Annotated in this window: 88 protein-coding genes, 1 other RNA gene, 4 pseudogenes and 1 riboswitch; of the genes and pseudogenes, 50 read left to right on the top strand and 43 right to left on the bottom strand. The window is 68.7% G+C overall.

Going from position 1 to position 113,267, the window contains the following annotated elements:
- Window positions 1-232: 232 nt before the first annotated feature.
- The 16 genes from ABDW59_RS12965 to gyrA all read right to left on the bottom strand — a co-directional run bounded on the left by ABDW59_RS12965 (window position 233) and on the right by gyrA (window position 19,462).
- Window positions 233-2,236, bottom strand: coding sequence for an ABC transporter transmembrane domain-containing protein (locus tag ABDW59_RS12965; RefSeq protein WP_343630259.1), 2,004 nt, complete (start codon window positions 2,234-2,236; stop codon window positions 233-235).
- The gene (locus tag ABDW59_RS12970) at window positions 2,233-3,138 is read right to left on the bottom strand and encodes a hypothetical protein (protein ID WP_343630260.1); all 906 of its coding nucleotides are present in this window, start codon (window positions 3,136-3,138) and stop codon (window positions 2,233-2,235) included. Before ABDW59_RS12970 ends, ABDW59_RS12965 begins: the two co-directional genes overlap by 4 nt.
- Window positions 3,131-4,237: a UDP-galactopyranose mutase gene (gene glf / locus ABDW59_RS12975; RefSeq protein ID WP_343630261.1), complete on the bottom strand. Its 1,107-nt coding sequence runs from the start codon at window positions 4,235-4,237 to the stop codon at window positions 3,131-3,133. Before glf ends, ABDW59_RS12970 begins: the two co-directional genes overlap by 8 nt.
- Complete coding sequence (locus ABDW59_RS12980) at window positions 4,234-5,028, bottom strand: glycosyltransferase family 25 protein (RefSeq protein ID WP_343630262.1); 795 nt, start codon at window positions 5,026-5,028, stop codon at window positions 4,234-4,236. Before ABDW59_RS12980 ends, glf begins: the two co-directional genes overlap by 4 nt.
- Window positions 5,025-6,056 carry a glycosyltransferase gene (locus ABDW59_RS12985; RefSeq protein ID WP_343630263.1) on the bottom strand — a complete coding sequence of 344 codons (1,032 nt, stop codon included), beginning with the start codon at window positions 6,054-6,056 and terminating at the stop codon, window positions 5,025-5,027. The genes ABDW59_RS12980 and ABDW59_RS12985 overlap by 4 nt, the downstream gene beginning before the upstream one ends.
- A gap of 18 nt (window positions 6,057-6,074) precedes the next feature.
- Window positions 6,075-6,845, bottom strand: coding sequence for a glycosyltransferase (locus ABDW59_RS12990; protein WP_343630264.1), 771 nt, complete (start codon window positions 6,843-6,845; stop codon window positions 6,075-6,077).
- Window positions 6,846-6,913: 68 nt separating this feature from the next.
- Window positions 6,914-8,071 carry a lipopolysaccharide assembly protein LapB gene (gene lapB / locus ABDW59_RS12995; RefSeq protein ID WP_343630265.1) on the bottom strand — a complete coding sequence of 386 codons (1,158 nt, stop codon included), beginning with the start codon at window positions 8,069-8,071 and terminating at the stop codon, window positions 6,914-6,916.
- Window positions 8,061-8,348 carry a LapA family protein gene (locus ABDW59_RS13000; protein WP_067063577.1) on the bottom strand — a complete coding sequence of 96 codons (288 nt, stop codon included), beginning with the start codon at window positions 8,346-8,348 and terminating at the stop codon, window positions 8,061-8,063. Before ABDW59_RS13000 ends, lapB begins: the two co-directional genes overlap by 11 nt.
- 98 nt (window positions 8,349-8,446) lie before the next feature.
- Window positions 8,447-8,755, bottom strand: a complete 309-nt coding sequence (locus tag ABDW59_RS13005) for an integration host factor subunit beta (RefSeq protein WP_343630266.1) — start codon at window positions 8,753-8,755, stop codon at window positions 8,447-8,449.
- 167 nt (window positions 8,756-8,922) lie between these two features.
- A complete protein-coding gene (gene rpsA, locus ABDW59_RS13010) occupies window positions 8,923-10,608 on the bottom strand; it encodes a 30S ribosomal protein S1 (protein WP_343630342.1) in 1,686 nt (561 codons plus the stop codon).
- Between the two features lie 198 nt (window positions 10,609-10,806).
- Window positions 10,807-12,828 (bottom strand): bifunctional 3-phosphoshikimate 1-carboxyvinyltransferase/cytidylate kinase, encoded by a 2,022-nt coding sequence (locus ABDW59_RS13015; RefSeq protein WP_343630267.1) that lies wholly within the window; start codon window positions 12,826-12,828, stop codon window positions 10,807-10,809.
- A gap of 50 nt (window positions 12,829-12,878) precedes the next feature.
- Window positions 12,879-13,769: a prephenate dehydrogenase/arogenate dehydrogenase family protein gene (locus tag ABDW59_RS13020; protein WP_343630268.1), complete on the bottom strand. Its 891-nt coding sequence runs from the start codon at window positions 13,767-13,769 to the stop codon at window positions 12,879-12,881.
- 13 nt (window positions 13,770-13,782) lie between these two features.
- A complete protein-coding gene (pheA, locus tag ABDW59_RS13025) occupies window positions 13,783-14,922 on the bottom strand; it encodes a prephenate dehydratase (protein WP_343630269.1) in 1,140 nt (379 codons plus the stop codon).
- Window positions 14,915-16,039 (bottom strand): 3-phosphoserine/phosphohydroxythreonine transaminase, encoded by a 1,125-nt coding sequence (serC, locus tag ABDW59_RS13030; protein WP_343630270.1) that lies wholly within the window; start codon window positions 16,037-16,039, stop codon window positions 14,915-14,917. Before serC ends, pheA begins: the two co-directional genes overlap by 8 nt.
- 145 nt (window positions 16,040-16,184) lie before the next feature.
- A complete protein-coding gene (locus tag ABDW59_RS13035) occupies window positions 16,185-16,778 on the bottom strand; it encodes a DUF2059 domain-containing protein (protein WP_343630271.1) in 594 nt (197 codons plus the stop codon).
- A 2-nt stretch (window positions 16,779-16,780) separates the two neighbouring features.
- Window positions 16,781-19,462, bottom strand: a complete 2,682-nt coding sequence (gene gyrA / locus ABDW59_RS13040; RefSeq protein ID WP_343630272.1) for a DNA gyrase subunit A — start codon at window positions 19,460-19,462, stop codon at window positions 16,781-16,783.
- A 262-nt stretch (window positions 19,463-19,724) separates the two neighbouring features.
- Here gyrA and ompA point away from each other — a divergent pair, with 262 nt between their 5' ends.
- From ompA to ABDW59_RS13080, 8 genes are all read left to right on the top strand, one after another.
- Window positions 19,725-20,372, top strand: a complete 648-nt coding sequence (gene ompA / locus ABDW59_RS13045; protein ID WP_343630273.1) for an outer membrane protein OmpA — start codon at window positions 19,725-19,727, stop codon at window positions 20,370-20,372.
- A 182-nt stretch (window positions 20,373-20,554) separates the two neighbouring features.
- Entirely contained in the window at window positions 20,555-21,256 is a 702-nt protein-coding gene (gene ubiG, locus ABDW59_RS13050; RefSeq protein ID WP_343630274.1) for a bifunctional 2-polyprenyl-6-hydroxyphenol methylase/3-demethylubiquinol 3-O-methyltransferase UbiG, read from the top strand.
- Window positions 21,253-22,011 carry a phosphoglycolate phosphatase gene (gph, locus tag ABDW59_RS13055; RefSeq protein WP_343630275.1) on the top strand — a complete coding sequence of 253 codons (759 nt, stop codon included), beginning with the start codon at window positions 21,253-21,255 and terminating at the stop codon, window positions 22,009-22,011. Before ubiG ends, gph begins: the two co-directional genes overlap by 4 nt.
- A gap of 18 nt (window positions 22,012-22,029) precedes the next feature.
- Window positions 22,030-22,403: a transfer-messenger RNA gene (gene ssrA / locus ABDW59_RS13060) on the top strand.
- A 314-nt stretch (window positions 22,404-22,717) separates the two neighbouring features.
- Entirely contained in the window at window positions 22,718-23,611 is an 894-nt protein-coding gene (locus ABDW59_RS13065) for a hypothetical protein (protein WP_343630276.1), read from the top strand.
- A gap of 62 nt (window positions 23,612-23,673) precedes the next feature.
- Window positions 23,674-24,507: a transporter substrate-binding domain-containing protein gene (locus tag ABDW59_RS13070; protein WP_343630277.1), complete on the top strand. Its 834-nt coding sequence runs from the start codon at window positions 23,674-23,676 to the stop codon at window positions 24,505-24,507.
- A 17-nt stretch (window positions 24,508-24,524) separates the two neighbouring features.
- Complete coding sequence (locus ABDW59_RS13075) at window positions 24,525-25,178, top strand: amino acid ABC transporter permease (RefSeq protein ID WP_343630278.1); 654 nt, start codon at window positions 24,525-24,527, stop codon at window positions 25,176-25,178.
- Between the two features lie 88 nt (window positions 25,179-25,266).
- Window positions 25,267-26,772, top strand: coding sequence for a DASS family sodium-coupled anion symporter (locus ABDW59_RS13080; RefSeq protein ID WP_343630279.1), 1,506 nt, complete (start codon window positions 25,267-25,269; stop codon window positions 26,770-26,772).
- 41 nt (window positions 26,773-26,813) lie between these two features.
- Here the strand turns inward: ABDW59_RS13080 and ABDW59_RS13085 are convergent, their stop codons facing one another.
- A complete protein-coding gene (locus ABDW59_RS13085; RefSeq protein WP_343630280.1) occupies window positions 26,814-28,001 on the bottom strand; it encodes a TrkA C-terminal domain-containing protein in 1,188 nt (395 codons plus the stop codon).
- 89 nt (window positions 28,002-28,090) lie between these two features.
- On the opposite strand from ABDW59_RS13085, the gene ABDW59_RS13090 reads away from it, so the two are divergent.
- From ABDW59_RS13090 to yddG, 3 genes are all read left to right on the top strand, one after another.
- Entirely contained in the window at window positions 28,091-29,086 is a 996-nt protein-coding gene (locus ABDW59_RS13090) for a 2-hydroxyacid dehydrogenase (RefSeq protein WP_343630281.1), read from the top strand.
- 61 nt (window positions 29,087-29,147) lie between these two features.
- Window positions 29,148-31,115 carry an ATP-dependent helicase gene (locus ABDW59_RS13095; RefSeq protein WP_343630282.1) on the top strand — a complete coding sequence of 656 codons (1,968 nt, stop codon included), beginning with the start codon at window positions 29,148-29,150 and terminating at the stop codon, window positions 31,113-31,115.
- Between the two features lie 23 nt (window positions 31,116-31,138).
- On the top strand, window positions 31,139-32,050 hold the full coding sequence (gene yddG / locus ABDW59_RS13100; protein ID WP_343630283.1) for an aromatic amino acid DMT transporter YddG: 912 nt from the start codon (window positions 31,139-31,141) through the stop codon (window positions 32,048-32,050).
- Window positions 32,051-32,093: 43 nt separating this feature from the next.
- Here yddG and ABDW59_RS13105 read toward each other — a convergent pair whose 3' ends face one another.
- Window positions 32,094-32,885, bottom strand: a complete 792-nt coding sequence (locus tag ABDW59_RS13105) for a helix-turn-helix transcriptional regulator (protein WP_343630284.1) — start codon at window positions 32,883-32,885, stop codon at window positions 32,094-32,096.
- 104 nt (window positions 32,886-32,989) lie between these two features.
- On the opposite strand from ABDW59_RS13105, the gene ABDW59_RS13110 reads away from it, so the two are divergent.
- The 8 genes from ABDW59_RS13110 to ABDW59_RS13145 are packed head-to-tail and all read left to right on the top strand — an operon-like array spanning window position 32,990 to window position 39,416.
- Window positions 32,990-34,240: an MFS transporter gene (locus tag ABDW59_RS13110; RefSeq protein ID WP_343630285.1), complete on the top strand. Its 1,251-nt coding sequence runs from the start codon at window positions 32,990-32,992 to the stop codon at window positions 34,238-34,240.
- Window positions 34,241-34,287: 47 nt separating this feature from the next.
- Window positions 34,288-35,268, top strand: coding sequence for a hypothetical protein (locus ABDW59_RS13115; RefSeq protein ID WP_343630286.1), 981 nt, complete (start codon window positions 34,288-34,290; stop codon window positions 35,266-35,268).
- Between the two features lie 48 nt (window positions 35,269-35,316).
- A complete protein-coding gene (locus ABDW59_RS13120; protein ID WP_343630287.1) occupies window positions 35,317-35,886 on the top strand; it encodes a hypothetical protein in 570 nt (189 codons plus the stop codon).
- Between the two features lie 15 nt (window positions 35,887-35,901).
- Entirely contained in the window at window positions 35,902-36,264 is a 363-nt protein-coding gene (locus ABDW59_RS13125) for a hypothetical protein (RefSeq protein ID WP_343630288.1), read from the top strand.
- A 2-nt stretch (window positions 36,265-36,266) separates the two neighbouring features.
- The gene (locus ABDW59_RS13130; RefSeq protein WP_343630289.1) at window positions 36,267-37,298 is read left to right on the top strand and encodes a hypothetical protein; all 1,032 of its coding nucleotides are present in this window, start codon (window positions 36,267-36,269) and stop codon (window positions 37,296-37,298) included.
- Between the two features lie 14 nt (window positions 37,299-37,312).
- Window positions 37,313-38,053: an amino acid racemase gene (locus tag ABDW59_RS13135; protein WP_343630290.1), complete on the top strand. Its 741-nt coding sequence runs from the start codon at window positions 37,313-37,315 to the stop codon at window positions 38,051-38,053.
- Window positions 38,050-38,463, top strand: coding sequence for a VOC family protein (locus ABDW59_RS13140; protein WP_343630291.1), 414 nt, complete (start codon window positions 38,050-38,052; stop codon window positions 38,461-38,463). Before ABDW59_RS13135 ends, ABDW59_RS13140 begins: the two co-directional genes overlap by 4 nt.
- Window positions 38,460-39,416, top strand: coding sequence for a glyoxylate/hydroxypyruvate reductase A (locus tag ABDW59_RS13145; RefSeq protein WP_343630292.1), 957 nt, complete (start codon window positions 38,460-38,462; stop codon window positions 39,414-39,416). Before ABDW59_RS13140 ends, ABDW59_RS13145 begins: the two co-directional genes overlap by 4 nt.
- Before the next feature lie 259 nt (window positions 39,417-39,675).
- Here the strand turns inward: ABDW59_RS13145 and ABDW59_RS13150 are convergent, their stop codons facing one another.
- From ABDW59_RS13150 to ABDW59_RS13160, 3 genes are all read right to left on the bottom strand, one after another.
- Window positions 39,676-40,326: a DUF1109 domain-containing protein gene (locus tag ABDW59_RS13150; protein WP_343630293.1), complete on the bottom strand. Its 651-nt coding sequence runs from the start codon at window positions 40,324-40,326 to the stop codon at window positions 39,676-39,678.
- Window positions 40,323-40,886, bottom strand: coding sequence for a sigma-70 family RNA polymerase sigma factor (locus ABDW59_RS13155; RefSeq protein WP_343630294.1), 564 nt, complete (start codon window positions 40,884-40,886; stop codon window positions 40,323-40,325). The genes ABDW59_RS13150 and ABDW59_RS13155 overlap by 4 nt, the downstream gene beginning before the upstream one ends.
- Window positions 40,887-40,974: 88 nt before the next feature.
- Window positions 40,975-42,183 carry a beta-propeller fold lactonase family protein gene (locus ABDW59_RS13160; RefSeq protein WP_343630295.1) on the bottom strand — a complete coding sequence of 403 codons (1,209 nt, stop codon included), beginning with the start codon at window positions 42,181-42,183 and terminating at the stop codon, window positions 40,975-40,977.
- A gap of 371 nt (window positions 42,184-42,554) precedes the next feature.
- On the opposite strand from ABDW59_RS13160, the gene ABDW59_RS13165 reads away from it, so the two are divergent.
- The 4 genes from ABDW59_RS13165 to ABDW59_RS13180 are packed head-to-tail and all read left to right on the top strand — an operon-like array spanning window position 42,555 to window position 44,926.
- Entirely contained in the window at window positions 42,555-42,869 is a 315-nt protein-coding gene (locus ABDW59_RS13165; RefSeq protein WP_343630296.1) for a DUF2282 domain-containing protein, read from the top strand.
- A gap of 4 nt (window positions 42,870-42,873) precedes the next feature.
- Window positions 42,874-43,734: a DUF692 domain-containing protein gene (locus ABDW59_RS13170; protein WP_343630297.1), complete on the top strand. Its 861-nt coding sequence runs from the start codon at window positions 42,874-42,876 to the stop codon at window positions 43,732-43,734.
- Window positions 43,731-44,492, top strand: a complete 762-nt coding sequence (locus ABDW59_RS13175) for a putative DNA-binding domain-containing protein (protein WP_343630298.1) — start codon at window positions 43,731-43,733, stop codon at window positions 44,490-44,492. The genes ABDW59_RS13170 and ABDW59_RS13175 overlap by 4 nt, the downstream gene beginning before the upstream one ends.
- On the top strand, window positions 44,489-44,926 hold the full coding sequence (locus ABDW59_RS13180) for a DoxX family protein (RefSeq protein WP_343630299.1): 438 nt from the start codon (window positions 44,489-44,491) through the stop codon (window positions 44,924-44,926). Before ABDW59_RS13175 ends, ABDW59_RS13180 begins: the two co-directional genes overlap by 4 nt.
- Here the strand turns inward: ABDW59_RS13180 and ABDW59_RS13185 are convergent.
- Both ABDW59_RS13185 and acpA read right to left on the bottom strand, forming a co-directional pair.
- Complete coding sequence (locus tag ABDW59_RS13185) at window positions 44,893-46,269, bottom strand: amino acid permease (RefSeq protein WP_343630300.1); 1,377 nt, start codon at window positions 46,267-46,269, stop codon at window positions 44,893-44,895. The two genes, ABDW59_RS13180 and ABDW59_RS13185, sit on opposite strands and share 34 nt — an antisense overlap.
- A gap of 358 nt (window positions 46,270-46,627) precedes the next feature.
- Window positions 46,628-48,331 (bottom strand): acid phosphatase, encoded by a 1,704-nt coding sequence (gene acpA / locus ABDW59_RS13190; protein ID WP_343630301.1) that lies wholly within the window; start codon window positions 48,329-48,331, stop codon window positions 46,628-46,630.
- Window positions 48,332-48,633: 302 nt separating this feature from the next.
- Here acpA and ABDW59_RS13195 point away from each other — a divergent pair, with 302 nt between their 5' ends.
- Complete coding sequence (locus ABDW59_RS13195) at window positions 48,634-49,902, top strand: cytochrome c peroxidase (protein ID WP_343630302.1); 1,269 nt, start codon at window positions 48,634-48,636, stop codon at window positions 49,900-49,902.
- Between the two features lie 90 nt (window positions 49,903-49,992).
- Window positions 49,993-51,078 (top strand): TRAP transporter substrate-binding protein DctP, encoded by a 1,086-nt coding sequence (gene dctP, locus ABDW59_RS13200; protein ID WP_343630303.1) that lies wholly within the window; start codon window positions 49,993-49,995, stop codon window positions 51,076-51,078.
- 123 nt (window positions 51,079-51,201) lie between these two features.
- On the opposite strand, the gene ABDW59_RS13205 is transcribed toward dctP, so the two are convergent.
- Window positions 51,202-51,744 (bottom strand): GAF domain-containing protein, encoded by a 543-nt coding sequence (locus ABDW59_RS13205; protein WP_343630304.1) that lies wholly within the window; start codon window positions 51,742-51,744, stop codon window positions 51,202-51,204.
- Between the two features lie 298 nt (window positions 51,745-52,042).
- Between ABDW59_RS13205 and ABDW59_RS13210 the strand changes: the two genes are divergently transcribed.
- The gene (locus tag ABDW59_RS13210; RefSeq protein ID WP_343630305.1) at window positions 52,043-52,264 is read left to right on the top strand and encodes a hypothetical protein; all 222 of its coding nucleotides are present in this window, start codon (window positions 52,043-52,045) and stop codon (window positions 52,262-52,264) included.
- A 5-nt stretch (window positions 52,265-52,269) separates the two neighbouring features.
- On the opposite strand, the gene ABDW59_RS13215 is transcribed toward ABDW59_RS13210, so the two are convergent.
- Both ABDW59_RS13215 and ABDW59_RS13220 read right to left on the bottom strand, forming a co-directional pair.
- Window positions 52,270-53,163, bottom strand: coding sequence for an NAD(P)/FAD-dependent oxidoreductase (locus ABDW59_RS13215; RefSeq protein WP_343630306.1), 894 nt, complete (start codon window positions 53,161-53,163; stop codon window positions 52,270-52,272).
- Window positions 53,153-53,635 (bottom strand): Rrf2 family transcriptional regulator, encoded by a 483-nt coding sequence (locus ABDW59_RS13220; protein WP_343630307.1) that lies wholly within the window; start codon window positions 53,633-53,635, stop codon window positions 53,153-53,155. The genes ABDW59_RS13215 and ABDW59_RS13220 overlap by 11 nt, the downstream gene beginning before the upstream one ends.
- A gap of 185 nt (window positions 53,636-53,820) precedes the next feature.
- Between ABDW59_RS13220 and ABDW59_RS13225 the strand changes: the two genes are divergently transcribed.
- Window positions 53,821-54,789, top strand: a complete 969-nt coding sequence (locus ABDW59_RS13225) for a DUF5694 domain-containing protein (RefSeq protein WP_343630308.1) — start codon at window positions 53,821-53,823, stop codon at window positions 54,787-54,789.
- Between the two features lie 17 nt (window positions 54,790-54,806).
- Here the strand turns inward: ABDW59_RS13225 and ABDW59_RS13230 are convergent, their stop codons facing one another.
- Complete coding sequence (locus tag ABDW59_RS13230; protein ID WP_343630309.1) at window positions 54,807-55,991, bottom strand: diguanylate cyclase; 1,185 nt, start codon at window positions 55,989-55,991, stop codon at window positions 54,807-54,809.
- Between the two features lie 183 nt (window positions 55,992-56,174).
- Here ABDW59_RS13230 and ABDW59_RS13235 point away from each other — a divergent pair, with 183 nt between their 5' ends.
- On the top strand, window positions 56,175-56,594 hold the full coding sequence (locus ABDW59_RS13235) for a response regulator (RefSeq protein WP_343630310.1): 420 nt from the start codon (window positions 56,175-56,177) through the stop codon (window positions 56,592-56,594).
- A 23-nt stretch (window positions 56,595-56,617) separates the two neighbouring features.
- Window positions 56,618-57,718: an acyltransferase gene (locus ABDW59_RS13240; RefSeq protein WP_343630311.1), complete on the top strand. Its 1,101-nt coding sequence runs from the start codon at window positions 56,618-56,620 to the stop codon at window positions 57,716-57,718.
- 37 nt (window positions 57,719-57,755) lie between these two features.
- Here the strand turns inward: ABDW59_RS13240 and ABDW59_RS13245 are convergent, their stop codons facing one another.
- The 4 genes from ABDW59_RS13245 to ABDW59_RS13260 all read right to left on the bottom strand — a co-directional run bounded on the left by ABDW59_RS13245 (window position 57,756) and on the right by ABDW59_RS13260 (window position 63,259).
- Window positions 57,756-58,325 (bottom strand): YceI family protein, encoded by a 570-nt coding sequence (locus tag ABDW59_RS13245; protein ID WP_343630312.1) that lies wholly within the window; start codon window positions 58,323-58,325, stop codon window positions 57,756-57,758.
- Between the two features lie 125 nt (window positions 58,326-58,450).
- Complete coding sequence (locus tag ABDW59_RS13250) at window positions 58,451-60,520, bottom strand: response regulator (RefSeq protein WP_343630313.1); 2,070 nt, start codon at window positions 60,518-60,520, stop codon at window positions 58,451-58,453.
- Window positions 60,521-60,527: 7 nt separating this feature from the next.
- On the bottom strand, window positions 60,528-60,986 hold the full coding sequence (locus tag ABDW59_RS13255) for a response regulator (protein ID WP_343630343.1): 459 nt from the start codon (window positions 60,984-60,986) through the stop codon (window positions 60,528-60,530).
- 11 nt (window positions 60,987-60,997) lie between these two features.
- Window positions 60,998-63,259 carry an ATP-binding protein gene (locus tag ABDW59_RS13260; protein ID WP_343630314.1) on the bottom strand — a complete coding sequence of 754 codons (2,262 nt, stop codon included), beginning with the start codon at window positions 63,257-63,259 and terminating at the stop codon, window positions 60,998-61,000.
- A gap of 249 nt (window positions 63,260-63,508) precedes the next feature.
- Here ABDW59_RS13260 and ABDW59_RS13265 point away from each other — a divergent pair, with 249 nt between their 5' ends.
- Window positions 63,509-63,868 carry a response regulator gene (locus ABDW59_RS13265; protein WP_343630315.1) on the top strand — a complete coding sequence of 120 codons (360 nt, stop codon included), beginning with the start codon at window positions 63,509-63,511 and terminating at the stop codon, window positions 63,866-63,868.
- 198 nt (window positions 63,869-64,066) lie between these two features.
- Here the strand turns inward: ABDW59_RS13265 and ABDW59_RS13270 are convergent, their stop codons facing one another.
- Together ABDW59_RS13270 and ABDW59_RS13275 are read right to left on the bottom strand one after the other, a co-directional pair.
- On the bottom strand, window positions 64,067-65,407 hold the full coding sequence (locus ABDW59_RS13270) for a sigma-54 dependent transcriptional regulator (protein WP_343630316.1): 1,341 nt from the start codon (window positions 65,405-65,407) through the stop codon (window positions 64,067-64,069).
- On the bottom strand, window positions 65,400-67,274 hold the full coding sequence (locus tag ABDW59_RS13275; protein WP_343630317.1) for an ATP-binding protein: 1,875 nt from the start codon (window positions 67,272-67,274) through the stop codon (window positions 65,400-65,402). Before ABDW59_RS13275 ends, ABDW59_RS13270 begins: the two co-directional genes overlap by 8 nt.
- Window positions 67,275-67,554: 280 nt before the next feature.
- Between ABDW59_RS13275 and ABDW59_RS13280 the strand changes: the two genes are divergently transcribed.
- The 4 genes from ABDW59_RS13280 to ABDW59_RS13295 are packed head-to-tail and all read left to right on the top strand — an operon-like array spanning window position 67,555 to window position 71,162.
- Window positions 67,555-68,478: a branched-chain amino acid ABC transporter permease gene (locus ABDW59_RS13280; RefSeq protein WP_343630318.1), complete on the top strand. Its 924-nt coding sequence runs from the start codon at window positions 67,555-67,557 to the stop codon at window positions 68,476-68,478.
- 10 nt (window positions 68,479-68,488) lie between these two features.
- A complete protein-coding gene (locus ABDW59_RS13285; protein WP_343630319.1) occupies window positions 68,489-69,610 on the top strand; it encodes an ABC transporter ATP-binding protein in 1,122 nt (373 codons plus the stop codon).
- Window positions 69,611-69,631: 21 nt separating this feature from the next.
- A complete protein-coding gene (locus tag ABDW59_RS13290) occupies window positions 69,632-70,423 on the top strand; it encodes an ABC transporter ATP-binding protein (protein ID WP_343630320.1) in 792 nt (263 codons plus the stop codon).
- Window positions 70,424-70,445: 22 nt separating this feature from the next.
- Window positions 70,446-71,162: an ABC transporter ATP-binding protein gene (locus ABDW59_RS13295; RefSeq protein WP_343630321.1), complete on the top strand. Its 717-nt coding sequence runs from the start codon at window positions 70,446-70,448 to the stop codon at window positions 71,160-71,162.
- 377 nt (window positions 71,163-71,539) lie between these two features.
- Here ABDW59_RS13295 and ABDW59_RS13300 read toward each other — a convergent pair whose 3' ends face one another.
- Window positions 71,540-72,328 carry an SDR family oxidoreductase gene (locus ABDW59_RS13300; protein ID WP_343630322.1) on the bottom strand — a complete coding sequence of 263 codons (789 nt, stop codon included), beginning with the start codon at window positions 72,326-72,328 and terminating at the stop codon, window positions 71,540-71,542.
- Between the two features lie 114 nt (window positions 72,329-72,442).
- Here ABDW59_RS13300 and ABDW59_RS13305 point away from each other — a divergent pair, with 114 nt between their 5' ends.
- Together ABDW59_RS13305 and ABDW59_RS13310 are read left to right on the top strand one after the other, a co-directional pair.
- Window positions 72,443-73,372 (top strand): LysR family transcriptional regulator, encoded by a 930-nt coding sequence (locus ABDW59_RS13305; protein ID WP_343630323.1) that lies wholly within the window; start codon window positions 72,443-72,445, stop codon window positions 73,370-73,372.
- A gap of 184 nt (window positions 73,373-73,556) precedes the next feature.
- Entirely contained in the window at window positions 73,557-74,231 is a 675-nt protein-coding gene (locus tag ABDW59_RS13310) for a GAF domain-containing protein (RefSeq protein ID WP_343630324.1), read from the top strand.
- Here ABDW59_RS13310 and ABDW59_RS13315 read toward each other — a convergent pair.
- Window positions 74,228-75,496, bottom strand: coding sequence for a voltage-gated chloride channel family protein (locus ABDW59_RS13315; protein ID WP_343630325.1), 1,269 nt, complete (start codon window positions 75,494-75,496; stop codon window positions 74,228-74,230). The genes ABDW59_RS13310 and ABDW59_RS13315 overlap by 4 nt on opposite strands.
- Before the next feature lie 78 nt (window positions 75,497-75,574).
- Window positions 75,575-75,657: riboswitch (Fluoride riboswitch) on the bottom strand.
- A 294-nt stretch (window positions 75,658-75,951) separates the two neighbouring features.
- Between ABDW59_RS13315 and aroC the strand changes: the two genes are divergently transcribed.
- The 4 genes from aroC (at window position 75,952) to ABDW59_RS13335 (ending at window position 82,970) form a co-directional block, all read left to right on the top strand.
- Window positions 75,952-77,052 carry a chorismate synthase gene (gene aroC, locus ABDW59_RS13320; protein WP_343630326.1) on the top strand — a complete coding sequence of 367 codons (1,101 nt, stop codon included), beginning with the start codon at window positions 75,952-75,954 and terminating at the stop codon, window positions 77,050-77,052.
- Window positions 77,053-77,229: 177 nt separating this feature from the next.
- Window positions 77,230-78,393: an efflux RND transporter periplasmic adaptor subunit gene (locus tag ABDW59_RS13325; RefSeq protein WP_343630327.1), complete on the top strand. Its 1,164-nt coding sequence runs from the start codon at window positions 77,230-77,232 to the stop codon at window positions 78,391-78,393.
- Between the two features lie 145 nt (window positions 78,394-78,538).
- Window positions 78,539-81,808 carry an efflux RND transporter permease subunit gene (locus ABDW59_RS13330; RefSeq protein ID WP_343630328.1) on the top strand — a complete coding sequence of 1,090 codons (3,270 nt, stop codon included), beginning with the start codon at window positions 78,539-78,541 and terminating at the stop codon, window positions 81,806-81,808.
- 103 nt (window positions 81,809-81,911) lie between these two features.
- A complete protein-coding gene (locus ABDW59_RS13335; protein WP_343630329.1) occupies window positions 81,912-82,970 on the top strand; it encodes a hypothetical protein in 1,059 nt (352 codons plus the stop codon).
- Between the two features lie 47 nt (window positions 82,971-83,017).
- Here the strand turns inward: ABDW59_RS13335 and ABDW59_RS13340 are convergent, their stop codons facing one another.
- Window positions 83,018-84,100 (bottom strand): LacI family DNA-binding transcriptional regulator, encoded by a 1,083-nt coding sequence (locus ABDW59_RS13340; protein WP_343630330.1) that lies wholly within the window; start codon window positions 84,098-84,100, stop codon window positions 83,018-83,020.
- A gap of 281 nt (window positions 84,101-84,381) precedes the next feature.
- Between ABDW59_RS13340 and ABDW59_RS13345 the strand changes: the two genes are divergently transcribed.
- The 10 genes and pseudogenes from ABDW59_RS13345 to proX all read left to right on the top strand — a co-directional run.
- Window positions 84,382-84,873, top strand: a complete 492-nt coding sequence (locus ABDW59_RS13345; protein ID WP_343630344.1) for a gluconokinase — start codon at window positions 84,382-84,384, stop codon at window positions 84,871-84,873.
- Window positions 84,870-85,370 carry a TRAP transporter small permease subunit gene (locus ABDW59_RS13350; RefSeq protein ID WP_343630331.1) on the top strand — a complete coding sequence of 167 codons (501 nt, stop codon included), beginning with the start codon at window positions 84,870-84,872 and terminating at the stop codon, window positions 85,368-85,370. Before ABDW59_RS13345 ends, ABDW59_RS13350 begins: the two co-directional genes overlap by 4 nt.
- A gap of 18 nt (window positions 85,371-85,388) precedes the next feature.
- Entirely contained in the window at window positions 85,389-86,681 is a 1,293-nt protein-coding gene (locus ABDW59_RS13355) for a TRAP transporter large permease subunit (RefSeq protein ID WP_343630332.1), read from the top strand.
- Between the two features lie 87 nt (window positions 86,682-86,768).
- Window positions 86,769-87,779, top strand: a complete 1,011-nt coding sequence (locus tag ABDW59_RS13360) for a TRAP transporter substrate-binding protein (protein WP_343630345.1) — start codon at window positions 86,769-86,771, stop codon at window positions 87,777-87,779.
- A gap of 74 nt (window positions 87,780-87,853) precedes the next feature.
- Window positions 87,854-89,428 (top strand): hypothetical protein, encoded by a 1,575-nt coding sequence (locus ABDW59_RS13365; protein ID WP_343630333.1) that lies wholly within the window; start codon window positions 87,854-87,856, stop codon window positions 89,426-89,428.
- Window positions 89,429-89,577: 149 nt separating this feature from the next.
- Complete coding sequence (locus ABDW59_RS13370) at window positions 89,578-90,408, top strand: transporter substrate-binding domain-containing protein (protein ID WP_343630334.1); 831 nt, start codon at window positions 89,578-89,580, stop codon at window positions 90,406-90,408.
- Window positions 90,409-90,452: 44 nt separating this feature from the next.
- A complete protein-coding gene (locus ABDW59_RS13375; protein ID WP_343630335.1) occupies window positions 90,453-91,685 on the top strand; it encodes a patatin-like phospholipase family protein in 1,233 nt (410 codons plus the stop codon).
- Window positions 91,686-92,136: 451 nt separating this feature from the next.
- Window positions 92,137-92,931 (top strand): annotated as a pseudogene (locus ABDW59_RS13380) (glycine betaine/L-proline ABC transporter ATP-binding protein); the annotation flags it as partial.
- 55 nt (window positions 92,932-92,986) lie between these two features.
- Window positions 92,987-94,111: pseudogene (proW, locus tag ABDW59_RS13385) on the top strand (glycine betaine/L-proline ABC transporter permease ProW); the annotation flags it as partial.
- A 195-nt stretch (window positions 94,112-94,306) separates the two neighbouring features.
- Window positions 94,307-95,245 (top strand): annotated as a pseudogene (gene proX, locus ABDW59_RS13390) (glycine betaine/L-proline ABC transporter substrate-binding protein ProX); the annotation flags it as partial.
- Here proX and ABDW59_RS13395 read toward each other — a convergent pair.
- The 7 genes and pseudogenes from ABDW59_RS13395 to ABDW59_RS13425 form a co-directional block, all read right to left on the bottom strand.
- On the bottom strand, window positions 95,214-96,791 hold the full coding sequence (locus tag ABDW59_RS13395; RefSeq protein WP_343630336.1) for a methyl-accepting chemotaxis protein: 1,578 nt from the start codon (window positions 96,789-96,791) through the stop codon (window positions 95,214-95,216). The pseudogene proX and the gene ABDW59_RS13395 sit on opposite strands and share 32 nt — an antisense overlap.
- Before the next feature lie 274 nt (window positions 96,792-97,065).
- Window positions 97,066-98,076: a hypothetical protein gene (locus ABDW59_RS13400; protein WP_343630337.1), complete on the bottom strand. Its 1,011-nt coding sequence runs from the start codon at window positions 98,074-98,076 to the stop codon at window positions 97,066-97,068.
- Window positions 98,073-98,912, bottom strand: a complete 840-nt coding sequence (locus tag ABDW59_RS13405) for a DUF5672 family protein (RefSeq protein WP_343630338.1) — start codon at window positions 98,910-98,912, stop codon at window positions 98,073-98,075. The genes ABDW59_RS13400 and ABDW59_RS13405 overlap by 4 nt, the downstream gene beginning before the upstream one ends.
- The gene (locus ABDW59_RS13410) at window positions 98,912-100,033 is read right to left on the bottom strand and encodes a glycosyltransferase (protein WP_343630339.1); all 1,122 of its coding nucleotides are present in this window, start codon (window positions 100,031-100,033) and stop codon (window positions 98,912-98,914) included. Before ABDW59_RS13410 ends, ABDW59_RS13405 begins: the two co-directional genes overlap by 1 nt.
- Window positions 100,034-100,217: 184 nt before the next feature.
- Window positions 100,218-103,370 (bottom strand): hypothetical protein, encoded by a 3,153-nt coding sequence (locus tag ABDW59_RS13415; protein WP_343630340.1) that lies wholly within the window; start codon window positions 103,368-103,370, stop codon window positions 100,218-100,220.
- 164 nt (window positions 103,371-103,534) lie between these two features.
- Window positions 103,535-108,067 carry a hypothetical protein gene (locus ABDW59_RS13420; protein WP_343630341.1) on the bottom strand — a complete coding sequence of 1,511 codons (4,533 nt, stop codon included), beginning with the start codon at window positions 108,065-108,067 and terminating at the stop codon, window positions 103,535-103,537.
- Window positions 108,068-108,215: 148 nt separating this feature from the next.
- A pseudogene (locus tag ABDW59_RS13425) lies at window positions 108,216-113,267 on the bottom strand (heme utilization protein); the annotation flags it as partial.

Genomic DNA, 113,267 nt, shown 5'->3' on the forward strand with positions numbered 1-113,267 from the left:
AAGCGCCTCAGCCGAGAACTGCGGCTGCGCTGCCTTGTCTGCACCTGAATTCGTCTTCGTCTTGCGTGGCATTCATGCTCCTTATCGACATGCTATGCCTCACACACGAATTTACTGACAGACCCGCGCAGGCTGAAACGATCGGGCCTCGCTGCCTGCCCCGGCCCTCACCCCAACCCCTCTCCCACTTCATGGGAGAGGGGCTCGACGCTTCAACGAAGGGGCAAGCGGCTCAATGCTGAACCTTCACCATCCCCGCATACACGCCGTCGCGCGCCATCAGCTCATCATGGCTGCCGCTCTCGACGACCTGGCCATTCGCCATCACCTGAATGCAATCCGCGCGGCGAATCGTCGACAGCCGATGCGCGATGACGATCAGCGTCTTGCGCCCCTGCCACTGCTCCAGCGCCTGCTGCACCGCACGCTCGCTCTCGGTGTCCAAGGCGGAGGTCGCCTCGTCGAAGATCCACACCGGCGCGTCCTTGTACAGCGCCCGCGCGATCGCCAGACGCTGACGCTGACCACCCGACAGCTTGCTGCCGTTGGCCCCCACGCTGCTGTCCAGCCCCTCGGGCAGCGTCTGCACGAAGTCCCACAGCGCCGCGGCGCGCAGCACCTGCTCCAGCTTGGCGTCGTCGCGCTCCTGCGCATACGCGATGTTGTCCGCCACCGAGGCATCGAACAGCACGATGTCCTGCGACACGACCGCGAACTGCCGGCGCAGATTGGCCTTGGTCAGCTCGTCGATGGACACGCCGTCCAGCGTGATCCGACCACCGTCCGGCCGCTCGAATCCCATCAGCAGATTCACCACCGAGCTCTTGCCCGCGCCCGAGCTCCCCACCAGCGCCGTGGTGCGCCCGGCAGGAATGCGCATGTCCAGCGCCGCCAGCGCGTCACGGTTCGCGCCCGGGTAGCGCAGCGTGACGCGCTCCAGCGCGATCTCGCCGCGCGCGCCGTGCAGCTCGCGGGTGCCGGTGTCGGGCTCGGCCGGCGTGTCCAGCATGCCCATGCAGCCGCGCGCCACGACCAGCGCATTGGTGATGGGCTGCATCACGTCGCTCAGATGGCGCAGACGCGAGCTCATGAACAGCAGCGCGGTGACGAAGCTGGCGAACTCGCCCACGCCGGTCTGGTTCTGACGCGATTGCAGCAGCGCCAGGCTGACGATGATGGAGATCCCCACGCTGGCCATCAGCTGCGACAGCGGCTGCGCCATCGCGTTGGCCGCCGCCGTCTTGAGCGCGCTGCGCTGCACCTCGCGGGCGCGCTCGGCGAAGCGCTTGCGCTCGTAATCGGCCGCGTCGAAGCTGCGCACCACGCGCCAGGCGCGGGTGACGTCCTCGACCACCGAGACCAGACGCAGCTGCGCGTCATAGGCCCAGGAGCCCATCTTGCGCACCCGCTTGTTGACCTTGCGCACCACGAAGGCCAGGCCCGGCACGGTGACCATGGACAGCAGGGTGAGCTGCCAGTTCAGCGCGAAGAGATAGCCCATGAGCGCGAGCGCCGGCAGGCCGTCGCGCAGCACCGTCACCAGCGCGCCGGCGATCAGCGTGACCACCTGCTGCGGATCGTTGACCACCTTGGTCACCGCGGTGGCCGGCTGCAGGCTGGTGTAGACGCGGGCGTCGGCGCGCAGCAGCACCTGCAGCAGCGCGGCGCGGATGTCCATCACCGTGCGCGAGATGGTCCAGTTCAGCATGTACTGGCCGCAGAAGCTGAACAGCCCGCGCAAGCCGAACAGGCCGATCAGCACGATGGGCACCATCCACACCGGGAAAGAGTACTGCGGCTTGGGCGTTGCCGGCGCCGCGGCCGCCGAGGCGGCGCCCGCGGGTGGCGTGGCGGCGGTGGTCGTGGCCGCCGTGGCCGCCACCGAGCTGGCCGACGCGCCGGCCGTCGAAGCCGCCTCCGAAGCGGCGATCGTTGCGTCACCCGCCGTGGCCGATGAGGGCGTCGCCGCGGGCGTTGTCGTCGCTGCGGATGCCGCCGGCAGCGTCGTTTCTCCGCCCAGCGCGGGCAGCGCGGACGACGAGCTCGAGCTCTTGGACTGGAAGCCCTCGCCCAGCGCATAGCCCAGCAGCTTGGGGATCAAGGGCTCGGTCGCCGCGACCATCACGAAGGCCACCACCGAGAGCATCAGCCCCCAGCGGTGCGGCTTCATGAAGCGCCACAGGCGCTTGGCGGTGAGCTTGAGCGGCTCATCGCCGGTGTAATCGGATTGGCTCATGTGTCGCTCGTGATCTTGCCGGCGTGCGCGGCACTCGTGGCCGTCCCCGCGGCGGCATTGGCGGCGGCCATCGCGGCCTTGCGTCGTTCGCGCCGGTAGCGCCGCGTGCCGTTGGCGCGTCGCAGCGCCATCAGCAGCCGTTGCCAAAGCGAGGGCTTGCGGATCGCCACCACGCTGTGCAGCAGGTGCTTGCCGGAGTAGCGCTGCTGCGCCACGTCGAACTGCGCCAGCAGGCGCTGCTCATCCAGGCGCGGATCCATGTCCGGGTTGTTGCGGTACAGGTCTCCGCCCAGCGGCCGCGTGTGGCGCACCGGCGTGGCGTCGATGATCGCGATGGAATCCGGGCGACCACGGCCCGCCAGCTTGGGCCAGACCCAGTCCAGTCCCCAGCCGCTGCGGCTCATCGTGAAGGTCGGCAGGCAGGCGCGCAGCGCCGACTTCTCGAAGATCGGCGCCATCACCTCGACGAAAGCCACGTGGCGCAGCACGTACTCGGGCCGCTCCAGCAGCTGATCCCAGCTGCGGAACGAATCGCGCGTCAGCGCCGGCTGCGCCAGCGACAGGCTGAAGCCGTGGAACAGCGCGAACATGCGGTTGATCACGTCGGTCGTGGCCGAGAGATCGTCGTCGGGAAACCAGAAGGCGTCGTAATCGCGCAGCAGCTCGGGATGGGCGTCGAGCAGGTCGCCCAGGCAGGACCATTTCGGGCCGGCGCGGTGCTCGTAGTACTCGGCGTCCGTCGAGTGCAGACCCGGCTGCTTGCCGTAATAGCTGATGAACAGGTCGAAGTCGCGATTGGGCTCGGCGATCCAGCCGCGGTGCAGCGAGGCGTCGCCCGCGCGCAGGATCACCAGATTGCGACGGCGGCGGCGCGGCGCGGGCGCGGCCTGCACTTCAACCACGGGCGGCCCCGTCGACCAGGTCCTGCGCCGTCTTCAGCGCGGCGGCGACGATCTGGTCCATGTTGTAGTAGCGGTACTGCGCCAGCCGGCCGACGAAGGTCACGCCCTCGGTGTTCTCGGCCATCTCGGCGTACTTCTTGTAGAGCGCCTCGTTCTCGGGCCGCGGCACGGGGTAGTAGGGGTCGCCCTCGTCCTGCGGGTACTCGCGCACGATGGAGGTGCCCGCATGGGTCTCGCCGGTCAGGTGCTTGAACTCGGTGATGCGGGTGTAGTCGTGGTCGTTCGGGTAGTTGACCGTGCCGACCTGCTGGAACTGCGCGGTGTCGGGCAGATGCTGGTGGTCGAAGCTCAGGCTGCGATAGGGCAGCCGGCCGTGGCAGTGGTCGAAGAAGGCGTCGATCGGCCCGGAGTAGATGATGTGGGCGCCGGCAAAGTCGCCGCGCACGTCCTTGAAGTCGACGCCGGTGCGGACGGTGATGTTGGGGTGGTCCAGCATGCGCTCGAACATGGCGGTGTAGCCGTCGGCGGGCATGAACTGCAGCGTGTCGGCGAAGTAGCGGTCGTCGTCGTTGCTGCGCGTGGGGATGCGGGCGGCGACGCCGGCGGACAGCTGCGACAGGTCCAGTCCCCACTGCTTGCGGGTGTAGCCGCGGAAGAACTTGTCGCACAGGTCGCGGCCGACGGAGTTCAGCACCACGTCCTCGCTGGTCTGGATCGGGTCGCGGGGCTCGCGCACGGTTTCCAGATAGCCCTGCACCTCGTCCTCGGTCAGGCTCAGGCCGTAGAGGGTGTTGATGGTGGTGCGGTTGATGGGGATGGGCAGCAGCTGCTCGCCGACCTTGGCCAGCACGCGGTGCTCGTAGAAGCGCCAGGTGGTGAAGCGGGACAGGTACTCGAACACCTTCTTCGAATTGGTGTGGAAGATGTGCGGGCCGTAGGGATGGATGAGGACGCCGTGGGCGTCGCGCGCGTCGTAGGCGTTGCCGCCGATGTGCGGGCGCTTGTCGATGAGGTGGACCGTGTGGCCGGCGTCCGCCAGCACGCGGGCGCAGACGGAGCCGGCAAAGCCGGCGCCGACGATGAGGTATTCAGTGGTCATGGGCGTCCGCCGTGGGTCAGTTCAGGAAAGGGGTCGCCGGCCGCTTCGAGCGCCCGGTTGAACCATGCGTTGCAGAGGTTGTAGCGCCATTGTCCGCGCGCCTTGCGCCAGCGGCTGCCCAGCGACACCGCCCCCTGGCGGTCGCCGATGGACGAGGTGAAGGACTCGTCGCCCAGGCCGATGGGGTAGGGAGAGACGCCGTAGAGCCGCAGACCCGACTGCCACCAGTGGCGGATGTCCACGTCCACCGGGCGATGGAAGCGCGCATGGCGGGCCAGCAGCTTGCGCGCGCCCTCGGCGCTGAGCAGATAGGCGCCGGTGAGGCTGGGCGCGCGACGGTAGCGGACCAGCTCGGTGCCCGCGGCAGGCGCGGGCAAGGGCCAGCGGCGCGAGAGCTTTTCGCTGTCGCGGCCGACCAGCTTGATCATGTCCCAGCGGACGGGGAGCGCGCCGATGGCGGCGAGCACCGCCGGCAGCGTGGCGTGCAGCTCCACGTCGTCCTCGAGGACCAGGGAGAAGGGCTGACCGCGCTCGCCCGCGGCGGCGACGCGGCGCCAGACCTCGATGTGGCTGGCATAGCAGCCGACCTCGCCGGCCGAGAGCGGCCGCGGATAGTCGGACGCGTTGAGCGAGGCGTCATAGAGCGCGTCGAACTGCGCGGGCGGCAGCGCCTTGCCGTAGACCGCCTCGACCCACTCGAAGGGCAGGGAGAGCGCTTCCAGTTGGTCGCGCATCACCGTCAGCCGCTGCGCGTCGCGCGGCAGGTTGATGAGGAAGACGGGGCAGCTCACGAGCGCAACTCGGCCAGATGGCGGCGGTAGAAGTCGTCGATGCGGGCGGCCTGCGCGGGCAGATCGAAGCCGCTCAGGTCGTAGCCGCGGCGGGCGGGCAGGGTGGCGGCGAAAGCGCGCAGCGCCTGCGCCAGCGCGCCGACGTCCTCGCGCGGCACCAGCGGCCGGTCGATCAGCGTCTGCAGGTGGCGGGCGCCCTGGCTGTCGCTGGCCAGCACCGGCAGTCCGGCATGCATGGCCTCGAGGAAGACCAGGCCGAAGGGCTCGCTGCGCGCGGCGCTGACGAAGCCGTCGAAGGCCGCGAACCAGTCCTGAGGGTCTGAAACGAAGCCCGGCATCAGCACATCGGACGGGGCTTGACGGCGCAGCGACTCCCAGTCGCGGCCATGGCCGACGATGGCCAGCCTTGCATCGGGAATCGCGGCCTGCTTCCACGCCTCCAGGAGCACGTCCAGCCCCTTGCTGTGCTCCGCGCGGCCCAGCGCGCCGATCAGGCGCGTGGAGGGCGAGAGACCCAGCGCGGCGCGCAGCGTCTCGCGCGCGCCGGGGGCGGCGGGCGTGGGCGCGCTCCAGTTGTCGATGGCCTCGCAGGGCAGGCCGTCCGGCACGTCCTTGAGCTGCCACGGCGCGATGGCGATCAACGCGTCCAGGTGGCGATGCTGCTGCGCCTTGTAATGGATGTGCAGCGTGCCCACGCGCAGCATGCGGGCGCTGCTCAGGCTGCCCAGCGTCTTGCAGGCCTGGCTCAGGTGCGCGTGCGCGACGTCGGGCCGCAGCTTGCGCAGCACCTGCCTGGCGCCGAAGGTCCGCAGCAGCTTGAAGCCGCCCAGCAGATGGATCTGCACGTCCGGGCTCACGCGATGCGCGAGGGCGTCCGGGCGGTCCTCGGCGGCCGACTTCGGTAGCAGCAGGCTGACGCGGTGGGTACGGGCTTGGTGGTTGGCCAGCTCGATGGCATAGCGCTCGCTGCCCGCGAACCGGTCGGTCAGCAGGACATGGCAGATGTGGAGGCGGTCGGACGAGGTCATGCGCGCGTCACTCCGGCCTCATTCGTGCCAGTGCTCCGCGATCCACGGCGCCGGCAGCGGGCGGCGCCAGTTGCCGTTGCTGCGGCCCTCCAGCGCGTCCGGCGGGTTCATCACACCGTGGAAGATCAGGATGCGCGCGCCCTTGGGAATGAAGGGCGCCTTGACGTAGTTCAGCGGCCAGCGCGGAATGCAGTGGTACTTGAAGCTCGCGCACCAGCTGTCGTCCCAGTACTGCAGCTGCCCCTTGCGATGGATCTCGTCGGACAGGTAGGCCTGCTCGTTGCGGAACTGCGTGCGGATGGACTCGAACTCGCGCCGGAACTTGGCCAGCACATCGGCGTGCGCGCCCAGCGTGAAGCGGTAGACCGACGAGTTGCCGGTGATCCGCCACGGCCGCTTCCAGTCGTGAATGATGAGGAACTCGCCCGGGACCTCGAAGAACGGCGTCATGTCGTCGACGATGACCACGTCCAGGTCCAGGAACAGCGCCGTGCCGCGCAGTCCGTGCAGGTCGGCCTCGAAGGTCGTCAGCTTCTGCCAGCCGCGGTCCGGGATGCCCTCGGGCAGCGCCAGCGGCGGAATGGGCAGGCATTGCACCTCGGACCGGATGCCTTCGCTGCGGTCGGTCAGGCAGACGAAACGGAAATCGCCGCGCAGATGGCGGCGCACCATCGCGTACAGGCGATTGACGTACTCGGGACCGTACTTGGTCCCCCACTTCATGCAGAGGATGACGCGCTCGTCGCTCGAGGCGGCGGCGGGGACGGAGGCGGCGGAGGTGGCGCTCATCGGGATGTTCTTCGAGGCGGCTCAAGGGCGTCGGGGGACGAGCTTCAGGACGTCAGGCCATTCGAGCATCAGAGCTCTTCGACGTGACGCGGGGGATAGCTGTCCCAGCTCAAGCAGCCGGGGCATTGCCAGAAATAATGCTGGGACTCGAAACCGCAGGCGGCGCAGCGGTAGCGCTGCAGCGGCCGCACCGCGCGTTGCAGCGCCGTGCCGACCAGTTGGGCTTCGTCGTCATTGAGCGGCTGCTGGCGCGCCTGGCTCTGCTGCAACAGCTGCGTCGCGGCGGACAGGGCCGGCTCGACGCGCAGGTGCTCGGCCAGACGGCGGCGCTGCGCTTCCGGCGCGGGCTCCAGCAGCGCGATCGCCTGCAGCAGCGCCATGCTCGGATGACGGCGGTACTGGGCCTCGATCAGGGCCAGCGCCTGAGCGCCGGTGCCGGTCGCGAGGGCGGCTTGCGCGTACTCGCGCGCCACGAGATTGAAGGCGTCGGGATTGGCCTTGAGCAGCTCGCCGTAGATCGCCATGGCGCCGGCCTGGTCGCCCTGACGCGCGCGCATCTGGCCGGTCAGCACATAGGCGCGCGCGGATTGCGGCGCGCGCTCCCGGGCCTGGTCCAGCCAGCGGGTGGCGCCGGCCTCGTCCTGATGCGCCTGCGCCTCCAGCGCCAGCTCGCACCAGTAGTTGGCGATGCGGTTGGCAAAGCTGCCGGTGCCGGTGGCCTCCAGCTGCTCCGAGACCTCGGCCGCCTTGGCCCACTCGCGCGAGCGCTCATACAGCGACAGCAACGCCAGCGCCGCGTCGTGCGAGAACTGCGTGTCCTTGAGCGCCTCATAGGAGCTCTCTGCGCGGTCGAACAGGCCGGCCTTGAAGAAGTCCTGCGCCAGCGCGTACTGCGCGCGGTCGCGCTCGGACTTGGGCAGGTCGCCGCGCGACAGCAGATGCTGGTGCACGCGCACGGCCCGCTCGTACTCGCCGCGGCGGCGGAACAGGTTGCCCAGCGCGAAGTGCAGCTCGGAGGTGTCGGGATCGGCCTGCACTGCTTCGATGAAGGCGTCGATAGCCTTGTCCTGCTGCTCGTTGAGCAGCAGGTTCAGACCCTTGAAGTAGGCGCGCGGGGCGTCGCGCTGCTCGCGCTTCCATTGGCGCGAGTCCAGCTTGGACGCGAGCCAGCCCAGGCCAAAGACCAGGGGGACGCCGATCAGCAACCAGCTGAGATCAAATTCCATCGGGGATCTTGGGGTCGGGAGCTGCGGGGGGAGGGAGATCGTCCGCCGGCGGCAGCGAGCGAGCCGCGGCGCGCTTGTGGCGCCACCACGCGGGCACCATCGCCAGCACGCCGAAGGCGCAGCCCAGCGCGAAGGTCAACAGGACCACGATCACCAGAGGAGACCGCCAAGCCTGGCCGAAGAACCAGTGCACGACGACCTCCTGGCTGTTGTTCAGCGCGAAGGCGAACAGGCAGAAGAAGAGGAAGGCGCGGAAGAGCCAGACCAGAATTCGCATGGGCGCGATTCTAGGCGTGACGAATGGCCGGTTCGGGGATCAGAACGCAGGGAAGTCCCGGGCGTCGCGCCGGGCGCTGCGAAGCGCGTTCGCGCGGGTCAGGCCGCCTCGTCGTCCAGGACGGGCAGCTGGGCATCGACCGCTTCGCGCAGGGCCTTGCCGGGCTTGAAATGGGGGACCAGCTTCTCGGGGATCATGACCTGCTCGCCGCTGCGCGGATTGCGACCGGTGCGGGGCGGGCGACGGTTGATCGAGAAACTGCCGAATCCACGGATCTCGATGCGGTGGCCACGGGCCAGCGCGTCGGACATCGCGTCCAGGATGGTCTTGACCGCGAACTCGGTGTCTCGCTGCGTGAGCTGGGTGAAGCGCTCGGACAAGTGGGCCACCAGGTCGGATCGGGTCATGGTCGTGGGCATCTGAAAAGAGACAGGCTCGCTGCGGAGCGAGCCTGTCGGTGCGGTTTCGCGTGTCTGCGGGGTCAGGCTAACTCAGCCCGCCCCCGACCAGAACAAGGGATTCTCTTGAGCCCCAGGCGACGCGCGATGCGCTTCGCCCGAGACGTTCAAGAAGATCAGCCGTTGTTCTGGTTGTCCAGCTTGGCGCGCAGCAGGGCGCCCAGGCTGGTCGTGCCGGCGTTTTCACGCTCGTTGGACTGCGACAGACGCTGCATGGCTTGTTGCTCGTCGGCGTTGTCCTTGGCCTTGATCGACAGCTGGATGCTGCGCGACTTGCGGTCGACGTTCACGATCACGGCGGAGACTTCGTCGCCTTCCTTCAGCACGTTGCGGGCGTCTTCCACGCGGTCGCGGCCGATTTCCGAAGCGCGCAGGTAGCCGGTGACGTCTTCGCCCAGATCGATCTCGGCGCCACGCGCGTCGACGGTCTTGACCTTGCCGGTCACGATCATGCCGCGGTCATTGACCGAGACGAAGGTCGAGAACGGGTCGCCGTCCAGCTGCTTGATGCCCAGCGAGATGCGCTCGCGCTCGACGTCCACGGCCAGAACGATGGCTTCGACTTCCTGGCCCTTCTTGTAGTTGCGGACAGCGGTTTCACCCGGCTCGTTCCACGACAGGTCGGACAGGTGCACCAGGCCGTCGATGCCCTGGGCCAAGCCCACGAACACGCCGAAGTCGGTGATCGACTTGATCGGGCCCTTGACGCGGTCGCCGCGCTTGACGTTCTCGGCGAACTCTTCCCACGGGTTGGCGCGGCACTGCTTCATGCCCAGCGAGATGCGACGCTTGTCTTCGTCGATCTCCAGGACCATGACTTCCACTTCGTCGCCCAGCGAGACGACCTTGGAGGGCGCCACGTTCTTGTTGGTCCAGTCCATTTCGGAAACGTGCACCAGGCCTTCGATGCCCGGTTCGATCTCGACGAACGCGCCGTAGTCGGCGATGTTCGTGACCTTGCCGAACAGGCGGGTGTTGGCCGGGTAGCGGCGCGACACGCCGAACCACGGGTCGTCGCCCAGCTGCTTCAGACCCAGCGAGACGCGGTTCTTCTCGGCGTCGAACTTCAGGACCTTGGCGGTCAGCTCTTGACCCACCGTCACCACTTCGCTCGGGTGACGGACACGGCGCCAGGCCATGTCGGTGATGTGCAGCAGGCCGTCGATGCCGCCCAGGTCCACGAACGCACCGTATTCGGTGATGTTCTTGACCACGCCGTTGACGATGGCGCCTTCGGTCAGCGTCTCCAGCAGCTTGGCGCGCTCTTCACCCATCGAAGCCTCGACCACCGCGCGACGCGACAGCACAACGTTGTTGCGCTTGCGGTCCAGCTTGATGACCTTGAACTCCATGGTCTTGCCCTCGAACGGGCTCATGTCCTTCACCGGGCGGGTGTCCAGCAGCGAGCCGGGCAGGAAGGCGCGGATGCCGTTGACCAGGACGGTCAGGCCGCCCTTGACCTTGCCGGAGACGGTGCCGGTCACGAAATCGCCCGATTCCAGAGCGGTTTCCAGCGACAGCCACGAGGCCAGACGCTTGGCCTTGTCGCGCGACAGGATGGTGTCGCCGTAGCCGTTTTCGATGGCGTCGATGGCCACCGAGATGAAATCACCGACTTGGACTTCGACTTCGCCCTGGTCGTTCTTGAACTCGTCGACGGGCACGTAGGCTTCGGACTTCAGGCCGGCGTTGACGACCACGAAGTTGTGCTCGATGCGGACGACTTCAGCCGAGATGACCTCGCCGGCGCGCATGTTCGACTTCTGCAGCGATTCCTCGAAGAGGGCGGCGAAAGATTCCATTTGGGACATGTGAGATTTCCTTGCCAGGCACAGAGCGTCCGGCGGCTTGACGTGTCAAGCGGCCTGATCCGAGAGGTGCGAAGGCTTGTGTTGCAAGCGGACTTGCGGGTTAGGTTGTCGAATACGTCACCCCCAGTGGACTGGCGTCCGGAGGGAGGGGTGACGCTCCTGTTTGTGCGCCGGGAGTCGGGCGAACCGTCAGACCTTGAACGGACCGCGTTCCTGCCACCAGCTCAGCACCAGATCACGAGATTCCCCGATGGTCTGCTGCGAGTTGTCCAGCTCGATCGCGTCCGCGGCGGCCTGCAGCGGAGACGCGCTGCGACCTTTGTCGCGTGCGTCCCGCGCTTCCAGATCAGCGCGCAAGCCCTCGATATTAGCCGGAATTCCCTTGGAAATCAATTGCTTGTGGCGCCGCTCGGCCCGCGTGGCGGCGCTGGCGGTGAGGAAGACCTTCAGCGCGGCGTCCGGGAAGATCGCCGTGCCCATGTCGCGCCCGTCCGCCACCAGGCCGGGAAGGCGGCGGAAGTCCAGCTGCAGCCGATGCAGCGCGCGCCGCACCGCCGGGTGCGCACCCACCTGAGAAGCCATCAGGCCTGTGGCCTCCTGACGCAGCTCGGCGGAGACGTCTTCCTCGTCCAGCAGCACGCGGCCGCCCTCGAACTTCAGATCCAGCGTGGGGACGATGGCGGCGACCGCCTCGCCGTCGCTCAGATCCACGTGGTGGCGCGAGGCTGCCAGCCCGGTCACGCGATACAGCGCGCCTGAGTCCAGGACCTCATAGCCCAGCGCCTGGGCGACCTCGTCGGTCAGCGTGCCCTTGCCGGAGGCGGTGGGGCCGTCGATGGTGATGACGGGGATGTCCTCGGCGTTCGCGCGGACCACGCCGAACAGCGTCTCGAAGTAATCCGGGAAAGTCTTGGCCACGCATTGCGGGTCCAGGATGCGCACCGGCACCGCGGCGCCGACGCGGTCCTCCTGCAGGCCGTTGAACGCGGCCAGCGAGAAGCACATCGCGACGCGATGGTCGTCGTAGGTGTGGATCGCTGCCGGCTTCCAGGCCTTGAGCGGATGCACCCGCAGCCAGTCCTGGCCTTCCTCGACGCTGGCGCCGAGCTTGCGCAGCTCGGTGGCCATGGCGGCGATGCGGTCCGTTTCCTTCACGCGCCAGGACGCGATGTTGCGCAGCGTCGTCGGGCCGTCGGCGTACAGCGCCATCACGGCCAGCGTCATCGCGGCGTCGGGGATGTGGTTGCAGTCCAGGTCCAGCGCCTTCAACGGCCACGAGCCGCGGCGGACTTCCAGCCAGTTCGGGCCGATCTCGACCTGCGCGCCCATGGCCTGCGCGGCCTCGACGAAGCGCACGTCGCCCTGAACCGAGCTCGAGCCCACGCCCTCGATGCGGATGGGCGCGTCGGTCGCGGCGATCGCGCCCAGCGCGACGAAGTAGGAGGCCGACGAGGCGTCGCCCTCGACGTGGACCTCGCCCGGGGAGCGATAGCGGCTGCCGGCCGGAATGACGAAGCGCTGCCAGTCGGCGTCGCGCTTCACCTGCACGCCGAAGCGCGCCAGCAGTTCCAGCGTGATGTGCACGTAGGGCTTGGAGATCAGCTCGCCGGTGACCTCGATGACCACGTCCTTCTCGGCCACCAGCGGCAGCGCCAGCAGCAGCGCGGTCAGGAACTGGCTGGACACGTCGCCGCGCACGCGCACCGGCGCGTCCAGCGTCAGCGCGGACGGGCCGCTCAGGCGCAGCGGGGGGTAGCCCTCCTGGCCCAGGCACTCGATCGGGCAGCCCAGCGCCCGCAGCGCGTCAACCAGATCGCCGATCGGGCGCTCATGCATGCGCGGCACGCCGGACAGCTCGAAGCTGCCGCCCTGCGTCGCGGCCAGCAGCGCCAGCGCCGCGGTCAGCGGACGCATCGCCGTGCCGGCGTTGCCCAGGAACAGCTTGGCCTCGCGCGTACGTAGCGTGCCGCCGACGCCCGTCACCGCGAGCGCGCCATCGGCGCGCTGCTCCAGCACGCATCCCAGCTCGCGCAGCGCGGCCAGCATGACCTTGGTGTCGTCCGAGGCCAGCAGGTCGTGCACCAGCGTCACGCCCTCCGACAGGCCGGCGAGCAACAGCACGCGGTTGGAGATGCTCTTGGAGCCCGGCAGTGGGACGGTGCCGGCGGCGCCGCGCAGAGGAGGCAGGTCCAGGAAGGGAATCTTGTACATGTCGCGGTCCGGCGCGCGCGGGCGCGCCGTCTCGATAGAGGGGTAGAGGGTTACTTGGACTTGGCTGCGGGCGCGGACGGTCCGCCGAGCTGCCACTGCGCGCGGCCCTCCGAGGCCTGCCGGATCATCGCCTCGAGCTCCTGCGCGTTGCCGCCGCGGATGGCCTGCTCCAGTTGGTCCAGCACGTTGCGGAAGCGCTGCGACTGGGCGAGCAGGTCCTGTCGGTTGGCCATCAGGATGTCGCGCCACACGGCCGGATCGCTCGCGGCGATGCGGGTGAAATCGCGGAAGCCGGGGCCGGCCAGGCTCAGGAAGTCGCGGCCCGAGGGTTGTCGCGCGACCGAGCTGAAGTAGGCGTAGGCCAGCAGGTGGGGGAGGTGGCTGACGGCGGCGAAGGCCTCGTCGTGATGATGCGGCGCCATCTTGAGCACCTGGCAGCCCAGCGCGGACCAGACGTCGGTGGCCTTCTGAACGAGCTCGGGACGGGTCTCGTCCAGCGGCGTGAGGATGACCTGCCGACCTTGATACAGCGCCGCGTCGGCGTGCTGCACGCCCGAGCTCTCCTTGCCGGCGATCGGGTGCGCTGGGACGAAACTCGACCGTTGCCTGCCCAGCGCGCGGGTCGCGGCCTCGACGACGTCGCTCTTGGTCGAGCCCACGTCCATCAGCAGCACGTCGCTGCGCACCAGGTGGCGGATGGCCTTGAGCGTCGACTCGGTCGCCGCCACGGGGACGGCCAGCAGCACGATGTCCGAGCCGGACACGGCCAGCAGCGCCGACTCCGCGGCAATGTCGATCACGCCCATGCGGCGCGCGGCGTCGGTCGTGGACGGGCTCTTGCTGTAGCCGACCACCCGGCGCACCAGGCCGGCTTTCTTCATGGCCAGCGCGAACGAGCCGCCCATCAGGCCGCAACCGATCACGCCGAGTTGGTTGAACATCGCGGGAAGCCCTTCAAGCCTTCAATGGATAGGAGCCGATGACCTTGTAGAACGCGCAGAGCTCGCGCAGTTCCGCCAGCGCCGCCGCCACATGCGGTTGCGACGGATGGCCGTCCAGGTCGATGTAGAAGTAATACTCCCACTGGCCGGTGCGGGCCGGCCGGGATTCCAGGCGCGTCATGGACACGCCGTGCTTCTTCAGCGGGACCAGCAGGTCGTGCATCGCGCCGGGGCGGTTGGCCACCGAGACGATCAGGCTGGTGCAGTCGCGGCCGGTCGCCGGAGGCGTGGCCATGGTCTGCGGAAGCGTGATGACGGCGAAGCGCGTGCGGTTGTAGGCCTCGTCCTGCACCGCATGCGCCGTGATGTGCAGCCCGAACAGCGTGGCCGCCCGCTCGCTGGCGATCGCGGCGTAGGCCGGGTTCTGCGCGGCCAGGCGGGCGCCCTCGGCGTTGCTGGACACGGCGCGGCGCTCGGCGTTGGGCAAATGCTTGGACAACCAGTTCTGGCACTGCGCCAGGGCCTGCGGATGCGCGAGCACCGCCTCGATGCCCTCCAGCGAGTTCTCCTTGCGCAGCAGGTTGTGGCGGATCAGCAAGCTGACCTCGCCGACCACGTGCGTGGGCGTGTGCAGGAACAGATCCAGCGAGCGCGTCACCACGCCTTCGGTCATGTTCTCGACGCCGACCACGCCGTACTGCGCGCTCCCGGAGGCGGTGGCGTGAAAGACCTCGTCGAAGCTGTTGCAGTAGATGAGGTCGGCGGCGCCGCCGAAGTACTCGATCGCGGCCTGCTCGCAGAAGGTGCCGAAGGGGCCCAGCACGGCCACGCGCTGCGGAGACTCCAGCGCCAGACAGGCGGACATGATCTCGCGCCAGATGGCGGCCACGTGCTCGCCCTTGAGTGGGCCCTGGTTCGCCGCCTTGATCTTGGCGATGACCTGGGCGACGCGGTCGGGCCGGAAGAACGGGGTGCCGTCGCGGCGCTTGATCTCCCCGACTTGCTCGGCCACATGGGCGCGCTCGTTCAGCAGCGACAGCAACTGGCTGTCCAGCGCGTCGATCTGCACGCGCAGCGCGGCGAGCTCGGGATCGGCGGCGGCAGTCGGGATCGCCGCGGCGTCGGGGTTCTGGGTCGGATCGGCTTCAGCCATGTCGGTTCTCGAAATCCTTCAGGTAGCTCACCAGGGCTTGCACACCCTCCAGCGGGATCGCGTTGTAGATCGATGCCCGCATGCCGCCCACCGACTTGTGGCCTTTGAGTTGCAGCAGCCCCCGCTCCTTGGCACCGGCCAGGAAGGCGTCGTTCAGACGCTCGTCGCGGAGGAAGAATGGGACGTTCATCCGCGAGCGGCAATGCGCCGCCACGCGGTTCTCATAGAGCGACGAGTCGTCCAGCGCCTGATACAGCAGCGTGGCCTTGTCGATGTTGCGCTGCTCGATCGCCGCGAGGCCGGTCTTGCCGGCGTACTCGAAGCGCTTGAGCCATTGGAAGACCAGCCCGGCGACGTAGATGCCGAAAGTCGGCGGGGTGTTGAACATCGATTCCGCCTCGGCCACGATCTTGTAGTCGAAGGCCGAGGGGCAGATCGGGAGCGCGCGACCCAGCAGGTCCTCGCGCACGATCACCAGCGTGAGGCCGGCCGGGCCGATGTTCTTCTGCGCGCCGGCGAAGGCGACGCCGACCTTGCTCCATTCGACTGGCCGCGAGGCCACGTGCGAGGAGAAGTCGATCACCAGCGGAGCGTCGCAGCCCAGCGCCTTCAGGTCGGGCAGCGTCTGGAATTCGATGCCGTCGATGGTCTCGTTGGTGCAGACGTGGACATAGGCCGCGTCCTTGCGCAGTTGCCAGGTCGATGCGTCGGGGATGTCGAGATGGCGCTGGTCCGCATTCAGCGTCGCGCTGTCGGCGGCGATGCGGACGTCAGCGTAGCGACGGGCTTCCCCGGCGCTCTTCTTGGACCAGGAACCGGTGACGACCACGTCGACCGCGCCGCCGCCCGACAGGTTCATCGGGACGATGGCGTTCTCGCCCAGTCCGCCGCCCTGCATGAACAGGATGCGGAAATTCGGGGGGACCTGCAGCAGCTCGCGCAGGTCGGCTTCCGCCGCCTCGTAGATCGAGATGAACTCGCGGCCGCGATGGCTCATCTCCATCACGCTCATGCCGGAGCCGTGCCAGTCGAGCATCTCCTCGGCCACCAGCGACAGCACCTCGTGGGGGAGGGCGGCGGGGCCGGCGGAGAAGTTGAAGGGGCGGACTGCTTGCATGGCGCTCAGGGGTTGCGGCGAAGACGGGTCACGAAGAAGAGCTCCCCATGACCGCGAAAAATCGAAGGGGCGCGGTCGTCGCGACCTGCGTCGCGCCGGGCGCGCCCCAGGGCTCGTGCGGCGGCCCGGGCCGCCGTCGTCGAGCTTACTTCTTCGGCGCCGGCTTGGCCGGCGGCTGCTTGGCGGCCGGAGCCGGGCCTTCCATGCCCAACTGCTTGGCGATGTTGGTCTGCAGCGCGTTGAACTTCTCGTCCAGCAGCTTGCCGTTGTCCTCGACCAGCTTCTTCGTGTAGACGTTCTGCAGGTCGGGAGCGGCTTCCGCGAACTTCTTGCTCACGGGCGATTCCAGCCAAGCGACCAGCTGCTTGAGCTCGTCCTCGGTGAACTTCTCGTCCAGGGCGACGCCCATGGTCTGCGGAATCAGGACCTTGCCCTTGTCGACCAGCCCCGGGCCGTTGTCTTCCATGAACTTGCGCAGGTCGGTGTCGATCTGCTTGGCGACGGCTTCGCGCTTGGCTTCGGGCACGCGGCCCAGCTGCGGGGCGGCCTTGGCGGCCAGTTCGTTGACCGGGCGACTCAGGACGCTGATGGTCAGCGCTTCGATGGCGGGCTGTTGCAGCTTCAGGATGCGGGCGATCAGCTCCTTCTTCGCGGCCGACGACTCGGCCTTCTGCGCGAAGGCGATCGGGCTCACCAGCAGGGAGGCGGCAACGAGGCCGGCTTGTACGGTCTTCAGCAAGGTCATTCCTTCACGTCGGGATTGGAGTCGCCCGCGGCGCCCGTGGCGTCGCCGGCTTCGGGACCGGCGTCGCCGTCGGTCGGTTCGGATACATCGGATTCATTGGCATCGTTCTCGACGATGCGTTGCAGGCCCGAGAGCTTGGCGCCCTCGTCCAGCGAGATCAGCGTGACGCCTTGCGTCGCGCGACCCAGCTCGCGGATCTCGGCAACCCGCGTGCGCACCAGCACGCCGGTGTCGGTGATCAGCATGATCTCGTCCTCCGGACGCACCAGCGTCGCCGCGACGACCTTGCCGTTGCGCTCGCTCTGCTGGATCGCGATCATGCCCTTCGTTCCGCGGCCGTGACGGGTGTACTCGGTGATGCTGGTGCGCTTGCCGTACCCGTTTTCGGTCGCGGTCAGCACGCTCTGCGTCTCGTCCTCGGCCACCAGCATGGCGATCAGGCGCTGATCGGGCTCGAGCATCATGCCGCGCACGCCGCGGGCCTGACGGCCCATCGGGCGGACGTCGTCCTCGTCGAAGCGCACCGCCTTGCCGCCGTCGGAGAACAGCATCACGTCATGCTGGCCGTCGGTCAGGGCGGCGCCGATCAGGTAGTCGCCGTCGTCCAGGTCCACCGAGATGATGCCGGCCTTGCGCGGGTTGCTGAAGTCCTTCAGCGAAGTCTTCTTGACCGTCCCCAGGGCGGTGGCGAAGAAGATGAAGTGGTCTTCCGGGAAGCTGCGGAACTCGCCGGTCAGCGGGAGGATGACGTTGATCTTCTCTTCCGGCTGCAGCGGGAACATGTTCACGATGGGCTTGCCGCGCGCGTTGCGCGAGCCCTGCGGGACTTCCCAGACCTTGAGCCAGTACACGCGGCCGCGGTTGCTGAAGCACAGCATCCAGTCGTGGGTGTTGGCGATGAAGAGCTGGTCGATCCAGTCGTCGTCCTTCGTGGCGGTCGCTTGCTTGCCGCGGCCGCCGCGGCGCTGGGCGCGGTACTCGCTCAGCGCCTGGCTCTTGATGTAGCCGGTGTGGGAGAGCGTCACCACCATGTCGGTCGGGGTGATCAGGTCCTCGGTGCCGAGCTCCTGCGCGTTGTGCTCGATCACGCTGCGGCGCGCGCCCAGCTTGGTCTGGCCGAACTCCTGGCGGACGGAGACCAGTTCCTCGCCGATGATGGTCGTCACGCGGGCCGGGGTGGCCAGGATGTCCAGCAGGTCGGCGATCTGGGCCATGACGTCGCGGTACTCGCCGACGATCTTGTCCTGTTCCAGACCGGTCAGGCGCTGCAGACGCATCTGCAGGATTTCGCCGGCCTGGTCGTCGGACAGCTTGTAGAGGCCGTCTTCCTGCATGCCGTACTGCGCGGGCAGTCCTTCCGGACGGTAGGCGTTGCGGCCGCCGACGGTGTCGCCCTCGGCGCGGGACAGCATCTCGCGCACCAGCGAGGAATCCCAGGCGCGCGCCATCAGCTCGGCCTTGGCGACCGGGGGGGTCGGGCTGCGCTTGATGATCTCGATGAAGTCGTCGATGTTGGCCAGCGCGACGGCCAGGCCTTCCAGCACGTGGCCGCGCTCGCGGGCCTTGCGCAACTCGTAGACGGTGCGGCGGGTGACGACCTCGCGGCGATGCTCCAGGAAGACCGTGATGAGGTCCTTCAGGTTGCACAGCTTGGGCTGGCCGTCGACCAGCGCCACCATGTTCATGCCGAAGCTGTCCTGCAGCTGCGTCTGCTTGTACAGGTTGTTCAGCACCACTTCCGGGACTTCACCGCGCTTGAGCTCGATGACGACGCGCATGCCCGACTTGTCGGACTCGTCCTGGATGTGGCTGATGCCCTCGATCTTCTTCTCGTGGACCAGCTCGGCGATGCGCTCGAGCAGGGTCTTCTTGTTCACCTGATAGGGGATCTCGTCGACGATGATCGCCTGGCGCTGGCCGCGATCGATGTCCTCGAAATGCACCTTGGCGCGCATCACGACCTTGCCGCGGCCGGTGCGGTAACCCTCGCGCACGCCGCTCAGCCCGTAGATGATGCCGGAGGTGGGGAAGTCGGGCGCCGGGATGATTTCCATCAGCTCGTCGATCGAGCAATCCGGGTTCTTCAGCGCATGCAGGCAGGCGTCGACGACTTCATTCAGGTTGTGCGGCGGGATATTCGTCGCCATGCCCACCGCAATACCGGACGAGCCGTTCACCAGCAAATTCGGCAAACGCGTTGGCAAAACCAGCGGTTCTTTCTCGCTGCCGTCGTAGTTGGGGCCGTAGTCGACGGTTTCCTTGTCGATATCGGCCAGCATTTCATGGGCGATTTTCGACAGGCGGATTTCGGTGTACCGCATGGCGGCGGCGTTGTCGCCGTCGACCGAGCCGAAATTGCCCTGGCCGTCGACCAGCATGTGGCGCAGCGAGAAGTCCTGCGCCATCCGCACGATGGTGTCGTACACGGCACTGTCGCCGTGAGGGTGGTACTTACCGATGACGTCGCCGACGATACGGGCCGACTTCTTGTAAGGTCGGTTCCAGTCGTTGTTCAACTCGTGCATCGCGAACAGCACGCGACGATGCACCGGCTTGAGGCCGTCGCGAGCGTCGGGCAGGGCGCGTCCCACGATCACGCTCATCGCGTAATCCAGGTAGCTGCGACGCATCTCCTCTTCGAGGCTGATGGGCAGGGTTTCCTTAGCGAACTGGGTCATGCGCATGCAGGCCGCGCGCGCAGGGGCGCCGACCTATGGAGAGGGCAGAAGACAGTAATTCTAATTGCGCGCGCTTGTCGTGCCTGCGCAACAGGTTCATGAACGGAAGCGGTGCACTCCGCGAGAATGAAGTCGTCCTGTTGCCCTATGGCACAATCGGTTCGTCCCTAGGAGAAACCCTTGGTCTGGGTCTTCTAAGGTTTTTAGTTCCGACATTGGACGTTTCGCAGGGCAACTGCGGCCTATCCTTGAGAGGAGAATCATGAAGAAACTGAACCGCGTGGCGTCGCTCTTCGCTGTCGCCGCTGTGGCCACCTCGGGCGCAATGGCCCAAACCGTGGACAACTGGCGCGCAACGGACGGCACCGTTTGGAAGAACGGCACCAACGAGCTCTGCTGGCGCGATGCTTTCTGGACCCCGGCCACGGCCGCCAAGGACTGCGACGGCGCGCTCAAGCCGGTCGTCGCTCCCGTGGTCGCGCCCCCGCCGCCGGCCCCGCCCGCCGCTGTGACCCCGCCGCCCCCGCCTCCCCCGGTGGCGAAGCCCTCCAGCGAGAAGGTCACCTACGCCGCTGACGCCTTCTTCGACTTCGACAAGTCGGTCCTGAAGCCGGAAGCCAAGTCCAAGCTGGACGATCTGGTCTCCAAGACCGGTGACATCAACCTGGAAGTGATCATCGCCGTCGGCCACACCGACAGCGTGGGCACGGACGCCTACAACCAGAAGCTGTCGGTGCGTCGCGCCGAAGCGGTGAAGGCGTACCTGGTGTCGAAGGGTCTGGAAAAGAACCGCGTCTACACCGAAGGCAAGGGCAAGAAGCAGCCCATCGCCGACAACAAGACCGCGGAAGGCCGCGCCAAGAACCGCCGCGTCGAAATCGAAGTGGTCGGTACCCGCGCCGTCAAGTAAACGGACTCGCGCAGCGCCTTTCGGGGCGCTCGCGAAGACCCCGCCAGCCGCAAGGCTCGCGGGGTTTTTTCATGCCCGCATGATGGCGGGCTGCGTGGGGGCGATGGCCGTTTTGTCCGATGGCAGGCGGGATCGCGGGATTCGGGCGTTTCGGCGCATGGGCTCGGCTACCATTGCGCCCCATGGCGAATGTCGATGCAAAAGAGCTGGAGAAATTCAGCGAGCTGGCCCACCGCTGGTGGGATACCGAAAGTGAGTTCAAGCCGCTGCACCGGATCAATCCGTTGCGCCTGAACTGGATCGACGGGCAGAGCCCGCTGCAGGGCAAGACGGTGCTGGACGTCGGCTGCGGTGGCGGCATCCTGGCCGACTCCATGGCCCGCAAGGGCGCGAACGTGCTGGGCATCGATCTGGCGACCAAGTCGCTGCGCGTGGCCGAGCTCCACGCGATGGAATCCGGCACCGAGAACATCGCGTACCAGGAGATCGCGGTCGAGGATCTCGCCGCGCAGCGCCCCGAGTCCTTCGATGTCGTGACCTGCATGGAGATGCTGGAGCACGTCCCCGATCCCGCGTCCGTGGTGAACGCCCTGGGCCGTCTGGTGAAGCCGGGCGGCTGGGTCTTCCTGTCGACGCTGAACCGCAATGCCAAGGCCTTCCTGCTGGCCATCGTCGGCGCGGAGTACCTGCTGCGCATGCTGCCCGCGGGCACGCATGAATACGCGCGATTCATCCGTCCTTCCGAGCTCGCGCAGATGTGCCGCGATGCCGGACTGGAAGTGCAGGGCGCGAAGGGCTTGAGCTTCAACCCCGTCACGCAGCGCTATGCGCTGGGCGCGGACACCGACGTCAACTATCTGCTCGCCTGCCGGCGCCCCGCATGAGCACGGTGCTGACGAGCCCGCCGGCCACCGATGCGCCGGTCAGCGCAGCGACCCGCACGGCGATCCGCACGGTGCTGTTCGACCTCGATGGCACGCTGATCGACAGCGCACCCGATCTGGCCGGGGCAACGAATGAGATGCGGGTCGCCCGCGGCCTGCCTGAAGTGCCTTTCGAGGACTTGCGCCCCATGGTCGGCGCGGGCGCGCGCGGGATGATGGGCATCGCGTTCAAGGTCGCCCCGACGCAGGCTTCGTTCCCCGCGCTGCGCGACGAGTTCTTCGATCGCTACGAGCAACGCCTGCTGCGCGCGACGCATCCCTTCGACGGTGTCGAGGCGATGCTGGACGCGCTGCGCGAGGACGGCCTGAGCTGGGGCATCGTCACCAACAAGTCGGAGCGCTTCGCGCTGCCGCTGGCGCAAGGCCTGGGCTGGAGCGCGCATGCGGCCGCCGTCGTGGGCGGCGACACCACGCCCTTCGCCAAGCCGCGGCCCGAGCCGCTGTTCGAAGCGGCTCGCCGTGCTGGCGTCGCGGCTGCGGCATGCATCTACGTCGGCGACGATGCCCGCGACATCCAGGCGGGCCGCGCGGCGGGCATGCTCACCGTGGCGGTGCGCTGGGGCTATCTGGGGCAGGGCGAGCCCATCGAGGCCTGGGGGGCGGACGTCGTGATCGACACGCCGTCGCAGCTCATCGACTGGCTGCGCGCGAAAAATGCCGAGGCTCGGGGCTTGAAGTCCGGCTCGCTGGCATAATCTGAGACTTCTCTCTCTGGGGCCGACCTGGTTTCGACGTGGGTACGGAGTCGGAGTAGGGCATGCCGAGGGCCAGGCACCTCGTAAATCCATCTGGAACAAACCAACTGCGAACGATCAAACGTACGCTCTCGCGGCTTAAACCCCGCGGACCTCTCACCGGTTGGCCGATGGGCCGGGTGACGGGACGCAAGTCCTGACACAGAGAGGTTATTCACATTGGCTGGCTGTCATTCGTGCACCTTGGGTGACGGCGAGATTTAGGGTGCTGGCCTGACCGGTAGCGTGCTTCTGCGCGACCGGTCGGGTGAGAACCAAATCAGAAAGCTAAGCATGTAGAACTGCCCGGTGAAGGCTTGCGGACGGGGGTTCAATTCCCCCCGGCTCCACCATCTTCAAGACACGCCAACCGATGACCTCGGTTGGCGTTGTCGTTTCTGCGGTCCGCGGCGCGCGGGTTGAACGAATTCCTGAGATCAGTCGTTGCCCCGTTGTCGTTCATCAAGGGGACACGGGTCTCGCGCCTTGGAGATCGCTCGTTGCCGCAAGCGACGACGGTCTCCAGCTTGCTGTCGTCGGCCTTCTTGTCGCGGGAGAGGCGGAATCTGACGTCTCGTTTCAACTCCCCCCCATGCCGCGTACGCGCTGCGTGCCCAAGGGCCGATGCGCCGTCCAGCCCTGACGACGACCCCGCAATAATTTTCGAATGACCCATGCCGGCATTCTTTCGACGACGTCGCCTCCGCGACCGACGCCTCTCCCGCTGCCCAACTCGCGCGGCTATCTGCGCCTGATCCGTTTCAGCGCCTGGTACGACATACTCATCACGACGGCCTTCGCGACGCCCTGGACCTTTGCCGTCCTGTACCGGCAGCTGAACGCCGCGGCGCTGCTGATGGGGGCGTCGCAACTGCCCGAGTTCGACTCCGTGCACGTGCTCTTCGTCAACCTTGCCGGCTCGGTCGTGCTGATGTGGGCGGCGGTCCGCCTGTGGCGCACGCAGGCCATCCACGGGCTCTGCGACGGCATCGTCCGCGGCCTCTTCGCACTGTGGCAGGGCTTCGCATTGCTACAAGGCGCGAGCGCGCTGGTCTGGCCCTTCCTGATCGCCGAGATCGGCTTCTTCATCACCCAGCTCGCGCCCATCGTCCTGCGCGTCGTGCGGCCCAAGCCCACCGACGACGCGCTGCCGCCGGTTCCGCGCCACCCGCCCGCGCAACCGCTGGAGACCGCGCTGATCGCGTGGTTCGGCGCCGCGCTGTCCACCGATTTCCCGATGCTCGCCAGCCGCCTGGGCGCCGCGCGCGTGGTGCGCCGCGAGTTCACCGCCGGCGCCGGCGCGCTCTGCCATCTGGAGAGCGACTTCGACGGCCTGACCGGCGTGGAGCTGCTGTCGCACCGGGTCGACGGCCCGGTGATCCGATCCCCCGACATCGCCGGCGACGCCTGGGTCACCTTGCAGGTGCTGGACGGGATCCCGCATTCCCTCGAGATCTGGGCACCCGGCGCGGACTATCCGCTCGAACGCCATCCCAAGGTCTTCGCGCTGGTGGAATGGGACGGCGGCGATGAGTCGGGCCGACGCGCGATTCCCGGCTGATTGGCGAGCGACATCGGGGAGCGGGCCGAACCCGGGGCGGGTTTCCAGCGACATCTCTTCCCATGCCCCTCACTCGCAGACACTTCGCGGCCAGCGCCATCGCGGCGCTCGCCTCGACGGCGGTCATCGCCACGCCTATCGAACAGGCCTCCTCCTTCGAACGCATCCGCCGAACCGGCAGGCTGCGGCTGGGCGTGGTGCCAGGCGCCTCGCCTTATTCCGTCAAGGACCTGGCGACGGGCGACTATCGGGGCTTCTGCGTCGATCTAGGGCGTGATCTGGCACGCCACCTGCGAGTGGAAGTGACCTGGGTCGAGACCCGCTGGGGCAACGCCGCGCTGGATTTGCAGTCCGACAAGATCGACGCCCATCTCGGGCTCGCGCCGACGCCGCAGCGGCGCCAGTCCATCGCCTTCACCGACGCCCTGGTCGACAACGTCTACACCGTCGTCGCGCGGCAGGGGGTGAACCCGCGACGCTGGGCCGATCTCGATCGGCCCGAGTTGACCGTGGCGGTGGACCTCGGCTCCAGCCACGACCAGATCGCCGCGCGCTTGCTGACCCATGCCCGCGTGTTGCGCTTCGAATCGCTGACCGAAGCCACGCTGGCGGTGGGCAGCGGCCGAGCCGACGCCCAGATCCTGGCGGTTCTGTCGGCCAGCGTGCTGCTGGCCAAGCGGCCCGAGCTCGGCCACCTGGTCGTGCCGACCCCGCTGGAGGCGCTCCCCACCTGCATCGGTCTGCGCCGCCAGGAGGATCCGCGTCTGGTGATCGCCGTCAACGAATGGATTGCCGAGGCGCGTGCCGCGGGCCGCGTACGTTCCGCCATCGGCGCCAATCTGCGCGCGCTCGCCGGGGTCAGCCTGTCCGATCTGCCGCCGCAGATCCGCTTCTGATCGAAGGGCGGGTCGGGATGTATGTCTGGGACTTCGCGTCGCTGTGGGAGTACCGGAGCCTGCTCCTCGCGGGTATCGGGACCACGCTGTTCAGTGCGCTGACGGTGATCGCGGCAGGGCTGTCGCTGGGCGTGACGGTCGGTCTCGGCAGACTGTCTCCCCGCCGTTGCCTGCGGGGCGCGCTGGGCGTCTATGTGGCGATCTTCCAGTGCACGCCGGTGCTGGTGCAGCTGCTGTGGTTCTACTACGCGCTGCCGATGCTGCTGGGCATCGCGCTGACGCCGATGTCGGCCGCGATGCTGTGTCTCACGCTCTACGGCGGCGCGTTCTATGCGGAGATCGTGCGCGGCGGCATGCTCGCAGTGGACGCCGGTCAGACGCTGGCCGCGCTCGCGCTGGGCATGACGCGCGCTCAGGCGCTGTGGCGGGTCGTGCTGCCGCAGGCCTTGCGGCACATGACCGCGCCCTTGGCGGGGCAGTCCGCGTTGCAGCTGAAGAACACCGCGCTGCTCTCGGTGATCGCCATCCCCGACCTGCTGCATCAGGGACAGCTCATCGCCCACGAGACCTATCGGCCCCTGGAGATCTACACCCTGGTGGCGGCGCTGTACTTTCTGCTTCTGTACCCGATCCCGATTTTGGTCAAGCGCCTTGAGAAGGCGCGCGCCTGATCGATGCCCGCGCCCCGGAGATGAAGGAAGATCGGACCGCGCGCGATGACGCGGGGGCGATCGGCCCCAACCAACCCCAGGGAGAACCATGTTCAGCAAGCTCGCGGCGATGTACCGCTACTTCGTCTCGGTCGTTCCGTTCCGGCTGACGCCGGCGCTGATCACGACGGCCGTCCTGTTCATCCTGCTGATGATCCCGGTTCCGCAGGGCCTCAAGCCCGAGGCCTGGGGTCTGGTGGCCATCTTCCTGACCACCATCGTGGCCATCATCCTCAAGGTCATGCCGATCGGCGTGATGGCGATGATGGCCATCGTCATCGTGTCGGTGACGCAAGTGACATCGAACTCCTCCAAGGGCGCGATCGCCGATGCGCTCAGCAGCTTCTCCAGCCCGCTGATCTGGCTGATCGTCGTGGCCATCCTGATCTCGCGCGGTCTGAAGAAGACGGGCCTGGGCAACCGCATCGGGCTGATGTTCATCGCGCTGATGGGCAAGCGCACCGTCGGCATCGGCTACGGTCTGACCGTCTGCGAGCTGGTCCTGGCGCCGTTCACGCCCAGCAACACCGCGCGCGGCGGCGGCATCGTGCATCCGATCATGAAGTCCATCGCCGGGGCCTTCGACTCCGATCCGACCAAGGGCACGCAGGGCAAGGTCGGCACCTATCTGGCGCTGGTCAATTACCACGCCAACCCGATCACCTCCGCGATGTTCCTGACCGCGACCGCGCCGAATCCGCTGGTCGTCGATTACGTCGCCAAGGCCACCGGCCAGCAGCTGCACCTGAGCTGGACCACCTGGGCGCTGTGCATGCTGCTGCCCGGTCTGCTGTGCCTGCTGCTGATGCCGCTGATCATCTACGCGCTGTCGCCGCCGGCGCTCAAGTCCACGCCCAACGCGGTGGACTTCGCGCGCGGCGAGCTCGCCCGCATGGGGCCGCTCAGCGGCAAGGAGCGCGTCATGCTGGGCGTCTTCGGCCTGATGCTGCTGCTGTGGGCCAACGTGCCCGCGATGATCTTCGGCCCCGCGTTCACGCTGGACCCGACCGTCGTGGCCTTCCTGGGCCTGTTCGCGCTCATCATCACCGGCACCATCGATTGGGACGACGTGCTCTCCGAGAAGAGCGCCTGGGACACGCTGGTGTGGTTCGGCGCGCTGGTGATGCTGGCCGAGCAGCTCAACAAGCTGGGCGTGATCGGCTGGTTCTCCGGCAACATGCGCGACGCCATCGAGGCCTCGGGCATGGGCTGGCCGGCCGTGGCCGCGGTGCTGGTGGGCATCTTCGTGTTCTCGCACTATCTCTTCGCGAGCACCACCGCCCACATCAGCGCCATGATGCTGGCCTTCCTGACGGTGGGCGCGCAGCTGATCCCGCCGGACTACGTCGTGCCCTTCATGCTGATGATGACGGCGGGCTCCGGGATCATGATGACGCTGACCCACTACGCGACCGGCACCTCGCCCATCATCTTCGGCAGCGGCTACGTGACCATGGGCCAGTGGTGGAAGGTCGGCGCGGTGATGTGCGTGGTCGAGCTGGCGATCTTCGCCGTGGTCGGCAGCGCGTGGTGGAAGCTGATCGGGATGTGGTGAGGCGGATGCGCTGAGGCGCAGGTGCTGACGCGGTCCGAGGGTCAGGTCGTGCCGCCCCACAGCGCGACGGCCTGCACCAGCAGGATCTTCACCACCGTCATGGACGGGAAGATCATCGCGTAGCCGATGTCGGGCTTGTCCGTGGGCGCGATGCGGTTGGCGAAGCCCAGGATGGCGGGATTCCCGGTCGCGCCGGCCACGACGCCGGCCGCGGTGTCGAAGGGCAGCCGGAACACCGCCATCGCGATCAGCAGCGTGACCGCCACCAGCACCGCGACGATGGCGCTGCCCAGCAGCAGGTACATCCAGCCGCTGTGCGTCACCGTCGCGGCGAAGGTCGCGCCGGAGGAAATGCCCACGACCGCGAGAAAGACGGTCAGCCCGAAGTTGCGCAGCACCAGGTTGGCCGAGATCGGCATCGCCCACTGCAGCGGCCCGCTGCGTCGGCGCCAGCCCAGCAGCAGCGCCACCAGCAGCAGGCCGGCGAAGCCCAGCGAGAAGTGGCCCAGCAGCGGCAGCGGCCAGGCGATCGCGCCCAGCGCCAGACCCAGTGTGACGCCGACGCCCAGGCCGATGTAGCTGATCTCGCCGGTGCCGCGCACCGAGTCGCCGAACAGCCGACCCAGCGCCGCGAAGCTTTCCCGCGGCGCGAGCACGCCGACGCGGTCGCCGAACTCGAACAGCCGGTCCTCATGCGGCGGCAGGTCCGTGTCGCTGCGGCGCAGATGCAGGATGCGGGCCTTGAGCTCGGGCGGCAGCTGCAGATCGGCCATGCGCTTGCCGGCCACCGCGGGGCTGGAGACGAAGAATCGGCCGTAGTCGAGCTCGCTGCGGTCGCCCGCGCCGGCATAGGCGCCCAGCGCCTTGGACAGCTCCATGCCCGGCCACCAGGCGACGGCGGCGAGCATCAAGCCCAGGGCCGCGAGCACCGCGATCAGCGCCGCCGCGTTGGCCTTCATGCCCTCCTTGCTGCTGAGGCCGCGCAGGAACTGCGCGCCGTAGGCGATGCCCACGCCGTACAGGAAGAGCATCAGCCCCAGGTTGCCCAGCAACGGCGGCAGGGTCAGCGTCGGCACCAGCGCGCCGACCGCGAGCCCGACGAAGAGCACCGCGCCCGAGCCCAGCGCGAAGCCGCGCACGCTGTCCGACCCCAGCCAGTAGCCGATCGCGATGGTGAGGAACAGGGCCAGCAGGGGCTGGGCGGTCAGGAAATGACTGATCCAGTTCATGGGGCCACTTGTTGCTCGGTTGAGGGGGCGATCGAGTGTAATTGGGGGCATTTGGCGCGACATGCGCGCTCGTCCTTCAGGGGGGAACGATGAAAACAGCAGTCTTCAGCACGCGGCGCTACGACCAGGCGCTGCTCACGCGCGCGAATCGGGACGCCGGCCATGAGCTGGTCTTCATCCAGGACCGGTTGACCGCCGAGACCGCGCCGCTGGCCGCCGGTTGCCGCGCGGTCTGCGTCTTCGTCAACGACAACGTCGACGCCGCGGTGATGGACATCCTCGCGCGCCAGGGCGTCGGCCTGGTGGCGACGCGCTCCACCGGTTTCAACCACGTGGACGCGGCGGCCGCCGAGCGGCGGGGCATCGAGGTCGTGCGGGTGACCGACTACTCGCCGTACTCGGTCGCGGAGTTCGCGGTGGGCCTGCTGCTGGCGGTGAATCGCAAGATCGCGCGCGCGAGCGCCAGGACGCGCGACGGCAACTTCGAGCTGGACGGCCTGATGGGCTTCGACCTGCATGGGAAGACGGTGGGCGTCATCGGCACCGGAAAGATCGGATCGATCTTCGCGCGCATCATGCGCGGCTTCGGCTGCGAGGTGCTGGGCCACGACGCCTTTCCGCGGCCCGAGTTCGAGCAGCTGGGCGCGCGCTACGTGCCGCTGGCGGAGCTGATCGCGCGCTCGGACGTGATCTCGCTGCACTGCCCGCTGACCGAGGCGACGCGCTACCTCATCGATGCCCGGGCGCTGGCCTCGATGAAGCCCGGCGCGGTGCTGGTGAACACCAGCCGCGGCGGGCTGGTCGACACCGAGGCCGCGACGCAGGCGCTCAAGACGGGGCAGCTCGGCGGGCTGGCGATCGACGTCTACGAGCAGGAGGCCAGCCTGTTCTTCCAGGACCTGTCCTCGACCATCATCACCGACGACCTGATCCAGCGGCTGGTGTCTTTCCCCAACGTGATCGTGACCGGCCACCAGGCCTTTTTCACCGTCGAGGCCATCGGCCAGATCATGGACACGACCATCGCCAGCATCAGCGCCTTCGAGCGCGGCGAGCCGCTGGTGAACCGCATCCCGCGCGAGTGAGTCGGCGTCGCGGACAATGCGGCCCCGTTCACCGCATCATCCGCAGACAGAAAGACGCCCCATGGCATGGAAGCAAGCCCCGTTCACGCCGACGGAGGAGCAGGCTCGCATCGAGCAGGCCGCCGCGCGACGGGTCATCGTGGAGGCCAACGCCGGCGTCGGCAAGACGACGGTGCTGTGCCTGCGCGCGCTGCGCATGATCCAGCAGGGCGGCGTGGATCCGCGCCGCATCCTGATGCTGAGCTTCACTCGCGCCGGCTGCGAGGCCATCCGGCGCACGCTGCGCCGGCACGGCGCGCCGGCCAGCGTCTGCGAGGGACTGCGCATCGGCACCTTCGACGAGTTCTGCGCCGCGCGGCTGCGCAAGATGGAGGGGTTGACGGTGCCGGCGTTCGAGCGGCCGGAGGAGGTCAGGGAGGCGGTGCTCGCCGCGATCGCGACCGCGCGTGAGCAGGCCAAGGCCGGCGGCCAGGAGGACGACTTCCAGCTGGGCGGCACCGGCCACCTGATCGTCGAGCAGCTGCTCAAGGACTTCGAGCGGATCAAGGGCACGATGGTGCTGAAGCGGCAGGACGAGGATTTCCGGCTCACGCCGGAATCGGCGGAGGACACGGGCTTCCCGTATCCGACGCTGGCGATCTTCAGCGCCTATGAGGCCGAGCGGCTGGGTGGCGGCGCGGACCGCAACGAAGCGCGCTACCGCTATCCGGGCGACGCGACCTACGACATGGCCTGCGCGCTGACCGCCGCGGATCCGTCCTTTGGCCTGGAAAACCATCCGCTGCGGATGGGGCCGGTGCAGGCGGTCTTCGTCGACGAGTTCCATGACATGAACTGGGCCATGGCCACGGTGCTGCGCGCGATCCTGGCGCAGTACCCGGACGTGCCGTTCACCGGCGTCGGCGACGTGGACCAGGTCATCCATGCGGAGAGCGGCGCGGATGCCTATTTCCTGCGCACGGGTTTCCGGATCGAGTTCGGCAAGGCGGAGCGCATGACGCTGACGCATGCCCAGCGCTTCGGGCCGGGCATCGCGGAGATGCTGGGCGGCTTCGCGCGCAAGGCCTATCCCTCGCATCCGAATCGGGCGGGGCGCATCGAGACGCGGCGCATCGAGACGGCGCTGGAGCTGGCGCTGCATGTGCGCGATGTGCGTGATCGGCGGATGGCGGAGAGCCCGAAGACGCCGCTCCACGAGATCGCCGTGCTGCTGCGGCATCCGAGCGCGGCGCTGGATCTGGAATATGAGCTGGCGAATCGGGGCGTGGATTACGAGACGGCGGGGTTCTCGAGCTACACGAGCCGGCCGGAGGTGCTGTTCGTGCGGCTGCTGCTGGCGGCGGCGGTGAATTGCCAGGACGCGTTCACGCCCGAGGCCTTCGAGGCGGCGAAGCTGGCGACCTGGGAGTTCATCGGTGGGGCCCTGCCGCTGCCGGATGGGGGCGACGATCCGGAGACGCGGGCGAAGATCCTGCGCGCGCCGGTGAGCGCCTTCCAGCAGTTCATGCTGGAGGATCTGTTGGCGCGGACGCCGCGCACGGCGGGTGCGGAGCGGATCAGGACGGCGATGACGATCGCGAGCACGAATCGCGTGCCCGATGCGATCGCCGCGCTGGAGGCGCTGCAGATGGGCCGGCTGGCGGAGCAGGTGCTGGTGCGCAGAGAGGCGATTCGGGATGCCGCGGATTCGGTGAGGGCCTTGGAGCGGATCGTGATTCGGGAGAACTTCCTGGACATCACGGAGATGCTGGGCGCGATCCGGGTGCAGGAGGAGCGGCGGCAGGGAGATTGGACGGCGCGGCAGCGGATCGTGCTGTCGACGATCGAGCAGGCCAAGGGCTTGGAGTTCGAGCACGTCATCGTGCCAGGCATGAATCGGGACGAGTTCGATGGGTTGGATGAGGATGAGCGGCATCGCTTCTATGTGGCGGTGTCGCGTGCGAAGCAGGTCGTGGAGCTGATTCACGACGGGGACAGGCCGAGCCGCTTGCTGCAGGGCGTGCTCGGGCAGACTTCGCCCGGGGCTTGACGCGCGCCCGATACAGTCCCGGCATGTCTGGAAAGAAGCGCGCCACGCTGATCGGATTGCTTGCGGTCGCGCTGTGGAGCTCGGTCGTGGGCCTGATCCGTGGCGTCAGCGAGAGTTTCGGCGCCACCGGCGGCGCGGCCCTGATCTACAGCGTCGCGTCCGCGATGCTGGTGCTGACCGTCGGCCCCACCCGCGTCCGCGAACTCCCGCGTCCCTACCTCTGGATCGGCGGCGGCCTCTTCGTCGCCTACGAGCTCTGCCTCTCGCTTTCGCTGGGCTACGCCAACAGCGCCCGCCAGGCCATCGAGGTCGGCATGGTGAACTACCTCTGGCCGACCTTCACCATGATGGCCGCCATCCTCTTCAACCGCCAGCGCACCAACGCGCTGATCGTCCCCGGCTTCCTCCTGGGCGTGCTCGGCGTGTGCTGGGTCCTCGGCGGCGATCAGGGCTTGGACCTGAAAGAGATGCTCGCCAACGTGCGCAGCAATCCGCTCAGCTACGGGCTGGCCTTTTCCGGCGCCGTCATCTGGGCGGCCTATTGCACCGTCACCGCGCGCATGGCGCAGGGCAAGAGCGGCGTCACGCTGTTCTTCGCGGCCACGGCGGTCACGCTATGGCTCAAATTCGCGATGACGGACAATCCGCCCATGGCGCTCAGCCTGCACTCGGTGATGCTGCTGGTGCTGGCCGCCTCGGCGATGGGCTTCGGCTACGCCGCCTGGAATGTCGGCATCCTGCACGGGAACATGACCCTGCTGGCCGGCGCGTCCTATTTCATCCCGGTGATCTCCGCGGCCCTGGCCGCGGTGGTGCTGCAGACACCGCTGTCGCTGAGCTTCTGGCAAGGCGCCTGCATGGTCGTCGCCGGATCCATCCTCTGTTGGCTCGCCACGCGAGCCCGTCAACCCCGGACGCCCACGACAAGGTCGTGAGCGCCCGCGCCATGTCTGGATCAGCGGCCCTGCGCCGACGGCTTCACCTGTGCGCCGCCGCCGTCCCGAAGCTCGACGGCGGCGCCCCGAAGTGCCGCCTGAACATGGCCGCGAAAGCGCTCTGGCTGGCGTAGCCGCAATCGAGCGCGATGTCGATGACGCGCGCGCCCTCGGCCATGCGGCGCAGCGCGAAGAGCAAGCGGGCCTGCTCGCGCCATTGCGCGAAGGTCATGCCGGTCTCCTTCACGAAGAGCCGCTGCACCGTCTTCGATGACACGCCCAATCGCTCGGCCCATTCCTGCGCGGTCGCCGCATCGGCGGGCTTCTCCGCGAGCTCGTCGCAAATGGTCCTGAGGCGGTCGTCGTCCGGCATCGGCAGATGCAAGGGGAGGGTGGTGGCGCGGCGCAGCTCGTGGATGAGCAGCTCCATCAGCGAGCCGTCCCGGCCGCGTTCCTCATAGTCGACCGGCACCTGCACCGCGGCGACCAGCAGCTCGCGCAGCAGCGGGGAGACATTGAGCACGCAGGTCCGCTCGGGCAGATCGCCGAGCTGCGTCGCGTCGATGTAGGCGGTGCGCATCTTCACCAGCCCGGCCATGCGGACGCTGTGGCGCTCGCCGGCGACCAGCCACAGCGCCCGATTCGGCGGAACGACCCAGAAGCCGGCGGCGGAGTCCACCAGCATCACGCCGTCGATCGCGTACAGCAGCTGCGCGCGCGGATGGCTGTGCCAGCCGGTGACCGCGCCGGACGGGTAATCGGCCTCCATCGCCACGGTGTGGCGGTCCAGGTCGTGGAAGTCCTGGAACTTGCGGTGTGCGCTGTTCGTCCTCATGTCCCAAAGTCTACAAGTCATGTCGCTTTGGCGCGCGACGGACGAGGTCGGGGTGCGTAGATTCCGGGCATCCCCCTGAATCCCCACCTCACTCCCTCCTTGGCATGACCACCGATACCGCGACCCTCGGCCGCCCGGATGCGGCTCCGACCTCGACCCCGGCGGCGCCCGCCGCCCATCAGCACGGCTTCCTGCTGCCCATCGTCGGCGCGGCGGCCTTCGCGCATTTGCTGAACGACCTGATCCAGGCGGTGCTGCCATCGATCTATCCGATGCTCAAGCTCAAGTACGCGCTGAGCTTCGGCCAAATTGGCTGGATCGCGCTGGTCTACCAGGTCACGGCCTCGCTGCTGCAACCGTGGGTCGGGATGTACACGGACAAGCATCCCAAGCCCTATCTGCTGCCGCTGGGCATGTGCGCGACCTTCATCGGCGTCGGGCTGCTGGCCTTCTCGACCTCCTACGAGATGCTGCTGATCGCCGCGGCGGTGGTGGGCATCGGCTCGGCGACCTTCCACCCGGAGGCCTCGCGCGTGGCGCGGATGGCCTCGGGCGGCCGCTTCGGCACGGCCCAGTCCTGCTTCCAGGTGGGCGGCAACACGGGCTCGGCGATCGGGCCGCTGCTGACGGCGGCCATCGTGATCCCCTACGGTCAGACCGCGGTGGCGTGGTTCATGCTGGTGGCGGCGCTGGCGATCTTCGTGCTGTCGCGGGTGACGGGCTGGACGCTCAAGCACGGTCATGCGAAGGCCAAGAGCCTGGCGAGCAACGCCGCGCGCGGCCTGAGCAAGCCGGAGGTGATCCGCGCGGTGGTCGTCGTCTCGGTGCTGATGTTCGCGAAGTTCGTCTACATCGCGTCCTTCACCAACTACTTCACCTTCTATCTGATCCAGCGCTTCGGACTGTCGGTGCAGCAGAGCCAGATCTATCTGTTCATCTTCCTGGCGGCGGTGGCGGCGGGAACCTTCGCGGGCGGCCCGGTGGGGGATCGGATCGGCCGCAAGGCGGTGATCTGGGTGTCCTTCCTTGGGGTGGCGCCGTTCGCGCTGGCCCTGCCTTATGTGGGACTGGTCTGGACGGCGATCCTGGCAATCGCGATCGGGCTGGTGATGTCCTCGGCCTTCGCGGCGCTGGTCGTGTATGCACAGGAAGCGGTGCCGGGTCGTGTCGGGATGGTCTCGGGCCTGATGTTCGGGTTGATGTTCGGCATCAGCGGGATCGGCGCGGCGGGGTTGGGGCACCTGGCCGACGTGCACGGGATCGTGTGGGTCTATGGCTTGACGTCCTTCCTGCCTTTGCTGGGATTGGCGACAGCCTTCCTGCCGGATACCCGGAGAGCCGCGAAGGCGGCTTGAATGGAGAATGGGTCGATGCGTCGACCCATTTTTCATTGAGCGATTGAATGGACTTCAGAAGGCCGCTGCCTGTTGCGATTGCACTTGCCTTGCTGATTGCGCTCGTCGCCGCGATATACGGCTGGCGAGAATCAGGAAGAGTTGCCCAGGGGGCGAAGCTTGCGGATCGAGGCGGCTCTAAAGGCGCCTCGCAGGCTCAGGTGGTCACGGATCCGGGTGGCCCGATTGCATCGGTGCGCACTCCAGCAGAGGCCGCGCCTAAGACCACGGCGGCCTTGATTGCCGTGGCGATGACGAGTTCGGATCCCTATGCATTTGCGGTTCGATATCGGAGTCAACGGGAAGTAGGTAGCTTTGCTGCCGCCAGGTACTTGGTCTTCGAATGCCGCAAGGCCTATGAGATGACCCTGGTGATGAAGGAGTTCGTTCCCGGCCAACCCGTGCGGGCTGTCACGGGAAGGTATCCCGTCTCCAATGATGGCCTGTCTCCGGACGTGATGGCGAGGCGGGCGGCGGCCGCGCAGGAGATATCGGCGCGCTGCCGCCCATTCGTCGACGACCATGAGCTCGGCCAGCCCTTGGCGGATGACGCGTCCGGTGTGGCTCTCCGTGAAACGGAGAAGCGAATGGTCACGAGCATTTCGACGCCCGAGGACATCGAACGTCAGATGAGGGTGTTCGCTGAGCAGGGGATGCTGTGGCAGTACTGGTACGCGCTGTCATCCCAGGATGCCGGCTATGGCTACTTTGATGGCAAGTTGAATGGGGGGCTCTCGGAGAGTGACTTCAAAGGCGCCATGGAGTTGGCGGCGATTCTTGCGACGACCCAGGGCAAGGGGGGACGGGAGGACCTGCGGTCCTTGGCCGCGTGTGTCTACTCCGCGCGATGCGATGGAGTGATGGCTCAACTGGTGGCCATGGAGAAACCATCGGACCCGGCATTGATCTCGAGGGTCCGGCCGATCGCGCTTCGCATCGCCGAGGCTTTGCGGTCTGGCGATGCCGAGCGGTTCAAGAGGAAGCCCTGAATGGACTTCAAGAGACCCTTGCCCATTGCGATCGCAGTCTCTCTCGCGATGGCTGCCGTGCTGTACGGCTGGTGGGCGCTGAATCCGGTGGGTGACGCGGTGCGTCTGGCCGCGAGAGCGGAAACCGTGGCGGCCGCCCATATGGTGTCGGAAGCGGCCGATTCGGAGACGGAGCCCGCTGCGTCGAGTGCCATTCGGGCCTCGGCTCCGAGGGCGAAGCCGCGCCAATCGTCCGCCGATCTCTTCGCCGCCGCGGCGACAAGCTCCGATCCCTATGCGTTGGCCGTCAAGCTGCGCAATTCGAAGACGCCCGGCGGGTTCGCGGTGGCGGCACGACTCGCCAGCCTGTGCCGCATCTCATATATGAAATCGCAGTCGATGAAGTCATTCGCGGACACGATGACCACGACGCCTCGCGGACGCGGCGCACCCGCCGCGAATGCAGGTCTGTCGCCGGACGTGCTGTCCAAACGCACCTCGGCCTCGCAGGAGATCGAGGCGCGCTGCCGCCCGTTCATTGACGACCGGGACATCTCCCAGCCCTTGGCGGATGACGAGTTCGGCGTGGCATTCCGGGATGCCGGAAAGAACATCACCAAGAACCCGCCGAGCGCGTAAGAGATCGCGCCGGTGATGAACATGCTGGTGGAGCAAGGGATGCTGTGGCAGGCGTGGGGCTTGCTGTCGCTGAAGGAAGGGCCGTTCGGCTACTTCGAGGGCAAGCCGGCGGGCGGGCTGTCGGCCGGCGAGTTCAGACGGGCCATGGAGCTGGGGTCCGTGCTTGTCACCGTGCCGGAGCAGGGTGGTGAAAGAGGCGATCTGCGGAGCTTGTCGGCGTGCTCGTATTCGGCGACCTGCGATGAAGGCGTGGCTCAGCTGACGATCGGCGATGTTTCGGACGCGGCAGCGGCGGCGAGGATCAAGGCCATGGCCGAACGAATCGCCGCGGCGTTGAAATCGAATGATGTGGAGGCGTTCAGGGCGAAGAAACCTTGACGATGGATGGAATGGTGTTCAGGAAACCTTTGCCGATTGCGGTTGGATTGGCAATCACGATGGCCGCGGGGCTTTGCGGCTGGGCTGAGATGCGATGGCAGGAAGAAGACGCGCGTCCTTCCGCGCGGGGCGATATGGGTGTTCGACGAGGCATGCCGGAGGCTGTCCGGCCTGTCCTCACGGCATCGAGCGCAGTCACCGTCGGTGTGCCGCAGACGAGAGTGACGCATGCGGACCAGATGGCGGTTGCGATGTCGAGCTCCGATCCCTACGCGATCGCGATTCGGCTGCACGCCGAGAGGAGACCGGGGTCCTTCGCCATCGCCCGGGAGATCGACAGTCTCTGCCGACGCTCGCTGCAGGAAGTCGTCGCGGTGCAACGGCTCCGAGAGGGCATCCAGATGCCCAGTCCGGGCAAGGGCTTGCCCGTCGCCGATTCGGTGCTGTCGTCGGAGCTTCGCGTCAAACGGGTGGCGGCCATGCAGGAGATCAATGCGCGTTGCGGCCCGTTTGCCGATGATCCGACGACGGCGATGCCGCGGCCCGATGACCGACTCGGGCTCGCATTCGTGCAGGCGGTGGACAGTCTCCAGGGCTACATCCTGCATCGCTTCCTGAAGGATTCAGCCGTGCCGAAAGTGGCCGATCCATTCCCGGAGATCGTGAGACAAGGCATGGCGTGGTCGCAATGGGATCACCTCGCGTCCAAGTGGACGGGCTTCGGGCACTTCGAAGGCAAGCAGGGCGGCGGTCTGACGGACGACGAGTTCAGGCATGCGGTGGAGTTGGGCGCGCTGATCGCGACGCACGACGAGAGCGGCGGGCGACCGGATCTGAGAGTGCTGATGGCATGCGCCTACTCGGCGCATTGCGAGGGCGGGCTGGATCAGGCGGTCTTGGGTGACCTGTCAGCGGACTCCGAATCGAAGCGGAGGATCAAGTCGGTGGCGGAGCGGGTCGCCGTCGAGTTGCGGGCGAATGAGGTGGAGGCGTTCAGGGCGGAGCCATCAATGATGGAAGGAAGCGAGCCATGAGACCAAGCGAATCGATGCACAAGCCGCTGCACCTCGGCCTCGTCGGCTGCTCCGCCGAAGGTGCCGCCCTCTGCTATCGGACGATCTGCGCCGAAGGCGCGGCCTTGCTCGGCCCGCATGCCCACCCTGAGATCAGCATGCACACCCCGTCGCTGCATCTCTACGTCGACGCCTTGGAGCGCGGCGACCGGGCCGCGGTGGCCGCGTTGATGCTGGAGTCCGCGCACAAGCTCAAAGCCGCCGGCGCGCAATTGCTCTTGTGCCCCGACAACACCATTCACCAGGCATTCGACCTGGTGGAACCCCACTCCCCATTGCCGTGGCTCCACATCGCGCGCGTCGTCGCCGATGAAGCCCGCTCCCGAGGCTTCCATCGCATCGGCATTCTTGGAACGAAGTGGCTCGTCGACAGCGACGTCTATCCGGCGGCGCTCTCTGCTGCCGGGCTCGAACCCGTCAGACCCACCGATGCATGGCGCGATGAGCTCGGCGCGCTGATCATGAACGAGCTCGTCCCCGGCACGATCCGCGAGGGAACGATCGCCCGCTTCCAGCTCGCCATCGACGATCTCCGCTCACGCGGATGCGACGCGGTCGTGCTCGGCTGCACCGAGATCCCATTGATCATCAGCGACGCCAACTCATCGCTGCCGACGCTGGACTCGACCCGATTGCTTGCGCGCGCGGCGTTGAAGGCCGCCATCAGCGCTGCTCTAGACTCCCCCGGCCCCCAGCCCATCGAGGAGTCTCCATGAAGAGCGCATTCCATCTGGCCTATCACGTCCGCGACCTCGACGACTCGCGCCGCTTCTACGGCGGGGTACTGGGTTGCGCCGAGGGCCGGAGCACCGACACCTGGGTCGATTTCGACTTCTTCGGCCATCAGATTTCGCTGCATCTGGGCGAGCCCTTTCCGGTGACCAACACCGGCCGCGTCGGCGATCACATGGTCCCGATGCCGCATCTGGGCCTGGTGCTCGGCCTGTCGGACTGGACGACGCTCGCCGATCGGCTGACCGCCGCCGGCACCGACTTCGTGATCCCGCCCAGCCGCCGCTTCGTCGGCGAGCCCGGCGAGCAGGCCACCATGTTCTTCCTCGACCCCAGCGGCAATCCCATCGAGGTCAAGGGATTCGCGGATCTGGACAAGGTCTTCGCCTCGTGAGCGAGCCGGTGTATCGGGTGCCGTTCGTCGCGGATGCCGCGGCTGGGGCGGGATGGGTTCCCGCGCTGCGGGCGGCGATGCCGGAGCTGCGCATTGCGCCGTTGCGCGAGTTCAGCGATGCCGAGCTCGCGCAATGCGAGGTCGCCATCGTCGCCAATCCGAGTCCCGCCGATCTGCGGCGCATGCCGCGGCTGAAGTGGGTGCAGAGCGTATGGGCAGGCGTCGAACGACTGGTCGCTGACTTGAGCGATGCGGGCGACGCGGAACTGCGCATCGTTCGCCTCGTCGATCCGCAGTTGGCTGAGACGATGGCCGAAGCGGTGCTTGCCTGGACGCTCTATCTCCATCGCGACATGCCGGCCTATGCGCGGCAGCAGCAGGCGCGGCAATGGCGGCCGATCGAGTACGTCAAGCCGCGCGACAAGACGGTGGGCCTGCTCGGACTGGGCGCGCTGGGTGATGAGGCGGCGAAACGCCTGCAGTCGGCCGGCTTCCGGGTCGAGGGCTGGAGCCGCTCGCTCAAGTCATTGCCCGGCGTCCTCGCGCATTCGGGCGAGGAGGGCTTGTCGGCATTGCTCGGTCATGCGGAGATCCTTGTCTGTCTGCTCCCATTGACGCCGGAAACGCGCGGCCTGCTGAATGAGACGACATTCGCGCGAATGAAGCCGAATGCGTCGCTGATCAACTTCGCGCGGGGCGCAATCGTCGATGACGAGGCGCTGCGGCGCGCGCTCGACGCAGGGCGGCTTGGGCATGCCGTGCTCGACGTGTTCGCAGTCGAGCCGCTGCCCGAGGACAGCTGGCATTGGCATCACCCCGCCGTGACCGTGCTGCCGCACATCTCCGGACCGACGGACCGCGGGACGGCGTCGGCGATCGTGGCGGCGAACATCAGGACGTTCCGCGTCAGCGGAAAGATCCCGCCGCATGTCCATCGAGAACGCGGCTATTGAGTCCGCCGCTGCGTGCATGGCCCGTCGCGCCGCTCCGCGCGAGCCGGCTCAAGATGCTGGAGGCCTTCGCGCCCTCGATGAGCGAGGAGGTGCGCAGCGCGCAATCCGCCGCGCTCGAGCGAGCGATGGCGCCGGAGACTGTCCAACGCCAGCTGCTGGACTTCCCCTCCATCGTCTACGCCGCCGGCAACGGTCAGCGGTATCGAGGCGGGGACACCGGCGCCACGCCCACCAAACGCGAGGTCTTCGGCACCGGGAATCACCACCGCAGCCAGCGCCGTCCCGCCCACGCGCCGATCCCGGCCGACATCGCCATCCCCAGCACGTACCAGACGGCGAGGAAGGGCGCGTCCATCTCCGGGCAGTGCAGCGAGTAGACGCTGGCCCCGACCGCGCCTGCCAGCCAGCCGGCCATCGCGCCGGCGAGCATCGGCCGCGTCGGCGCCAGCCCGCGCAGCGCCCAGAACAGACCCGCGCCGACCGGCAGCGCGGTCGCCACGACGTTGAACACGCACACCCGCCAGGTGCTGCCCAGCAGCAGATCCGCGCGAGCGTCCGGCGCGGCCGTCGCGAGCACCGCCGCCGCCCAGATCCACAGCAGCAGCACCGGCACCACCGGCAACCAGGCGCCCAGTCGCCCGCCGTGCAGCCGCATCCCCGGATGGGCCAGCCGGAACAGCACGACCACCGCGCTCACCGCGACCGCCAGCGGCATCGCCACCTTCTCCCAGAACACGGGCATGAACACGATGCGCGGCAAGTCCGCGCGCAAGCCGTAGGCCGTCGCCACCCAGGCCAGGGCCAGCAGCGCGCCCGCCGCCAGCGCCAGCGCGAAGCGGCGCTCGCCCGCATGGCGCGGCACCGGGGCGGCATCGGCCGCCAGCAGTCCGATCAGGTCGTCGGTCTTCATGAGGATTCCTTCCATTGGCGCGCCAGCGCCTTGAGCCCGCGGTGCACGCCGACCTTCACCGCCGATTCGCTCATGCCCGTCAGCCGCGCGGTCTCCTGCACCGACAGACCCTCCAACTTCGTGTGCAGGATGGGCAGCCGCTGGTGGCTGGGGAGCTCCTCCAGCAAGCGGTTCAGATCGCGCCGCGCCTCGCCGGCCTCGTGGTCCGATTGCGCGAAGACAGCGAGCTCCTCATCCAGCGGTTCATGCAGCGCTTCATGGCGCTCGCGGCGTCGCCACAGGTCGACCAGCTTGTAGCGCGCCACCGCATGCACCCAGGCCGTCAGCGGCTCGCCGCGGCGATAGGTCTGGCGCTGCGCATGCACGGCCATCAGCGTCTCCTGGACCAGGTCCTCGACCTCGTCCGGCAGCTGCTGCAGCCGGCGCCGGAAATAGCCGCGCAGCAGCGCGCCCAGCGCCTGCAGGAAGAGGTGGTAGGCCGCGCCGTCTCCTTCCAGTCCGGCCAGGAAGAGGGCGTGCAGCTCGGGTTCCGTCGCGATCACGGGGTCTATTCGCGTCATGGCCGCCAAAGGTTACAGCGACCCTGAAAAAAATAATCCCATCACGGCGCGGCCTCCGCGCAGGCGCTCCCCCGCGGCGGCGCAGGACTCAGAGGCCGACCAGCCCCTGCAGGCTCAGTCCGGAGGCCGTTCCCACGACCACCTCGTTGAGCTTGACCAGCGATCCGCCCGAGCCGATGCGATAGGCCACGACCTTGTCGGCGCCCAGAAAGGCCGTGTACAGGTATTTGCCGTCCGGGCTGATCCAGGAGTCGCCCGCCACGCTGGGGACGTCCTGCTTGATCGAGGGCTCGATGGCGGCCTTCGCGTGCAGCAGGGCGATTTCGCCCTTCGGCCCTACGGAGAACGAAGAGATCGCGCCAGATCCATTGCCGACGTAGGCCACCCGTCCATCCGGTGTGATCGCGATCCAGCAGGGATCCTTCACCCCCGGCGCGACCGCATGGCCCACGCGCGTCAGGGTGCCGGTGGCCGGGGCGTGGTGGTAGGCGCTCAGCGACACGTCCGAGATGCCCGTCGACAGACAAGTCGGCGTCTTGGCGTGCGGAACGAACACGCCGGCGAAGGGCGTCTTCACCTGCGTGCGGCTGACCACCGGCCGGGTCAGCTGACCGCCGGACTCGATGCCGAAGGACACGAGTGCGTCGTTCTGGATACCGGCGCTGACGACCAGGTGCGCGCCGCCCGGAGCGACGACCGACTGCGTCGGCGCGACATCAGCGCGGGTGCCCGCCAGCGCCGGCAGATCGTAGGAGCCCAGTTGGGACAGCGTTCCGTCGGCATGGACCTTGAACGCACCCACCTGCGGGGTGCCTCGCAGAAAGGTCGCGTAGAGACGTCCGTGGCTGTAGGCCAGGCTGTTGGGCGCCATGCCGGCGGAGGTCGCATTTCGCTTGAGCAGGGCGAGCTCGCCGGTCTTGGGATCGATCGACAACACCGAGATGCTGTGGTCGCCGGCATTGACGGCGAACAGCCGGCCCGTGTCGGCGTCGGCGACGACCGCGTGCTGACTCACGAGCGAGTCGGGCGCCGTCCTGCCGTCCAGCGTCACGCCATTTGTCCCTTTGCCGCCGGTGGCGGTCGACCCCTTGCGCAGCAGCGTGCCGTCGTCCCGCCGGACGAAATGGACCACCGCGTTCTGGCTCTCGTTGGTCAGCGTGTACAGATGGTTGGCGGCGCGGGTCGGGATGAGCGGCTGACTGGGGTCGCCGCCACAGGCGGCCAGAAGGGAAGTCAGGGCGAGCGCCCCGATCCAGCGATGAGCGGATCGACGGCCAGGCAGGTGAATGTGTTTCATGAGGGGCTGAGAAGTGACTGGAGCGAACCCGCGCCGACCGACCTGCGAAGAGGCCGTCGCCACGTGGGACGCGGCGAAGTCGCACCTCGCGCGACAGCGGTTCCGAGGTCCCAGTCGCGCGGGTCGCTCGATGGGTGGTCGACCGGCGCCGGCGCCGATGAAGCGGGAAGCGGCCGCATGGCGCGCGCGTTCGTTCGAGCGTCCAGGAAGTTACAGCGGGCCTCAAAAAGAAAGTGGAGCGATTCGCGCCGGTCGCTGTAACCCGGCGTCCGAACGACGCGAATTAGCCATCGGAACGCCACCGCAAGCCCTTGGGGGAGCGGGGCGTCCGATCCACAACTTCCGCGTTTGCTTCTCTTTTGGAGTGCCTCATGAAGACCACCCCCACCCAGACCTCCGTCCGCTTCGTCCTGTCCGCGCTGGCCGCGCTGGCCGCGCTGTCCGCCGGCGCCGCGCTGGCCCAGCAGCCGCAGATGCCCGATGCCAAGCCCGCCGACGCCAAGGAGAAGTGCTACGGCGTCGCGATGGCCGGCAAGAACGACTGCGCCGCCGGCCCCGGCACGACCTGCGCCGGCACCGCCAAGGCCGATTACCAGCCCAACGCCTGGAAGTACGTGCCCGCCGGCACCTGCACCAGCATCAAGACGCCCAAGGGCATGGGCTCGCTGACCCCGATGAAGGGCTGAGCCCGTGAGCGGCGTCCTCGGCGCGGGACTCGGCTTCAAGCCGGAGTTCGCGGAGCACGCGCTGCAGGCGCGCGCGGCCGGACTCTGGTTCGAGGTCCATCCCGAGAACTACCTGGTCGACGGCGGCCCGCGGCTCGCCTTGCTGGACACGCTGCGCGACGCGCATCCGCTGTCGCTGCACGGGGTGTCGATGTCGCTGGCCGGGGACGCGCCGCCGGACGCCGATCATCTGGATCGCCTGGCCGCGCTGGTGCGGCGCGTGCGACCGGCGCAGGTGTCCGAGCACCTGGCCTGGAGCCGCTTCGGCGGCGCCTATGCGCCTGATTTGCTCCCGGTGCCGCGCACCAGTGAGGCGCTGCGCCGCATCGCGGCCAATGTCTCGCGCATGCAGGACCGGCTGGGCTGCCGTGTGGCCATCGAGAACCCGTCCCACTACCTGCGACTGGATGCGCATGACTGGGACGAGGTCGACTTCCTGCACGAGCTCGCGCGACGCAGCGGCTGCGGGTTGCTGGTCGATGTGAACAACGTGTTCGTGTCGGCGGCCAATGTCGGCATCGACGCGGCGTGCTGGGTCGATCGGGTCGACGGGGCGCTGGTGATGGAGATCCATGTCGCCGGCCACCACGCGGATCCGGCGCTCGGCGACGAGTTGCTGATCGACAGCCACGACGCGCCGGTGGCCGAGCCCGTGTGGGCGCTGCTTCAGCGCTTGACCGCGCGCATCGGGCCGCGACCGACGCTGATCGAGCGCGACGGCCATCTGCCGGCATTCGAGGCGCTCATGGCGGAACGTGCGCGGGCGCAGCGGGTGACGGCGGCACCAGCGACAGCGGCACCTGCGATGGCGGAGGTCCAGTCATGACGCTCGTCGAGTTTCAGCGGCATTTCTGGCGCGACCTGTGGGCCGAGCAGCCGTCGACGTTCTTGGCCGCGCAACCCGGTGTGGCGGTCTATCGCAACACCGTGCTGAAGGGCTGCGTCGACGCCTTGCTGTCGCTGTACCCGGCGGTGCGGCGGCTGACGGGCGATGACTGGATCGCCGCCACCGCGCTGGCCTATGCGCGCGCGCAGCCGCCGTCGGACGGCAGGCTGCACGGCTATGGCGCAGGCTTTCCCGAATTCGTCGCCAATGTGCTCGCACGGGGCGACGACGCCCAGGAGTGGCCCTGGCTGTCCGATGTGGCCCGCCTCGATCGGCTCTGGAGCGAGAGCCACATCGCCGCCGATGCGCCGATCCTGTCGCTGGCGGACCTCGCCGAGCACGCGGGGCGAGAGGGCGACGCACTCGCGCGCCTGCGCCTGCGGCCGCATCCCGCCGCGCGCTGGCATCGCAGCGATCACTGGCCTGCCTTCAGCCTGTGGGACGCAGCCCGCGCCGCTCGGCCGGATCCCAATCCGCCGCATTGGTACGGCCAGTCCAGCTTGATGACCCGCCCCACGGGCGCGGTCGTCGCCGTCGAGATCGATCTTGGCGAGCACGCGCTGCTGCAAGCCTGCGCGCGAGGGCTCGTCCTGGGCGAGGCGCTCGATGAAGCGCTGAGCCTTCACCCCGAGACGGATGCCAGCGCCGCGCTGGCCCGTCTGATTTCACGAGGCGCCTTCACGGCGATCACCGCATGAACCTGAGTCGCATCGGTGCCGGCCTGCACCGCGCCTTGCCCGACGACCTGCTGCTGCTCGCTTGCCGCTTCAGCATCGCGGGTGTGTTCTGGCTCTCCGGCCGCACGAAAGTGGAGGGCTGGTTCACGCTGACCGACACCACCTTTCTGCTCTTCCGACAGGACTACGCGCTGCCGCTCATTGCGCCGGAGATCGCGGCCTACCTGGCCACGGCCGCCGAGCACGTGCTGCCGGTGCTGCTGGTGCTCGGGCTGGGGACGCGCTTCGCGGCGCTGGGCGTGCTCGGGATGACGGCGGTGATCCAGACCTTCGTCTATCCCTCGGCCTGGCCCACGCACTTGAGCTGGGCCGCGCCGATGCTCGTGCTGCTGGGGCGCGGGGGCGGGCGCTGGTCGCTGGATCAACTGATCGCGCGGCGCTGGCGCAGCAGGTAGCCCAGCGACAGCACGCCCAGCCACACCGGGATCAGATACACCGACAGCCGCAGTCCCGGCGTCATGTGCATCACCACCAGCATGCCGACCATGAAGATCAGGCAGAACCAGTTGGTGAGCGGGTAGCCCAGGCTCTTGAAGCGCGTTTCCTCGCCGGCGGCCCGCTTGGCGGCGCGGAACTTCAGGTGGATCACGCTGATCAGCGCCCAGTTGATGACGACGGCCGAGACGACCAGTCCCATCAGGAACTCGAAGGCGCCGCCGGGCATCAGGTAGTTGATCAGCACGCACAAGCCGGTCGCCACCGCGGACGCGCCCAGGGCCGCGACCGGGATGCCGCGCTTGTTCACCGCCAACAGCACCCGGGGCGCGTTGCCCTGCTGCGCCAGGCCGAAGAGCATGCGGCTGTTGCAGTACACGCCGCTGTTGTAGACCGACAGCGCCGCCGTCAGTACCACGATGTTGAGCACCGTCGCGACCGTGTCGCTGCCGAGCGCCTGGAAGATCAGCACGAAGGGGCTGCCGCCGCCGGCGACCTTCTGCCAGGGGTAGAGCGCCAGCAGGATGGCGAGCGCGCCGATGTAGAAGATGAGGATGCGGTAGATGACCTGGTTGGTCGCGCGCGGAATGCTGTGGCTCGGGTCGTCGGCCTCGGCGGCGGTGATGCCCACCAGCTCCAGGCCGCCGTAGGAGAACATGATCCCCGCCATGGCCATCGCGAGACCTGCCGCGCCGTTGGGGAAGAAGCCGCCGTGCTGCCAAAGGTTGGCGACGGTCGCCTCGGGGCCGCCGTGGCCGCTGATCAGGAGCCACAGGCCGAAACCGATCATCCCGATGATGGCCAGCACCTTGACGATGGAGAACCAGAACTCGGTCTCGCCGTAGGACTTCACGCTGGCGAGGTTGATGAGGTTGATCAGCGCGAAAAAGACCAGCGCCGAGACCCAGTGCGGCATGTCCGGCCACCAGTAGCGCACGTAGACGCCGACGGCGGAGAGCTCCGCCATGCCCACCAGGATGTAGAGGAACCAGTAGTTCCAGCCGGAGAGGAAGCCGGCGAAGGGGCCCAGGTACTTGTTGGCGAAGTGGCTGAAGGAGCCGGCGACGGGTTCGTCGACGACCATCTCGCCGAGCTGCCGCATGATGAAGAAGGCCACCATGCCGGCCAGCGCGTAGCCCAGCAGGACCGAGGGGCCGGCGAGCTGGATGGTCTGGGCGATGCCCAGGAACAGACCGGTGCCGATCGCGCCGCCCAGCGCGATCAGCTGGATGTGGCGGTTTTTCAGGCCCCGTTGGAGAGAGTGGCTTTGGTGTTCTGGCGTCTCAGGCGAGGGGGACTGCATGGCTCGGGCTGGGGAGGCGGGGGAGGGCGCATTTTCCCTCGATCGGCATTGACCCCGAAGACACGCTCCCCAGCAGTCCGCAGGACTCCGAAGACCCTCTCCCCAGCCCTCTCGCGCAAGCGGGCGAGGGGGCAGGAAGGCTCGCTGCCAATCGCGAGGCGCGGTCTCCGTTCACTCCCTCTCCCGCGGGGCGGGAGAGGGCGGGGGAGAGGGTGGGATCCCCCGCAGTCCGCTCTCCCGCAAGCGGGCGAGGGGGTAGGAAGGCTCGCTGCCAATCGCGAGGCGCGGTCTCCGTTCACTCCCTCTCCCGCGGGGCGGGAGAGGGCGGGGGAGAGGGTGGGATCCCCCCGCAGTCCGCTCACTGCAGATTCAACGCATTCGTCAGGTCGCCCATCGCCTGCCCGCCAGCCGCCTTCAGCGCGTCGTCGCGCTTCTGCAGACCCGGCAGCGTCGTCAGACCGAAGCGCCGCGTGATCAGCCGCAGCACCGACGCCGTGTCGTACTGCGTGTGATCCACCGTCCCCATCTTCGAGAACGGCGAGATCACCAGCGCCGGAATCCGCGTGCCCGGTCCGACCTTGTCGCCCTTGGGCGGCGCGACGTGGTCCCACTGACCGCCGTTCTCGTCGTAGGTCACGACGATCACCATGTTCTTCCACTGCGGGCTGGCTTGCAGCTTGGCCACCAGGTCGGCGATCTTCTGGTCCGCGTTGGCGATGTTGGCGTAGCCCGGGTGCTGGTTGTACAGACCCTCCGGCTTGTAGAAGCTCACCGGCGGCAACGAGCCCGCCGCCGCGTCCTTCAACAGATCGTCGTAATCCTTCAGATGCGCCGCGCGGTCCGCCGCGTGGCTCACCGGATCCATGTTGGCGTAGTAGTTGAAGGGCTGGTGATGCGGCTGGAAGTCCACCGCGTCCGTCGCCGCCACGCCGTTGGCGTTGCCTGCGTAGATCACCGCGCGCTTGGCCGTCGCCACCTGCTGGCCGTCCTTGGACGCGTTGTTCCACGAGCCGCCGTACCAGGCCCAGTTCACGCTCTTGGCCGTCAGCAGATCACCGATGTTCTGCTGCGTCTGCGCCGGCAGCGTGGTGGCCTTGGACGCGTCCGCGTACAGCGCGTTGTTGCCGTTCAGGTCGGCCGGACCGTTGCCTGAGGGCTGGAAGGCCGGCTGCATGGTGTTGACCGCATAGAACTTGTTGTCGCCGAAGTAGTTGGCCGGCGTGATGTTGCCGCTGCCCGCGAAAGTCGGCGCGCCATCCAGCGCCGAGGCCTTGCTCGTGCCCGCCAGCGTCAGGTTGCTCGTGTACGAGCCGTCCGCGTTCTTGTCCAGGACCTGGATCGAGGGCTTGGCCGCCGCGGTGTCGGCGTTGGGGTACTCCGGCGCGCAGGCGCAGATCAGGTATTGATGGTTCAGGAAGGAGCCGCCGAACGCGCCCTGGAAGAAGTTGTCGGCCAGCGTGTACTGCTGCGCCAGCTTGTACAGCGGCGAGGCGCTGTAGTCGAAGTAGCCCATCACCAGACCGCCCGAGTCGGCGAAAGCGGCGAACATGTCGTTCTTGCCGCCGTTGATCTGCATCTGGTTCTCGAAGAAGCGGTGATACAGGTCGCGGGTGACGACACTGCCGTCGATGGTCGCGTTGGCGCTGGCCTTGAAGGCCGTGCCGATGTTGAAGGGCGCGTTGGCCAGGCCGGCGCTCTGCGCCTGCGTCACGGTCACCGTGCTGCCCGGCGCGGTCACGCCGCCCCAGACCGGTGGCAGCGCGGCCAGCACCGTGCCGTTGCGATCCTTCTGCGCGATGTAGGCGGCGGTCACCTTGCCGGTGGAATCGACCACGGTGCTCAGGCCGTTGGCACCGGGGAAGTTGCCGTACAGGTTGTCGAAGGCGCGGTTTTCCGCGTAGATCACGACGATGTTCTGGACCTTGTTCTGCAGGGCGGTCGTGGTGTCTACCGGCGCGTCGTTGCCGTCGCTGCCGAAGCAGCCGCCCAGCATCAGCAGGGCGCCGAGCGCGACGGGGGTCAGGACTTGCGTCAGACGCAGGGGAGGGAAGGAAATCTTCATGGCTGAACTCCAGCAAGGAGAAATGGCGAACGGCGCGCAGCTTCGTTTCCGCACATGACACGCCCGTGTCATTCGTTGCCGGTAAACCGCTGTCTGCGCACGTAAGCTGCACGACGCGTCATGAGGTCGTTAAGAACGTTGCGCGAAGCCGTTAAATCTCGCGATTTCGTTGTCCATACGCCGTGACCGTCCTGCCTGAACACCGTCCGTCCCCCGCTCATTCCGCCGCTCATTCCCGTCGCCTCGCCGAGTCGCATTCCGTCGCGGGGCGGGCAGCCGCCCGCTGGCGTCTGCCCGCGTCCGTGTTGACGCTGGGCGCGGTCTGCGTCGCCGTCGGCGCCTTCGCGGGGCATGCGCTGGGCGGCGGTGCCGTGCGGGCCGCGACCCCGGCGGTCGCCGCGCCTGCATCGACATCGACGGCCGCCGCCAAGCCCTTCTATGCGACGAGCTTCGAGCGCCGGCCCAGCGCCAACGAGCTCACCGAGATCGGCCGCAAGCTGTTCTTCGACAAGGCGCTGTCGGCCTCCGGGGTCATGTCTTGCGCGTCCTGTCACGATCCCGCCCATGCCTACGGGCCGCCGAACGCACTGCCGGTGCAACTGGGCGGCCCGACCGGCGCGGTGCCGGGTCTGCGCGCGGTGCCTTCGCTGATGTATCGCCAGACGACGCCGCAGTTCTCCGAGCACTTCTTCGACAACGACGGCGACGACAGCCTGGATCAGGGACCGACCGGCGGCTTCGCCTGGGACGGCCGGGCCGCCTCGGCGCACGAGCAGGCCGAGGCGCCGCTGCTGTCACCCTTCGAGATGGCCAATGCCGACCGCGGCGCGGTGGTGGCGCGGATGAAGGGCTCGGCCAATGCGGCACTGCTGCGGCAGTCTTTCGGGCCGCATGTCTTCGACGATGCCGGCCTGGCCTGGAATGCGATGGTGCTGGCGCTGGAGGTCTTCCAGCAGAGCCCCAAGGACTTTGCGCCCTTCAGCAGCCGCTACGACGCCTACCTGCGCGGGAAGGGCGTGCTGACGCAGGCCGAAGCGCGCGGGTTGGCGCTCTTCGAGGGCAAGGACAAGGGGAACTGCGCGTCCTGCCACCCGAGCGCGATCAAGCGCGGCGCGATGCCCGTGTTCACCGACATGGGCCACATCGCGATCGGCGTGCCGCGCAACGGCGCCATCCCGGCCAACCGGGACGCGTCCTTCCACGACCTGGGCACCTGCGGTCCGCTGCGCACCGACCTCAAGGACCATCCCGAGTACTGCGGCCTGTTCAAGACGCCGTCGCTGCGCAACGTGGCGACGCGGCGGGTGTTCTTCCACAACGGGGTCGTGCATTCGCTGGAGGAGGCGGTGCGCTTCTACGCGCAGCGGGACACGAATCCGGAGCGCTTCTACCCGCGCGACGCCAAGGGCCGGGTGCAGGTCTTCGACGACCTGCCGGCCAGGTACCGGGACAACGTCAACCATGAGGCGCCGTTCGGCGGCAGACGCGGCGGCAAGCCCTCGCTCAGCGAGCCGGAAATCCGCGACCTGATCGCCTTCCTGAAGACGCTGGACGACGTGACGGCGAGGTGACCTCGGGTCTGTCAGGTTGACGCCAGCCGTGGCGTGGTTAATCCTGCTTTCGCTCGTAAAACCAACAAGCCAAACAGGACAGGAGACTTCATGGAGCGTCGTTCGTTCGTCAAGCAGGCGGGTCTGGCCGGAGTGCTGGCCGCCGGAGCGGCTCCGGCCATCGTGCATGCGCAGGCCAATCTGCGCTGGCGCATGGCCTCGAGCTTTCCCAAGCAGCTCGATACCATCTATGGCGGCGGAGAGGTCTTCGCCAAGAAGGTGAGCGAGCTCAGCGGCGGCAAGTTCCAGATCAGCGTCCACGCGGGCGGCGAGCTGATGCCCGCTTTCGGCGTCGTGGACGGCGTGCAGAACGGCACCGTCGAGATCGCCCACACTGTCCCGTACTACTTCTTCGGCAAGGACGAGACCTTCGCCATCGGCGCGTCCATTCCGTTCGGGCTGAACTCGCGCCAGATGACCGCGTGGACCTTCCACGGCAACGGTCTGAAGCTGATGCGCGAGTTCTATCGGAACTACAACATCATCAACTTCCCGGGCGGCAACACCGGCGCGCAGATGGCGGGCTGGTATCGCAAGGAGATCAAGTCGGCGGCCGACTTCAAGGGCCTGAAGTTCCGCATCGGCGGCTTCGCCGGCCGCGTGATCGAGCGCATGGGCGGCGTGCCGCAGAACCTGCCGGGCGGGGAGCTCTATTCCGCGCTCGAGAAGGGCACCATCGACGCGGCCGAATGGGTGGGCCCGTACGACGACCTGAAGCTGGGCTTCGACAAGGTCGCCCCGTACTACTACTACCCGGGCTGGTGGGAGGGCGGTCCGCAGGTGGACTTCTATCTCAACATGAAGGCCTACAACGCGCTGACGCCGGAGTACAAGGCCATCATCGAAGCGGCCTCGGCCTACACGCATGTTGACATGCAGGCCAAGTACGACGTGGTGAATCCGCAGGCGCTCAAGCAGCTGGTGGGCGGCGGCAAGACCAAGCTGATGCGCTTCCCCAAGGACGCGATGGACCTGGCGTTCAAGGAGTCGATGGCGCTGTATGCGGAGCTGTCGGCCAAGAACCCCAATTGGAAGAAGGTGTACGAGGACTACGCCAACTTCCGCCGCGACCAGAACCTGTGGTTCCGCTTCGCCGAGGCGGGCTTCGACGACTACATGCAGTCGCAGCGGTTCTGAGGAAAGGGGGCTGCGCGGCGGGATGTCGGCGCGGCCACTTCACAGCGATCGAACGGACATCGAGCCGGTCCTCCACTCGGGAAGGCCGGCTCGATGGCTTTTGACGCCCTCAGCTGCCCCTGATCAATCGTTCAGAAACGGCATCGTGTCCTGGAAGTCCTGCGCCTCGATCTTGCGGGCGACCAGGCGGGCGCAGCCCTTCAGGCGCGACAGGTCCTCGGACACGAGCGACGGGTTGGCCCGCAGGCTGAAGCAGCAGACCGTCCCGAAGATGCGGCCGTCCGACAGCACCACCGGCGCGCTCAGGTGAGCGCCGATCGGCACCGGCGTGGCGGGGAGCTCGTATTTCGCGGCGACCTGGGACGCGTCGGTCATCAGCTCCGGCGCGCGGCCTTCGACGATGCGCTGGCAGTAGCTCTGCTCCAGCGGCGCGGCATCGCCGATCTTGACTTCGATCTCCGACTCGCCGTCCACGAAGCGGAAGACGCGCTCGCCATCGAGGAACTCGGACACGAAGACCACGTCCATGTCGAGCTGTTCGCGCAGGCCGCGCAGCACCTCGCTGATGCGGGCATCGAGATCGGTGTCGAAACTGTCGGAGGTCGCGGCGAGCAGCTCGGAAATCGCGACATCGAGGGAATGGGCGGTGAAAGGGCGGTCGTACATCTGAAACGGCAATGGGAACGACGGGAGATTCGAAACCAAAACCTATCACTCGCGCGGCGGCGGGTGGGGCTTCGGAGGAGGCTCAAGGTTACCGCCTGTAGACCCCTGGCCGGGCATCAGACTCTCGGGAAAGGGCTCTATGCGAAAGCCGATCGCGGGTCTAGGATCACCCCGTTTCCTGCCTCTTTGCTTCAGCAGAAGCCCCGCGCGGTTCGCATACGCCATGTGAACCTCAGTGGTGGCCGCGGGCACAGGAAGGTCCGTACCACGCGCCGATAGGGCGACAGGGGAGGTGGTCATGTGGAAGCCCTCGTTGATGAGCGCGCCCAACATCGCGGGCACGCTGTCGATTTCGGCAGGGCTGGCGCTGATCCCGGCGCTCGGGCTGCTGGACGATTCCAAGTTCCGGGAGAAGTGCGTGCGGGCGGCGCAGGCGACCGCGGCGAAAGCCTCCGGACACCGTGCGCCTGAAGCGCTCAGGACCCAAGGCCCCGATCCTCGGGCCGACCCAAGGCGCTGAATCGCTCAGAACATCGTCGAGCGATGCGCGCCCAGCGCCGCCATGACGCCGTCCGACACCGCCAAGGTCACGCTGCCCGCCGCGCGAGCGGCGTCACCGCAGGCGAAGACATTCGGGATGCTGGTGTCCTGCATCGGACCGACCTTGATGAAGGGCCCCATCGGACCTTCTTCCATCGCGCAACCCAGCTGCGCCGCGACCGGGCTGCTGAGCGACGTCCGCGGCTGCGTGAACAGCCCGTTCATCGTCAGCGTGCGGCCGTCCTTCAGCACGACATCGGCGATGCCGTCGATGCGCTCGATAGGCGTGGGCTCCACGCGGGTGCCGCGGCGGGCGAGGGCGTCCAGCTCCTCATCGCTGGGCGTGTAGGCGCCGTTGAGGAAGAGCGTCGGCGTCCCCCAATCCGGCAGCATGATCCCGTGATGCTGCGCGAGCGCGGAGCTGGCGATGATGCCGATCCGGCCGGCATCCATCTCGTAGCCGTGGCAGTAGGGGCAATGGAAGACGCTGCGGCCCCAGCGCTCGGCAAGACCTGGCACCGGTGGCAGCTCATCGCGCACGCCGGTGGCCAGGATCAGGCGGCCGGCGTCGACGCCGAGCTCGTCGACGCGAAACTCGAAGCGGCCGTCCTCCCGCACCCGGGCCTCATCGGCGAGGCCGTCCATCCAGTGCACCGTGGGATAGCGCATCAGCTGGCGCCGCGCCTCTGCCGCGATGGCGGCGGGCGCTCGGCCGTCCTGCGTCAGGAAGCCGTGGGCGTGGCCGTCGGCCTCGTCGACGAAGCGATTGCGGCGCTGACCGGCGTCCACGACCAGCACCTGGCGGCGGGCGCGCGCCAGCTGCAGCGCGGCGGAGAGGCCGGCATAGCTGCCGCCGATGATCGCGAAATCAATCTTCATGGAGGTGCTCCTCGAGTCGGTGATGGCCGTCGCCGCCGGCTTGGTGGTGGCGGGCGAGGCGCTGGTGGAAGTCGCGGGACAGAGCGGCCAGCGTCACATGGCCCAGCCGCTTGAGCAGCGCGGCCTCGGCCTCCCGCACGGCGTTGCCGAGGGCCTCGTTGACGGCCTGCGCGACCAGGCATTCGGGGCGGTCCTCGCGGAAGCCGAGCGAGACCAAGGCCGGCGCGCCTAGCGCTTCATGCACGTCGCGCAGGGTGATGCGCTCCAGCGGACAGCTGATGACCCAGCCGCCGCCGTGACCTTTGGCGGAGGAGACGAAGCCCGCCTCGCGCAGGCCGGTCATCAGACGGCGCAACACGACCGGGTTGGTCGACATCGCGGCGGCGAGGGCCTCCGAGGTCGACGGGCCGTCGCCCTCGGCCATGTGGAGCAGGACGTGCAGGACGTCGGAAAGCTGGCTGCTGGGTTTCATGCAACATTATGAGTTGCATGAGAAAGACCTTGCCGGCCGGCGGGTGTAGGACGGTGTCGAGGCGCCGCTCGATCGGCGCTGGCGACGTCCCAGCCCGGCCGGTCTGCGCTTCGTCGGCTGGCGCATGCGCCGGGCCCGGTGGTCGGTCGAGACTCCGCGCCACCTTGACTTCATCGTTGAATTCCATGTCTGACAAATTACCCGTCGCCACCCCCGCGGCCCCTGCAAGCGGGGCGTCCCCGCGCCGTCGCCAACTACTCGCGGGCGCCGCCGGTCTGGCGCTGACCTTGCGCGCGCAGGCGGCGTCGACCGCCGCGCCAGGCAATGCGCCTGTCTCATCCGCCACCTCTGCCGCAACTGCCGACGCCACGCCCGCGGGCATCGCGGCGGGCCGGCCTCGATTGCTGCTCCTCGGTGTCTATCACTTCGCCAACCCCGGGCGCGATGTGGCCAAGCAGGCGGACGACGACATCCTCGCGCCCGAGCGTCAACGGTCGCTCGAGCAGATCGCGGAGGCGGTCGCGCGCTTTGCTCCCACGATGATCACCGTCGAGCAGGACGCCGCCAAGGACGAAGCGGCGGACCAGCGCTACGCCGACTGGCTGGCCGGCAAGGCGACGCTGGGGCGGTCGGAAATCGAGCAACTGGGCTTTCGTCTGCGGCGCCGGCTCGGGCTGGGCCCGCTGCGCGGCATCAACTGGGGCGGCCAGCCGCCCGGCGGCGACTTCCGCCCCTACGACTATCCGGCCTGGACGGAGGATCAAGCCACGCGCGGCAATCCGGCGCCACGCGAGGCGCTGCGCGGGCAGCGTCAGACGCTGCAGGCCTGGGCGTCCGAGGTCGACCGCGCCGTCCGCGCGGGCGGCCCGGCGGCGGCCCTGCGGCTGCTCAACAGCCCGGCGCGGTTGGCCGAGTCGCACCGCCGCTACTTCGATTACCTGCGCTTTGGCGATGCCGACTGGGCGGCCGGCGCCAATTACCTCGGGAACTGGATGACGCGCAACCTGCGCATGTTTGAGAACCTGCGTCAGGCGTCGGCGGGGCAGCCGCGGGTGCTGCTGATCGTCGGCGCGGGCCACGTGCCGCTGCTGCAGCGCTATGCGGCCGACTCGCAGAGCTTCGAGCTGGCGAGCGCGCTGGACTTCCTGCCGTAGCGGGCCCGGGCGCCGGTTCAGCCCGGCTGATCGAGCGGCGCGCGCTTGCTCTCCGCGGGCGCGCCGCGCGCCGCCTTCTTGCGCTTCTTGACCGCGTAGGACATGTCGTCCGCCGCCTCGACCAGCGCTTCCCAGCTCCGCTCGCCGCGCGACATGGCGTGGCCGACGGACACGCCGATGCGGACCCGCACGCCGCCGACATCAATGGGCTCGCCCAGCGTCTGGTTGAAGCGCTCGTCGATCTGCGTCAGCCGCGCCGGGTCCACCAGGCCGGGATACAGGACGACGAACTCGTCGCCGCCCACCCGCGCGATAAGGTCCCCATCGCGGCACTGCGCCCGCAGACGATCCGCGACGGTGCGCAGCACCACGTCGCCGGCCGCATGGCCGTGGACGTCATTCACCGGCTTGAAGTCGTCCAGATCGAAGAGGACGACGCTCATCGGGCGGCCTTGCAGTTCCTGCGCGCGCCGCTCCAGCGCGCGCCGGTTGGCCAGACCCGTGAGCGGGTCCGTGTCCGCCGAGGCCGACAGCGCCGTGATGTCCCGGTCGCCCGAGCGCACCAGCCGCGTCGAGTACGCGATCGTCCAGAGCATGAAGGCCAGGAAGGCCCCGGCCAAGCCCATCGCCCAGCCCTTGACGCCTTGCAGCTCGCGCTCCTGGGCGGCGCGCCGCACCGAGAGCAGTTGGCGCTCGGTGTGCTCCATCGAGTCGAGGACCTCGCGCAGACGCCGCGCGCCGTCGGTGGTGATGCGCTCGTTCAGTTGGTCGCGCAGCGCCTGGGGACCGTCGCGCTGGGCGGCCTCGGCGGCGGTCAGGTACCAGCCGGTGATGGTGCGCGTCTCGGCGCGGACCTCGGCGGCGCGGGCGGATTGCTCGCGGCTGTCGCGCACCAGCGATTCCAGCGTGCCGGCGGCGGTCTGCGCGTCCTGCGTGGCGGCACGCAGGCGCTCGACCGATTCAGGACGCGGCACCAGGGCGTAGTTGCGCAGCGCGATGCCGCCCCGCAGCAGCGTGGTGCGCACCTGGTTGAGCTGGTCCAGCACCTCGTGCGTGTGCTCGACCCAGTCGTTAGCCTGGTCGTACTTGCGGGCGTTGACCACCAGCGCCGCGCTGGCGCAGATCACCAGCACGAGCGCGACCGCCTGGGACAGCTGGAGGATGCGGGCGATCCGCCGAAGCACCGGATTCGAGAGCGTCACGAGAGTCGGGAGAGGGGGCCGAGAAGAGCGCCATCGTAGCGGGGGCGCCGCGCGCTCGCGGGCGCTTGTCGGTCATTTGCCGACACGCGTCGGCGGAGCAGGCGTACACCCGACGCCGGAACCCGGCGGCATCGCCGCGCCACCCGCTGCGGGAGACTTCGTCAACCCCACCAGGACACCGCCATGAAGATTCTCCTCATCGACCCCTGTGACCTCTGGATGGCGACGCTGCGTCGCCGGCTCGCCGCGATTCCCGGCGCGCGGGTGATCGCGCAAGTCGCCCGCGAGGCGGACGCGGTGATGGTTGCCACGCTGTGCCGGCCCGACGTGATCCTGTGCGACATCGCGCTGGAGAAGGGTTCCGGCCTGTCGGTGGTGAAGCACCTGCGCCGGAACGGCTTCCGCGGCGCGGCCTACGTGGTCAGCAATGCCGATGAATGCCTGGTCGCGCACCGCTGTGCCGAGGCCGGCGTCAACGGCTTCTTCGATCGCGAGCAGGAGATCGACGGCCTGATCCAGACGCTGCGCACCCTGGGCGCGACGCCGCTCACCTTCGGTCAGCCCAAGATGCGCCTGGCCATGCGACTGGCCGAAGCCGCCTGAGAGGCAGACAGCCGGGACACGTCATGCGGTATCTGGGCGAGGCGGCCAAGGCCGCCGGCCGCGACAACAATTTCAATCTGGTCCGACTTGGCGCCGCGTTCTGCGTGCTGCTGAGCCACAGCTTCACCTTGTCCACCGGCAACGCGCTGCTCGAACCCTTTCGGCTGAGCGCGGGCATCAGCCTGGGCAGCATGGCGGTGCTGGTGTTCTTCCTGACCAGCGGCTATCTGGTCGGCGGCAGCCTCCTGTCGCGCGCCGATCCCGTGCACTTCACCGTGTCGCGGGTGCTTCGGATCTTCCCCGCGCTGATCGTGGCGATGACGCTGACCGTCGGCCTTGTCGGGCCCGCGTTGTCCAGCTTGTCGCCGGCCGACTTCTGGGCCGACCACCAGACCTGGCGCTACTGGCTGACCAACTGCGTGATCGTGTTCGGGAACGACAACCAGTTGCCGGGGCTGTTCAATGGCAACCCCCATGGCAGCACGGTGAACGGCTCGCTGTGGAGCATCAGCTATGAGCTGTGGATGTACGGGTTGCTGGTCGCGCTGTGGGCGATCACGGGCGGCAGCACGAACCGTCGGCGCTTCGGCGCGGTGGTGGCGGCGATGGTCGTCGCGGCGCTGGCGATCTATCTGTGGAAGGGCGTCTGGGAGCCCTCCAGCAGCGAGGTCAAGAGCAAGCTGAGCTGGCTGATCCCCGCGTTCTTCATCGGCAGCCTGCTGTACGTGGCGAGAGCTCGCATCCCCTTGCACGGCGCGATCGCCGCGGGAGCGCTGGTCCTGCTGGTGGTGGCCGCGCTGATCGGCCATCGGGCCTTCGCGCTGGTGAATCTCTTCTGTTTCGGCTACCTGGTGCTGTACGCGGCTTACGGACTGCCACTGGTGCGCTGGCAGCTGCACGCCGACTACTCCTACGGCCTGTACCTGTACGCGTTCCTGGTGCAGCAGGTGCTCGCGCGGCTGGTGCCGGGCATCGACGTCCTGACCATGACCGTGGCCGCGACCGTGATCACCTTGATCCTGGCCGCGGCTTCCTGGCATCTGGTGGAGAAGCGCGCGCTCGGCGCCGTGGGAACGGTCGCCGCGCGCTGGTCGCGTCGGCAAGGGCGCGGTCGCCCGGCCTGAGTGCTGGAGCGCGGGCGCCGGCCCGCGCCGGCCGCGCTCACTCCTTGGCGACGGCCTCCACCTGGATGCGCAGGTTCACGTCCATCTTGAAGCCCCAGTCCTTGCCGGCGGTCAGGCCGAAGTCCTCGCGGCTGAAGCTGCCCGAGGCGTCCGCGCCGCAGTAGTCGCGCTTGAGCATCGGATGCGGCATGCACTTGAGCTGATGGACGGTCAGCGTCATGGGTTTGGTCTTGCCGTTGAGCGTGAGCTCGCCCACGACCTGCGCGGGGACGCCGTTGCTGCCGCCCTCGAATCGACCCTTGAAGCTGGCGGTCGGGTTCTTGTCGACGTTGAAGAAGTCCTTGCCCTTGGCCCAGGCGTTCATCGCGTCCAAGCCGAAGTCGATGCTGGCGAGGTCCATCTTGACCTCGACGCTGCCGGCGCCGGTGGCCTTGTCGTAGACGATGGTGCCGGCGTTCTTGTTGAGCTTGCCGCGCCAGTAGGACAGGCCCATATGGTCGGCCTCGAAGCTCGGATAGGTGTGGGTGGGGTCGATCTCGTAGGTCGCGGGCGCGGCCTGCGCGGCGCAGAACGAGAGCAGGGCGGGGATGAGCAGCAGCGATTTCATGGTCGGTCCTGAGGGTGCGGTCGTTGAGATGGGGAACTCCACCCTGACGACGAACGGCGCGGGGGGGAATCGACAACGGTAGCGGGAACGGATGCGAGAGCTGTCAGCAGAGGTGGCCTCCGCACCTACTGCTGCAAGTGCAGCACCTCCCGAATCGCCTGCGTCAGCGCCCCCAGCTCGATGGGTTTGGCCACATAGGCCTGGAAGCCGGCCGCCAATCCTTCCTGCCGATCCGCCACCATCGCGAAGGCCGTCAGCGCCACCGCCGGCAGCTCGGACGCGCCGCCGCCCGGCAACTGCCGCACCGCCCGAATCAGGGAGCGGCCATCCATCTCCGGCATCCCGATGTCCGACACCAGCAGGTCGAAGCGCTCCGTGTTCTCGCGCAGCAGCGTCAGCGCCTCGGTCGCGCTCGCGGCCACGCTGACCTTCGCGCCCAGCCGGCTCAGCGCGACCTGGCCGACCTCGCGCGCATCCTCCTCATCGTCGACCAGCAGCACCCGTACGCCCGCCAGACTCTCCTCCGACAGATCGACCGGCTCGGCGCAGGGGGGCGGGGGCAAGGCGTGACCCTTGAGCAGCGGCAGGCGCAGCTCGAAGCTCGCGCCGCCGCCTTGGCCGGGGCTCTCCGCCGTGATGCGGCCTTGGTGCAGCTCCGCGATCGCCCGCGCGATCGCCAGCCCCAGGCCCAGCCCGCCCGCCTTGCGGGTCGATGAGCCGTCCTCCTGCCGCAGCCGGTCGAAGACGAAGGGGAGAAACTCCGGCGAGATGCCCCGGCCGGTGTCCCGGACCCGCAGCACCGCGCAGTCGTCCTGCAGCGCGACCTCGACGTCGACGCGGCCACCGTTCTCGGTGAACTTGATCGCGTTGCCGATCAGGTTGGTCATCACCTGCGACAGGCGCTGCGCATCGCCCGGAATCCAGACCGGCTCCGGCGCGCGGCAGTTCAGCGCGACGCCCTTGCTCTGCGCCTCGTGCAGCGCGCCCAGCACCGCGTCCGAGGCCAGCGCCGCCAGGTCCAGCGGCGCGGGCTGCAGCACCAGCTTGCCCGCCACCACCGCGCTCATGTCCAGCAGGTCATTGATCATCCGCGCCTGCAGCTGCGCATTGCGCCGGATCACCGCCGCCGCCTTGCCCAGCAAGGGGTGCGAGTCCGCGAAGTTGGCCAGGATGTCCGCCCATCCCGTGATCGCGCTCAGCGGCGAACGCAGCTCGTGCGAGAGCACCGCCAGGAACTGGTCCTTGAGCTCGTTGGCGCGCTCGGCCTCTTCCTTGGCTTCGCGCAGTGCCTGCTGGGCCTCGTAGGCCAGCGTGGCGTCGCGAATGATCTTGGAGTAACCGGTCAGCTCGCCGGACGCATTGAAATGCGGCGTCAACACGCCTTCGGCGCGGAAGCGCGAGCCGTCCTGCCGCATCAGCCAGCGGTCGTCGCGCGCCGCGCCTTGCGTCGAGGCCACCGCCAGCTCGTTCTCCAGCACGTCGGCCGCGCGGTCCTCCGGCGTCAGCAGGATCTCCGCCGACATGCCGCGCACCGCCGCCAACGGGTGGCCGAAGATCGTGCTCGCCGCGCGATTCCAGTCGCGGATGCGGCCCTCGGTGTCCAGCAGGACCACCGCGTAGTCGTGCAGCGAGTCCACCACCCGCGCATACAGCGCGTCGGCCTCGCGCAGCTGCGCCTCGACGTGGCGCTGCGCCTCGCGCTGGCGCACCTCGCGCAGCGCGCGGTCGATGGCCACGGGCAGCCGCGCCAGCCGGCCCTTCATGACGTAGTCGGTGGCGCCGCGCTTGAGCAGCTCCACCGTGTTCTCCTCGCCGATCACGCCCGACACGAAGATGAACGGCGTCCCCGGCACCGCGCGCTGCGCCAGTGCCAGCGCCTCCGCGCCGGTGAAGCCGGGCAGCTGATAGTCCGACAGGATCAGGTCGAAGCGCTGCGTCTCCAGCGCGCCCAGCAGTCCGGGCTCGTCCTTGACCCAGGTGACCCGCGCCCGCGGATGGGTCTTCTCCAGCGAGGCCTGCAGCAGCTCGGCATCGAAGGTGGAGTCCTCCAGCAGCAGGATCTCCAGCGGCGGGGTGTCCGCGACGGCGACAAGGGGCGCGGCGCCGGTTTGCGAAGCGGCGGACGGCAAAAAGGCGGACAGCGCCGAAGGCGCCGGCGAGGCCGCGGAATCCGGCCGGGACGGGGAGGCGGTCATGCAGGGATCATTCGTAGCGCCTGGCCGCGCGCAGCGATCCCGGGGGCGGCTCGTTGAGCACCGCCCAGAACACCCCCAGGTCCGCGATCGCCGCGACGAACTGCTGGAACTCCACCGGCTTGACCACATAGGCGTTCACGCCCAGCGCGTAGCTCTGCACCACGTCCGACTCCGTCTGCGACGAGGTCAGCATCACCACCGGAATGCTCTTGAGCGGCTCGGTGCTGCGCACCGCCTTGAGCACCTCCAGCCCGTTCACCTTGGGCAGTTTCAAATCCAGCAGGATCACGGCGGGATTGCCCTCCGAGCGCGCCGCGTGCGCGCCCTCGCGGTTGAGGTAGTCCAGCGCCTCGGCGCCGTCGCGCACCACCACCACTTCGTTGGCCAGTTGGCTGCGTTCCAGGGCGACCAGGGTCAGTTCCAGGTCGCGGGCGTCGTCTTCGACGAGAAGAATCGGTTTGAGCATGTCGTTGCGCATCATGGGTCTGCGTCCTCCATTGCCTGCTGCATCTCGCGGGTCGGCAAAGTGAATCCAAAGCGGGCGCCGTGCTCCGGCGAGCCCCAGGCCTCGACCTGTCCGCCGTGCCGCTCGACGATGCGGCGCATGCTGGCCAGGCCGATGCCGGTGCCTTCGAAGCTCTCCGTCTGATGCAGGCGCTGGAAGACTCCGAAGAGTTTCCCCACGTACTTCATCTGGAAGCCCACGCCATTGTCCGTGACTCGCAGACCGATTCCTTGCGGACCGACGATTCCTTCGATCTCGATGCGGGCCGGATCGCGCGGCCGGGTGTACTTCACCGCGTTGCTGATGAGATTGCGCACGGCGACTTGCAGCAGCACCGGATCGCCCCAGAGCCGGGGCAGCGGCCGTTTGACGATCCACTCGACGCGGCGGTCCTGCAGCTGCGTCTTCTGCTCGTCGATCAGGTCGTCGATCAGGTGCTCGGTGTTGATCGACGAGGGTTTGAGCGCGGAGCGCCCCATGCGCGAGAAGTCCAGCAGCGCATCCACCAGCTGACCCGCATGCGCCGACGCTTCCTTCACATGGGCCAGGTAGCGGCGCGAGCGCTCGGTCAGCCCGGCGCCTTCCATCTCCAGCACCAGGTCGACGAAGCCGGCGATGTGGCGCATGGGCGCCCGCAGGTCGTGCGACACCGTGTAGGAGAAGGCTTCCAGCTCCTTGTTGACGCGGCCCAGCTCCATCGCGACCTCGGCCATCTCTTCGGCGCGGCGCAGCACGATGCCGATCAGCGCCTGGCGCAATTCCTGCACCGCGGCGATCTCGCCGGGCGTCCAGGGCAGGGACCGGCCGCCCAGCTGCTCGCGCCAGCTCTCGAAGCTGCGTCGCGGATGCAGGCGGTGCTGCGCGTCGGTGGAGGACTCCTTGCGCGGATCGCCGGCCCAGACGATGGTCTGCACGATCTCCGGCCGGAACCACACGATGTAATGCCGGTGCAGCTTGGAGATCGAGATCGCCAGCATGCCCGCCGTGGTGCCCAGTTCCGCCGCCAGCGCGGGCGCCTCGATGCTCAGCCGGTCGCCGTGCCAGACCTCGTCGATGCGGTTGCCCAGCCACTGGCCGAGCCGGATCAGCGTCGAGCGATCCGGGGTCTCGCCCACGGACCAGCATTCCTCGTTGAGGATGACCGCGGCGCCCGTCGCGCGGCCCAGTCGCAGGAGCGGGCCGGGCTCGGCCATCAGCCGCTGCAACGTGGCGTCGCTGTCGGCCAGGTGGGCGACGATGGATAGCGTGAGCTGGCGCAGCCGCAGCTGCTCGGTGACCTGCTCGTTCTCCTCCTTGGCCTCGATCTGAAGCGACAGCAACTGGCCCAGGTGCTCACAGGCCATGCGGGTCTGCCAGGACAGGCGCTTCGGGTCGTGGTCGTGGCAGGACACCAGCCCCCACAGCCGCCCGCCGACGAGGATGGACACCGACATGGAAGCCAGCGTGCCCATGTTGCGCATGTACTCCAGGTGCACCGGCGAGACGCTGCGCAGGGCGGCCTGGGACAGGTCCAGCCCGGTCGCGGCGCTGCCGTCGACGAAGCGCACCGGCACCGGCTGGTAATGGGCGTCGGCGATCAGCCGGATGTGGTTGATGCGGTAAAGCTCTCGCGCCTGTGCCGGGATGTCGGCGGCGGGGAAATGGTGGCCGGCATAGGCGGTGTAGCCCGGGTCGATCACCTCGGCCAGCACCTCGCCATGACCGTCGGCGTCGAAGCGGTAGGCCAGGCAGCGGCCAAAGCCGGTCAGGCGCTTCATCTCGGCGACGACGACCCGACAGAGCTCGTCCACCGAGGAGGTGAGTTGCATCTGGGGGACGAGATGGCGTGCGAGGCTGTAGATCGGGGCCCGGGTGCCGGCATCCGCGGCGCCGGGGAGTTCGTCCTCCAGCTCGAAGTAGGCGAGTCCGCCCATGCGGTGGGCGGTCGCGTGCAACCGCCGCCCGGCGATCTCCAGCATGCCGCAGGACACGGGGCCTTCGCCGTCGCACAGGGTGTGGCGCAGATCCAGTATCCCGCCCAGCGCATCCTCCACATAGGCGGCCAGCAGGCCCTGCGGGGCGTCCAGCAGCGACGCCCAGTTGTCGCTGCTCGCCACCAGCTGGCCGTCGCGCAGATCGACGGCGGCCAGCCAGCCGTGGGGCTGGATCGCGCCGGGGATTCGAATCGGCTCGCTGGCGCAATCGGCCAGTTGGGCGTCGGACAGGGAAGAGACGGGCGGCGGCGTCTGCGTCATATCGGAAGAGGAAGGAGCGGCACCGGGGCAGGGCCGGGGGCGATGGTAGCCGCCCGCGAGCGTGGAATCGTCGTCATGGCCGCGAGTTCAGGGGGAGCGGAGGTGGGCGAACAGAACATCGAGCTTGGGACGTTGCGCGGGCAAACGGCGCTCCTGGTCCGAGAATTCAGGGCGGGAGCGGGATTTGCCTGTTCCGATCCACGCCCGTCCTCGCGGGGACGCCTCTGGACCTCTTGCCGCAGCTTTGCCATGCCCCACGCCGTCATCGTCGACGACAACCTCGAGTCCAGCGAAACGCTGGCCATCCTCCTGGAGATGGAGGGTTACTCCGCCGCGACCGCCGCCTCGCTGGGCGACGCGCGTCGGCAGCTGGTCGAGCATCGACCGGACGTGATGGTGCTGGACCGGGCGTTGCCGGACGGGCAAGGGATGGATTTCATCTCGGAGGCGCTCAGCACCGGGCCGATGACGATCGTCATGTTGACCGGGACCTCGGATCCCGGCGATGCGGCCGAGGCGATCCGGCGCGGCGCGGCGGCGTATCTGGTCAAGCCGGCGACGATCGATCAGCTCAAGGCAGTGCTTGAGCGGGCGCCGCAGTCGGCGTAGTTCAGCGCTTGAAGACCCTCTCCCCCGCCCTCTCCCGCAAGCGGGCGAGGGGGCCACGCAGCCTCGTTCCGCAAGCGGGAGGGTGCGGCACGGCGCGCTGTCAATCGCGGTGCGCGGTCCCTGTGCACTCCCTCTCCCGCTTGCGGGAGAGGGCAGGGGAGAGGGTCTTCGGCCTGTGCAGGCCTCGGCCCCGTGCCCTCAGCGGAACTCGTCCAGCTGAATCCCATGCCGATGCAGCTTGTCGTAAAGCGTCTTGCGCGGCGTCCCCAGCAGCTCCATCGCCGCCGGCACCTTGCCGCCCGAGCGCCGAAGCGCCTGCTCGATCAACGCCTTTTCCACCATCTCCATCTGACGCGCCAGCCCCAGCGTGGGCACCGCCTGCAAGGCCGCACTGCTGTCCAGGTCGTCCAGCGCCAGCACGAACCGGTCGGCGGCATTGCGGATCTCCCGCACGTTGCCTGGCCAGTCATGCGCCATCAGCTCCCGCAGCTTCTCCGGCGTGAGCTCCGGCGCCTCCCGCTCATAGCGCTTGCAGGCCTGGGCCACGAAATGCTCGAACAGCAGCGGAATGTCCTCCCGCCGCTCCCGCAGCGGCGGCAGCGTCAGCGTCGCGATGTTGAGCCGGTAATACAGGTCGCTGCGGAACTGACCGCGCTCGCCCAGTTCCTTCAGATCGGCCTTGCTCGCCGCGATGAAGCGGACGTTGATCGGCTGCTCCTCGTTGGAGCCCAGACGCTCCACCCGCCGCTCCTGCAACACCCGCAGCAGCTTGATCTGCAGCGGGATGGGCATGGTCTCGATCTCGTCCAGCAGCAGCGTGCCGCCGTTGGCGTGCTCCAGCTTGCCGATGCGGCGCTTGGCCGCCGAAGTGAAGGCGCCGGATTCGTGACCGAAGAGCTCGCTCTCGAAGAGCGCCTCCGGCAGCCCGCCGCAGTTGATGGCGACGAAATGCCGATCGCGGCGCGGGCTCTGGTCGTGCAGACAACGGGCGACCAACTCCTTGCCGGTACCGGTCTCGCCCAGGATCATCACGTCCGCCGAGGTCGACGCCAGATTCAGCACCTGCCGCCGCAGCTGCTGCATCGCGGCCGACTTGCCCAGCAGCGCCGCCTCGATGCCGCTGGCGGCCTGCAGCTGCGTGCGCAGCTCGTCGGCCGAGTGACGCAGCATGCGCAGGTCCAGCGCGCGGCGCGTCGTATCCAGCAGCCGCTCCGGCGCGAAGGGCTTCTCGATGAAATCGTAGGCCCCGGTGCGCATCGCCTGCACCGCCATCTGCACGTCGCCGTGCGCGGTGATCAGGATCACCGGAATGCCGGGGTCCGTGCTCTGCACGTGGGCCAGCAGCGCGCGCCCGTCCATTCCGGGCAGCCGCACGTCGGTGATCAGAATCACCTGCGCGCCCGGTTGCAAGTGCGGGAGCGCCTCTTCCGCCGTGCGGCACGGCAGCACGCTCAATCCCTCGAGCTCCAGCGTCTGCGTCAGACTGACCCGCACCGGCAGATCGTCCTCGACGAACACGACCTTGTAGCCCTCAAACATACTGCCCCTCCTCGGCGTGCCAGGTCTCGACCGCGAGGTCGAACTCGAAACTCATGCCCTGATCGAGCCGGTGCGCGCGCAGCGCGCCCCCGAACTCGTGAACGATCTTCGACGAGATCACCAACCCCAACCCCAGTCCCTCGCCCGCGGGCTTGGTCGTGAAGAAGGGCTCGAAAAGACGAGGCAACAAGGCGTCGCCCAAGCCTGGGCCGCTGTCCTGGACCTGCACCAGCACGCGCTGGCCCTCGTCCTGCGCCACCGCCGCCACCCGCAGCCGGCGCTCGGCGCCGTCGTGCGGCGGCTCCGAGGCGATCGCGTCGATGGCGTTGGCGAAGAGATTCACCAGCACCTGCTCCAGACGATTCGATTCGGCCCGCACCCGCAGGCCCGCCGGCACCTCGACCTCGAAGCGCAGATCCAGCGCGCGGGTCCGGTGCTCCAGCAGCAGCTTGGCGTTGTTGACGCAACTCAGCAGCGACACGGCCATGCTCACCCGCTCGGCCTTGCGGGCGAAGCTCTTGAGCTGACGCGTGATCTGCCCCATGCGCTCGACCATCTCATCCATCGTCTGCAGGTTGTCCGCGACCGCTTGCGTGCGACCGGCCTCCAGCAATCGTTGCGAGTTTCGTGCCAGCGCCCGCAGTGCCGTCAGCGGCTGGTTCACTTCATGCGACAGGCCCGCCGACATCTGCCCCAGCACCGCCAGCTTGCTGGTCTGCAGCAACTCGCCCTCGGCCTGCTCGCGCTGGGCGATCTGGTCGATCAGCTCCTCGTTGATCTGCCGCAGCTCGGCGGTGCGCTCATCCACCGTGCGCTCGAGCTGGGCGTGTGCGTCCTGCAGCTCGCTCTTGGCGTGGAAGAGCTGGCGCAGCGCGCGCCGCCGCGAGGCCAGGTACAGCAGCAGCATGCCGATCGCCGCGCCGAAGGCCGCGCCGCTCCAGGCCGCGAGCCGCGCCTGGCGCCGCACCTCGGACAGATCCGACAGCGCCAGCAGCCGCAGCCCCAGCGGCAGCAGTTGCCGCTCCTGCGCCAGCAGCGTGGCGCTGGCCGGTGCGGGCGCCCGCACCAGCAGGCTGTTGTAGGCCTCCAGCGCGCCGGGCAGGCCCAGGTCCGGTCCGATGCGGGGATAGCGCGCGCTGGCCTGCAGCCGGTCCCGCTCGGCCGCGTCGGCGTGGCTGAGCACCGCATAGCGCCAATCCTCGACCGAGCTCATGATCACCACGCCTTGATCGTCCGACACCAGGATGCGCTCCCCCTGCGAGCGCAGCCCCAGGTCCACCCAGGTCGCCTCCAGCGGAGCGAGGTTGAGCTTGACCACGATGACGCCTTGCAGCGTCTGGTTGCGGCGCAGCGGATGCAGCAGGAAGAAATTGGTGCTGCCGGTGGCCCCGGCCTGGCCCGCGTCGGCGGCGAAGAAGTGATGGCGGTCCTGCGCGATGGCCTGCTGCAGGCGCAGCGGCGGGGTGAGCGGCTCGCTGGACGCGAGCACCTGGCCCTCGGCGTCCGCGACGAAGATCTGCGTCGTCCCCGCGCGCACGTTCACCCGCGCCAGCGCCAGGCCCGCGGCGCGCCGCAGCGACTCGTCGCCGGGTCTGTCCATCAGCCGGGTCACGCTGTCGTCGATGGCCAGCAGGCTGGGCAGGTAGGCGTGCCGGCCCAGCTCGGTCTGCAGGTTGGAGGCGTATAGCTCCAGCCGTTCGGTCGCCAGCGCGCTGAGCTGGTCGAGGCTGGCGCGCTCGCTCAGGCGGTGGCCCAGCAGCAATCCGCCCAGCATCAGCACCCCGGTGAGATACAGATAGAAGCTGGGCCGACCCAGCTGCTGGGTCAGCCGCTGCTGCAAAGAGAGGGGGAGGGCTGCCGAATCCATGTGAGACGAAAAACGTCCCTAGTGTGCCCAAGTTGTCACTTCCGGTGCAGGCGAGGGAACCGTTTTTTCTCCTCTGGCGAGTAATCGCCCGGCTGGCTAGGCGGTTTGTGCGGATTTCCGCACCTTGTCGCGTCGCCGAGACTGAGAACACGCAACCGACCGGTGTCCACGGACGTCGCTCGTCGGTGAATACCCTTGGAAACAGCGGGCTGGCACGGGGGTTGCACCCCACGGTCCCGTCACGCGGCGAGAGCCGTGTCCAACAACATGCTGGGGCCCTATGGAGATACTTTTTCAGCAGATCATCAACGGACTGGTGCTGGGGAGCATGTATGCCCTCGTCGCGCTGGGATACACGATGGTCTACGGGATCATCAACCTCATCAACTTCGCGCACGGCGAGGTGCTGATGGTCGGCGCGATGGTGAGCTGGACCGTGGTCACCGCGCTGGCGCCGCTGGGGCTGCCCGGCTGGATGCTCATGATCATCGCGCTGTGCTGCGCGATCCTCGTGTGCACGCTGCTCAACTTCGCGATCGAGAAGATCGCCTACCGACCGCTGCGCAACGCGCCGCGCCTGGCGCCGCTGATCACCGCCATGGGCATGTCGCTGCTGCTGCAGACCCTGGCCATGATCATCTGGAAGCCGAACCCCAAGCCCTTCCCGCAGCTGCTCCCGGCTGATCCGATCATGATCGGCGGCGCGGTGATCACGGTGACGCAGATCCTGATCCTGGTGTCGACCGTCGTCATCCTGGGCGGCCTGCTGTTCCTGGTGAACCACACCAAGATGGGCCGTGCGATGCGCGCCACCGCCGAGAACCCGCGCGTGGCCGCGCTGATGGGCGTCAAGCCCGACTTCGTGATCTCGATGACCTTCGTCATCGGCGCCTCGCTGGCCGCGGTGGCCGGCATGATGTGGGCGGCCAACTACGGCACGGTGCAGCATTCGATGGGCTTCATGCCCGGTCTGAAGGCCTTCACCGCGGCGGTGCTGGGCGGCATCGGCAACCTCGCCGGCGCGATGGTCGGCGGCGTGCTCCTGGGCCTGATCGAAGCGATCGGCGCCGGTTATCTCGGTGACCTGACCGGGGGCGTGCTGGGCAGCCATTACGCCGACATCTTCGCCTTCATCGCGCTGATCCTCGTCCTGACGCTGCGTCCTTCGGGCCTGCTCGGCGAGCGCGTCGCGGACCGCGCCTGAGGAGCCTCACATGCAAAGCAAGTCTTCCAAACTCATCGCCTTCCTGGTCGCCGGCGTGCTGCTGCTGGCGCTCCCGCTGTTCGCGCAGAGCTTCGGCAACGGTCCGGTGCGCATCATCGACCTGGCGCTGCTGTACGTGCTGCTGGCCCTGGGCCTGAACATCGTCGTCGGTTATGCCGGTCTGCTCGACCTGGGCTACGTCGCGTTCTACGCCGTCGGGGCCTACATGGCGGCGCTGCTCAGCAGTCCGCATCTGGCCGAGAACTTCGAGAACATCGCCGCCGCCTTCCCCAGCGGTCTGCACTTGCCGCTGATCCTGACCATCCTGGCCGCGGCCGCGCTGGCCGGCTTCTTCGGCATGCTGCTGGGCGCGCCCACGCTGAAGCTGCGGGGCGACTATCTGGCCATCGTGACGCTGGGCTTCGGCGAGATCATCCGGGTGTTCCTGAACAACATGGAATATCCGCTGAACATCACCAACGGCCCGCGCGGCATCGGCCAGATCGACGGCGTGCGCTTCCTCGGTTTCGAGTTCAACCAGGCCCACGAGTTCTTCGGCTTCACCGTCAACTCGGTGACCATGTACTACTACCTGTTCCTGGCGCTGGTGGTGGGCTCCGTGCTGGTGTGCTACCGCCTGGAGACCTCGCGCATCGGCCGCGCCTGGATGGCCATCCGCGAGGACGAGATCGCCGCCAAGGCGATGGGCATCAACACCCGCAACATGAAGCTGCTCGCGTTCGGCATGGGCGCGACCTTCGGCGGCGTGGCGGGCTCGATGTTCGCCGCGTTCCAAGGCTTCGTCTCGCCCGAGTCCTTCAGCCTGCAGGAGTCGGTGATGATCGTCGCGATGGTCGTGCTGGGCGGCATCGGCCACATCCCCGGCGTGATCCTCGGCGCGCTGCTGCTGGCCGCGCTCCCCGAGGTCTTGCGCTACGTCGCCGGTCCGCTGCAGGAGATGACCGACGGCCGTCTGGACGCCGCCATCCTGCGTCAGCTGCTGATCGCGCTGGCGATGATCGTGATCATGCTGATGCGTCCGCGCGGCCTGTGGCCGTCGCCCGAGCACGGCAAGTCGCGGCCGCAGCCGGCCGACGGCAAATCCGCCAAGCCCGCCGCCAAGGCGGCCTGACCGGCGCAGGAGCAAGAACGAATGACTGAAACCGTGTTGAAAGTGGCCGGCGCGTCCAAGCGCTTCGGTGGCCTGCAGGCGCTGTCGGACGTGGGCATCGAGATCCTCAAGGGTCAGGTTTACGGCCTGATCGGTCCCAACGGCGCCGGCAAGACGACCTTCTTCAACGTCATCACCGGGCTGTACGTGCCCGATGGCGGCACGTTTGAACTCGGCGGCCAAGCCTACAAGCCGCAGGCGGTGCATCAGGTCGCCAAGACCGGCATCGCGCGGACCTTCCAGAACATCCGGCTCTTCGCCGAGATGACGGCGCTGGAGAACGTGATGGTGGGCCGGCATGTGCGCACGCAGTCGGGCCTGATCGGCGCGGTGCTGCGCACGCCGGGCTTCAAGCGCGAGGAAGCCGAGATCGAGGCGCGCGCCCGCGAGCTGCTGGCCTACGTCGGCATCGAGCGCCACGCCGACTTCAAGGCGCGCACGCTGTCCTACGGCGACCAGCGTCGGCTGGAGATCGCGCGGGCGCTGGCGACGGACCCGAAGCTGATCGCGCTGGACGAGCCGGCCGCCGGCATGAACGCGACCGAGAAGGTCGTGCTGCGCGAGCTGATCGACCGCATCCGCAACGACGGCCGGACCATCCTGCTGATCGAGCACGACGTGAAGCTGGTGATGGGCCTGTGCGACCGGGTGACGGTGCTCGATTACGGCAAGCAGATCGCCGAGGGCACGCCCGCGGACGTGCAGCGCAACCCCAAGGTGATCGAGGCGTATCTGGGCGCGCATGCGGCCCACGAGGCCCACGCCGCTCCCTGACCGGCACAAGGAAAGCAAGACGATGGCAGACAACATCCTCCTCCAGGTCGAGGGGCTCAAGGTCGCGTACGGCGGCATCCAGGCGGTCAAGGGTGTGGACTTCGACGTCCGCCAAGGCGAGCTGGTGAGCCTGATCGGTGCCAACGGCGCCGGCAAGACCACGACGCTCAAGGCCGTGACCGGACTGCAGCCGTTGGCCGTGGGCGACATCAAGTTCATGGGCCGTTCGATCAAGGGCCAGGGCGCGTGGAATCTGGCCAAGCAGGGCCTGGTGATGGTGCCGGAAGGTCGCGGCACCTTCACCCGCATGACCATCACCGAGAACCTCATGATGGGCGCCTACATCCGCAACGACGCGGAAATCCCGGCGGACATCGAGAAGGTCTTCGGCCTGTTCCCGCGGCTCAAGGAACGTCGCAATCAGCTGGCCGGCACGATGTCGGGCGGCGAGCAGCAGATGCTGGCGATGGGCCGGGCGCTGATGGCGCGGCCCAAGCTGCTGCTGCTGGACGAGCCCTCGATGGGCCTGTCGCCGATCATGGTGGACAAGATCTTCGAGGTCGTGAACGACATCCACCAGCAGGGCGTGACCGTGTTGCTGGTCGAGCAGAACGCCAGCCGCGCGCTGGAGCTGGCGACCCGCGGCTACGTGATGGAGTCCGGCGCGATCACGATGCAGGGCGAAGGCAAGGCGCTGCTGAACGATCCCAAGGTGCGGGCGGCGTATCTGGGCGAGTGAGCTTGGCGGAAGCCGCAACGAGCAAGGGCCGCGAGGCCCATTTTTCTCGGTCAGCGCCGCCCTGATGGCGAGGCCCGATCCAGGGTTGTGCCTGAAGCTGGAACGCACGCCCGAGGGGCAGAGATCCGGCGCGTGCTCAAGCGCAGCGTGGAGGCGCAATCGACGATGTCCGCGGTGCATGGGCAGCGGACGGCGCCGGTGAGGGTGTGTCCTTGATGGGGAGCGGGGCTGGCTGGCGGGATGGGGGGCTCTGGTGTGCGACGGCCCTCACCCCAGAGCCTGCGTGACTCCCTCTCCCGCTTGCGGGAGAGGGCGGGGGAGAGGGTCTTCTGCCAGAGCCTCGCTCCGAGGCCCCGACTCCCCAGACTCTCCCCCGATCAAGCCGCGAAGCCCCCGTCGATCAGCAGATCGCCGCCGGTGACGAACCCCGCTTCCGGCCCCGCCAGATAAGCCACCATCGCCGCAATCTCATCGGCCTTCCCATGCCGGCGCAACGCCATCAAGTCATGCAGCGCCGCACCGAACTCCGACTGCTCCGGATTCATGTCCGTGTCCACCGGTCCAGGCGCCACGTTGTTCACCGTGATCCCACGCGGACCCAGATCCCGCGCCAGACCCTTGACCAGCCCGATCAGCGCCGACTTGCTCATCGCGTACGTCGCGCCGCCCGCGAACGGCATGCGCTGCGCGTTCGTGCTGCCGATGTTGATGATCCGGCCGCCGTCCTTCATGTGCTTGGCCGCCGCCTGCGAGGCGACGAAGACCGAGCGCACGTTCACCGCGATGGTCTGGTCGAAGTCGGCCAGGGTGAAGCTCTCCAGCGGGCCGACCTTCAGCACGCCGGCGCTGTTGACCAGGATGTCCAGGCGACCGAACTGCTCGGCGACGCTGTCGATGGCCAGCGTGAGCGCGTCGGCGTCGGTCGCGTCCGCCTTCACGGCGATCGCGCGGCCGCCGGTGGCCTTGATTTCCTCGACCAGCGCCTCGGCGGCGATGGCCGACGCGGCGTAGCCGACGGCGACCGTCGCGCCTTCACGCGCCAGCCGGCGTGCGGTCGCGGCGCCGATGCCGCGCGAGCCGCCGTGGATGAAGGCGACCTTGCCGTTCAGAGTGCCGGACGCGGTACCGGTGACGTTGGCGGCGGTGGTGTTCACAGGGGTGCTCATGGGGTGTTCCTTTCGGATCGGGTGGTTGATGGAACGAAGTTTGGGTGCCCTGACCTGATTCCGGTAGTCAATAAGCGTCGCGTTCAGCTTCAACCATTGGTATAAGGTCAGCCCATGTCGACCGAACTCCGCAGCCACCTGGACGCCTTCATCGCCGCCGCCGACGAGGGCAGCTTTTCCGCCGCCGCGCGCCGGCTCGGGCTGACGCCGGCGGCCGTCAGCAAGAGCGTCGGTCAGTTCGAGGCGCGCTTGGGCGTACGGCTGTTCCAGCGCAGCACGCGCAGCTTGGCGCTGACCACGGACGGGGAGCGCCTTTACGGCCAGGTGCGGCTGCCCTGGGGCGAGATCGGCGACGCGCTGACCGACCTGCGCCAGGGCGCGGGCAAGCCGGCCGGGACGCTCAAGGTGGCGCTCGCGCACACTGTGGGCCGCGAGTATTTCGTTCCGCTGATGGGCGAGTTCGTCCACCGTTACCCGGACGTCGTGCCCGACCTTCACTTCGACAACCGCCAGGTCGACCTGATCGCCGAGGGCTTCGACGTGGCCATCGGCGGCGGCATCGAGCTCACCGATGCCTTGATCGCGCGCGAGCTGGCGCGGCTGCGCATCGTGCTGGTGGCCGCGCCCTCGTACCTGCAGGTGCATCCCGCGCCCACGCATCCTTCGGAGCTGGCGCGTCATCGCGGGTTGCTGCGGCGCCAGCTGAGCACGGGCCGCTTGTCGCCATGGGCGCTCAAGAGCGAGGCAGGCGAGGAGGTGGTGGCCAGCGTGCGGCCGGTGATGGTGCTGGACGACCCGGAAGCCATCGCGCGGGCGGCGGCCACCGGCATGGGCATCGCGATGCTGCCGCGCCCGCATGCCTTGCCGTTGCTGGAGCGCGGCGAGCTGGTGCGCGTGCTGCCCGACTGGTACGCCGAGACCCAGCCGCTGTCGATCTACTTCACCAGCCGCAAGCTGGTGCCGGCCAAGGTGCGGGTCTTCGTCGACTACATCGTCAAGGAATTCCCGGCCAGCGGTCAGGCGGCGCGCTTTCAAGGGCGTTGAGCGCCAAGGCCGCAAGGCCCGGCGCATCGAGGCTCGAAGGCCCCTAAGGCCTCACGGCCGAGGGCAGGGCGGGGCGGAGTTCACGCGAAGTCCGCTTCCGGCGAGGCTGCCCCTCATGTCGGGGTCGGGCACGGATGACGGCCGTGGCGGCTCTGCGGGACACTGGCGGGCCGAGGACCCGTCCATGAATGCCTTGATCCTGTTGATGCTCGCGATGGCCGCGTGCATCGCCTATCTCTCGTGGCGGCTCGCGCAGCAGAGCCGCCGTCACCATCGCGCCAAGCGGCGCGCCGAGCGCCTGGCGCGGGTGCTGCTGACCCTGTCGCGCGCGAATCGCATGGTGCTGCGCATCGACGATGAGCGCGAACTCTTCAGCGAGGCCTGCCGGATCTGCATCGATGCCGGTCACGCCATGCTCGCGACCGTCTATCTGAAGCAGGACCACCTGGCGCATCGCGTCGCCAGCGCCGGACCGGCGGCCGAGGTGCTGCGCCGGGTGCCGGATCCGCTGGACCTGAGCGATCCGGCCTTCCAAGGGACCTACACCGCCGGCGTGCTGCGCGAGGGCGTGAGCGCCGTCAGCAACGATTACGGACTGGACGCGCGAGCCGGCCGCTGGCGCACGGAAGCCGTGGCCGAGGGCATTCGCTCGATCGCCTGGATCCCGGTGCGCCGCGGCGACGCGACCGTCGCCGCGCTGATGATCTGCGCCGGCGAGCCTGACTTCTTCGACGCCGAGCTGCTGGCGCTGCTGGAGGAACTGGGCGCGGACCTGTCCTATGCGCTCGACGTCATCGATGGCCGCCGCGCGCGCGATCAGGCCGTGAGAGAGGCCGAGGCGATCCGGCGCGCGAGCTAGTCGGACGCGGCATCGCCGGCATCCCGCGCCCGCGGGTGCTTGGGCTGGCCCACGCGCTGCGCCTTGTAGATGCCGGTGTGGCCGGAGGACAGGTAGCTCACCACGCAGGCCAGGCCGGCGAAGACGCCGATCGGCGCGCCGAAGAGCTCCATCGCCATCAGCGTGCAGGCCAGCGGCGTGTTGGCCGCGCCGGCGAAGACGGCGACGAAGCCCAGCGCTGCCAGCATCGGGAAAGGCAGCTGCAGCAGCGGCGCGAGCGCGTTGCCCAGCGTCGCGCCGATGTAGAACAGCGGCGTCACCTCGCCGCCCTTGAAGCCGCTGCCCAGCGAGGCCACCGTCAGGCCCGCCTTGGCCAGGAACTCCCAGGGCGCGGCGGGCTGCTGGAAGGCCTCGACGATGGACGGAATCCCCAATCCGGCATAGCGCCAGGCGCCGCTGAACCAGACCAGCCCCGCGATGGCGAGACCGCCGATCAGCGGTCGCAGCGGCGCATACGCGATGCGTCGCTTCATGAAGCCGGAGGCCGCATGCGTTGCGCCCGCGAAGGCCATGCCGACCAGCCCGAACACGACGCCGGCGAGGAGTACCGCGCCCAGCGTCCAGGCGGAGATCGGCGGGATCGCGCCGGCGGCGTAATGGACGTGATGCACGCCCCACAGCGTGGTGACCTGGTCGGCGACGATGGCGGCGATCACGCAGGGCAGCAGCGCGTCGTAGCGCAGGCGGCCGATGGCGAGCACCTCCAGCCCGAACACGGCGCCCGCGAGCGGCGTGCCGAAGACCGAGGCGAAGCCCGCGCTGATGCCGGCCATCAGCAGGATGCGGCGGTCCTCGGGGCGCAGCTTGAAGACGTGGGTGAGCTGATCGGCCAACGCGCCGCCCATCTGCACCGCGGTACCCTCGCGGCCGACCGAGGCGCCGAAGAGGTGGGAGATCACCGTGCTGAACAGGATCAGCGGTGCCATGCGCAGGGGCACGACCTGCTTGGGATCGTGGATCTCGTCGATCAGCAGGTTGTTGCCGGCCTCCACGCCGCGGCCGATCTTCAGATAGAGCCAGCCCACCGCGAAGCCCGCCAGCGGCAGGCCCCAGATCAGCCAGCGATGGCTCTCGCGGGTCTGCGTGGCCCAGTCCAGCGCGAGCAGGAACACGGCCGAGGCCGAGCCGGCCAGCGCCGCGACCACGCAGGCCAGCGGCAGCCAGCGCCCGAGGTAGGGCAGCAGGGCGAGGGATTCGGGGGATTGGTTGAGGAGAGGGAGCTTCATCGAGGACCCGGGTTGTCGTGCGGCACACCTGGTCGATGAAGGCTCGAGGCGAACGCCCACGAAGCCCCGGTCTCCCAGGACGTCGTAGGCATCATCAGCGTCACATCGGGCCGGGCCCGGCGTGAGGCGGTTCGCGGAGGAATGCCATCTCCGAAGCGGCGCAGTGTAGCCGTTTCGAGCCTGCGCCTCAGCCCTCGAAGCGGGCCGGCACGCCCAGGCGAGAGCGGCAGGCGGCGCGCGAGATGCATGCCCAGGTGCGCGCGCAACGGGCGCGCGGTCTGACAGGCGTGGCGCTCCATGACTGAGAGGCTCTGGGTGCTGGAGATCCAGATCCGCGAGCCGAAGCAGGAGATGGGCGCCTTCTACAAGGATGTCTTGCTGCTGTGACCGCGAAGGCTGCGGCGGGGAGGGGGCGATACACTCGGCGGCTCCCGCGACCCTCCCTGGAACCCGCCATGTCCGGCAGCACTTTCGGCTCTCTCTTCCGCGTCACCAACTTCGGCGAGAGCCACGGCCCGGCCATCGGATGCGTGATCGACGGTTGCCCCCCGGGGCTGCCGCTGTCGGTGGAGAACATCCAGCCCGAGCTGGACCGCCGTCGTCCGGGCACCTCGCGACACGTCACGCAGCGACAGGAACCGGATCAGGTGGAGATTCTGTCCGGCGTCTATGAAGGCCTGACGACCGGCACCCCCATCTGCCTGCTGATCCGCAATGTGGACCAGCGCAGCAAGGATTACGGGAACATCCTGGACACCTTCCGCCCGGGTCACGCCGATTACACCTACTGGCGCAAGTACGGCCTGCGCGACCCGCGCGGAGGGGGCCGCTCGTCGGCGCGTCTGACGGCGCCGATGGTCGCCGCCGGCGCGGTGGCCCGCAAGTGGCTGCTGGAGGAACTGGGCGTGCAGTTCCGCGGCTGCATGACGGCGCTGGGCGAGATCGACCTGGCCTTCGAGGGCTGGGAGCACGTCGGCCAGAACCCCTTCTTCGCCGCCAACGCCTCGCAGATCCAGGCGCTGGAGGATTACATGGACGCGCTGCGCAAGGACGGAGATTCCGTGGGCGCCAAGCTGATGGTCGAGGCCACCGGCATGCCGGCCGGCCTGGGCCAGCCGCTGTTCGACAAGCTCGATGCCGACATCGCCTACGCGATGATGGGCATCAACGCGGTCAAGGGCGTGGAGATCGGCGCCGGTTTCGAGAGTGTGCGTCAGCGCGGCAGCCAACACGGCGATGAGCTGTGGCCGGACGGCTTCGCCAGCAACAACGCGGGCGGCGTGCTGGGCGGCATCTCCAGCGGCCAGGATCTGCGGGTCTCGATCGCGATCAAGCCCACCAGCTCCATTCGCACCGCCAAGGCCTCCATCAACCGCGCCGGCGAGCCGACCTCGGTCGAGACCTTCGGTCGCCATGATCCTTGCGTGGGCATTCGCGCGACGCCGATTGCCGAAGCCATGCTGGCACTGGTCGTCATGGACCATGTCCTGATGGACCGCGCCCAGTGCGGCGACGTGGAGTTGCCGATTCCGGCGATCGCCGCATCCCGCGACTAAGGCGTCCGTCCGCCCCCGTCCGCATCTCATCCCTCAGGCCGCTGATTTCGGTCCCTGAGAAAAGCAGGCCATGACGCGCAATCTGCAATTCGTCGCAGTCGCCGCACGGGTCGAAAAGGGGATTCCTACACTGCGCCGCATTCAAGGATCATCGGTCCCCGGTGATCCCGTCTCAAGATGGGGGAGATCATGCGCAAGCAGTGGTGGATGGGTGGTGTCGTGGTGGCCGTCCTGGCGGGCGGCGCCGGCGTGTACGCCACCAGCCGGAGCGACGGCCCGGCGCAGAAGAAGGACGACAAGCCCGCGCTGGAATTCCAGGCCAGCGAGGTGGTCAAGCCCGCCCAGGCCCGCATGCCCGGCCTGATCGAGTTCTCCGGCCCGCTGGTCGCGCCCAACACCGTCGTCGTGCGGGCCAAGGCCTCGGGCAGCTTGATCAACTTGGCGGTGGGCGAGGGCAGCCGCGTCCGCGCCGGCGAGACGCTCGGCCAGCTGGACCTGGAAGAGCTGCGCCATCGCGTCGCCGAGCGCAGCGCCGGGGTCGCCTCCGCCCGCGCCCAGTACGAGCAGTCGCAGCGTCAGTACAAGGCCAATCAGGGGCTGGCCGAAGCCAACTTCATCGCGCCCACGGCGCTGGAAAACTCCCGCGCCGCGATGGAAGCGGCCCGCGGCCAGATGTCGTCGGCGCAGGCGCAGCTCGGGACCAGCGAGGTCCTGCTCAAGCAGGCGGCGCTGATCTCGCCGATCAACGGCATCGTCTACAAGCGCCATGCGCTTCCCGGCGAGAAGGTCGCGGCTGAGCAGCAGGTGCTGACCATCGTCGACCTGTCCAAGCTGGAACTCGCCGGCCTGGTCGGCACGCACGAGGTCAGCAAGCTGCAGCCCGGCATGGAGGTGCAGGTCAAGGTCGAAGGCATCGACGAGCCCGTCACCGCCCGCATCGCCCGCATCGCCCCCGCCGCCGAACCCGGTACCCGCTCCATCGGCGTGACGCTGAGCCTGGACAACCCGGGCGAGCGCTTCCGCGCCGGCCAGTACGCGGTCGCCCGCGTCGAGCTGGTCGACGACAAGCAGCGCCTGACCGTGCCCGTCACCGCGCTGGGCAGCACCTCCGGCCAGGAACACGTCTGGGTCATCGAGAAGGGCGCGCTCGTGCGCCGCATCGTCACCACCGGGCGGCGCGATCCGCGCGAAGGGCGGGTCGAGATCCTCGCCGGCCTGACGCCGCAATCGCAGGTGCTGGGCGCCCGCTTCGACAACCTGAAGGAGGGCGAGCGGGCCGAGATTCGCGCGCCCAAGGCCAGCGTCGCCAGCGCCTCCGCCAGCGACGCCATGACGCAGTAAGCGGCTCCGCCCCCGCCGGGCGCGCCGGCGCGCTCGATCCATGGCCGTCCCGCCAACCGGGACGGCGCGCCGTGCCGCCCAGACCGGCGGACCACGCAGACACCGACGGCAACGTCGATCACGATTACAGGAAGGGACCCGCATCATGTGGATGACCCGCGTCTCGATCAGGAACCCCGTCTTCGCCACCATGGTCATGGTCGCGTTGTGCGTGCTGGGCCTGGTCGCCTATTCCAAGCTGGGCGTCGAGCAGTCGCCCGACATCACCTTCCCCGGCGCCCAGATCGACATCCAGTACCCGGGCGCCTCGCCCGAGGCCGTCGAGCGCGAAGTGGCCAAGCCGCTGGAGGAGGCGCTCAACACCATCGCCGGCGTGGAGCGCGTGCAGTCGCGCAGCTTCGAGGGCCGCGTGCAGGCCTCGGTGGAGTTCTCGCTCAACGCCGACATGAATCGCGGCATGCAGGAGATCCGCGACCGCGTGGCGCAAGCGCAGGCGCAGTTCCCGCGCGAGGTGAAGCCGCCGATGGTGCAGCGCTTCCAGACCGAGAACGCGCAGGCGATCATCGTGGCCGCGCTGATGAGCCCCAACCGCTCGCTGCGCGAGCTGTCGATGCTCGCCGACCTGACCGTGTCCAAGCGGCTGGGCCGCGTCGAGGGCGTGGCCAAGGTGGACATCGGCGGCATGGCCGTGCGCGAGGTCCGCATCGACCTGGACCCCACGCGCCTGCGCGCCTACGGCATCACGCCGGCGGAGATTTCCAAGGCGCTCAACGCCGCCAACACCGACGCGCCGGTGGGCCTGATCTCCAACCGCTTCGACGACGCGATGCTGCGCGTGGAGGGCAAGGTCAAGGATCCCAAGGACTTCGCCAACGTCGTCGTCGGCCGCCGCGGCGACCTGCCGCTGACCCTGGGCGACCTGGGCACCCTGAGCGAGCGCGAGCGCGAGCTCGACAGCATCGCCCGCATCAACGGCCAGCCCGCGGTGACCTTCAACATCTTCAAGCAGCAGGACGCCAACATCGTCCAGACCGGCGAGGCGGTGAAGGCCGCCGTCGAAGAGTTGCGCAAGACGCTCCCCAAGGACATGGAGCTGCGCATGATCTACATCAACAGCGACTTCGTGAAGCACTCGCTGGACGGTCTGCGCCACACGCTGATCGAGGGCGCGCTGCTGACCATCGCCATCGTCTTCCTGTTCCTGCACAGCTGGCGCTCGACCATCATCACGGGCCTGACGCTGCCGATCTCGGTGATCTCCAGCTTCATCGCGGTCTACGCCTTCGGCTTCACGCTGAACTTCATGACCATGATGGCGCTGAGCCTGTGCATCGGCCTGCTGATCGACGACGCCATCGTCGTGCGCGAGAACATCGTGAGGCATGTGGGCATGGGCAAGGGCCACCATCAGGCGGCCGAGGACGGCACGAACGAGATCGGTCTGGCAGTGATGGCCACGACCTTCGCGATCTGCGCGGTGTTCGTGCCGGTGGCCTTCATGGGGGGCATCGTCGGCAAGTTCTTCTACCCCTTCGGCATCACCGTCGCGGTGGCGGTGCTGGTGTCGCTGTTCGTGAGCTTCACGCTGGATCCGATGCTCTCGTCGGTCTGGCCCGATCCGCCCAGCACCTACGTCAAGCGGGTGCCCGTCATCGGGCACCTGATCCGCGCGACCGACCGCGGCATGGACGTGCTGCACACGGTCTACGAAAAGACGCTGCGCTGGGTGTTCTCCGACCGCCGCTACCGGATGCTGGTGCCGCCGGTGCCGGCCTTCGGCCGCCCCTTCGGCGCCGACGGCGCACGGGACAAGAGCGCGCCGCGCCGGCTGCGTCTGGCCACGATCACGCCGCGCGGGATCGTGAGCTGGTCCGGCGTGGGCAGCTTCGTGCTGGCGCTGTTGCTGGTGCCGGCGGTGGGCAGCGAGTTCCAGCCCCAGATCGACCAGGGCTTCACCCATCTGACGCTGCGCATGCCGGTGGCCACCAGCCTGGAACGTGGGGAGGCCAAGGTGCGGCAGGTCGAGGAGATCCTGGCCACCTTCCCGGAGATCAAGACCGTCGCCACCGTCGTGGGTGGCAGCGGCGAGGGCCTGGCCACCGGCCGCAACCAGGCCAACCTGGACATCGCGCTGGTTGATCGCAAGCAGCGCAAGCGCACGCAGACGCAGGTCGAGGACGCGATCCGCGCCGCGATCGCGCGCATCCCCGGCGTGGAGGTCAGCGTGGGCTTCAACCGGCCGGTGTGGGTGACCATCCTGGGCTCGGATCCGGAGGTGCTGACGCAGGTCGCCAAGGACTTCGCCGAGAAGGTCAAGAAGATCAAGGGCGCGGTCGACGTCGACACCACCGTCAAGCCCGGCCTGCCGGCCTATGCGGTGAAGCTCAAGGACTCCGCGGTGCGCGAGCTGGGGCTGAACGCGGTGCAGGTGGCCTCGTCGCTGCGCGCCTACGTCAACGGGGAGATCGCCACCTACTGGACCACGCCCGACGGCAATCAGGTCGAGGTGCTGCTGCGCCTGCCCAAGGCGCAGCGTCAGAGCCTGGACCAGATGCGCACGCTGCCGGTGGCCTTCGCGCGGGACGGTTCGCCGATCTCGCTGGAGCAGGTCGCCACCATCGAGCCGGTGTTCAACCCCGAGGTGATCCGCCGCCAGAACCTGCAGCGCCGCGAAGCCGTGTATGCCGGCGTGCAGGGCCGCCCGGGCGGCGACGTCAACGCCGACGTGCAGAAGCTCATCAAGGAGACCCAGCTGCCCCCGGGCATCAGCTTCATGGTGGACGGCGACGGCAAGCAACAGGCGGAGGCCTTCAACGGCTTGCTGATCGCGATGGGTCTGGCGCTGATCTTCATCTACATCGTGCTGGCCAGCCAGTTCGGCAGCTTCGTGCAGCCGATCGCGATCATGGCCTCGCTGCCGCTCGCGCTGATCGGGGTGATGCTGGCGCTGCTGCTCTGGAAGACGACGCTGAACGTGTTCTCGATGATCGGCCTGGTGATGCTGATGGGCCTGGTCACCAAGAACGCGATCCTGCTGGTGGACTTCGCCAACCACGCGCGCCGCGATCAGGGCGTGTCGATTCCGGAGGCGCTGCTGCAGGCCGGCCTGATCCGGATGCGGCCCATCATCATGACCACCGCGGCGATGGTGTTCGGCATGCTGCCGATGGCGATCGCGCTCAACGAGGGCGGCGAAATCCAGGCGCCGATGGGCCGCGCGATCATCGGCGGCGTGATCACTTCCACGATCCTGACGCTGGTGGTCGTGCCGGTGATTTATTCGTACCTCGTGCGAGGTCGGAAAACCTTCGGCGCGGAGGACCCGACGCCGCATTCGACGCCCGAACGCGAAGACGGGTCATCGGTCACGCCGGCGCCGCCGGGGATCGCGCCAATGCCAGGCGCTGCGGATTGACATGCAAAGTTAGGTGGGTTTCAAGGGGGAGATCCGCCAATTCTGGTCATGGTAACCACACTTCGAGGTGGGCACATTTGCGGCTTTTCTGAAGGCCGATCGAATGCCCACTTCGACCCTGACATCGACCCCCGATTCGAACTCGGTTTCGAACGCTTCGTCCGCCGCTTTCGAGCCCTCGCTGCGCGTGGTGCAGGGCGGCCCGATCGCCGCCGCCAACAGCCCCAAGCGCGCGCCGACCGACGCCCCGACGGGGGCGTCCGCGGCTGCCGCGAACGCGGCATCCCCCGCCGGCGCGGAGTCCGTCCAGCAGCTCCGGCTGCGGGACCTGACGGTTCGGCCCACGCCGATGTTCTTTCTGCTGCTGATGCCGGTGCCGCCCTTGCTGGTGGCGGCGATCGGCTACGGCTCGATCGCCGCGGCGGTGGTCGCGATGCTGTTGCTGACGACGGCGCTGAGCTGTCTCTGGATCTGCATTGCGACGCTGCGCGGGCTGCGCTTGCGCTACTCGCCGATGTCCCCGTGCTTCGCGGGCGACACCGCGATGATGGAGGTCCGCATCGACAACACCGGCGACCGCGACCGCTGGGACATCGGGCTGGGCATTGATCGGCCGGCCTATCCGGGGCCGAGCACCTGGGTGGACGTGCCGCCCCGTTCCTACAACCTGGCGCTGCTGGCCTTGCCGACGACCGAGCGCGGCCTGCTGCGCCTGCCGGCGCTGCGCATCGACACCGAACACCCCTTCGGCGTGGTGCGGGCCTGGGCGCGCTGGGAGGCGGGCGATGTGCTGCAGGTCTTCCCGCGGCCGGAGCTGGACGGACCACCGCTGCCTCGCGCCCGTGACGCGAGCGGCGCGCTGCGCCTGGACCCGACCCGGGCCGGTCTGGACGAGGAAGTGCCGCCCGGCGTGATCGGCGGTGACGAGGCCCGCGGAGCCGTCGAGCGCGCCGCGTCGCGCCTGACCGCCTGGGTGCTGCGCGCCGAGCGCCTGGAGATGACCTACGGCCTGCGGCTGGGCGTGCTGGTGGTGCCGGCCGGTCGCGGTCTGCGCCATCAGCGGCGTTGCCTGGAACTGCTGGCGCAATGGGACGGCAAGCCGCCGCGCTCCTGGGCCCAGCTCTGCCGCAGCCACGAGCCGACGCCTCCGGACATTCGCTGACTCTCTCCCGCCGCCTCCCTCGTGGAGGCGGCGCCGCTTCGGGCGGCTCAGCAGCTTGCCCGCATCACCAGTTCGAAGCCCAGGTCCACGCAGCGCTCGCTGACGTCCTCGCCGCGCATCAGCGCGACCAGCATCTGGGCCGCATGCAGACCGATCTCCCCCCGCGGCGTGCGCACCGTGCTCAGCGGCGGCAGCATCTGGTCCCCGCCGGTCAGATCGTTGAAGCCGACCACGGCGACCCGTTCCGGCACCTGGATCCCCAGCCGCAAGGCCTGCAGCAGCGCACCCTGCGCCAGGTCGTCGTTGTTGAAGAAGATGGCGTCCACCTCGGGCGCCTCGCGCAGCACGCGCTCCAGCAGCTTGGCGCCGAGCGCGAAGGAGGAGGGCGCCGCATCCATGAACTCGAGCTTGGCGTCGTGCGCCGCGCCCAGCGCCGCGCGATAGCCCTGGGCCCGCTGCAGGGTGCGCGGATCGAGCTGCGCCGCGGCGAAGGCGATGCGCCGATAGCCGCGTCGCCACAGCTCGGCCGTCATTGCATGGCCGGCGGCCTGCTGGGAGAAACCGACGGAGCAGGGCGGGAGCTCGGCCGCATCCCCGTCGCCATCGCCTTCCCGCCCACGATCTCCATCGCCACCCATGGAACGACGGTTCTCCATCACATGCACGCAAGGTACGCCGCTGCCCTGGATCAGCGCCCGGGCGGCATCGGTCCGGTCGAAGCCGGTGACCAGCAGCCCGGCGGGCCGGTTCATCAGGTAGGTGCGCAGCAGCGCTTCCTCTTCCTCGGGGCGGTAATGGGTGACGCCGATCAGGCTCTGATAGCCGGCGGCCAGCAGCGTGCGCTGGGCCGCGTCGAGCAGGTCCACGAACAGCGCATTGGACAGCAGCGGGATCAGCACCACCACCTGGTTGCTGCGCGAGGAGGCGAGCGCCCGCGCTGCCGGATCCGGCACGTAGCCGAGCTGCGCGATCGCGGCGGTGACGCGCTCCACGAGCTCCGGCGCGACGCTGCGCTCACCGCGCAGCGCGCGCGACGCGGTGATCGGGCTGACGCCCGCCGCCAATGCCACATCCTGGAGCGTGACCCGTCCGGTCGCGCGGCGTCGTTTGGGGGCGGGGGCTGTCGTCATCGGGTCGGAGGATAGCGCTGTCTCCCCGGGCGTACAGCCGGGCGGACCCGCGGGTCGCACCGGAAAACGCAGCATCCCGGCTGCGGTTCGACTGCGCGAAGGCCCCGTCCATGCCCCGGATTCGGGCGTTGTACCTGCGTGTAATCCCTATCGTGGTGCCAGAAATCACTGCCTAAGATAGCGCTATCCCAATTGGACAGCGCTATCCCGTGACCTTGAATTCCTCCTCCTCGACGCCTCTGCCGACGCCTGCGACGCCGGTGCCGCGCGCGCTCGTCGTGATGGGCGTGGCCGGCTGCGGCAAGACCAGCGTCGGCGAGGCCCTGGCCCGCGCGCTGGGTTGGGGCTTCATCGAGGGCGACGCTCACCACGCGCCCGCCTCGCTCGCCAAGATGCGCGCAGGTCAGGCGCTGGACGACGCCGACCGCTGGGGCTGGCTGGACCGGCTGGGCGAGATGCTGGCGGCCCAGGCGCCCGTGGTGCTGAGCTGTTCTGCGCTCAAGGCCGCGTACCGTGAGCGGCTGCGGGCCGCGAGTCCGGGCTTGCGCTTCGTCTTCCTCGCGATCGACAAGCCGCTGGCGCTGGCGCGCGTGGCGGCGCGGGCCGAGCGCCATTTCTTTTCCGCGAGCCTGGTGGACAGCCAGTTCGCGACGCTGGAGCCGCCCATCGGCGAGCCTGGCGTGCTGACCGTGCCGGCCGCGCTGGCGCTGGATGAGCAGGTCGCGCAAGCGCGCGCCTGGCTGTGCCTCGACGACAAGGAGACCGACGCATGAGCGAGCCTCAACCCAAATCCCGCTGGCAGATCGCCGCCGAGGCCGCCATGGCCTTGTGCCTGGGCGTGATGGCGCTGGCGGTCTTCGTCAACGTGGTGCTGCGCTACGGCTTCGGCAGCGGCGTCGCGGCCAGCGAGGAGCTCTCCCGGCTGCTGTTCGTCTGGATGGTCTTCATCGGCGCGACCGCCGCCTATCCGCGCGGCGAGCACATGGCCTTCACCAGCCTGCTGCTGCCGCTGCGGCGCAAGCCCGCGGCGCTGCGCGCGGTGACCGCGCTGATCCGTGTCGCGGTCATCGCGGCGGCAGTGCTGGTGGCTTGGGGCGCGTGGCAGCAGGTGGTGGTGGGGATGGAGAGCCGCTCGGTGGTGCTGGGCTATTCCAACGCGCTGCTGCCGCTGCCGGCCTTGCTGTCCTGCGCCGCGATCGCGCTGATGGCGCTGTGGGAACTGCTGCGCAACCGGCCGCTCGATCTCGAGCACGAGTCGGACGTCGAATAAGAACGAGGGACATCGAACATGAGCAACGAGGCGCTGTCCTTCGTCGTCTTCTGCGGCGGCATGCTGCTGCTGATGGGCATCGGCATCCCGATGGCTTTCGCGCTGGTGCTGACCGGCGCGGGCATGGCCTGGGCGCTGGAGTTCTGGGACACCCAGCTGCTGGCGCAGAACCTGGTCGCGGGCATCGACAGCTTCCCGCTGCTGGCCGTGCCCTTCTTCATCCTGGCCGGCGAGCTGATGAACGCCGGCGGCATCAGCCGACGCATCATCCAGATGGCGCAGGCCTGGGTGGGCCACATCCCCGGCGGGCTGGGCTTCGTGGCGATCGGCGCGGCGGTGCTGATGGCCAGCATGAGCGGCTCGGCGCTGGCCGACACCGCGGCCCTGGCCACCATCCTGCTGCCGATGATGCGCAGCCACGGCTATCCGATGGGGACCTCCGCCGGCCTGATCGCCGCGGGCGGGATCATCGCGCCCATCATTCCGCCGTCGATGCCGTTCGTGATCTACGGGGTGACGACGAACACCTCGATCTCGGCGCTGTTCCTGTCCGGCATCGTGCCGGGGCTGGTGATGGGCATCGGCCTGCTGATCGCGTGGAAGCTGCAGCTGCGCAAGATCGATCTGCCGCCGGGCCGGCCGCTGCCGATGGCCGAGCGCCTGCGCGCCACGGCGCGGGCCTTCTTCGCGCTGCTGATGCCGCTGATCATCATCGGCGGCATGAAGACCGGCGTGTTCACGCCGACCGAGGCGGCCGTGGTGGCGGCGTTCTACGCGCTGGTGGTGAGCTTCGCGGTGCATCGCGAGATGACCCTGGGCGACCTGCACGGCGTGCTGGTGCGCGCGGCCAAGACGACGGCCATCGTGATGTTCCTGTGCGCCGGCGCGCAGGTGGCCAGCTACATGATCACGCTGGCGGACTTGCCCGGGGTGCTGTCGGGCTGGCTGGGCGGGCTGATCGAGTCGCCCCGGTTGCTGATGGCGCTCATGATGCTGCTGCTGGTGCTGATCGGCACCGCGCTGGACCTGACGCCCACCATCCTGATCTTCGCGCCGGTGATGCTGCCGATCGCGGTGAAGGCGGGCATCGATCCGGTGTACTTCGGCCTGATGTTCGTGCTCAACGGCGCGATCGGCCTGATCACGCCGCCGGTGGGCACGGTGCTCAACGTTGTGGCCGGCGTGGGCCGGCTGTCGATGCACCAGGTCATCAAGGGCGTGAACCCCTTCCTCGCGACCTACGTGCTGATCCTGGCGCTGTTCACCGCCTTCCCCGAGCTCGTCATCGCGCCGATGAAGTGGATGCGCTGACGCGCGTCCCACCCCTCCCTCCAAGACCAACGACCCGGAGACCTCCCCATGAAGACTGTCCTCAACGCTTCCCTCCGCCATCCCCGCATGCGCCGTCTGGCGCTGGCCGCGGGCGCCATGCTCGCGCTGGCCGCGATGCTGCCCGCGCAGGCCGCCGACATCAAGCCGCGTCTGATCCGCTTCGGCTACGGTCTGGCGGAGAACAGCAACCAGGGCCGCGCGGTGAAGGTCTTCGCGGACGAAGTGCAGAAGCTCTCCGGCGGCAAGATGAAGGTGCGCGCCATCGGCGGCGCCGCGCTGGGCCCGGACACGCAGATGCAGCAGGCGCTGATCGGCGGCGCGCAGGAAATGATGGTGGGCTCGACCGCGACGCTGGTGGGCATCGCCAAGGAGATGGCGCTGTGGGACACGCCCTTCCTGGTCAACAACGTGCGCGAGGCCGACGCGCTGCTCGACGGCCCGGTCGGCGACAAGGTGCGCGGCAAGCTGGCCGACAAGGGCATGGTCGGCCTGGCCTACTGGGAGAACGGCTTCCGCAACCTGACCAACAGCAAGCACGCGGTGACCAAGCTCGAGGACCTCAGCGGGATCAAGCTGCGCGTGATGCAGAACAACGTGTTCCTGGACAGCTTCAAGCAGCTGGGTGCCAACGCGGTGCCGCTGCCGTACTCGGAGCTGTTCACCGCGCTGGAGACCAACGCGGTCGACGGCCAGGAGAACCCGTACAACACCATCCTGTCGGCCAAGTTCTACGAGGTGCAGAAGTACCTGACGGTCACGAATCACGTCTACAGCCCGTGGATCGTGACGGTGTCGAAGAAGTTCTGGGACGGTCTGTCCAAGGACGAGCAGAACGTGCTGCAGCAGGCCGCGATCAAGAGCCGCGACTTCGAGCGCAAGGACACGCGGGACGAGGCGGCCAAGGCGCTGGCGGAGCTCAAGAGCAAGGGCATGGTGGTCAACGAGCTCAGCGCCGCCGAGGCGGCCCGCATGCGCGACAAGCTGACCAAGGTCAATGCCGGTATCGCCACGCAGGTCGGCATGGACCTGTGGAACGAGGCGCAAGGGCAGTTGAGCAAGCTGCGCGGGACGAAGTGACGGGGGATTGTCGGCGGACGAGAACGTATGCGCCGGCATGAATACTCATGCGCCCCTTCAGATCCGGAGCGCGCATGAAGATCGACTGTCCCCTTCTCCAATGGCCTGACATCGAGAATCAGATCTCGCAGCAGGTCGACGCCTCGGAGCTTGTCCGCCCGACGTATTTCGACTTGTTGACAACAAGGGGGTATTGGCCGCAAGAGCACCCGTCGGAACCTCTTAGGGCTGAGTTGGGCTTCCTGCAGGGCATCATGCAGGCCCCCTGGTGGCCCGCCGGGTTGGGGGTCCTTCTTGATGACGGCGAGCATCGATTCGCGGTGGTCCCCCATCGAGGAGCCGGGCGCTACCTGCGGATGGAGCGTGACGACCGGCGGTGGCGGTCGGCCCTGGACTTCGCTTTCCGGCCTGCGAACGGCGCGAGCTTTCTGTTTGCGCTGCTTCACAGTCTGCGTGCCGAGGTCGCGGGCCTTGCTCCAGCCCGTCAGCGAGATCTGCCTTCCCATCCGCAGGACCTGCGGGATGAGCTGCGTCGTATCGGTCCTGAGGCCACCTCTAATCCGCCCAGCACGACGATCCAGTTGCTGCGTCGGACGGACCATCGCATCCTCCCTTCCGAACTGTTGGAGCCCTGGCATTCGATGCCGGTTTCAAGGGAAGTCCGACATTGCGTGAGCGCCCTCAAGGGGGAGGTCGCGCGGGCTCTTGGCGCATTCATCGACGTACGTTGGAACGACCCGACGCACGGGGTCTTGAGGCGCGAGCCGTTCGACGCGCTGCAGCATCTGATGACGAACTCCCCGCGGCCCACGAGCTGGACGCTGCAGGTGGATGCCGAAGGGAGCGATGTCGAACTGCTGATCGCGAGGGACGGCGAGGTACGCACGATCGGATCGGTGATGTCGCTGCGCCTTCAGAACGAGCCGCCGATGCTTGTTCGGCTGGACCCTGCGGACGACCTGGGTTGCGCAATGCAAAGCCTTGCTCGACGCCTTGGGGGGGAGATATGCAACCTTGATCCGGTGGTTGCGACAGCGCGCGGAGCGGGGCGCTTGTCTAAGGTCACGGACGCTGGGCGCATCCATCTGCTTGGGCACGGTAGTCGACGCGATGCCTGGGTTGACCGCGAGGGCGGCTTCACGATCACCAAGATGGGGGGGAGGTCCGCGAGGGAATTGGCACAGCGCTTGGTCACCGAGGGGCTACCCCGGTCGTTCTGCGGAACGATCTACTTGGAGGGCTGCCAAGGGGGCTCCGGAAATCTGCGCAAGGATGTCTACGCTCGAGCGCTGCGCGATGCGCTCGCGGCCCTCGGCTGGACGGGTGTGACGGTGGCCGGCAGACCGGGCGAGACGGCCATCTTCGAGGACGCCAGCATGACATTGCCTGAAGCGGTGGCCTATGAGATTGAGACCACCATGGCGCATGCATCGGCGGACGTGCGTCGCACCCGGGCCGGAGACGGCGATGCGACGGAGTCCTTGGCTCGGGCGCGCGAATGGCATGCGGTGGTGAAGCGCGCGATGGAGGTGATGAACGGGTCTGCGAACGGAGCCGTCTCGAAGATGGATGCCCTCGCCGTGCGGGACGCATGGGCGCGCTTCGGACCAGCATCACCCGTCCGCAGGGGCATAGGGTCATCTGTGTGACACATGGGCTCGGTGTTTTCCCCTCCCGCGTTCGCGTAGCAATTCGCGGCGCCGAAGCCGCATCCCACGATCCCGCCAAGACACGATTGGTTACCGCCGCCTATCATCGAGAGCGCTCTCCGAAGCGGGTTTCTTGTGTGGGATGACGAATGCATCGACGACATCTGACCCTGGCGGGTCTGGCGTGGCTGGGCGGCGCGAACGCCACCAGCCGCACCGCGTCGGCCGGGCTGATCACGGCGCTGCCGGCGACGGCGCCAGGCATCGCGCAGTCGGCGGGGCACGGCGCGGTGCCGGCCTCGCTGCGCCTGCTCAGCGAGGAGTTCCCGCCCGTCAATTTCAGCGAAGGCGGCCAGGCGCGGGGGCTGTCGGTGGACATCGTCCAGGCCATCCAGCAGCGCCTGGGCCAGGCGCTCCCGATTGAGTTCATGCCCTGGGCCCGCGCCTTTCGCGAGGCGCAGGACAGCCAGCCCACGGCGCTCTTCGCCACCGCCCGCATCCCCGAGCGTGAATCGCTCTTCCATTGGGTCGGCCCCATCGTCCAGTTCCAGAGCACCTTCTACGCGCGCGCCGACAGCCGCTTGCGGCTGCATTCGCTGGAGCAGGCCAAGCGCATGCCCAAGGTGCTGGTGGTGAGGGACTGGTACACGCTGGTGCAGCTGCAGACGGCGGGATTCCGCAACCTGCAGCAAATCAGCGATCCCGTGCAGGGCGTGCGCATGCTGGCCGCCGGCCGTGCGCCGCTCTTTGCCGCCGAGAAGCTCACCATGCCGCGGACGCTGGCGCAAGCGGGCATCCGGCCCAATGCGGTGAAGGAGCTGTTCAGCTTCGCCAGCAGCGAGGGCTACATCGCCTTCTCCAAGAGCACCCCCGCGTCGACCGTGGCGGCTTGGCAGGCGCAGCTCGCCGAGCTCAAGCGCGACGGCACCTTCGCGACCATCCAGAAGCGCTGGTTCCCGACCGACACGACGTCGCGGTAGGCTCCTCATACCGCGGGCCCTCCGACGCCCGTGACTGGACCGCCATGCCGACTCCGCGATCGCGCCGCAAGCCCGCCGCCCCCACCTCCGATCCGACGACGTCCGGCTCGGCCGGTGCATCGCCTTCGCCCGATTCATTGCGTTCGCCCGGGGTCGCCCGCTCCATCGATCTCGCCCTGCAGGGCGGCGGCTCGCACGGCGCCTTCACCTGGGGCGTGCTGGACGCGCTGCTGGAGGACGGCCGGCTGCTGATCGACGGCGTCTCCGGCACCAGCGCCGGCGCGATGAACGCGGCCGTCATGGCCAGCGGCTTCTCGAAGGGCGGCGCGCTGGGCGCGCGTCAGGCGCTGTCGCGATTCTGGCAGGACGTGTCGGGCGTGCCGGCGTGCTTCGGCGTCGTGGGTGCGTCCGGCGCGGTGGGCGACGCGGGCCTGGCGGGGAAGGGCGGCCAGCCCGGCATGCCGCTCGGGTTTCCCGCGCCGGCGCCGGTCGAGATGCCCGCCTGGGTCTACAACCGCAGCGCCTGGCCCGGCTACGCGGCCTGGGACGCCTGGCTGCGGCTGTGGAGTCCCTATCAGCTCAACCCCTTCAATCTCGATCCGCTGCGCGACATCGTGCGGCGCCACGTCGACGTGGACGCGATCCGCGAGGGCCCGATCAAGGTCTTCGTCACCGCGACCTCGGTGCGCACCGGCCAGCCGCGCGTCTTCAGCGGCGAGGATCTGGGCATCGAGGCGCTGATGGCCTCGGCCTGCCTGCCGCACGGCGCGCAGACCGTCGTCATCGACGGCGAGCCCTTCTGGGACGGCGGCTACTCCGGCAATCCGGCGCTGTGGCCGTTGGTGTACGGGACGAAGTCGGACGATGTGCTGCTGATCCAGATCAACCCGCGCGAGCACGCCGGCATCCCGCGCACCGCCGCCGAGATCGACGACCGCATCAACGAGATCACCTTCAACGCCAGCCTGGTGGCCGAGTTGCGCGCCATCTCCTTCGTCCAGCGCTTGCTGAAGGACCGACGCGTCGACCCGACGCATTACAAGCAGATGCGGCTGCACCGCGTGGCCGACGAGGACGGCCTGGCGCCGTTCGGCGCGTCCAGCAAGCTCAACACCGATCCCCGCCTGCTGACGACGCTGTTCGGCCTGGGCCGGATCGCGGCGGGCAAATGGCTGGAAACCTGCTCGGCCAAGGTCGGGCATGAGAGTTCGCTGGACATTGGGGAGGTGTTCTTGGCGGACCGCGTCCGCAAGGGTCCCGGGCGAGCAAAGCGCTGAGAACTGGGGGCGATCCCGGGTCGACTTGACTCAGTTCATATCCATCGGTTATCATTTGCGCTTAAATGTCAGTCAAATTGATATGTTGACTGCCCTCGCACTACTCGCGGATCTTTGAATCCCGTCGCGGTGCAGGTTCGCCGCCGGGTTTGTCCCGGCTCCTCCGGCCGGTCTTCCGGCCCCATTGCCACGCCAGGCTCGCCGGGCGGCGCCCCTCGACCAGGCCCGCCGTCCGCGCTCCGAGTCCTCCAGCGGGCACTGGCCCTGCCTTCGCTTTCGCCGTGCCCGCTGGCAGCCCTTGAGGCCCGCCGGGGCCGCCGCGTGCACCTCCCGGCTTCGTCTCATCGGCTGATGGCGTGACCGCCGTCGCGTCCGCGCGCGAGCTCGTCCCTCGGACGTCCGCGCGCAGACCGGCGACCCGTCCACCCCTGCACGAAAGGAGTCACGGCACATGGCCAAGGGAATTCACATCGACCACGTCTTCAAGGTCTTCGGCGAGCGGCCGGCGCAAGCCTTGGCGCTGATCCGCGAAGGTCTGGACAAGCAGGAGATCCTGGCCCGCACCGGCCAGTCGATCGGCGTCTTCGACGCCAGCTTCGAGATCCAGGCCGGCGAGATCTTCGTGATCATGGGCCTGTCGGGCTCCGGCAAGTCGACGCTGGTGCGGCTGCTCAACCGGCTCATCGAGCCCACCGCCGGGCGTATCGTCATTGACGGCGACGACATCAACGCCTACTCCGACGCCAAGCTGCGCGCGCTGCGCCGCAAGGACTTCGGCATGGTGTTCCAGTCCTTCGCGTTGATGCCGCACATGACCGTGCGCGACAACACCGCCTTCGGTCTGGAACTGGCCGGGGTCGGCCGCCGCGAGCGCCTGGCGCAAGCCGATCAGGCGCTGGCGCAGGTCGGCCTGGCGGGCTGGGGCGACAAGTACCCGGACGAGCTCTCCGGCGGCATGCAGCAGCGCGTCGGGCTGGCGCGCGCGCTGGCCTCGGATCCCGCGATCCTGCTGATGGACGAGGCCTTCTCCGCGCTCGATCCCATCATCCGCGCCGAGATGCAGGCCGAGCTGCTGCGTCTGCAGCAGGTCAAGCGCCGCACCATCGTCTTCATCTCGCACGACCTGGACGAGGCCATGCGCATCGGCGACCGGATCGCGATCATGAAGGACGGTCACGTGGTCCAGGTCGGCACGCCCCAGGAGATCCTGGACGCGCCGGCCGACGATTTCGTGCGCAGCTTCCTGAGCGCGGGCGACCGCTCCGCTTCGCCGCTGCGCCACCTGAATTGAAAGGACCCCGATGAACGACCTGATCCCACCGGTCGAGCTCGCCTCGTCCGACGCCGCCAACGCGGCGATGCAACTGACCCCGCCCGCGGCGCAACCCGTGGGACTGGATCCCTGGGAGGCGATGTCCGTGCCCGCCGATCCGGCGAGTTCCAGCGCCTGGCTGGACGCGCCGGCGCAGTCTGCCGCGCATGCGGCCATGCAGGTCGCCGGCCATGCCGACGCGGCCTCGGGCTTGATGTCGGGTTTCGACCTGCATCGCCTCTTCGACGGCTCGCTGCCGATCGCGTCCTGGATCAATCACGGACTGGGCTGGGCGGTGGAGCAGGCCCGGCCGGCCTTCCAGTCCGCGCGGCTGCCGATCGACGCGACGCTGGCCTGGGCGCAGAGCCTGTTGACCGGACTGCCGGCGCTGCCGACCATCGCGGTCGTCGCGTTGCTGGCCTGGCAGTTCGTGGGCGCGCGCATCGCGGTGGGCACGGGCCTGTCGCTGCTGATCGTGTCCATGCTCGGCATCTGGCCGGAGGCGATGGTGACGCTGTCGCTGGTGCTGACCTCGCTGGTGTTCTGCGTGCTGATCGGGCTGCCGCTGGGCGTGCTGCTCGCGAGCAGCGAACGCGCGCAGCGTCTGGTGCGGCCCGTGCTGGACGCGATGCAGACCACGCCGGCCTTCGTCTATCTGGTGCCGGTGGTGATGCTGTTCGGCATCGGCGACGTGCCGGGCGTGATCGTGACCATCGTCTTCGCGGTGGCGCCGCTGGCGCGGCTCACGAGTCTGGGTCTGCGGCAAGTGCGCGGCGATCTGGTCGAGGCGGCGCGCTCCTTCGGCGCCTCGCCCTGGCAGATGCTGACCAAGGTGAAGCTGCCGCTGGCGATGCCGTCCATCATGGCGGGCATCAACCAGTCGCTGATGCTGTCGCTGTCGATGGTGGTGATCGCCTCGATGATCGCGGTGGGCGGACTGGGGCAGATGGTGCTGCGCGGCATCGGCCGGCTGGACATGGGCTTGGCGACCATCGGCGGTGTCGGCATCGTGCTGCTGGCGGTGACGCTGGACCGGCTCACGCAAGCGATCGCCAAGCCGCGCCGCGGCGCCGGACGCTGGTATCGCCGCGGTCCGGTGGGGCTGCTGCTCAAGCCCTTCTCGGGCGTCGGCCCGCGCGCGCTGACGGCGGCGCTGGTCGCACTGGGGCTGGCGCCCCAGGCCCGCGCCCTCGAAGCGCCGGCCCAGCCGCAAAGCCAAGTCATGGCGCCGGACTCGGCCGCGTCCCAGTCGTCGGTCGATGCGCAGCCGCAGCCCCAGTGGGTGGCGAAGGCGCCCGTCAATCCGCAGCCCGGTCGCGGCATCACGGTGCAGCCGCTCAAGAGCTCACTGGCCGAGGAGGCCTTCCAGACGCTGATCGTGATGCGCGCGCTGGAGCAGCTGGGCTACCAGGTCAAGCCGATGAAGGACCTGGAGCCCGCGACGGAACACCTGGCCATCGCCAACGGCGACGCCACCTTCATGGCCAATCACTGGCGCTTGCTGCACGGCCAGTTCTATGCGAACAGCGGCGGCGACGCCAAGCTCGCGCGCATGGGCGCCTACGCGGGGGGCGCGGTGCAGGGCTATCTGATCGACCGCAAGACGGCCGAGCAGTACGGCATCACCCGCATCGATCAGCTCAAGGACCCGGCGCTGGCCAAGCTTTTCGACACCGACGGGGACGGCAAGGCCGACCTGACTGGCTGCAACCCCGGCTGGGGCTGCGAGCTGGCCATCGAGCATCACCTCGAGGCCTACGGCCTGCGTGGCAGCGTGACGCACCGGCAAGGCAGCTACGCGGCGCTGATGGCCGACACCATCGCGCGCTTCAAGGAGGGCAAGCCGGTGCTGTACTACACCTGGACGCCGTACTGGGTGAGCGCCGAGCTGCGTCCGGGCCGCGACGTGGTGTGGCTGCAGGTGCCGTTCTCGGCCTCGACCGACGGCGCGGACACGCGTCAGACCAACGGCAAGAACTACGGCTTCCAGGCCGACCAGGAAGAGATCGTCGCCAACAAGACTTTTGTCGAGAAGAACCCGGCGGCGGCGAAGCTGTTCTCGCTGATGAAGCTGCCGATCGCCGACATCAACGCGCAGAACCTGCGCATGAGCGAGGGCGCGAACTCGGAACGCGACGTCGAGCAACACGCCGACGGCTGGATCCGCGCGCATCAGGCGGAGTTCGACGGCTGGGTGGATCAGGCGAGGGCGGCCATCACACGACCATCAGACCGTCGCGGACCTTGAAGCGGGAGATGACCTCGGTCAGCGCCTGGGCCTGCTGACGCAGGCTTTCGGCGGCCGCGGCGCTTTCCTCGACCAGCGCGGCGTTCTGCTGCGTGCCGCGGTCGATCGAGGCCACCGCCTCGTTGACCTGCACGATGCCGGTGCTCTGCTGCTCGGTGGACGCGTTGATCTCGCCCATCAGGTCGGTGACCTTGCGGACCTGCGTCATGATCTCGCCCATCGTGCGGCCGGCCTCGGCCACCAGCGCGCCGCCGGCGTCGACCTTCTCCACGCTGTCCGAGATCAGCGTCTTGATTTCCTTGGCCGCCTGCGCCGAGCGCTGCGCCAGCGCCCGCACCTCGCCCGCCACCACCGCGAAACCGCGGCCCTGCTCGCCGGCCCGGGCGGCTTCCACCGCCGCGTTCAGCGCCAGGATGTTGGTCTGGAAGGCGATGCCGTCGATGGTGCCGATGATGTCGTGGATGCGCTTGCTGGAGCCGTTGATCGCCTCCATGGTCGTGATCACGCGGTTGACCACGTCGCCGCCCTGGCCGGCCACCTGCGCGGCCTGATTCGCCAGACCGGTGGCCTTGCGCGAGGACTCGGTGTTGACTTGCACCGTCGCCGTCATCTGCGCCATCGAGGAGGCGGTCTCCTGCAGCGCGCTGGCCTGGGTTTCGGTGCGGTTGGACAGGTCCTGGTTGCCGCTGGCGATCTGCGTGGACGCCGTCGCGATGCCGTCGGCGGCTTGGCGCACGCTGGTCACCATGGTCGACAGATTGCCGCTCATGGCCTTGAGCGCGGCCAGCAGCTGGCTCAACTCGTCGCGGCCGGCCACCTCGATGTCGTGGCGCAGGTCGCCTTCGGCGACGGACTTGGCCAGCTTGATGGCGCGATTGAGCGGGCGGACCACCGCGCCGCTGATCAGCCAGCCCAACACGCCGGCCATCGCCGCCGCCGCCCCGGCGGCCGCGATCAGCAGCGAGCGGTCGGTGTCGAAGAGATCGCTGGCCGCGCGGGTCTCGGCGGCGGAGCGCTCGTCCTCGTAGCGGATGAACTCGTCGGTCACCGCCAGCAGTTGCGCCAGCAGCGGCCGGCATTCGTTGTTCATCTTGGTGACGGCCTCGTCCCGCTTGCCGTCCATGGCCAGACCGACGATGGTCTCGGCGACGGCGCCGTACTTCTGCTCGATGCCGTCCAGACGCTCGAACAGTTGACGATCCTTGGCGGTGGTGTCCACGCCGTGCTCCAGGTCGGCCTTGAGTTGGCCCAGCAACTCCTTGACCAGCTTGTGCGAGGCCATCACCGCTGCGTACTCGGACTTGCGGTCGGGGTCGGCGGTGACCAGCACCAGGTTGCGCGCTGCGATGGCGCGGGACTTGGCGGACGACTCCAGCCCGGCCACCAGGCGCTCGCGCTTGGCGACGCCGTCGATGTAGCCCTCGAATCGGGTGTTGGACTCGTTGAGCCAGTGCAAGGCGGCGCCGGAGACGGTCGCCACGATCACGGCCATGACGCCGAAGCCCAGCCACAGCTTGGTCTTCACCTTGAAGCTTGAGAAGTTCATGTGGATCCCCCTGATCGCTACGCTCGCATACTCGCCGACGGCGTTCCCGCAGCGATCACGAGATATTCGGCGACCGTGGCGTAGTTCTCAATGCGATTCGCGCTTGGCGTGCCGTACGTGCACGCTGAACCGCGTGTCGGGCGATCGCCTACGCGATCTCGAGCGCCAAGCAAGCGGTCGCCTTGCAGCCTCGTTCCGCCTGCTCGCGCAGGGTCCGAAACCACGACGCCCGGGTCAAACCGGGCGTCCACAGGATTGAGGATGAAGCGAGGCTTCAGGCGCCGAATGCATGCGCCACGCCGGCCACCTCGCGCTCGAAGATCATCCGCTCGCGCATCACCGCCTGCTGCGCGGGGCGGGAGAGCTCCAGATAGAGCGCGTACTGGCGCATCAGCTCGGACGCGCCGGCGAAGACCTGGTCCACCTGGTCCGGCTTGAAGTAGCACTCCTCGGGCAGCGCGTAGTCGCGCGCCGCGCCCACGTCCAGCGCGAAGACGCAGCAGTCGCGCATCAGCGCCTCGCGCGCCAGCCGGTCCTTGCCGGGGAAGTTGCCCAGGTCGATGAAGAGCTTGCTGCGGCCCAGCGCCTCGTACACCTGCGCCCGCGTCAGGCCGCGGATCAGATGCACCTTGCAGCCGGGGATGTCGCGCTCCAGCCGCGCGGCGATGGCGCCCACGTCGTAGACCACCTTGTGGTTGGCGTTGAGCGCGATGTCGGTCTTGGCCGAGCGCTCGAAGACGTGCTCGCCCTCGACCGGGACCGGCTTGCCGGGGGTGTAGTCCGACAGCGGCAGCGTGCGCAGGCAGCCCAGCGCGCGGATCACGTCGTGCGCATAGCCCGACTGGTAGCCGTGCAGCACCCGCTCGCTGCGCAGCAGGTTCATGTTGATCTTGTTGACCGACAGGTACTCGAAGGCGTTGTCGATGCTCAGCCACCAGACCATGGGCGTGCAGGGCTGGAAGTAGCGCAGCCAATGCACGTAGGTCTCGGCCAGCACTACGCAGGTGTCCGGCGTCATGGCGATCTCCTCGGCCAGACGGACCTGGTACTTGGCGTAGTCCGCCACCGTGTTGGGCCGCGGCTGCAGCTTCAGCGCGGTGCCCGCGGTCAGGCCGTTGCGGCGGAACAGATCGTCCACCGCCGGCAGGTCGCTGGGCAGCACGTACCAGACGCGCGCATCGTGACCCTGGCGGATCAGCGAGTCCGAGAGCTGATGCAGCGCCTCCGGGCCGCCGGTCTGCACGCCGTGGGGAATCAGGATGACGATCTGCTTCTTGGCGTTCATCGCGGGCTTTCGGAAGAAGGGGCCGGCGCCGCGACGGAGGTGGCGGCCGGGGAAGGATTCATGGAAGTGGCGGTGCGCGCGCCATCGGCGGCGCTCAGGCGGGCCAGGCGCTCGCGCAGGCGCTGCGCGGCGGCCGGGGCCATGGCGTCCAGGCCGGGCAGCAGGAAGCCGCTGCGGCTCTTGACGATGCGATCGGACAGGTGGTCCAGCAGGAAGTCCGGCGCCTCGCGATAGACGCCGGGCAGATGGAAGATTCCGTGGAAACCGAAGGTGGGGAAGGGCACGGCGGGGAATTCGACCGAGAAGTGCTGCGCGATCGCCTTGGGCGCGAAGCGGCAGCCCAGGCGCTCCAGCGCGTCGCGCATGGTGCGGCAGATGAAGAGATCCTCGGCCTCGGTCGGATCGCCGTAATCCAGCTGAGCGACCGCGTGCACCAGGCGTTTGGAGCGCCAGGAGAAGCCGCCGTTGCCCACGTCGTTGTCCGGATAGTTGGGCCAGGGCGCGCCGATGTAGTCGTAGTGCAGAAAGTGCGGCGAGAACTGGTCCGCGTTGAGCACGAAGCCGTCGTACTGGATCACCAGCACGAAGTCGGCGGTCAGGTGCTTGGCCAGCTCCCGCGTGATCAGCAGGTTGTACTCGGTGATCGACCGCAGCGTCGGGACGGGGATCACCGGGAGGCCGGGCCAGAGCTCGGGCTTGTCGGAATAGATCAGCACCTGGCTGAAGGGCAGCCCCTGCTGTTCCATCAGCCGCATGCTGTGCAGCAGCGCCTGGCGCGCCAGGACGTGCAGGTCGGTGTCGACGATGGCGACGGCCAGGCTGGGCTTGGCGCTCATCACATCAGGTCCAGCAACTGCTTGGTGACCGTCGCCCAGGAGAAGCGCTGCGCCAGTCGCTGGCGCGCGGCCTCGCGTCGCGGCGCCGGGGTGAGGCGCTGCTCGACGACTTGCAGCATGGCTTCGCGCAGGTCGTCCAGATCCGGCACGACGAAGGCGCCCACCGGCTGCGGCGCATCGGCGTCGGTGCCGGGGCGGCTGTGCAAGCGGTGGCAGAGCTCGGGCGGGGTGAAGTCGTCGGTGGCGCCGCCGCCGCTGACGATCACATGCGTGCCGCAGCCCATGGCCTCCAGCACCGGCAGGTTGAAGCCTTCGGCGCGGTAGGGCGAGACGTAGGCGTCGGACAGCGCGTACAGCGAGCGCAGCTGCGGCAGGTTCAGGCTGCTGGACAGCACCGAAATCCCGTCCCGCACCTGCGGCGTGTTGAGCTGGGGCGCGCGCGCGGCCATCTCGGCGAAGACGCGCTCGACGCCGATGCCATAGAGCCCTTGATGGTCCTTGAGGATGAGCCGCACCGGCAGGCCCTGCAGACGCAGTTCGGCGAAGGCCAGCAGGATCAGGTCGATGCCCTTGTTCCAGGTGGCGACGCCGACGTTGCAGAAGACGATCTCATGCGGCTGCATGCCCAGCGCGGCGCGGGCGGCCTGGCGCTGCTCGGGCGTCATCGGGAAGAAGGTGTCGGTCTTGTAGCCGTGCGGGACCACATGGACCTTGTCCGCGTCGAAGCCGTAATCGACCAGCCTGGCCTTGGACCAGCGCGTCGGCGTGACGACGAAGTCGTCGCCTTGCGTGAGCGCGGCGGGCGGCATCTCCGGCGGATCGAAGCTCTTGCCGGACAGGCCGAACTCGGTGACGACGAAGGTCGCGTTGCGGCGCGCGGCGGCCATGTCGCCCAGCCGCACCGGCGAGGCGATGCGCAGGCGCACATCCATGACCTGATCGCCGGGATCGGGCAGGGCGTCGATGACGGCGCGCTCCTCGGGGGCGAAGCCGGAGTCCAGCTTGCTCTTGTCCCAATGCGGCAGGAAGAAGGGCGCGTCGCGGTGGAAGAGCTGGAAGCGCGGGTCCTTGGCCATCTCCAGGATCTGGTTCTGGTTGACCATCGCGATGGAGTGATTCACCCCCCGCCAGCCTTCGATGCACAGTGTTTTCAACGCGGAATCCCCTTTGGACGTTCAGGCCGCGGGCCCGACGCCGGGGCGGCCTTCCCATCGATCTTTGGCCGATTGTGTCGCGCCGCGCCGGCCGACCATCTTCGGATAAGGGGGACAGGGCCGGACAACTCCGGCGCGGATCAGGCGCGGATCAGGCGGGGGCCGGCTGGGCGCGCAGGATCAGCAGATCGCGGCCGACCAGGGCGGTGTTCACATGCGCGCCCAGGGCGACCCGGCCGCCGCCGAGGAAGCGCTCGGTGAAGCCGTCGCGGCCGGCCGCCGGGTCATGCGGCGCGGCGGGCAGGACGGTGCCGTCGCCGGCCAGACCGAACTCGCGGGCGACGGGCACCGTCTCGTTGACGATCAGCGCGTAGGGCTCCCAGCTGGATTCGTCCAATTGGCGCTCGGCCAGTTGGCGCTGCAGCGCACGGATCTGCGTCTCGATCCGCCTGCGTTCGGCCGGATCGATCCCGACGCCCGGCGGCAGCGGGCGTTGCAGGACCGCGAGCTGTTCCATCAGCGCGTTGATGCGCTCGCCGGCTTGAGGCGTCAGGCAGCGCGCTTCGATGTAGACCCGATTCGCCGCGGGCGGCAGGTCCAGCACCTGCTGCAGGAAGCCGTCCAGCGCCTGATCCCCCCCTTGAAGCTGCCCATCGGCAATGCGTCCGCCCAGTCGCGGCACCCAGTCGGCACGCAGGCGGTCGACGGTGCGGATGAAGTCGTCCCGCACGCCGATCTCCCGGTACTTCAGCGATTGCCGCGGCCGGACCTTGCCGTGCTCCGTCGTGATGCGCGTGCTGCTGCCATTGGCCTGCAGCACCAGCTCGGTCTCGACGCCGACCTTGTGTCGGCCGAACAGCGCCAGGTGCTGCCCGGTCGGCAGCGGCACGGTCGGGTGCGTGACGCCGATGCTGGCGCCCATCCCGACGGCTTTGCGGGTGCCGTCGCCTTCGGCCGTCACGCGCGAGGCGCCGCCCGTGTCGCGTGATCGCTGCTGGTCGAGGAAGGTGTGCTTGACCCCGACACCGGCGGTCGCCAGCGCATTGAAGCCCAGGCCCAGGCCCGCCGCGGCGAAGCCGTCCAGCGACAAGGCGACCTCGGCCGTCCTGGCGCGGCCCTCGTTCCAGCCGAAGGAGATGTCACGGTGATCGCCGATGCGTTCGACCATACGCGCCCACATGGCGCCACCGTGCGCGGGGCGTTGGTCGGGCGGCAGATCGGCGATCTCGAAGACCGCATTCACCACGCGCTCGCCCATGCCGCGCCAGTCGGTGGCGGTCAGGCGCGCGGCCTCCTCGGGCGGTAGCTGGCGGTGCTCCTGGCCTTCCCGGCTGGTGCGGATCATCAAGCCCTTGGAGACCAGGTGCGAGCCGCCCAGCCGCGCCATCGCCTGCGCGGTGACGCCGACGGGGCCGAACTGCGCGCCGGCCCGCACGCCCACGCCGGCGGAGCCGCTCAGCTTGCGTTCGCTGCCCAGGAAGATCAGGCCGGTGCTGCTGCTCGGGCCGGCCTTGAACACGGCCGCCCGCGTGTGGTCGACGCCGACATCGACCACCGGCGTGATGCCCAGCGACGCACCGCCCACGCCCGCGATGTCGGCCACGCCGTAGCCGACGGTCGCGCCTACGCCGTGCCGGCGGCCGTCGCGATAGGTCGACACGTCGTTGCCGGTGACGACGGCATTCATGATCTGGCGCAGGATCTCGCGACGCCGCGCGGGCTCTGCGCCATCGAACTCGCGCTGCATCTGACGCAGCCGCTCATCCAGGCGTGCCTGTTCCTGGGCGGCGGCCTGGGCCTTGGCCTCGGCCCGCGGGTCGCCGCGGTGATCGGGGATCAGGCCCAGGCGCGAGGCCAGGGGCTTGGACTCGAGCAGCGTGCGCAGCGGCGTCTTGTCCTTCCCGGCCAGCCGGCGGGCGAGCTGGACCGGCGCCCGCAGATGGTCGCGGACGGTGGGGCGCTGGCCGAGCGGCGTGCGGCAGGCCAGGTCGATGTAGCGGATGAACTTGCGCAGCCGCTTGGCCATCAGATGGAAGTCGGAGCCCTGGCCGCTTTCGGTGAAGCCGTTGCGCAGAGCGACGGCGGCGGGCTTGAGGTCGACGGCGCGCTCGGGCTCGCCGCGTGCGCGCTCGCGATTGGCGTGGGCATGGACGAACGCTTGGGCGGCGAGGGTCATGGGGTGCTCAGCCACATGCGGTCCGCCGCGGCGGCGCCTGGCATTGCCGGTTCCCAACCAGGTCGGGTCGAGCAGATCGCGGCATTGCGGGTGCTCGTCGAGCGCGGCATGAATGTCCGCCGTCGACCGGGGCCCACCGACCGGCAGTCCCAGCCTGATCAGCGCGTCCTCGGCGCGCAGCGCGAGCCGGTAGTGCTCGACCGATTGCTCGGCCAGGGCGCGATCCCGATCCTGCGCCGGCGGGAGAGAGACGCCCTGCAGGTGGAGCAGCGCCTCGAAGCCGCCGGCGGTCGAGGCCAAGGCGCGTCGCATTTCGCTGGTCAACCGCTTCAGCCCCAAGGTCGGGCGATCTGCCGATGCGAACGCGGGCGCGTCGTCGCCTTTGCTCTGGGCGGTCGTCGTCGGCTTTGGTTGCCGTGACGTCGGCGCGCGCGGCTTGACGGCGACGCCGGACAAGGGCGGCGGCGGCTCTCGCAACAGCATCTCCAGAATCACGGCCGCCTTCGCCGGATCGTCGGTCAACGAGCGCAGCGTCGTGGCGATGAGCAGCGCGTGCTCATGGCTCAGCGGGTGCCTGTCGGGGCGATCGGTCGCCTTGGATGCGCACAGCGCCAGCAGCGCGCGCGTGAGCGGGCCGGTGGCGGGCGCCGCGAACAGGCGGCGGATCTCCGCGCTGAAGGCGACCGCGGGCGAGCAAGCAGGCGAGTGGGGAGACGAGGTCTTGTCCATCACTGAGGGCGAGGCTCCCGCTGCCGCTGGTCGGCGCGTGACGCCGATCCCAGGTCCGCGCTTGCCGATGATCGCCTCGAGCGATCCCTCCGGCGGCCGCCCCCGCGCCGACGAGGTCGGCGCCGCGCTCGTCAAGCTCATGCCCAGCGGGCCGCAGGAGACGCTCACCTGGACCGGGGCCACGCGTGAGCGCAGGCTGCGTATTGGGCGGCGCAGCGCGTCGGCGATGCGCTCGGCGCGGGTCCGCTGCGGGGCGGGCGCCGGCGCCTCGTCCGTACCGCGGCCTGGCGTGTGAGCGTCGACGGTCCGCGGATCGAGGGAGGGCGCAAGGCCTGTCGGAGCATCGGGCACCGGATTCGCTGCACAGCCCTGACCGCGGGAGAGGAAGTTGAACCGCATCGTCGTGCTCCTGAAGCGACGACGGGCCTGGGAGCGGCGGTGGGGAGGACCGGGGCTGCGACCGCGTCATCGGCGGAAGATGTGGTGCTAGTGACCACCCGGGCCCGTGGCGTTCGACGGACAACCCGTGGGTTCCGTCACGGCCCCCCAGGCTTTTCAAGCGATCAGATCAGCGGGCCGTTGCCGTCGTCGTCGGCGAGCTTGCGCAAGGTGGCGTGGATTGCCGCCATCGCGGCGTGATGCACGTGGCCGTCGGCTATCGCGCCGGAGGTCGGCCCCGAGATCGAGCCTGAGGCGGTCGCCGATCCCGCGGCGGCCGCGCTGTCCGGCACGACCGAGGCGCTCGGCGCGGCCAGCAGGTCGGACGCGGCGAGGTGGACCTTGACATCGACGACGCTCGCGCTCGCGGAGGAGGCCGAGGACGCGGCACTCGCCGCATCCGCGGCGCCGTCCGACGCGCTCTTCGAGAACCACACGTCGCCCATCTGGTGCGTGACGCCGTCCGCCGTCTTGTAGCCGGAGATCAGTCCGATCACGTTGCCGTTGTCGACGATCGCGCTGGACTTGGCCTGCAGGTCCAGCTCGACGATGCCCAGTTCGGCCAGGGTCTTGAGCTCGCCGGTGTCGGTCTTGCCGTCGCCGTTGGCGTCGACCCAGAGCCGCAGCTGGCTGAAGCCGGCGTCCAGCGCGCTGAGGATGTGGTCGCCGTTGCCGTCCATCGCGGCCATGGCTTCGTAGCCGTTGGCCGCGTGCTTGCCGTTGGCCAGGATCGTGCCCGTGCCGAAGAGCTCCGCGCCCGAGTCGATCTGGCCGTTCCCGTTCAGGTCCCGCGCCAGCAGCGCGTTGCCGCCGGCCATCCAGCCCCATTGCTGGCTCTGGCCGGTGTTGTTCATGTCGAAGCTGACGCCGTGTTCCGCCGATACCGTGCCCAGCCCGTGGCCGTCCAGGTTCAGCATGATGGGCGTGGCCAGGAACAGCGCGTCCAGCTGCTTGCCGGACATCGCCTGCAGCGCCTCGCTGGAGAAGGCCAGCACCTGGTCCATGTTCAGCGCGGCCAGATCGGTGGTCTCCAAGCCGATCACCGCGTTGCTGGTGATGGCGTGGATCTGGTCCACCGTCAGCGCCTTGGCCTGATCGCGGCTCAGCGCGGCCAGTTCGTCGCTGGCCATGGTGGCGAAGCCTTCGGACGAGATCGCCGCCACCTGCGCCGTGGTCAGCGCCGTCACCTGAAGGCTGTCCAGCGCGGCGATGGCATCGCTGCTCATCGCCGCGATCGCGGCGCTGGACAGGTTGTGCAGCACCTGCGTGCCCAGGCCGTGGATCTGCTCCGCGCCCAGGCTGGCGAAAACCTCGGTGGACAGCGCGTTGAGCGTCGTCGTGGTCAGCACATGGAAGGCCGAGGACGTCAGCGCCATGTAGTCCTCGGAGCCGAAGCCCGCGAGCTGCGCGGTCGTCATTTCCACCAGCTGCGTGCTGGTCATCGCATGCACCTGGTCGGTGGAAAGCGCGGCGAAGTCGGCCGCGCTCATGACCCGGATCGCGCTGCCGCGCAGCAGCCCGAAGTCCTGCGATTCGATGGCCGCGATCTGGTCGCTGCTCCAGGCCAGCACCTGCACGTTGGTCACGCCCAGCATCTGCGCCGTGGTGAGCGACACGATCTGGTCGGTGCTCATCGCCGCGGCCTGCTGGTAGGTCAGGTTGCCGACCTGGTCCGCGCGCAGGGCGGCGACCTGATCGGCGCTCAGCAGCGCGATCTGGTCCGAGCTCATCGCCCGCAGCGCCGTCGAGTGCAGCACCGCCAGGTCCTGGGTCTCGATGGCGGCCAGATGGGCGGCGTCCAGCGCCGACAGCTGCGACGAGCGCAGCGCGGCGAACTGCGCCGTGGTCAGCGACGCGATCGCATCGGTGGACAGCGCCTCCAGCTGCAGCGAATTCAGCGCGGCGACCTGCTTGGGCGACAGCGCCGCGATCTGCGTCAGATCCAGCGACCCGAACTGCTCGCTGCTCATGCCGATGATGGCGCCCGTGCCCAAGCTGGCGACCTGGCTGGTGCTCAGGTGGGTGATCTGGTCGGCGGTCAGGCCCAGCAGCTGCTTGGAACTCAGCGCGGCGAGCTGCGCATTGCTGAAGGCCGCCAGACTGTCGCCGCTGAGCGCGCCCAGCTGCGCGGAGCTCAGCCCCAGCAGCGCCCGGGTGTTCAGGCCGACGACGTCCGCGACCTCCAGATTGGCCAGCTGATCCGCCCGCATCGCTGCCAGCTGCTTGGACGAGAGGACCGCGAACTGCGCCGAGTCCAGCGCGTTCAGGTCGGCCTGCTCCAGACCGGCGATCTGCGTCGTGGTGAGCGAGGCGACCTGGTTGGTCCGCAGCGCCGCGAACTGCTCCGGCACCAAGCCGTTGAGCTGATCGGTGCTCAAAGCCTGCAGCGCCTGCGCGGTCAGGCCTCGCACGCCGTCGGTGGACAGCGCGTCGATCTGGGACGGCGACAGCGCGGTGACCTGGTTGGTCGACAGCAGCGAGATCTGCGCGCTGCCGAAGGCGCCGAGCTGATCGCGGCTCAGCGCATGCACCTGCGCCGTGGTCAGCAGGGTCAGGAAGGTCGGCTTGACGGCGGCCAGCAGGTCCGGCGTCAGCTGGCCGATCTCGTCGGTGGAGATGGCCGCCAACTGGTACGAGGTCAGCGCCGAGAAGTGCTGCGAGCCCAGCGCGTTGAGCGTGTCGTGATCCAGACCGCGGACCTGGGCGGTCGTGAGCGCGGCCAGCTGCGCGTCGCGCATCTGCGAGACGCCCACCGGTCCCAGCGCGTCCAGCTGCGCGTCGGACAGGCCGCGGATCGCCAGCGTGGTCATACCCTGCAGCGCCGACGGGCTCAGCGCGCTGAGCTGATCGGCGGTCAGGCCGGTGATCTGCAAGGTGTTCAGCACGCTGGTCTGCTGCGAGGTCATCGCGCCCACCAGGGCCACGTCCAGCGCCTGCACCTGCTGGCTGCTGAGCGAGCGGATCACCGTCGCCGACAGCGCGCCGAAGTCGGCCGATTCCAGATGCGCGACCTGGTCGGTCGTCAGGCCTCGGAACTGTTGCGAGCTCATCGCCGCGAACTGCGCCGTGGTCAGCGTGTTCAGGTCCTCGATGGACAGGGCGGACAGCTGCGCCGTGGTCAGCGCGCGCACCTGTCCGCTGGTCAGCGCGGTCAGCTGATCGGAGTTCAGCATCTCCAGCTGCGCCACCGACAGCGTCGCGATCACGCGGGTGGACAGGTGCTGGATCGCGTCCGGCGTCAGCGCGGCGAGCTGCGCATCGGTCAGATCACGCAGCTGCGCGGTCCCGAGCGCGCCGGTCTGCGCACTGGACAGGGCGGCGACCTGGTCCGGATCCAGCGAGGCCATCTGCGCCGCGGTCAGGCCCTTGAGCGCGGTGCTGCTCAGCGCGGCGAGGTCTTCCGTGCTCAGCGAATGGAACTGCGCCGTGCTCAGCGCGGCGAGCTGGCTGGAGGTCAGCGCCGCGATCTGCGCGGTCGAGAAGGCCGCCAGGTCGTCGGTGTCGAAGGCGGCGAGCTGGCGCGTGGTGATCGCGGCGATCTGCACCGTCTTGAGCGCGCCCAGCTGCTCGGCGCTCATCGCGGCGAGTACGTCCGGCTTGAGCCCCGCCAGCGCCATGCTGGTCAGCGAGCGCAGCTCGTCGGTGCTGAAGGAGGGCAGCTGCGCGGTGTTCAGGCCGATCAGCTGGGACGAGGTCAGGCTGGCGATCTGCGTGGAGCTCAGCGCGTCGAGCTGCTCGGAGCTCAGCACCGACAGCTGGCGCGAATCCAACGTGCGCAGGCCCTTGGTGCCGATGGCGGCGAGATCCTCGCCCTCGAGCACCGCGACCTGCGCGGTGCTCAGCGACTTGATCTGCAGCGTGCCGATGGCGGCGTACTGCTCGGTGCTCAGCGCGATCAGCGCATCGCTGCTCAGCGTGCGGAACTGCTGGCTGGTCATCGCGCCGACCTGCTGGCTGGACAGCGACTGCACCGCGTCCGAGGACAGGTGCGAGACGGCTTCCGTGCTCAGCCCTCGCACGGCACCGGTGGTCAGTGCCTGCAGCGCGGCGGTGTTCAGCGTGCTCAGCTGATCGCCGTTCAGGCCGCGAGTCTGGCTGCCGCGCAGCGCGCCGATCTGATCGGTGCTCAGGGCGTTGAGCTGCTCGCTGCTCAGCGCGCCCAGCTGGACCGTGTTGAGCACCTGCATCGAGGTGGTGCTCAGCACGGCGACTTCATCGGTGGTCAGCAGCTGGACCTGTTGCGTGCCCAGGCCGCGGATCTGCACCGAGGACATGGCGCCGACCTGCTGGCTGTCCAGGGCGCTGAACTGGTCGCTGGTCATGCGGCGCAGCCGGTCCACCGTCAGCGCGGGCATCTGCTCGGTGGTCAGCGCATGGATCTGCTCGGTGGTCAGCACCGCCAGCGCATTGGTCGTCAGCGTGCGCAGCGCGCCGGTGTTCAGCGCCTGGATGTCGGCCGTCTCCATCGCCGACAGATGGCCCGAGGCCATGAAGCTGAGCTGGCGCGCGTTGAGCGCGCTCACCTGCATCGTGGTCAGCGCCACGACCTGGTCGACGCTCAGCAGCGCCCATTCCGCGCCGGTCAGCGTCGCGAGCTGGGCGGTGGTGAGCGCGGCGATCTGGTCGGGGGTGAGCGATCCGACGTCGAAGGTGGCCATCTGGAGTCGAGTACTTCGGGGAAAACTTCGGAGAGCCCAGGCGGCTCGGGGAGGGAACCCGGGGTCTGCCGTTTGCGGCCGTGGGGACGGGCCCCGGGCCGCAAACGGCAAACCGGGGGCGCGAGGCCCCCGGTTCCGGCGCGGACGCTTAGATCAGCGCGCCCGCTCCGTTCTGGTCGTCGTCATGCAGCTTCTTGTAGGCCGCGCTCATCACGTCCGGATGGACGGTCTGGTCGGTCGTGCTGGCTGCCGTGCCCGCCGCGGCGGCGACGGTCGCGGTATGGGTCGTGCCGCCGGCCAGCAGGTTGGCCTCGGGCTGGGCGAGCAGGTCGCCCAGCTGCGGTGCCGCCGCCGTCGCCGCCGTGGTGCCGGTCGCGGTGTGCATCGCGCCGTCCTTGGCGAACCACACGTCCGTCATCTCGTGCGTCGTGCCGTCGGACTTGGTGTAGCTCGACACCAGGCCCAGCACGTTGCCGTTGTCGACCTCCGTGCCCTTGGTCGCCGACAGGTTGAGGTCGGCGATGCCCAGGTCGGCCAGGGTCTTGAGCTCGCCCGCGTCGGTCTTGCCGTCGTGGTTGGCGTCGACCCAGACCTGCAGCTTGCTGAAGTCCGCGTCCTTGGCGTTGATGTGGCCGTCATGGTTGGTGTCCAGCGAGGCCAGGGCGGTGAAGCCGTCCAGACCCTTGCGGCCGTTGACCGTGGTGCCGGCGCCGAAGAGCTCCGCACCGCTGTCGATCGTGCCGTTGCCGTTGCGATCCATCACCAGCAGACCGTCGTTGCCGCCCACCCAGCCCCACTTGTCGGTGTTGCCGGTGGCGTTCAGGTCGAAGTTCACGCCATGGCTGGCCGACAGCGTCTGGATGCCGTTGCCGTCCAGGTCCAGCACGATCGGGCTGGCCAGGAACAGGGCATTCAGTTGCGGGTCGCTCAGGCCGCTGGTCTGCGCGGTCGTCAGGGCCAGCACCTGCTCCATGTTCATGGAGGCCAGGTCCTGCGTGTCCCAACCGACGAACTGATCCGAGTTCATCGCCAGCAGCTGGTCGGTCGTCAGACCTTGCACCTGCAGCGTGGTCAGCGCGTGGATGTCCGAGGAGTCCAGCGCCAGGATCTGGTCCGTCGTGAAGGCGTGCATCTGGGCCGAGGTCAGCGTCGCGAAGTGGGCGCTGGTCATGCCGTTGATGTCGTCCGTCGTCAGGGCCGCGATCTGGTCCGTGCCCAGCGCGCGCAGCTGCGCGGTGCTGAATTCATGGATCTGGTCGCTGGTCAGGGCCGCGATCTGGTCCGTGTGGAAGGCGTGGATCGCCGCGGTGCCCAGGGCGTGGATACCGTCCGTCGTGATCGAGGCGATGTCCGCCGTCTCGATGCCCACGACCTGCGCCGCGCTCACCGCGCTCCACTGCGACGAGGTCATCGCATGGATCTGGTCCGAGGTGAAGGCCGCGAAGTCGCCCGAGTCGAAGGCCACCAGGTTGACGCTGCTGATCGCCGCCAGGTCGCCGCTGTCGATCGCCATCACCTGGTCGGTGGTGAAGGCGTGCAACTGCGCCGAGTTCATGGACACGATCTGCTGCGAGGTCAGGGCCTGCACGTCGTCGGTCGCCAGCTGGCTGACCTGGAGCGTGCTCAGCGCCGCGACCTGCTGCGTGCTCAGCGCCGCGATCTGGTTGGAGTCCAGCGCTTCCAGCTGTGCGCTGTCCAGCGAGCGGATGGCCGCGGTGCTGAGCTGACGCAGGTCGGCCGTCTCGAAGGCCGCCATCTGGGTCGTGGTCAGACCGTCGACCTGGGCCGAGGTCAGCGCGCCGGCTTGTGCCGTCGTCAGGGCCACGATCGAGTCGGTGCTCAGGGCGCCGATCTGGGCCGAGCCCAGCGCCAGGATCTGGGCGCTGGTCAAGGCCGCGACGTCGTCCGTCTCCATCGCCGCGACTTGCGTCGTGGTCAGGGCCTGCAGCTGGCTGTTGCTCAGCGCGCGGATCTGGCTGCTGGTCAGCGCGTTCAGGTCGTCACTGCTCAGGTTGGCGATCTGGCCGGTCGTCAGGCTGGCGACCTGCTGGGTCGTCAGCGCGGCGATCTGGTTGGAGTCCAGCGCGTCCAGCTGCGTCGAGGTCAGGGCGCGCAGGGCGGCCGTGTTCAGCGAACGCAGGTCCGTGGTCTCCATCGCGGCCATCTGGTCGGTCGTCAGACCCAGCACCTGGGCGGAGGTCAGCACCGCCGCCTGGGTCGAGCTCAGGGCCACGATCGAATCGGTGCTCAGCGCGCCGATCTGCGCGGAGCCCAGGGCGATCAGCTGATTCGTGTTCAGCGCGGCGACGTCCAGGCTCTCCATCGTGGCGATCTGGCCGGTGGTCAGCGATTGCAGCTGCTGCGTGGTCAGGGCTTTGATCTGGCCGCTGGTCAGCGCGTTCAGGTCGTCGCTGGTCAGGTTGCTCACCTGGCCGGTGGTCAGGGCGGCGACCTGGACGGTCGACAGCGCGCCGATCTGGTCGGAGTGCAGGGCGTTGACCTGGTCGCTGGTCAGGGCGCGCAGGGCGGCCGTGTTCAGCGCCTTCAGATCACCGGTCTCGATGGCGCCCATCTGGTCGGTCGTCAGCCCCAGGACCTGCTTGCTGGTCAGCGCGCCGACCTGCGTGGAGGTCAGGGCCTCGATGGCGTCGGTGCTCAGGGCGCCGACCTGGGTCGAGGTCAGGGCCGCCACCTGGTTGGTGTTCAGCGCCTGGACGTCGGCGGTTTCCATGGTCGAGACCTGGGCCGTGGTCAGCGCGGCGACCTGGGCGGTCGTCAGCGCCTTGATCTGCGCGCTGGTCAGCGCGTTCAGGTCGTCGCTGGTCAGGTTGCTGATCTGGGCCGTGGTCAGGGCGGCGACCTGCGCGGTGGTCAGGGCGGCGATCTGGTCGCTGCCCAGGGCCTCCAGTTCCGCGGTGGTCAGCGAGGCGACTTGGCCGGTGGACAGGGCGCGCAGCTGGCCGGTGGTCAGCGCGGCGAAGTCATCGGTGGCGAACTGGCTGATCTGCGTGGTCGACAGGGCCTGCACCTGCTGCGAGGTCAGGGCTTCGATCTGGTCGGAGCCCAGCGCCTGCAGCTGGTCGCTGGTCAGGGCGCGCAGCGCGGTGGTGGACAGGGACTTGAGGTCACCGGTCTCGATGGCCGCCATCTGGTCGGTGGTCAGACCGGCGACCTGCTTGGTCGTCAGCGCGGCCACCTGGCCGGAGGTCAAGGCCACGATCGCGTCCGTGCTCAGCGCGCCGACCTGGGCCGAGCCCAGCGCGGCGATCTGCGCGGTCGTCAGCGCCTGGACGTCGGCGGTCTCCATGGTCGAGACCTGGGCCGTCGTCAGCGAGGCGACTTGCTGCGTGCTCAGCGCCTTGATCTGGCCGCTGGTCAGCGCGTTCAGGTCATCGCTGGTCAGGTTGCTGACCTGACCGGTAGTCAGGGCGGCGACCTGCTGGCTGGACAGCGCGGCGATCTGGTCGGAGTCCAGCGCGTTGAGCTGCGTGGAGCTCAGCGAGGCCAGGGCGTTGGTCGTGATCGACATGATGTCGCCGGTCTCGATGGCGCCCATCTGGTCGGTGGTCAGACCCGCGACCTGCTTGCTGTTCAGCGCGGCGAACTGGCCGGAGGTCAGCGCGACGATCGCGTCGGTGCTCAGGGCGCCGATCTGGGCCGAGCTCAGCGCCGCCACCTGGTTGGTGTTCAGCGCGGCGACGTCGGCGGACTCCATGGTCGAGACCTGCGTCGTCGTCAGCGAGGCGATCTGCTGCGTGCTCAGGGCCTTGATCTGGCCGCTGGTCAGGGCGTTCAGGTCGTCGCTGGACAGGTTGCTCACCTGACCGGTGGTCAGCGCGGCGACCTGCTGGGTCGTCAGCGCGGCGACCTGGTCGGAGCCCAGCGCATCCAGTTGCGCCGAGCTCAGCGAGGCCAGGGCGTTGGTACCCAGCGCCTTCAGGTCGCCCGTTTCGATGGCGGCGATCTGGTCGGTGCCCAGGCCGGCGACCTGCTTGCTGTTCAGGGCCGCGACTTGCGTCGAGCTCAGGGCGACGATGGACTCGGTGCTCAGCGCGCCGAGTTGGGCCGAGTTCAGCGCGGCGACCTGCTGGGTCGTCAGCGCCTGCACGTCGGCGGATTCCATCGCGGCGACCTGCGCCGTGGTCAGCGAGGCGATCTGGGCGGTGCCCAGGGCCTTGATCTGACCGCTGGTCAGGGCGTTCAGGTCGTCGCTGGTCAGATTGCTGACCTGACCGGTGGTCAGGGCGGCGACCTGCACGGTCGACAGGGCTTCGATCTGGTCGGAGTTCAACGCGTTCAGCTGGTCGCTGGTCAGGCTGCGCAGGGCGGCCGTGTTCAGCGACTTGATGTCGCCGGACTCGATGGCGCCCATCTGGTCGGTGGTCAGGCCGGCGACCTGCTTGCTGGTCAGCGCAGCGACCTGCTGCGAGCCCAGGGCCACGATCGAGTCGGTGCTCAGCGCGCCGACTTGCGTGGAGCTCAGCGCCACGATCTGGTTGGTGCCCAGGGCGGCGACTTCGGCCGATTCCAGGGTCGCGATCTGACCGGTGGTCAGCGCGGCCACTTGCGCGGTGGTCAGTGCCTTGATCTGCGCGCTGGTCAGCGCGTTCAGGTCATCGCTGGTCAGGTTGCTGATCTGGGCCGTGGTCAGCGCGGCGACCTGCTGCGTGGTCAGGGCGGCGATCTGGTCGCTGCCCAGGGCCTCGAGCTCGGCGGTGCTCAGCGAGGCGATCTGACCCGTGGTCAGGGCGCGCAGCTGGCCGGTGGTCAGGGCGGCGAAGTCGTCGGTGGCGAACTGGCTGATCTGGCCGGTCGTCAGCGAGGCGACCTGGGTGGTCGTCAGGGCTTCGACCTGGTCGGAGTGCAGCGCGTTCAGCTGGTCGCTGGTCAGCGCGCGCAGCGCGCCGGTCGACATGGCCTTCAGGTCGCCCGATTCGATGGCGCCAATCTGGTCGGTGGTCAGGCCGGCGACCTGCTTGCTGGTCAGCGCGGCGACCTGCTGCGAGCCCAGGGCCACGATCGCGTCGGTGCTCAGCGCGCCGACTTGCGTGGAGCTCAGCGCGGCGACCTGACTGGTGTTCAGCGCGGCCACGTCGGCCGTCTCCATCGTCGACACCTGGGCGGTGCTCAGCGCGGCGACCTGGTTGGTCGACAGCGCCTTGATCTGGCCGCTGGTCAGCGCGTTCAGGTCATCGCTGGA

Origin of the sequence: Roseateles sp., from assembly GCF_039595295.1 — a bacterium.
In the GTDB taxonomy this organism is placed as follows: Bacteria; Pseudomonadota; Gammaproteobacteria; order Burkholderiales; family Burkholderiaceae_C; genus Roseateles.

What these genes read in the sequence shown, in the direction of transcription:
- ABDW59_RS13330 (WP_343630328.1), top strand. Translation starts at nt 78,539, where the DNA reads ATGTGGATGACCCGCGTCTCGATCAGGAACCCCGTCTTCGCCACCATG.
- ABDW59_RS13335 (WP_343630329.1), top strand. Translation starts at nt 81,912, where the DNA reads ATGCCCACTTCGACCCTGACATCGACCCCCGATTCGAACTCGGTTTCG.
- ABDW59_RS13305 (WP_343630323.1), top strand. Translation starts at nt 72,443, where the DNA reads ATGTCGACCGAACTCCGCAGCCACCTGGACGCCTTCATCGCCGCCGCC.
- ABDW59_RS13215 (WP_343630306.1), bottom strand. Translation starts at nt 53,163, where the DNA reads ATGAAGATTGATTTCGCGATCATCGGCGGCAGCTATGCCGGCCTCTCC.
- ABDW59_RS13345 (WP_343630344.1), top strand. Translation starts at nt 84,382, where the DNA reads ATGGGCGTGGCCGGCTGCGGCAAGACCAGCGTCGGCGAGGCCCTGGCC.
- ABDW59_RS13175 (WP_343630298.1), top strand. Translation starts at nt 43,731, where the DNA reads ATGACGCTCGTCGAGTTTCAGCGGCATTTCTGGCGCGACCTGTGGGCC.
- dctP (WP_343630303.1), top strand. Translation starts at nt 49,993, where the DNA reads ATGGAGCGTCGTTCGTTCGTCAAGCAGGCGGGTCTGGCCGGAGTGCTG.
- ABDW59_RS13080 (WP_343630279.1), top strand. Translation starts at nt 25,267, where the DNA reads ATGTTCAGCAAGCTCGCGGCGATGTACCGCTACTTCGTCTCGGTCGTT.
- ABDW59_RS13360 (WP_343630345.1), top strand. Translation starts at nt 86,769, where the DNA reads ATGCGCCGTCTGGCGCTGGCCGCGGGCGCCATGCTCGCGCTGGCCGCG.
- ABDW59_RS13400 (WP_343630337.1), bottom strand. Translation starts at nt 98,076, where the DNA reads ATGAACGCCAAGAAGCAGATCGTCATCCTGATTCCCCACGGCGTGCAG.
- ABDW59_RS13135 (WP_343630290.1), top strand. Translation starts at nt 37,313, where the DNA reads ATGCACAAGCCGCTGCACCTCGGCCTCGTCGGCTGCTCCGCCGAAGGT.
- serC (WP_343630270.1), bottom strand. Translation starts at nt 16,039, where the DNA reads ATGCAAGCAGTCCGCCCCTTCAACTTCTCCGCCGGCCCCGCCGCCCTC.
- gph (WP_343630275.1), top strand. Translation starts at nt 21,253, where the DNA reads ATGAGCACGGTGCTGACGAGCCCGCCGGCCACCGATGCGCCGGTCAGC.
- pheA (WP_343630269.1), bottom strand. Translation starts at nt 14,922, where the DNA reads ATGGCTGAAGCCGATCCGACCCAGAACCCCGACGCCGCGGCGATCCCG.
- ABDW59_RS13295 (WP_343630321.1), top strand. Translation starts at nt 70,446, where the DNA reads ATGGCAGACAACATCCTCCTCCAGGTCGAGGGGCTCAAGGTCGCGTAC.
- ABDW59_RS13255 (WP_343630343.1), bottom strand. Translation starts at nt 60,986, where the DNA reads ATGCTCAAACCGATTCTTCTCGTCGAAGACGACGCCCGCGACCTGGAA.
- ABDW59_RS13325 (WP_343630327.1), top strand. Translation starts at nt 77,230, where the DNA reads ATGGGGGAGATCATGCGCAAGCAGTGGTGGATGGGTGGTGTCGTGGTG.
- yddG (WP_343630283.1), top strand. Translation starts at nt 31,139, where the DNA reads ATGTCTGGAAAGAAGCGCGCCACGCTGATCGGATTGCTTGCGGTCGCG.
- ABDW59_RS13130 (WP_343630289.1), top strand. Translation starts at nt 36,267, where the DNA reads ATGGATGGAATGGTGTTCAGGAAACCTTTGCCGATTGCGGTTGGATTG.
- ABDW59_RS13280 (WP_343630318.1), top strand. Translation starts at nt 67,555, where the DNA reads ATGGAGATACTTTTTCAGCAGATCATCAACGGACTGGTGCTGGGGAGC.
- ubiG (WP_343630274.1), top strand. Translation starts at nt 20,555, where the DNA reads ATGGCGAATGTCGATGCAAAAGAGCTGGAGAAATTCAGCGAGCTGGCC.
- ABDW59_RS13210 (WP_343630305.1), top strand. Translation starts at nt 52,043, where the DNA reads ATGTGGAAGCCCTCGTTGATGAGCGCGCCCAACATCGCGGGCACGCTG.
- ABDW59_RS13245 (WP_343630312.1), bottom strand. Translation starts at nt 58,325, where the DNA reads ATGAAATCGCTGCTGCTCATCCCCGCCCTGCTCTCGTTCTGCGCCGCG.
- acpA (WP_343630301.1), bottom strand. Translation starts at nt 48,331, where the DNA reads ATGAAGATTTCCTTCCCTCCCCTGCGTCTGACGCAAGTCCTGACCCCC.
- lapB (WP_343630265.1), bottom strand. Translation starts at nt 8,071, where the DNA reads ATGGAATTTGATCTCAGCTGGTTGCTGATCGGCGTCCCCCTGGTCTTT.
- ABDW59_RS13075 (WP_343630278.1), top strand. Translation starts at nt 24,525, where the DNA reads ATGTATGTCTGGGACTTCGCGTCGCTGTGGGAGTACCGGAGCCTGCTC.
- ABDW59_RS13085 (WP_343630280.1), bottom strand. Translation starts at nt 28,001, where the DNA reads ATGAACTGGATCAGTCATTTCCTGACCGCCCAGCCCCTGCTGGCCCTG.
- ABDW59_RS13420 (WP_343630341.1), bottom strand. Translation starts at nt 108,067, where the DNA reads ATGGCCACCTTCGACGTCGGATCGCTCACCCCCGACCAGATCGCCGCG.
- ABDW59_RS13260 (WP_343630314.1), bottom strand. Translation starts at nt 63,259, where the DNA reads ATGACGCAGACGCCGCCGCCCGTCTCTTCCCTGTCCGACGCCCAACTG.
- ABDW59_RS13315 (WP_343630325.1), bottom strand. Translation starts at nt 75,496, where the DNA reads ATGAAGCTCCCTCTCCTCAACCAATCCCCCGAATCCCTCGCCCTGCTG.
- ABDW59_RS12985 (WP_343630263.1), bottom strand. Translation starts at nt 6,056, where the DNA reads ATGACCTCGTCCGACCGCCTCCACATCTGCCATGTCCTGCTGACCGAC.
- rpsA (WP_343630342.1), bottom strand. Translation starts at nt 10,608, where the DNA reads ATGGAATCTTTCGCCGCCCTCTTCGAGGAATCGCTGCAGAAGTCGAAC.
- aroC (WP_343630326.1), top strand. Translation starts at nt 75,952, where the DNA reads ATGTCCGGCAGCACTTTCGGCTCTCTCTTCCGCGTCACCAACTTCGGC.
- ABDW59_RS13375 (WP_343630335.1), top strand. Translation starts at nt 90,453, where the DNA reads ATGCCGACTCCGCGATCGCGCCGCAAGCCCGCCGCCCCCACCTCCGAT.
- ABDW59_RS13340 (WP_343630330.1), bottom strand. Translation starts at nt 84,100, where the DNA reads ATGACGACAGCCCCCGCCCCCAAACGACGCCGCGCGACCGGACGGGTC.
- ABDW59_RS13250 (WP_343630313.1), bottom strand. Translation starts at nt 60,520, where the DNA reads ATGACCGCCTCCCCGTCCCGGCCGGATTCCGCGGCCTCGCCGGCGCCT.
- ABDW59_RS13310 (WP_343630324.1), top strand. Translation starts at nt 73,557, where the DNA reads ATGAATGCCTTGATCCTGTTGATGCTCGCGATGGCCGCGTGCATCGCC.
- ABDW59_RS13005 (WP_343630266.1), bottom strand. Translation starts at nt 8,755, where the DNA reads ATGACCCGATCCGACCTGGTGGCCCACTTGTCCGAGCGCTTCACCCAG.
- ABDW59_RS12965 (WP_343630259.1), bottom strand. Translation starts at nt 2,236, where the DNA reads ATGAGCCAATCCGATTACACCGGCGATGAGCCGCTCAAGCTCACCGCC.
- ABDW59_RS13205 (WP_343630304.1), bottom strand. Translation starts at nt 51,744, where the DNA reads ATGTACGACCGCCCTTTCACCGCCCATTCCCTCGATGTCGCGATTTCC.
- glf (WP_343630261.1), bottom strand. Translation starts at nt 4,237, where the DNA reads ATGACCACTGAATACCTCATCGTCGGCGCCGGCTTTGCCGGCTCCGTC.
- ABDW59_RS13220 (WP_343630307.1), bottom strand. Translation starts at nt 53,635, where the DNA reads ATGAAACCCAGCAGCCAGCTTTCCGACGTCCTGCACGTCCTGCTCCAC.
- ABDW59_RS13185 (WP_343630300.1), bottom strand. Translation starts at nt 46,269, where the DNA reads ATGCAGTCCCCCTCGCCTGAGACGCCAGAACACCAAAGCCACTCTCTC.
- ABDW59_RS13150 (WP_343630293.1), bottom strand. Translation starts at nt 40,326, where the DNA reads ATGAAGACCGACGACCTGATCGGACTGCTGGCGGCCGATGCCGCCCCG.
- ABDW59_RS13235 (WP_343630310.1), top strand. Translation starts at nt 56,175, where the DNA reads ATGAAGATTCTCCTCATCGACCCCTGTGACCTCTGGATGGCGACGCTG.
- ABDW59_RS13140 (WP_343630291.1), top strand. Translation starts at nt 38,050, where the DNA reads ATGAAGAGCGCATTCCATCTGGCCTATCACGTCCGCGACCTCGACGAC.
- ABDW59_RS13180 (WP_343630299.1), top strand. Translation starts at nt 44,489, where the DNA reads ATGAACCTGAGTCGCATCGGTGCCGGCCTGCACCGCGCCTTGCCCGAC.
- ABDW59_RS13225 (WP_343630308.1), top strand. Translation starts at nt 53,821, where the DNA reads ATGTCTGACAAATTACCCGTCGCCACCCCCGCGGCCCCTGCAAGCGGG.
- ABDW59_RS13160 (WP_343630295.1), bottom strand. Translation starts at nt 42,183, where the DNA reads ATGAAACACATTCACCTGCCTGGCCGTCGATCCGCTCATCGCTGGATC.
- ABDW59_RS13065 (WP_343630276.1), top strand. Translation starts at nt 22,718, where the DNA reads ATGACCCATGCCGGCATTCTTTCGACGACGTCGCCTCCGCGACCGACG.
- ABDW59_RS13155 (WP_343630294.1), bottom strand. Translation starts at nt 40,886, where the DNA reads ATGACGCGAATAGACCCCGTGATCGCGACGGAACCCGAGCTGCACGCC.
- ABDW59_RS13415 (WP_343630340.1), bottom strand. Translation starts at nt 103,370, where the DNA reads ATGCGGTTCAACTTCCTCTCCCGCGGTCAGGGCTGTGCAGCGAATCCG.
- ABDW59_RS13350 (WP_343630331.1), top strand. Translation starts at nt 84,870, where the DNA reads ATGAGCGAGCCTCAACCCAAATCCCGCTGGCAGATCGCCGCCGAGGCC.
- ABDW59_RS13115 (WP_343630286.1), top strand. Translation starts at nt 34,288, where the DNA reads ATGGACTTCAGAAGGCCGCTGCCTGTTGCGATTGCACTTGCCTTGCTG.
- ABDW59_RS13395 (WP_343630336.1), bottom strand. Translation starts at nt 96,791, where the DNA reads ATGAACTTCTCAAGCTTCAAGGTGAAGACCAAGCTGTGGCTGGGCTTC.
- ABDW59_RS13270 (WP_343630316.1), bottom strand. Translation starts at nt 65,407, where the DNA reads ATGTTTGAGGGCTACAAGGTCGTGTTCGTCGAGGACGATCTGCCGGTG.
- ABDW59_RS13090 (WP_343630281.1), top strand. Translation starts at nt 28,091, where the DNA reads ATGAAAACAGCAGTCTTCAGCACGCGGCGCTACGACCAGGCGCTGCTC.
- ABDW59_RS12990 (WP_343630264.1), bottom strand. Translation starts at nt 6,845, where the DNA reads ATGAGCGCCACCTCCGCCGCCTCCGTCCCCGCCGCCGCCTCGAGCGAC.
- ABDW59_RS13110 (WP_343630285.1), top strand. Translation starts at nt 32,990, where the DNA reads ATGACCACCGATACCGCGACCCTCGGCCGCCCGGATGCGGCTCCGACC.
- ABDW59_RS13405 (WP_343630338.1), bottom strand. Translation starts at nt 98,912, where the DNA reads ATGAGCGCCAAGCCCAGCCTGGCCGTCGCCATCGTCGACACCGACCTG.
- ABDW59_RS13020 (WP_343630268.1), bottom strand. Translation starts at nt 13,769, where the DNA reads ATGTTCAACCAACTCGGCGTGATCGGTTGCGGCCTGATGGGCGGCTCG.
- ABDW59_RS13000 (WP_067063577.1), bottom strand. Translation starts at nt 8,348, where the DNA reads ATGCGAATTCTGGTCTGGCTCTTCCGCGCCTTCCTCTTCTTCTGCCTG.
- ABDW59_RS13370 (WP_343630334.1), top strand. Translation starts at nt 89,578, where the DNA reads ATGCATCGACGACATCTGACCCTGGCGGGTCTGGCGTGGCTGGGCGGC.
- ABDW59_RS13015 (WP_343630267.1), bottom strand. Translation starts at nt 12,828, where the DNA reads ATGTACAAGATTCCCTTCCTGGACCTGCCTCCTCTGCGCGGCGCCGCC.
- ABDW59_RS13290 (WP_343630320.1), top strand. Translation starts at nt 69,632, where the DNA reads ATGACTGAAACCGTGTTGAAAGTGGCCGGCGCGTCCAAGCGCTTCGGT.
- ABDW59_RS13120 (WP_343630287.1), top strand. Translation starts at nt 35,317, where the DNA reads ATGGCTGCCGTGCTGTACGGCTGGTGGGCGCTGAATCCGGTGGGTGAC.
- ABDW59_RS13265 (WP_343630315.1), top strand. Translation starts at nt 63,509, where the DNA reads ATGCCCCACGCCGTCATCGTCGACGACAACCTCGAGTCCAGCGAAACG.
- ABDW59_RS13240 (WP_343630311.1), top strand. Translation starts at nt 56,618, where the DNA reads ATGCGGTATCTGGGCGAGGCGGCCAAGGCCGCCGGCCGCGACAACAAT.
- ABDW59_RS13300 (WP_343630322.1), bottom strand. Translation starts at nt 72,328, where the DNA reads ATGAGCACCCCTGTGAACACCACCGCCGCCAACGTCACCGGTACCGCG.
- gyrA (WP_343630272.1), bottom strand. Translation starts at nt 19,462, where the DNA reads ATGACCCAGTTCGCTAAGGAAACCCTGCCCATCAGCCTCGAAGAGGAG.
- ABDW59_RS13070 (WP_343630277.1), top strand. Translation starts at nt 23,674, where the DNA reads ATGCCCCTCACTCGCAGACACTTCGCGGCCAGCGCCATCGCGGCGCTC.
- ABDW59_RS13105 (WP_343630284.1), bottom strand. Translation starts at nt 32,885, where the DNA reads ATGAGGACGAACAGCGCACACCGCAAGTTCCAGGACTTCCACGACCTG.
- ABDW59_RS13275 (WP_343630317.1), bottom strand. Translation starts at nt 67,274, where the DNA reads ATGGATTCGGCAGCCCTCCCCCTCTCTTTGCAGCAGCGGCTGACCCAG.
- ABDW59_RS13355 (WP_343630332.1), top strand. Translation starts at nt 85,389, where the DNA reads ATGAGCAACGAGGCGCTGTCCTTCGTCGTCTTCTGCGGCGGCATGCTG.
- ABDW59_RS13365 (WP_343630333.1), top strand. Translation starts at nt 87,854, where the DNA reads ATGAAGATCGACTGTCCCCTTCTCCAATGGCCTGACATCGAGAATCAG.
- ompA (WP_343630273.1), top strand. Translation starts at nt 19,725, where the DNA reads ATGAAGAAACTGAACCGCGTGGCGTCGCTCTTCGCTGTCGCCGCTGTG.
- ABDW59_RS13125 (WP_343630288.1), top strand. Translation starts at nt 35,902, where the DNA reads ATGAACATGCTGGTGGAGCAAGGGATGCTGTGGCAGGCGTGGGGCTTG.
- ABDW59_RS13165 (WP_343630296.1), top strand. Translation starts at nt 42,555, where the DNA reads ATGAAGACCACCCCCACCCAGACCTCCGTCCGCTTCGTCCTGTCCGCG.
- ABDW59_RS13285 (WP_343630319.1), top strand. Translation starts at nt 68,489, where the DNA reads ATGCAAAGCAAGTCTTCCAAACTCATCGCCTTCCTGGTCGCCGGCGTG.
- ABDW59_RS13095 (WP_343630282.1), top strand. Translation starts at nt 29,148, where the DNA reads ATGGCATGGAAGCAAGCCCCGTTCACGCCGACGGAGGAGCAGGCTCGC.